General features: G+C 69.1%; 91 protein-coding genes, 4 pseudogenes and 1 riboswitch (1 of these 96 running past the window's edge). Of the genes and pseudogenes, 30 read left to right on the top strand and 65 right to left on the bottom strand.

Annotated features, from left to right (window positions below; genetic code table 11):
* The 5 genes from GA0115254_RS33040 to GA0115254_RS33020 all read right to left on the bottom strand — a co-directional run.
* Positions 1-197, bottom strand: the beginning of a protein-coding gene (locus GA0115254_RS33040) for a PaaX family transcriptional regulator (protein WP_256102896.1). It extends 682 nt beyond the left edge of the window; 197 of the gene's 879 nt are visible here — the first part of the coding sequence; the start codon lies at positions 195-197; its stop codon lies off the left edge, out of view.
* A 43-nt stretch (positions 198-240) separates the two neighbouring features.
* The gene (locus GA0115254_RS33035; RefSeq protein WP_093898947.1) at positions 241-891 is read right to left on the bottom strand and encodes a thymidine kinase; all 651 of its coding nucleotides are present in this window, start codon (positions 889-891) and stop codon (positions 241-243) included.
* 81 nt (positions 892-972) lie between these two features.
* Positions 973-2,160, bottom strand: coding sequence for an alkaline phosphatase family protein (locus tag GA0115254_RS33030; protein ID WP_093898946.1), 1,188 nt, complete (start codon positions 2,158-2,160; stop codon positions 973-975).
* Positions 2,160-2,756: a DUF5998 family protein gene (locus GA0115254_RS33025; protein ID WP_093898945.1), complete on the bottom strand. Its 597-nt coding sequence runs from the start codon at positions 2,754-2,756 to the stop codon at positions 2,160-2,162. Before GA0115254_RS33025 ends, GA0115254_RS33030 begins: the two co-directional genes overlap by 1 nt.
* 127 nt (positions 2,757-2,883) lie before the next feature.
* On the bottom strand, positions 2,884-5,808 hold the full coding sequence (locus GA0115254_RS33020) for a bifunctional acetate--CoA ligase family protein/GNAT family N-acetyltransferase (RefSeq protein ID WP_093898944.1): 2,925 nt from the start codon (positions 5,806-5,808) through the stop codon (positions 2,884-2,886).
* A gap of 172 nt (positions 5,809-5,980) precedes the next feature.
* Here GA0115254_RS33020 and GA0115254_RS33015 point away from each other — a divergent pair, with 172 nt between their 5' ends.
* On the top strand, positions 5,981-6,262 hold the full coding sequence (locus GA0115254_RS33015) for an HPr family phosphocarrier protein (protein ID WP_093898943.1): 282 nt from the start codon (positions 5,981-5,983) through the stop codon (positions 6,260-6,262).
* Between the two features lie 141 nt (positions 6,263-6,403).
* Here GA0115254_RS33015 and GA0115254_RS33010 read toward each other — a convergent pair whose 3' ends face one another.
* The 4 genes from GA0115254_RS33010 to GA0115254_RS32995 all read right to left on the bottom strand — a co-directional run bounded on the left by GA0115254_RS33010 (position 6,404) and on the right by GA0115254_RS32995 (position 11,473).
* Complete coding sequence (locus GA0115254_RS33010) at positions 6,404-7,117, bottom strand: GntR family transcriptional regulator (RefSeq protein ID WP_093898942.1); 714 nt, start codon at positions 7,115-7,117, stop codon at positions 6,404-6,406.
* Positions 7,118-7,344: 227 nt separating this feature from the next.
* The gene (locus GA0115254_RS33005; protein ID WP_093898941.1) at positions 7,345-8,157 is read right to left on the bottom strand and encodes a M23 family metallopeptidase; all 813 of its coding nucleotides are present in this window, start codon (positions 8,155-8,157) and stop codon (positions 7,345-7,347) included.
* A 13-nt stretch (positions 8,158-8,170) separates the two neighbouring features.
* A riboswitch (cyclic di-AMP (ydaO/yuaA leader) is annotated at positions 8,171-8,337 on the bottom strand.
* Positions 8,338-8,684: 347 nt separating this feature from the next.
* Entirely contained in the window at positions 8,685-10,067 is a 1,383-nt protein-coding gene (locus tag GA0115254_RS33000; protein WP_093898940.1) for a M16 family metallopeptidase, read from the bottom strand.
* 26 nt (positions 10,068-10,093) lie between these two features.
* Positions 10,094-11,473 (bottom strand): M16 family metallopeptidase, encoded by a 1,380-nt coding sequence (locus tag GA0115254_RS32995; protein WP_176740390.1) that lies wholly within the window; start codon positions 11,471-11,473, stop codon positions 10,094-10,096.
* Positions 11,474-11,743: 270 nt separating this feature from the next.
* Here GA0115254_RS32995 and GA0115254_RS32990 point away from each other — a divergent pair, with 270 nt between their 5' ends.
* On the top strand, positions 11,744-14,194 hold the full coding sequence (locus GA0115254_RS32990) for a DNA gyrase/topoisomerase IV subunit A (RefSeq protein WP_093898938.1): 2,451 nt from the start codon (positions 11,744-11,746) through the stop codon (positions 14,192-14,194).
* A 29-nt stretch (positions 14,195-14,223) separates the two neighbouring features.
* Here GA0115254_RS32990 and GA0115254_RS32985 read toward each other — a convergent pair whose 3' ends face one another.
* Both GA0115254_RS32985 and GA0115254_RS32980 read right to left on the bottom strand, forming a co-directional pair.
* Entirely contained in the window at positions 14,224-15,357 is a 1,134-nt protein-coding gene (locus GA0115254_RS32985; RefSeq protein ID WP_093898937.1) for a CobW family GTP-binding protein, read from the bottom strand.
* Between the two features lie 21 nt (positions 15,358-15,378).
* Positions 15,379-16,539, bottom strand: coding sequence for a citrate synthase/methylcitrate synthase (locus tag GA0115254_RS32980; protein ID WP_093898936.1), 1,161 nt, complete (start codon positions 16,537-16,539; stop codon positions 15,379-15,381).
* A 110-nt stretch (positions 16,540-16,649) separates the two neighbouring features.
* Between GA0115254_RS32980 and GA0115254_RS32975 the strand changes: the two genes are divergently transcribed.
* Complete coding sequence (locus GA0115254_RS32975) at positions 16,650-17,966, top strand: citrate synthase (RefSeq protein ID WP_093898935.1); 1,317 nt, start codon at positions 16,650-16,652, stop codon at positions 17,964-17,966.
* A 29-nt stretch (positions 17,967-17,995) separates the two neighbouring features.
* Here the strand turns inward: GA0115254_RS32975 and GA0115254_RS32970 are convergent.
* Positions 17,996-18,334: pseudogene (locus GA0115254_RS32970) on the bottom strand (substrate-binding domain-containing protein); the annotation flags it as partial.
* An 86-nt stretch (positions 18,335-18,420) separates the two neighbouring features.
* On the opposite strand from GA0115254_RS32970, the gene GA0115254_RS32965 reads away from it, so the two are divergent.
* Together GA0115254_RS32965 and GA0115254_RS32960 are read left to right on the top strand one after the other, a co-directional pair.
* Positions 18,421-20,127, top strand: a complete 1,707-nt coding sequence (locus GA0115254_RS32965; protein WP_093898934.1) for a sensor histidine kinase — start codon at positions 18,421-18,423, stop codon at positions 20,125-20,127.
* The gene (locus GA0115254_RS32960) at positions 20,124-20,807 is read left to right on the top strand and encodes a response regulator (protein ID WP_093898933.1); all 684 of its coding nucleotides are present in this window, start codon (positions 20,124-20,126) and stop codon (positions 20,805-20,807) included. Before GA0115254_RS32965 ends, GA0115254_RS32960 begins: the two co-directional genes overlap by 4 nt.
* 31 nt (positions 20,808-20,838) lie before the next feature.
* On the opposite strand, the gene GA0115254_RS32955 is transcribed toward GA0115254_RS32960, so the two are convergent.
* The 6 genes from GA0115254_RS32955 to GA0115254_RS32930 form a co-directional block, all read right to left on the bottom strand.
* Positions 20,839-22,431, bottom strand: a complete 1,593-nt coding sequence (locus GA0115254_RS32955; RefSeq protein ID WP_093898932.1) for a solute symporter family protein — start codon at positions 22,429-22,431, stop codon at positions 20,839-20,841.
* Positions 22,428-22,871: a DUF485 domain-containing protein gene (locus GA0115254_RS32950; RefSeq protein WP_093898931.1), complete on the bottom strand. Its 444-nt coding sequence runs from the start codon at positions 22,869-22,871 to the stop codon at positions 22,428-22,430. The genes GA0115254_RS32955 and GA0115254_RS32950 overlap by 4 nt, the downstream gene beginning before the upstream one ends.
* Positions 22,872-23,001: 130 nt before the next feature.
* Positions 23,002-23,679, bottom strand: a complete 678-nt coding sequence (locus GA0115254_RS32945) for a response regulator transcription factor (RefSeq protein ID WP_093898930.1) — start codon at positions 23,677-23,679, stop codon at positions 23,002-23,004.
* Positions 23,676-24,839 (bottom strand): sensor histidine kinase, encoded by a 1,164-nt coding sequence (locus GA0115254_RS32940; RefSeq protein WP_093898929.1) that lies wholly within the window; start codon positions 24,837-24,839, stop codon positions 23,676-23,678. Before GA0115254_RS32940 ends, GA0115254_RS32945 begins: the two co-directional genes overlap by 4 nt.
* Complete coding sequence (locus GA0115254_RS32935) at positions 24,836-25,354, bottom strand: CcdC protein domain-containing protein (protein WP_093898928.1); 519 nt, start codon at positions 25,352-25,354, stop codon at positions 24,836-24,838. The genes GA0115254_RS32940 and GA0115254_RS32935 overlap by 4 nt, the downstream gene beginning before the upstream one ends.
* Positions 25,355-25,483: 129 nt before the next feature.
* A complete protein-coding gene (locus GA0115254_RS32930) occupies positions 25,484-27,604 on the bottom strand; it encodes a DNA gyrase/topoisomerase IV subunit B (protein WP_093898927.1) in 2,121 nt (706 codons plus the stop codon).
* Positions 27,605-28,038: 434 nt separating this feature from the next.
* Between GA0115254_RS32930 and GA0115254_RS32925 the strand changes: the two genes are divergently transcribed.
* Complete coding sequence (locus tag GA0115254_RS32925) at positions 28,039-28,272, top strand: DUF7455 domain-containing protein (protein ID WP_024489001.1); 234 nt, start codon at positions 28,039-28,041, stop codon at positions 28,270-28,272.
* A gap of 100 nt (positions 28,273-28,372) precedes the next feature.
* Here the strand turns inward: GA0115254_RS32925 and GA0115254_RS32920 are convergent, their stop codons facing one another.
* From GA0115254_RS32920 to GA0115254_RS32895, 6 genes are all read right to left on the bottom strand, one after another.
* Complete coding sequence (locus GA0115254_RS32920) at positions 28,373-29,203, bottom strand: S1 family peptidase (protein ID WP_093898926.1); 831 nt, start codon at positions 29,201-29,203, stop codon at positions 28,373-28,375.
* A gap of 131 nt (positions 29,204-29,334) precedes the next feature.
* A complete protein-coding gene (locus GA0115254_RS32915; protein WP_093899047.1) occupies positions 29,335-30,882 on the bottom strand; it encodes an RNA polymerase sigma factor in 1,548 nt (515 codons plus the stop codon).
* 324 nt (positions 30,883-31,206) lie between these two features.
* On the bottom strand, positions 31,207-32,094 hold the full coding sequence (locus tag GA0115254_RS32910; protein ID WP_176740389.1) for a FadR/GntR family transcriptional regulator: 888 nt from the start codon (positions 32,092-32,094) through the stop codon (positions 31,207-31,209).
* 160 nt (positions 32,095-32,254) lie between these two features.
* Positions 32,255-34,018: an ABC transporter ATP-binding protein gene (locus GA0115254_RS32905; RefSeq protein WP_093898924.1), complete on the bottom strand. Its 1,764-nt coding sequence runs from the start codon at positions 34,016-34,018 to the stop codon at positions 32,255-32,257.
* A 111-nt stretch (positions 34,019-34,129) separates the two neighbouring features.
* Positions 34,130-34,894: an NUDIX hydrolase gene (locus GA0115254_RS32900; RefSeq protein ID WP_093898923.1), complete on the bottom strand. Its 765-nt coding sequence runs from the start codon at positions 34,892-34,894 to the stop codon at positions 34,130-34,132.
* A 418-nt stretch (positions 34,895-35,312) separates the two neighbouring features.
* Positions 35,313-36,611: a DUF4192 domain-containing protein gene (locus GA0115254_RS32895; RefSeq protein ID WP_093898922.1), complete on the bottom strand. Its 1,299-nt coding sequence runs from the start codon at positions 36,609-36,611 to the stop codon at positions 35,313-35,315.
* A gap of 111 nt (positions 36,612-36,722) precedes the next feature.
* Between GA0115254_RS32895 and GA0115254_RS32890 the strand changes: the two genes are divergently transcribed.
* On the top strand, positions 36,723-38,894 hold the full coding sequence (locus GA0115254_RS32890; RefSeq protein ID WP_093898921.1) for a RecQ family ATP-dependent DNA helicase: 2,172 nt from the start codon (positions 36,723-36,725) through the stop codon (positions 38,892-38,894).
* A 217-nt stretch (positions 38,895-39,111) separates the two neighbouring features.
* Positions 39,112-39,750, top strand: coding sequence for a hypothetical protein (locus GA0115254_RS32885; protein ID WP_093898920.1), 639 nt, complete (start codon positions 39,112-39,114; stop codon positions 39,748-39,750).
* 64 nt (positions 39,751-39,814) lie between these two features.
* Here the strand turns inward: GA0115254_RS32885 and GA0115254_RS32880 are convergent, their stop codons facing one another.
* The 6 genes and pseudogenes from GA0115254_RS32880 to GA0115254_RS32855 form a co-directional block, all read right to left on the bottom strand.
* The gene (locus GA0115254_RS32880; protein WP_093898919.1) at positions 39,815-40,435 is read right to left on the bottom strand and encodes a hypothetical protein; all 621 of its coding nucleotides are present in this window, start codon (positions 40,433-40,435) and stop codon (positions 39,815-39,817) included.
* A gap of 60 nt (positions 40,436-40,495) precedes the next feature.
* Positions 40,496-41,206, bottom strand: a complete 711-nt coding sequence (locus tag GA0115254_RS32875; RefSeq protein ID WP_093898918.1) for a ribonuclease HII — start codon at positions 41,204-41,206, stop codon at positions 40,496-40,498.
* Between the two features lie 286 nt (positions 41,207-41,492).
* Positions 41,493-43,232, bottom strand: coding sequence for a DUF4153 domain-containing protein (locus GA0115254_RS32870; protein ID WP_093898917.1), 1,740 nt, complete (start codon positions 43,230-43,232; stop codon positions 41,493-41,495).
* 231 nt (positions 43,233-43,463) lie between these two features.
* A pseudogene (locus GA0115254_RS32865) lies at positions 43,464-44,365 on the bottom strand (ADP-ribosylglycohydrolase family protein).
* A gap of 12 nt (positions 44,366-44,377) precedes the next feature.
* Positions 44,378-45,037 carry a histidine phosphatase family protein gene (locus GA0115254_RS32860; protein WP_093898916.1) on the bottom strand — a complete coding sequence of 220 codons (660 nt, stop codon included), beginning with the start codon at positions 45,035-45,037 and terminating at the stop codon, positions 44,378-44,380.
* A 301-nt stretch (positions 45,038-45,338) separates the two neighbouring features.
* Positions 45,339-45,944 carry a YdbC family protein gene (locus GA0115254_RS32855; protein ID WP_093898915.1) on the bottom strand — a complete coding sequence of 202 codons (606 nt, stop codon included), beginning with the start codon at positions 45,942-45,944 and terminating at the stop codon, positions 45,339-45,341.
* Between the two features lie 89 nt (positions 45,945-46,033).
* On the opposite strand from GA0115254_RS32855, the gene GA0115254_RS32850 reads away from it, so the two are divergent.
* A complete protein-coding gene (locus tag GA0115254_RS32850; protein WP_093899046.1) occupies positions 46,034-46,990 on the top strand; it encodes a DUF1152 domain-containing protein in 957 nt (318 codons plus the stop codon).
* A 133-nt stretch (positions 46,991-47,123) separates the two neighbouring features.
* A complete protein-coding gene (locus GA0115254_RS32845; RefSeq protein WP_093898914.1) occupies positions 47,124-47,660 on the top strand; it encodes a TerD family protein in 537 nt (178 codons plus the stop codon).
* A 163-nt stretch (positions 47,661-47,823) separates the two neighbouring features.
* On the opposite strand, the gene GA0115254_RS32840 is transcribed toward GA0115254_RS32845, so the two are convergent.
* Together GA0115254_RS32840 and nrdR are read right to left on the bottom strand one after the other, a co-directional pair.
* Complete coding sequence (locus tag GA0115254_RS32840) at positions 47,824-50,718, bottom strand: vitamin B12-dependent ribonucleotide reductase (protein WP_093899045.1); 2,895 nt, start codon at positions 50,716-50,718, stop codon at positions 47,824-47,826.
* A 162-nt stretch (positions 50,719-50,880) separates the two neighbouring features.
* Complete coding sequence (gene nrdR, locus GA0115254_RS32835; RefSeq protein WP_093898913.1) at positions 50,881-51,393, bottom strand: transcriptional regulator NrdR; 513 nt, start codon at positions 51,391-51,393, stop codon at positions 50,881-50,883.
* Positions 51,394-51,926: 533 nt separating this feature from the next.
* On the opposite strand from nrdR, the gene lexA reads away from it, so the two are divergent.
* Positions 51,927-52,721: a transcriptional repressor LexA gene (gene lexA, locus GA0115254_RS32830; RefSeq protein WP_093898912.1), complete on the top strand. Its 795-nt coding sequence runs from the start codon at positions 51,927-51,929 to the stop codon at positions 52,719-52,721.
* Positions 52,722-52,804: 83 nt separating this feature from the next.
* Here the strand turns inward: lexA and GA0115254_RS32825 are convergent, their stop codons facing one another.
* The 5 genes from GA0115254_RS32825 to GA0115254_RS32805 are packed head-to-tail and all read right to left on the bottom strand — an operon-like array spanning position 52,805 to position 60,940.
* Positions 52,805-54,775, bottom strand: coding sequence for an ATP-dependent DNA helicase (locus GA0115254_RS32825; protein ID WP_093898911.1), 1,971 nt, complete (start codon positions 54,773-54,775; stop codon positions 52,805-52,807).
* Between the two features lie 38 nt (positions 54,776-54,813).
* Positions 54,814-56,730 carry an IucA/IucC family protein gene (locus GA0115254_RS32820; protein WP_093898910.1) on the bottom strand — a complete coding sequence of 639 codons (1,917 nt, stop codon included), beginning with the start codon at positions 56,728-56,730 and terminating at the stop codon, positions 54,814-54,816.
* 60 nt (positions 56,731-56,790) lie between these two features.
* On the bottom strand, positions 56,791-57,597 hold the full coding sequence (locus GA0115254_RS32815) for a GNAT family N-acetyltransferase (RefSeq protein ID WP_093898909.1): 807 nt from the start codon (positions 57,595-57,597) through the stop codon (positions 56,791-56,793).
* Between the two features lie 44 nt (positions 57,598-57,641).
* Entirely contained in the window at positions 57,642-59,531 is a 1,890-nt protein-coding gene (locus tag GA0115254_RS32810) for an IucA/IucC family protein (protein ID WP_093898908.1), read from the bottom strand.
* 29 nt (positions 59,532-59,560) lie between these two features.
* The gene (locus GA0115254_RS32805; protein WP_093898907.1) at positions 59,561-60,940 is read right to left on the bottom strand and encodes a diaminobutyrate--2-oxoglutarate transaminase family protein; all 1,380 of its coding nucleotides are present in this window, start codon (positions 60,938-60,940) and stop codon (positions 59,561-59,563) included.
* Positions 60,941-61,268: 328 nt separating this feature from the next.
* On the opposite strand from GA0115254_RS32805, the gene GA0115254_RS32800 reads away from it, so the two are divergent.
* Positions 61,269-62,489, top strand: a complete 1,221-nt coding sequence (locus GA0115254_RS32800) for a trypsin-like serine peptidase (RefSeq protein WP_093898906.1) — start codon at positions 61,269-61,271, stop codon at positions 62,487-62,489.
* Positions 62,490-62,748: 259 nt separating this feature from the next.
* On the top strand, positions 62,749-63,918 hold the full coding sequence (locus tag GA0115254_RS32795) for a trypsin-like serine peptidase (protein WP_093898905.1): 1,170 nt from the start codon (positions 62,749-62,751) through the stop codon (positions 63,916-63,918).
* Positions 63,919-63,997: 79 nt separating this feature from the next.
* Here the strand turns inward: GA0115254_RS32795 and hflX are convergent, their stop codons facing one another.
* From hflX to miaA, 6 genes and pseudogenes are all read right to left on the bottom strand, one after another.
* Positions 63,998-65,509: a GTPase HflX gene (gene hflX, locus GA0115254_RS32790; RefSeq protein WP_093898904.1), complete on the bottom strand. Its 1,512-nt coding sequence runs from the start codon at positions 65,507-65,509 to the stop codon at positions 63,998-64,000.
* A gap of 142 nt (positions 65,510-65,651) precedes the next feature.
* Positions 65,652-67,105 (bottom strand): annotated as a pseudogene (locus GA0115254_RS32785) (M1 family metallopeptidase).
* Positions 67,106-67,201: 96 nt separating this feature from the next.
* Positions 67,202-69,355: a RelA/SpoT family protein gene (locus GA0115254_RS32780; protein WP_093898903.1), complete on the bottom strand. Its 2,154-nt coding sequence runs from the start codon at positions 69,353-69,355 to the stop codon at positions 67,202-67,204.
* A gap of 140 nt (positions 69,356-69,495) precedes the next feature.
* On the bottom strand, positions 69,496-70,368 hold the full coding sequence (dapF, locus tag GA0115254_RS32775; RefSeq protein ID WP_093898902.1) for a diaminopimelate epimerase: 873 nt from the start codon (positions 70,366-70,368) through the stop codon (positions 69,496-69,498).
* A 113-nt stretch (positions 70,369-70,481) separates the two neighbouring features.
* Positions 70,482-70,919, bottom strand: a complete 438-nt coding sequence (locus GA0115254_RS32770) for a hypothetical protein (protein WP_093898901.1) — start codon at positions 70,917-70,919, stop codon at positions 70,482-70,484.
* 107 nt (positions 70,920-71,026) lie between these two features.
* Positions 71,027-71,965 (bottom strand): tRNA (adenosine(37)-N6)-dimethylallyltransferase MiaA, encoded by a 939-nt coding sequence (gene miaA / locus GA0115254_RS32765; protein ID WP_093898900.1) that lies wholly within the window; start codon positions 71,963-71,965, stop codon positions 71,027-71,029.
* Between the two features lie 296 nt (positions 71,966-72,261).
* Between miaA and GA0115254_RS32760 the strand changes: the two genes are divergently transcribed.
* Positions 72,262-72,558, top strand: a complete 297-nt coding sequence (locus tag GA0115254_RS32760; RefSeq protein ID WP_093898899.1) for an antitoxin — start codon at positions 72,262-72,264, stop codon at positions 72,556-72,558.
* A 92-nt stretch (positions 72,559-72,650) separates the two neighbouring features.
* On the opposite strand, the gene GA0115254_RS32755 is transcribed toward GA0115254_RS32760, so the two are convergent.
* Together GA0115254_RS32755 and miaB are read right to left on the bottom strand one after the other, a co-directional pair.
* Positions 72,651-73,361, bottom strand: a complete 711-nt coding sequence (locus GA0115254_RS32755) for a class III extradiol dioxygenase subunit B-like domain-containing protein (protein ID WP_093898898.1) — start codon at positions 73,359-73,361, stop codon at positions 72,651-72,653.
* A gap of 68 nt (positions 73,362-73,429) precedes the next feature.
* Positions 73,430-74,923 carry a tRNA (N6-isopentenyl adenosine(37)-C2)-methylthiotransferase MiaB gene (gene miaB / locus GA0115254_RS32750; protein WP_093898897.1) on the bottom strand — a complete coding sequence of 498 codons (1,494 nt, stop codon included), beginning with the start codon at positions 74,921-74,923 and terminating at the stop codon, positions 73,430-73,432.
* 181 nt (positions 74,924-75,104) lie between these two features.
* On the opposite strand from miaB, the gene GA0115254_RS32745 reads away from it, so the two are divergent.
* Complete coding sequence (locus tag GA0115254_RS32745) at positions 75,105-76,103, top strand: TAXI family TRAP transporter solute-binding subunit (RefSeq protein ID WP_093898896.1); 999 nt, start codon at positions 75,105-75,107, stop codon at positions 76,101-76,103.
* 56 nt (positions 76,104-76,159) lie between these two features.
* On the opposite strand, the gene GA0115254_RS32740 is transcribed toward GA0115254_RS32745, so the two are convergent.
* Both GA0115254_RS32740 and GA0115254_RS32735 read right to left on the bottom strand, forming a co-directional pair.
* On the bottom strand, positions 76,160-77,554 hold the full coding sequence (locus tag GA0115254_RS32740; protein ID WP_093898895.1) for a sensor histidine kinase: 1,395 nt from the start codon (positions 77,552-77,554) through the stop codon (positions 76,160-76,162).
* Between the two features lie 15 nt (positions 77,555-77,569).
* Positions 77,570-78,262, bottom strand: a complete 693-nt coding sequence (locus GA0115254_RS32735; protein WP_093898894.1) for a response regulator transcription factor — start codon at positions 78,260-78,262, stop codon at positions 77,570-77,572.
* A gap of 353 nt (positions 78,263-78,615) precedes the next feature.
* On the opposite strand from GA0115254_RS32735, the gene GA0115254_RS32730 reads away from it, so the two are divergent.
* From GA0115254_RS32730 to GA0115254_RS32700, 8 genes are all read left to right on the top strand, one after another.
* Positions 78,616-79,401 carry an amino acid ABC transporter ATP-binding protein gene (locus tag GA0115254_RS32730; RefSeq protein ID WP_093898893.1) on the top strand — a complete coding sequence of 262 codons (786 nt, stop codon included), beginning with the start codon at positions 78,616-78,618 and terminating at the stop codon, positions 79,399-79,401.
* A 69-nt stretch (positions 79,402-79,470) separates the two neighbouring features.
* Entirely contained in the window at positions 79,471-80,316 is an 846-nt protein-coding gene (locus GA0115254_RS32725) for a glutamate ABC transporter substrate-binding protein (protein WP_093898892.1), read from the top strand.
* Between the two features lie 75 nt (positions 80,317-80,391).
* Positions 80,392-81,057 (top strand): amino acid ABC transporter permease, encoded by a 666-nt coding sequence (locus tag GA0115254_RS32720; protein WP_093898891.1) that lies wholly within the window; start codon positions 80,392-80,394, stop codon positions 81,055-81,057.
* On the top strand, positions 81,054-81,953 hold the full coding sequence (locus tag GA0115254_RS32715) for an amino acid ABC transporter permease (RefSeq protein ID WP_093898890.1): 900 nt from the start codon (positions 81,054-81,056) through the stop codon (positions 81,951-81,953). The genes GA0115254_RS32720 and GA0115254_RS32715 overlap by 4 nt, the downstream gene beginning before the upstream one ends.
* Positions 81,954-82,165: 212 nt before the next feature.
* A complete protein-coding gene (locus tag GA0115254_RS32710; protein WP_093898889.1) occupies positions 82,166-83,779 on the top strand; it encodes an FAD-dependent monooxygenase in 1,614 nt (537 codons plus the stop codon).
* Positions 83,780-83,811: 32 nt separating this feature from the next.
* Entirely contained in the window at positions 83,812-83,898 is an 87-nt protein-coding gene (locus tag GA0115254_RS47945; protein WP_311605579.1) for a putative leader peptide, read from the top strand.
* A 103-nt stretch (positions 83,899-84,001) separates the two neighbouring features.
* Positions 84,002-84,523: a cupin domain-containing protein gene (locus GA0115254_RS32705; protein ID WP_093898888.1), complete on the top strand. Its 522-nt coding sequence runs from the start codon at positions 84,002-84,004 to the stop codon at positions 84,521-84,523.
* On the top strand, positions 84,520-84,927 hold the full coding sequence (locus GA0115254_RS32700) for a rhodanese-like domain-containing protein (RefSeq protein WP_093898887.1): 408 nt from the start codon (positions 84,520-84,522) through the stop codon (positions 84,925-84,927). The genes GA0115254_RS32705 and GA0115254_RS32700 overlap by 4 nt, the downstream gene beginning before the upstream one ends.
* Before the next feature lie 109 nt (positions 84,928-85,036).
* Here the strand turns inward: GA0115254_RS32700 and GA0115254_RS32695 are convergent, their stop codons facing one another.
* On the bottom strand, positions 85,037-87,592 hold the full coding sequence (locus GA0115254_RS32695) for an FtsX-like permease family protein (protein WP_093898886.1): 2,556 nt from the start codon (positions 87,590-87,592) through the stop codon (positions 85,037-85,039).
* On the bottom strand, positions 87,589-87,810 hold the full coding sequence (locus tag GA0115254_RS32690; RefSeq protein ID WP_093898885.1) for a hypothetical protein: 222 nt from the start codon (positions 87,808-87,810) through the stop codon (positions 87,589-87,591). The genes GA0115254_RS32695 and GA0115254_RS32690 overlap by 4 nt, the downstream gene beginning before the upstream one ends.
* Positions 87,811-88,014: 204 nt before the next feature.
* On the opposite strand from GA0115254_RS32690, the gene GA0115254_RS32685 reads away from it, so the two are divergent.
* Positions 88,015-88,653, top strand: coding sequence for a DUF6197 family protein (locus GA0115254_RS32685; protein WP_093898884.1), 639 nt, complete (start codon positions 88,015-88,017; stop codon positions 88,651-88,653).
* Positions 88,654-88,687: 34 nt separating this feature from the next.
* Here GA0115254_RS32685 and recX read toward each other — a convergent pair whose 3' ends face one another.
* Together recX and recA are read right to left on the bottom strand one after the other, a co-directional pair.
* Positions 88,688-89,413 (bottom strand): recombination regulator RecX, encoded by a 726-nt coding sequence (gene recX, locus GA0115254_RS32680; protein WP_093898883.1) that lies wholly within the window; start codon positions 89,411-89,413, stop codon positions 88,688-88,690.
* 3 nt (positions 89,414-89,416) lie between these two features.
* The gene (gene recA / locus GA0115254_RS32675) at positions 89,417-90,544 is read right to left on the bottom strand and encodes a recombinase RecA (protein ID WP_093898882.1); all 1,128 of its coding nucleotides are present in this window, start codon (positions 90,542-90,544) and stop codon (positions 89,417-89,419) included.
* 291 nt (positions 90,545-90,835) lie between these two features.
* On the opposite strand from recA, the pseudogene GA0115254_RS46800 reads away from it, so the two are divergent.
* Positions 90,836-91,067, top strand: a pseudogene (locus GA0115254_RS46800) (short-chain dehydrogenase); the annotation flags it as partial.
* Positions 91,068-91,280: 213 nt separating this feature from the next.
* Here the strand turns inward: GA0115254_RS46800 and GA0115254_RS32665 are convergent.
* Complete coding sequence (locus GA0115254_RS32665) at positions 91,281-92,447, bottom strand: AI-2E family transporter (RefSeq protein WP_093898881.1); 1,167 nt, start codon at positions 92,445-92,447, stop codon at positions 91,281-91,283.
* A gap of 172 nt (positions 92,448-92,619) precedes the next feature.
* The gene (locus GA0115254_RS32660; protein WP_093898880.1) at positions 92,620-92,814 is read right to left on the bottom strand and encodes a DUF3046 domain-containing protein; all 195 of its coding nucleotides are present in this window, start codon (positions 92,812-92,814) and stop codon (positions 92,620-92,622) included.
* Between the two features lie 79 nt (positions 92,815-92,893).
* Here GA0115254_RS32660 and GA0115254_RS32655 point away from each other — a divergent pair, with 79 nt between their 5' ends.
* Positions 92,894-93,808: a hypothetical protein gene (locus tag GA0115254_RS32655; RefSeq protein ID WP_093898879.1), complete on the top strand. Its 915-nt coding sequence runs from the start codon at positions 92,894-92,896 to the stop codon at positions 93,806-93,808.
* Between the two features lie 200 nt (positions 93,809-94,008).
* Entirely contained in the window at positions 94,009-94,386 is a 378-nt protein-coding gene (locus GA0115254_RS32650; RefSeq protein WP_093898878.1) for a hypothetical protein, read from the top strand.
* 62 nt (positions 94,387-94,448) lie between these two features.
* Here the strand turns inward: GA0115254_RS32650 and GA0115254_RS32645 are convergent, their stop codons facing one another.
* Genes GA0115254_RS32645 through GA0115254_RS32635 form a run of 3 tightly spaced genes read right to left on the bottom strand, consistent with a single transcriptional unit; the run spans position 94,449 to position 96,449 of the window.
* Positions 94,449-94,766, bottom strand: coding sequence for an AzlD domain-containing protein (locus GA0115254_RS32645; RefSeq protein WP_093898877.1), 318 nt, complete (start codon positions 94,764-94,766; stop codon positions 94,449-94,451).
* Entirely contained in the window at positions 94,763-95,566 is an 804-nt protein-coding gene (locus GA0115254_RS32640; protein ID WP_256102895.1) for an AzlC family ABC transporter permease, read from the bottom strand. The genes GA0115254_RS32645 and GA0115254_RS32640 overlap by 4 nt, the downstream gene beginning before the upstream one ends.
* A 10-nt stretch (positions 95,567-95,576) precedes the next feature.
* Positions 95,577-96,449, bottom strand: a complete 873-nt coding sequence (locus GA0115254_RS32635; RefSeq protein WP_093898876.1) for a helix-turn-helix transcriptional regulator — start codon at positions 96,447-96,449, stop codon at positions 95,577-95,579.
* Positions 96,450-96,530: 81 nt separating this feature from the next.
* Here GA0115254_RS32635 and GA0115254_RS32630 point away from each other — a divergent pair, with 81 nt between their 5' ends.
* The 3 genes from GA0115254_RS32630 to GA0115254_RS32620 all read left to right on the top strand — a co-directional run bounded on the left by GA0115254_RS32630 (position 96,531) and on the right by GA0115254_RS32620 (position 102,920).
* A complete protein-coding gene (locus tag GA0115254_RS32630) occupies positions 96,531-101,213 on the top strand; it encodes an Lhr family helicase (RefSeq protein WP_093898875.1) in 4,683 nt (1,560 codons plus the stop codon).
* A gap of 105 nt (positions 101,214-101,318) precedes the next feature.
* Positions 101,319-102,119 carry a DNA-formamidopyrimidine glycosylase family protein gene (locus GA0115254_RS32625; protein WP_093898874.1) on the top strand — a complete coding sequence of 267 codons (801 nt, stop codon included), beginning with the start codon at positions 101,319-101,321 and terminating at the stop codon, positions 102,117-102,119.
* A gap of 36 nt (positions 102,120-102,155) precedes the next feature.
* Positions 102,156-102,920 carry an SDR family NAD(P)-dependent oxidoreductase gene (locus tag GA0115254_RS32620; RefSeq protein ID WP_093898873.1) on the top strand — a complete coding sequence of 255 codons (765 nt, stop codon included), beginning with the start codon at positions 102,156-102,158 and terminating at the stop codon, positions 102,918-102,920.
* On the opposite strand, the gene GA0115254_RS47940 is transcribed toward GA0115254_RS32620, so the two are convergent.
* From GA0115254_RS47940 to GA0115254_RS32575, 9 genes are all read right to left on the bottom strand, one after another.
* On the bottom strand, positions 102,868-103,245 hold the full coding sequence (locus tag GA0115254_RS47940; protein ID WP_093898872.1) for a hypothetical protein: 378 nt from the start codon (positions 103,243-103,245) through the stop codon (positions 102,868-102,870). The two genes, GA0115254_RS32620 and GA0115254_RS47940, sit on opposite strands and share 53 nt — an antisense overlap.
* 384 nt (positions 103,246-103,629) lie before the next feature.
* Positions 103,630-104,013 carry a helix-turn-helix domain-containing protein gene (locus tag GA0115254_RS32610; RefSeq protein WP_018105285.1) on the bottom strand — a complete coding sequence of 128 codons (384 nt, stop codon included), beginning with the start codon at positions 104,011-104,013 and terminating at the stop codon, positions 103,630-103,632.
* Positions 104,014-104,122: 109 nt separating this feature from the next.
* Positions 104,123-104,632, bottom strand: a complete 510-nt coding sequence (locus GA0115254_RS32605) for a CinA family protein (RefSeq protein WP_093898871.1) — start codon at positions 104,630-104,632, stop codon at positions 104,123-104,125.
* Positions 104,586-105,440: a CDP-diacylglycerol--glycerol-3-phosphate 3-phosphatidyltransferase gene (gene pgsA, locus GA0115254_RS32600; protein WP_370740981.1), complete on the bottom strand. Its 855-nt coding sequence runs from the start codon at positions 105,438-105,440 to the stop codon at positions 104,586-104,588. The genes GA0115254_RS32605 and pgsA overlap by 47 nt, the downstream gene beginning before the upstream one ends.
* A complete protein-coding gene (rimO, locus tag GA0115254_RS32595) occupies positions 105,437-106,912 on the bottom strand; it encodes a 30S ribosomal protein S12 methylthiotransferase RimO (protein WP_093898870.1) in 1,476 nt (491 codons plus the stop codon). The genes pgsA and rimO overlap by 4 nt, the downstream gene beginning before the upstream one ends.
* A gap of 143 nt (positions 106,913-107,055) precedes the next feature.
* Positions 107,056-107,856, bottom strand: a complete 801-nt coding sequence (locus tag GA0115254_RS32590) for a helix-turn-helix domain-containing protein (RefSeq protein WP_093898869.1) — start codon at positions 107,854-107,856, stop codon at positions 107,056-107,058.
* Positions 107,857-108,060: 204 nt separating this feature from the next.
* On the bottom strand, positions 108,061-110,841 hold the full coding sequence (locus GA0115254_RS32585) for a DNA translocase FtsK (RefSeq protein WP_093899043.1): 2,781 nt from the start codon (positions 110,839-110,841) through the stop codon (positions 108,061-108,063).
* A 252-nt stretch (positions 110,842-111,093) separates the two neighbouring features.
* Positions 111,094-111,771, bottom strand: coding sequence for a response regulator (locus GA0115254_RS32580; protein ID WP_093898868.1), 678 nt, complete (start codon positions 111,769-111,771; stop codon positions 111,094-111,096).
* 244 nt (positions 111,772-112,015) lie between these two features.
* Positions 112,016-115,343 (bottom strand): HAMP domain-containing protein (locus GA0115254_RS32575; protein WP_141720954.1); only part of this gene is annotated, 3,328 nt, incomplete at its 5' end.

The raw sequence follows: 115,343 nt of genomic DNA, 5'->3' as shown, positions 1-115,343 counted from the left end.
AGCCGGGAGACCGAGGACCGGACGGTCGGCCCCTCGACGCCGAGGTCGGCAAGCAGCTGGATGAGCGAGGCCACGGACATCCAGCCTTCGGTGTCGCGCGCGTACAGCCCGTAGACCGTCACGATCAGCTGCCTCGGCTGCGCCCTGCCCGACGGGCCCGATTCGGACTCGGCCTCTTTTCCGCTCACCGTGTTCACATCGTCATCCTAAGCATCCTCGTCGGACGCCCGGGGGGATGGTTCAGGCAGAGGTGACGGGCAGCACGTCCGGCGAGAGAGCGGCCGCGCGGGCGCTCGCGCTGGTCGTCCTGCGCTGGTGATGACGCCGGCACAGCACCTCGTAACCGACCTCGCCCGCCTGCTGGTTGACGTCCCCCACGACCACCTGGGCACCTTCGACGACCATCTCGCCGCCGACCGTCCGGGCGTTGTGCGTGGCCCGGGCACCGCACCAGCAGAGCGCCTCGACCTGGAGCGTCTCGACCCGGTCGGCCAGTTCGATCAGCCGCTGGGACCCGGGGAACAGCTTGGTCCGGAAGTCGGTGGTGATGCCGAACGCGAAGACGTCCATGCCGAGGTCGTCGACGATACGGGCGAGCTGGTCGATCTGGACGGGAGCCAGGAATTGCGCCTCGTCCACGATCACGTAGTCCGCCCGGCCGCCCCGGCTGATGAGGTCGACCAGGTGGGCGTACAGATCCATGCCCTCATCGGCCTCGACGGCCTCGGTGACCAGCCCCAGACGTGAGGAGAGCTTGCCCTCCCCCGCCCGGTCGTCACGGGTGAAGATCACGCCTTGCAGGCCGCGCGCCGAACGGTTGTGGCCGATCTGCAGCGCCAGCGTGCTCTTTCCGCAGTCCATCGTTCCGGAGAAGAACACAAGCTCGGGCATGAGGGGCTGAGCACCTTTCGGGCGGGGCGAAGCAGGGCAGGGGAAGGGGTGGTGGGGGAACCCTGGAGAGGGAAAACGCGCCTACGAGCGTACTTCGAGCAGCGGGACGAGTTGCTCGACGGGGGTCATGGAACCATGCATGCCGACCATCGCGGACTCGTGCGGCTCATTGACCGAAGCGGTGATCACCACGTCGTCGCGGGCCGCCGCGACGACGTCGCCGATCCTGCCGTGGACACGTTCGTCGATCTTCGGGCCGAACCAGCCGGCCGCGATCGCCTCGTCGCGGCTCGCCACCCAGAACTGCTCGCCGAGCACTTCCCGCCAGACGGTCAGCACATCGCTCTCGGCCCCCGGGACGGCGTACACATGACGGGCTCGGCCCTCCCCGCCGAGCAGGGCGACGCCCGCGCGCAGCTCCCAGTCCTCGTCGAAGTCGATCCGGGACTGCTCGTCGAAGGGGATGTCGATCATGCCGTGGTCGGCGGTGATGTACAGGGCCGAGCGGGGCGGGAGCTGTTCGGCCAGCCGCCGGGCCAGCCCGTCCACGTACATCAGCTGTCCGCGCCAGGCGTCGGAGTCGACGCCGAAGCGGTGGCCCTTGCCGTCGACCTCGCTGTAGTACGTGTAGACGAGCGACCGGTCACCTGCGGCAAGCCGTTCGGCGGCGACGTCCATCCGCTCCTCGCCGGACAGCCGGCCGAGGAACGAACCCCCGCTGAGCGCAATCTTGGTGAGCGGAGTCTGCTCGAATGCGGGGGCGGAGACCTGGGCGGTGCGCACACCGGCGGCGTCGGCGAGCTTGAAGACGGTGGGGTACGGCTGCCAGGCTTTCGGCGAGGTCCAGGGCTGCCAGCGGAGCTGGTTCATCAGCTCGCCGGTCTCCGGATTGCGCGCGGTGTAGCCGGGGAGGCCGTGCTCCCCCGGCGGAAGTCCGGTACCGACCGAGGCCAGCGAGGTCGCGGTGGTGGCCGGGAAGCCCGCCGTGATCGGACGGCCGGTGCCGCCGCGCGAAGTGGGCAGCAGTGAGTGCAGAAACGGTGCCTCGTCCGGGTGGGCCTTGATCTGCTCCCAGCCGAGACCGTCTATCAGGAACACGCAGTTCCGGTCGGCAGGGGTGAGTTCGGGGATCGCGGCGGTGAAGCCGGGTACGCCCTGTCCGGCGGCGAGCGTGGGCAGCAGATCGGAGAGCGAGCCGCTGCCGTACTCCGGGACGGGGGCGGTGTCGACGGGGAGCAGAACGGGGTCCTGCCAGGCCGGCTGGGCCATCAGCGACCGGTCGCCGCGGTCGCGGCCGTGGCCTCGGAGAGCGCCTGGGCGAAGGCGAGGGTCTGGCGCACGGTGTCCGGGCCGTCACCGGCCTCGCTGACCCGCAGGCTCAGATCGTCGGCGGTGGAGCTGCCGGTGTAGCCGTGGTCGGCCTCGCAGTTGGGGTCGCCGCAGGCGGCCGGCTCCAGGTCGATGCGGGAGACCGCGCCCCATCCGATGGTGAGGACGACCTCACGGGGCAGCGTGCCCGGTACGTACTTCTCGGGGTTGGCCACGACACGGCTGACCACGACCGACGAGATCCGGTCGAGCTTGACCGACTCAGTGGAGGTCGTGGCGTACGGCGTCGGGGAGCTGGTGTCCGCGTTCTGCTCGTCGGTGTGGCTGACGATGAAACGGTTGTCCGTCAGGACCAGGACCGTGACGTGGCGGCGCACCTCGTTCGAGTCGAAGGTGGTCTCCTGGTGCACCAGGTACGAAGCGACCGGCTCACCGCCCACGGCGGCCTCCACCGCCTCGGCCACGAGGGCCGGGTAGTAGCCGCTGCGCTCGATCGCCGCGCGCAGCCCCTGGGTCGTCGTACCGGTCTTTGCCATGAGGACCATCCTACGGGGGACGGATGACTGCCGGGGACGTTGTGCGGCAGGGCGACCGGGGCCCAGCGGTGAAGGGACCCGGTTTCGCGGCCGTCCGGCGATCGGGGACGAAACGGTGCGCCGCCGGTCAGTAGTTGGGGAGGCGGCGGGGGCCGAGGTCGGTGCGGGCCGGGGGCGGCGCGAGCCGGACGCTCGCACCGAGGACGGTCAGCTCCTGGGTGGCGACCACGACCGGTTCCAGGGCGATGGACACCACCTCGGGATGGTCGTCGACCAGCCGGGACACCCGCAGCAGCAGCTCTTCCAGCGCCGCGGTGTCCACGGGCGCCGCACCACGCCAGCCGAACAGCACCGGCGCCGCCCGGATGGAGCGGATCAGCTCGGCGACGTCGCGGTCGGTGGCCGGAACCAGGCGGTGGGCGGTGTCGCCGAGAAGTTCGGAGGGCGCGCCTGCGAGCCCGAAGGAGAGGACGGCACCCGCAGCCGGGTCGATCGTGGCCCGCACGACGGTGTCGACGCCGCGCGGCGCCATGGCCTGGACGACGGGCTGGAGCTCGGCGGGCTTGCCGAGCAGGTCGGTCAGTTCGCCGTACGCCCGGCGCAACGCGCCCTCGTTCGCGAGGTCCAGCCGGACACCGCCCAGATCGGCACGGTGGCGCAGATGGGGTGCGGTGGTCTTGAGCGCCACGGGATAGCCGAGCTGTGCCGCCGCGGCGACAGCGGCTTCCGGGTCGGGGGCCGGAAGTGTCGGCCGTACGGTGATGCCGTAGCGGCTCAGGAGTTCGCGCCCCTCGTCGGGGGCGAGCGGTCTGCCCCGTGGGTCGGGGTCGGGGCCGAGGAGGGTGTCGATCAGGTCGGCGGCGCCCGGCTCGTCGATGGTGTCGTCGAGGAACTCGGGCACCTTGCCGGGCACCGCGGCCTGCCGTCGCCACTGCGCGTACCTCACCGCTTCGGCCAGGGCACGCACGGCCCGTTCGGCGGCGGGGTAGGCGGGAATCCGGCCGGTCCGTATGCCAGGGCCGCCATCAGCGCCCGCATCGTCGGCGGCGGTGGCTGTGCCGCCGCCGGTTCCGGGTGCTGAGGGGGTATGCGCAGAGGCGGGGCCGGTCGTGGTGACGGCTCCGGCGCGCGGGGGTGTCGCGGCTGCGGAGGGCTGTGTCGAACGACGCGGCGGTGCGACCGTGCTGGTGGCCGCGGCGAGGGCCTCCGCCAGGCCGCCGATCTCCACATGGACGACGGCCACCGGCTTGGCGGGACCGGCCGCGGCGGCCGCGTGCAGCGCGGTCGCCAGCACCTCGCCGTCACCCGATTCCGCCTCGCCGTTCTCGCCCACCCACGGGATCGCCGTCACGACCACCGAGTCGCAGCCCTCGTCGGCGAGGGCCGCGGCCAGGGCATCCCGGAAGTCCTGCGGGGTGGCGGCGGTGGTGAGGTCGCGGGGCGGGCGCGGGCGCAGCCCCTCGGCCAGGCAGGCGTCGTACGTGAGCAGGCCGAGCGATTCGGAGTTGCCGAGGATCGCGACCCGCGGGCCCGCCGGGAGGGGCTGATCGGCGAGGAGGAGACCCGCATCGACCATCTCCGTCACGGTGTCGACGCGGATCACGCCCGCCTGCCGCATGAGCGCGGAGACCGTCGCGTCCGGGATCCGGCTGACCGGTACCGCATGGCCGGGCGGGGTGGAGCCGCTGTGCCGGGCGCCCTTCACCACGACCACCGGCTTCACGGCCGCGGTGCGTCGCGCAAGACGGGTGAACTTGCGGGGGTTGCCGAGCGATTCGAGGTACAGCAGGGCGACATCGGTGTCCGGGTCCTCGTACCAGTACTGCAGGAAGTCGTTGCCCGAGATGTCGGCGCGGTTGCCGGCGGAGATGAAGGTGGACAGACCTGCGCCGCGCCGGTAGAGCCCGGAGAGCAGCGCGATGCCGATCGCTCCGGACTGGGTGAAGAGGCCGATGCGTCCGGGGGCGGGCGGCTCGGGGGCCAGGGAGGCGTTCAACCGGACGGCTTCGGAGTTGTTGATCACACCGAAGGCGTTCGGGCCGATGATCCGCATCCCGTACGAGCGTGCCTGTCGGACCAGTTCACGCTGCCGTTCCCTGCCTTCGGCGCCCCATTCGGCGTATCCGGCGGAGAGGACGACCAGGCCCTGGACGCCGTGCTCACCACAGTCGGCGACGGCCTCCGGAACCCGGTCCGCCGGGACGGCGACGACCGCGAGGTCCACCTGTTCGTCGATCTCACCGACGGAACGGTGGGCGGGGACACCGTCGATCGTGCCCTGGTCGGCGGCGAAGGCGCGGTTCACTGCGTACGTACGGCCGGTGAAGCCGGCCCCGAGAAGGTTGCGCAGGACCGTGCGGCCGACCCCGCCGGGAGTGCGGCCCGCGCCGATGACGGCGACGGATCCGGGAGCGAGCAGCCGTTGCACGGAGCGCGCCTCGGCCCGCTGCTCACGGCCACGCTGCACGGCGAGCGACTCTGCGGTCGGCTCGAGGTCCAGGGTGAGATGGACGGAGCCGTCCTCGAAGCTGCGCTGCTGGGTGTACCCGGCGTCCCGGAACACCTTGATCATCTTGTTGTTTGCGGGCAGTACCTCCGCAGCGAAACGGCGGATGCCGCGCTCACGGGCGACGGCCGCGATGTGTTCGAGAAGCGCCGATGCCACGCCCCGGCCCTGATGCGCGTCCTGGACGAGGAAGGCGACCTCGGCCTCGTCGGCGGGCGCGGAAGCGGGCCTGCCCCGCTCGTCGATCCGGTCGTAGCGGACGGTCGCGATGAACTCGCCGCCGACCGTGACCGCGAGCCCCACCCGGTCGACGTAGTCGTGATGGGTGAAGCGGTGCACGTCCCTGTCGGACAGACGCGGGTACGGGGCGAAGAAGCGGTAGTACTTCGACTCGTCGGAGACCTGCTCGTAGAAGCTGACCAGCCGCTCGGCGTCGTCCGTGGTGATGGGCCTGATCCGGGCGGTTCCTCCGTCGCGGAGGACGACGTCCGCTTCCCAGTGGTCGGGGTACGCGTGATGCGGACTCTGCTCCGGCGAGGGCTGCATGCGCAAAGACTACGGCTCCGTCAGCGGTCGCGTAGGCCTTGGGGCCGGGGCAGTCTGAGGGGGCCGATCGGCGGTGCAGCACGGGTTGCGGGCGTGCCGCGGGTCGGCCGGAGCACCGCGCACCACATGAGAGACTGGTCTAGACAACCATTGATTCGTGAAGGGCAGAACCATGGCTGAGCGCCGCGTCAACGTCGGTTGGGCCGAGGGCCTGCACGCCCGCCCCGCTTCCATCTTCGTCCGTGCCGCTACGGCTTCCGGCGTCCCCGTGACGATCTCCAAGGCCGACGGCAACCCGGTGAACGCCGCCTCCATGCTCGCGGTGCTCGGTCTCGGCGCGCACGGCGGCGAGGAGATCGTGCTCGCCTCCGAGGCTGACGACTCCGAAGCCGCCCTGGACCGTCTGGCGAAGCTGGTTGCCGAAGGGCTCGACGAGCTCCCGGAGACCGTCTGAACCTTTTCCTGCGAGAGAGCCGCGGCACCTTTATTGGAGGCCGCGGCTTTTTCACATTCCCGACCCGGGACGACCGGAGGAAAATCGGGCAGCCCAAAGAAAGCCCTCAGGAATCACGACTCCTTGTATACGGCGTAATTATTAATTCCGAACGCCTGTGGTGTTTACGGATTGTTGCGAAGTCCTCACCCGGTCGGCGCGCGAGGTGTCGGGCCGGCGGCCGGGCCGGTCGGCGCGGCGCAGCCGGTGCGCGGCCGCGGCCCGTTCGACGTGCTGGGTGGCCAGCGCCCTGGCCCGTTCCGCGTCACGCCGCGCCACCGCGTCCACGATGGCCCCGTGCTCGGCCCAGGATTCCACCGGGCGGGCCGGCTGCTCGACCGTGTACATCCAGGCGGTCTTGTGCCGGAGCTGGGTGAGCAGCGCGATCAGGCCGGGACTGCCGGAGGCCTGCGCCAACGTCTCGTGGAACCAGCCGCCCAGTGAGCGCAGGTCCTCCCCCTCGCCCCGCCGGGCCCGCTCCTGGCCGAGCCTGACCAGACCGCGCAACACTTTGAGATGCGCCTCGGTGCGGCGCTGCGCGGCGCGCGCGGCACCGAGCGGCTCCAGCAGCATCCGGACCTCCAGGAGGTCGGCGGCCTCCTCCTCGGTGGGCTCGGCGACACAGGCGCCCGCGTGCCGGCGGGTGACCACGAAGCCCTCGGACTCCAGGGTGCGCAGCGCTTCCCGTACCGGGACACGGGAGACCCCGTAGCGGCGCGCCAGCAACTCCTCGGTGAGCCGGCTTCCGCGTTCGAAGACACCGGAGACGATGTCGTCACGGATTGCCGTGCATACCGAATGCGCCGGAATGCGCATGTCCGAACCTCCGCCTTAATCCCCGCGAAACGCGGCCGACCGACGCCTGTTCCGCGACTCTATTGCAATGCGGCCGCATTTCCGATGCCGGGTGGAAATTCATGAATATCTTTTGGCCACAGGACGGTTGGGGGAGCAGGCGCTGCGGGTGGCGCGGAGGCCGGGCACGGCGAAGGCCCCGGCGCGCTGCCGGGGCCTTCGAAGGGGTGCTGCGGGTGGAGCGTCGGTCAGACGTTGACGCCGTGCGCGCGCAGGTACGCGACGGGGTCCATGTCGGAGCCGTACAACGGCGTGGTCCGGGCCTCGAAGTGGAGATGCGGACCGGTGGAGTTGCCGGTCGAGCCGGAGAGGCCGATCTGCTGGCCGGCGCCGACGCTCTGGCCGACGGAGACGCCGATCGAGGAGAGGTGGCCGTACTGCGTGTACGTGCCGTCCGTCATCCGGAGCACGATGTTGTTGCCGTACGCGCCTCCCCAGCCGGCCTCGACGACCGTACCGGCGCCGACGGCGACGACGGAGCTGCCGGACGCGGCGTGGAAGTCGATGCCCGAGTGGCTGCCGGAGGACCAGAGCGAGCCACTGGACTTGTAGCCGGTGGTGACGTACGAACCGGCGACCGGGAGCTGGAAGGAACCCAGGCGTGTGCGCTCGGCGGACCGGGCGGCTCGGGCCTTCTCGGCGCGCACCTCGGCCGCGCGCTTCGCCTCGGCCTTGGCCTTCGCCTCGGCCTTCTTCTCGGCTTCGGCCTTCTTCTCGGCCTCGGCCTTCCGCTGGGCCTCGGCCTTCGCCTTCGCCGCGACATCGGCCTGGCGCTTCTGCGCGTCGGCCTGGGCGTCGATCTGCTCGGCGAGGGCACCCTGGATGGCGATGACCTGGTTCAGACCGGTCTCACTGATGGAGGAGTCCGCGGCGAGGGCCGGAGAGGCCATGCCGCCGATGACGCCGGTGGTGGCCAGAGCCGCGACGCCGGCGATCTTCGCGCTGCTGCGCGTCAGTCGGCTCGGGGCACGATGCTTCCCGGTGGCACGGGTGAACGCCATGAAGTGGCTGATCCTTTCCTTCCTTCTCGCCTACCGGGTTAGCTGACGGGTTCGGAGCAGGAAGGTCTCCTACGGACGCCCCGGCCTCATCCGGGCTCAGGCATCCGATTCACCCCAGGGACTGCATGGGTCCCCGGCTCCCCAGGCTCGCGCCTGACGGGGACTCGGCGATGGCTGCCCGGTATGTCACGGATGCGGCATACGAGTGACGGACAGCCCAGCCGACGCTAAGCGGGGTCACGTGCATTCACCAAACGGACAGGCTGTTTTGTAGCGCATCCCACAGGGCAGACAGGCAACCTCCCTAGCGAAACGAACAAATAGGAAGACTCCGGCGAGACTTCGCTCACAGGGGTCTTCCTTCTGTCCCGATATGCAGACATATGGCGGGGGTACCGGCCGTTGCCTTCGGTGCTCGGTCGAACGTGAAAGTCGACCGGCGGGCTGTCACACGCAACGGGCCGGCCGGGCGGGGGTCGCCCGCCTCGGCCCGGCCGGCCGTCCGATGTCCTCGACCGGTACGCCCGTCAGCCGGCGACCACCGACACCTCTCCGATGCCCAGGGACCGGACCGGCTCCTCGATCTGTGACGCGTCACCGACGAGGATCGTGACCAGCCGGTCACCCGGGAAGGCGTTGACCACCGCAGCGGTCGCCTCGACCGTGCCGGTCTCCGCGAGCAGGGCGTACAACTGTGCCTGGTAGTCGTCCGGGAGGTGCTGCTCGACCTGGTCGGCGAGTGTGCCCGCGACCGAGGCCGCCGTCTCGAACTTCAGCGGTGCGACACCCACGAGGTTCTGCACGGCCGTCTCACGCTCTTCATCGGTCAGCCCCTCGGCCGCCAGGGTCCGCAGGACCGTCCACAGGTCCTCCAGCGCCGGTCCCGTGGACTCCGTGTCCACCGATCCGCTGATGGCGAGCATCGCCGCACCACTCGCCCCCGAGGCGGAATCCGGGGCCGACGACCGCAGCACCTGGGCAAATGCCCGTACCCCGTAGGTGTAGCCCTTCTCCTCGCGCAGCACACGGTCCAGCCGGGAGGTGAGCGTGCCGCCCAGGCAGTACGTGCCCAGCACCTGGGCCGGCCACACGCTGTCGTGCCGATCGGCGCCGATCCGGCCGATCAGCAGCTGCGTCTGCACCGCGCCCGGACGGTCGACGATCACGACTCGGCCGGTGTCGTCGGCGGTGATCGGCGGGGCGGGACGAGGCTCCGCGGTGTCTCCCGACCAGTCGCCGAGGGTGTCGGCGAGCAGGGCGTCCAGGTCGATGCCGGTGAGGTCACCGACGACCACGGCGGTTGCCGTGGACGGCCGGACGTGGGCGTCGAAGAAGGCACGCACGGCGGCCGAGTCGATCCGCTCCACCGTCTCCTCGGTGCCCTGGCGCGGGCGCGACATCCGCGCCGCTGCCGGGAAGAGCTCCTTGGAGAGCTGCTTGGCGGCGCGCCGGGCCGGGTTGGCCTGCTCGTGCGGGATCTCGTCGAGCCGGTTGCGTACCAGCCGTTCGATCTCGCTGTCGGCGAAGGCGGGCGCCCGCAGCGCCTCGGCGACCAGCGCGAGCGCCTTGGCCAGGCGGGAGGCCGGGACCTCCAGGGAGACCCGGATGCCAGGGTGGTCGGCGTGCGCGTCGAGGGTGGCGCCGCAGCGCTCCAGCTCGGCGGCGAACTCTTCGGCGGTGTGCTTGTCGGTGCCCTCGGACAGCGCCCGCGACATGATCGTGGCCACGCCGTCGAGGCCCTCGGGCTCGGCGTCCAGCGGGGCGTCGAGGAAGATCTCGACCGCCACGACCTGCTGGCCGGGGCGGTGGCAGCGCAGCACCGTGAGACCGTTGGGCAGGGCACCGCGCTCCGGCGCGGGGAAGGCCCAGGGGCGGGCGAGGCCGGGGGCCGGCTGCGGGTGGTACTGCATCGAAACTCCAGTCGCGGCAGCGTCAGTCACTTGTCCGCTCCTTCGTGCGCGTCGGTGTCGTTGTCGCCGGTCTCGGTGTCCGCCGAGTCCGCGGGCTCGGCCGATTCGACCGGCTCGTAGACCAGCACCGCCCGGTTGTCGGGGCGCAGCTGGGCCTTGGCGACCGCCTGGACCTCTGCCGCGGTGACATCGAGCACCCGCTGTACGGCGGTCAGGGCGAGCTGCGGGTCTCCGAACAGCACGGTGAACCGGCAGAGTTCGTCGGCACGGCCCGCGACCGTACCGAGCCGGTCCAGCCACTCGCGCTCCAACTGGGCCTGCGCACGTTCCATTTCCTCGGGCGTGGGGCCCTCGGCGGCGAAGCGGGCAAGCTCCTCGTCGACCGCGGCCTCGATCTGCGGCACCTCGACGCCGCCGGACGTCTTGACGTCCAGCCAGCCGAGCGAGGGCGCACCGGCCAGTCGCAGCAGCCCGAACCCGGCCGCCACGGCGGTGCGGTCACGGCGGACCAGACGGTTGTGCAGCCGCGACGACTCGCCGCCGCCGAGCACGGTCAGCGCGAGGTCTGCCGCATCACACTCACGGGTGCCGTCGTGCGGCAGCCGGTAGGCAGCCATCAGCGCCCGTGCCGGAACCTCTTCATGCACCTCTTCGCGCAGCTGCTCGCCGATGGTCTCGGGGAGCGTACCGTCACGCGGCGGCCGCTTGCCGTCGTGGGACGGGATGGAGCCGAAGTACTTCTCGATCCAGGCGAGGGTCTGCTCGGGGTCGATGTCGCCGACGACCGAGAGCACCGCGTTGTTGGGCGCGTAGTACGTGCGGAAGAAGGTGCGGGCGTCCTCGAGGGTCGCGGCGTCCAGGTCCGCCATCGAACCGATCGGCGTGTGGTGGTACGGGTGACCCTCGGGGTAGGCCAGTGCCGTCAGCTTCTCGAACGCCGTGCCGTAGGGGACGTTGTCGTAGCGCTGGCGGCGCTCGTTCTTGACGACGTCGCGCTGGTTCTCCATGGACTCCTCGTCGAGCGCGGCGAGCAGCGAGCCCATCCGGTCGGCCTCGAGCCAGAGAGCCAGCTCCAGCTGGTGCGTGGGCATGGTCTCGAAGTAGTTGGTGCGCTCGAAGCTGGTGGTCCCGTTGAGCGAACCTCCGGCTCCCTGCACCAGCTCGAAGTGTCCGTTCCCCTTGACCTGGCCGGAGCCCTGGAACATCAGGTGCTCGAAGAGGTGAGCCAGACCGGTGCGTCCCTCGACCTCGTGGCGCGATCCGACGTCGTACCAGAGGCAGACCGCGGCAACCGGGGTCAGATGGTCCTCGGAGAGCACCACGCGCAGGCCGTTGGCCAGACGGTGCTCGGTCGCTGTCAAGCCGCCGGAGCCGGCCTGGGCTGTGGCCGTGTGACCCATGGGCATGTACGTCCCTTCGATCGCGATACTGGATTTCCTGCGAGACCTGCCACTGTAAGCAAGCGCACAGACACCTGGCGAAGTTCCCATACCGCGGAAGTTCGCGTGAAAGAGGGGCGCATCCCCCGCGGGACGGGTCGTGAAGCCACCTCGACAGGGGTCGGGAACGGCTCTTGGGACGGGTCGAGGTCGGCGATGTCAGTGCGGCGGTCCACAATGGTCCGCGTCAGAACCTGAGGTTGCCCGAACAGAATCCGTGAAGGAGTCGCAGCAGCGATGGCCCGCCGCAGCACGAAGACCCCGCCGCCGGACGACTTCGAGGAGAAGATCCTCGATATCGACGTCGTCGACGAAATGCAGGGCTCCTTCCTTGAGTACGCGTACTCGGTGATCTACTCACGGGCCCTGCCGGACGCCCGTGACGGTATGAAGCCGGTGCACCGCCGCATCGTGTACCAGATGAACGAGATGGGCCTGCGCCCCGACCGCGGCTATGTGAAGTGCGCCCGTGTCGTCGGCGAGGTCATGGGCAAGTTGCACCCGCACGGCGATGCGTCGATCTACGACGCGCTGGTCCGTCTGGCGCAGCCGTTCTCCATGCGGCTCCCCCTGGTCGACGGCCACGGCAACTTCGGCTCGCTCGGAAACGACGACCCGCCGGCCGCCATGCGCTACACCGAGTGCCGGATGGCCGACGCGACGTCACTGATGACGGAGTCGATCGACGAGGACACCGTCGCTTTCCAGTCGAATTACGACGGTCAGGAGCAGGAGCCGACCGTTCTCCCGGCCGCGTATCCGAACCTCCTGGTCAACGGGTCGTCGGGGATCGCAGTCGGCATGGCGACCAATATGCCGCCGCACAACCTGGGCGAGGTCATCGCCGCCGCCCGCCATCTGATCAAGCATCCGGGTGCGGACCTGGAGACCCTGATGCGGTTCGTCCCCGGTCCCGATCTGCCGACGGGTGGCCGGATCGTGGGCCTGAGTGGCATCAAGGACGCGTACGCCGGCGGACGCGGCACGTTCAAGATCCGTGCGACCGTCGCCGTCGAGAATGTGACGGCGCGCCGCAAGGGTCTGGTCGTCACCGAACTTCCCTTCGCCGTCGGCCCGGAGAAGGTGATCGCCAAGATCAAGGATCTGGTCTCGGCGAAGAAGCTCCAGGGCATCGCGGACGTGAAGGACCTGACCGACCGCGAGCACGGTCTGCGCCTGGTCATCGAGGTGAAGAACGGCTTCGTGCCGGAGGCTGTGCTGGAGCAGCTCTACAAGCTGACTCCGATGGAGGATTCCTTCGGTATCAACAATGTGGCGCTGGTCGACGGACAGCCGCTCACGCTGGGCCTCAAGGAGCTCCTCGAGGTCTATCTCGACCACCGCTTCGACGTGGTGCGCCGACGCAGCGAGTTCCGCCGGGGCAAGCGTCGCGACCGGCTGCATCTGGTCGAGGGCCTGCTCGTCGCGCTGATCGACATCGACGAGGTCATCCGGCTCATCCGGTCCAGCGACAACTCGGCGCAGGCGAAGGAGCGGCTCATCGAGCACTTCTCGTTGAGCGAGGTCCAGACGCAGTACATTCTGGACACCCCGCTGCGCCGGCTGACGCGGTTCGACCGGATCGAGCTGGAGAGCGAGCGGGACCGGCTCAACACCGAGATCGACGCGCTGACCGCCATCCTCGAATCGGACGCCGAGCTGCGCAAGCTCGTCTCCTCCGAACTGGCCGCGGTCGCCAAGAAGTTCGGCACCGACCGGCGTACGGTACTGCTGGAGTCGGCCGGTTCGCAGGTCGCCTCGGTGCCGCTGGAGGTCGCGGACGACCCGTGCCGGGTGCTGCTGTCCTCGACCGGCCTGCTGGCCCGTACCGCCCATGACGATCCGATCGTCTTCGCCGAGGACACCAAGCGTGCCAAGCACGATGTGATCGTGTCGGCCGTACCGGCGACGGCCCGTGGCGATGTGGGCGTGGTGACGTCCACGGGGCGGCTGCTGCGGCTCGCGGTGATCGATCTGCCCCAGCTGCCGGACACCCATGCCGCGCCCAGCCTTTCGGGCGGTGCGATGGTTTCGGAGTTCCTCACGCTGGAGAGCGACGAGGAGGTCATCTGCCTCACCACGCTCGACGAGGCCTCCCCCGGCCTGGCCATCGGCACTCTTCAGGGGGTCGTCAAGCGGGTCGTGCCGGACTACCCGGCCAACAAGGACGAGTTGGAGGTCATCACTCTCAAGGACGGTGACCGGATCGTCGGCGCGGCCGAACTGCGTACGGGCGAGGAGGACCTGGTCTTCATCACGTCCGACGCGCAGTTGCTGCGCTACCCGGCGGCGCAGGTGCGGCCGCAGGGCCGGCCCGCGGGAGGCATGGCAGGGATCAAGCTCACGGCGGATGCCGAGGTGATCTCGTTCACGGCGGTGGATCCGGCGGTGGACGCCGTGGTGTTCACAGTGGCGGGCTCGCACGGCACGCTGGACGACTCGGTGCTGACGTCCAAGCTCACCCCGTTCGACCAGTATCCGCGCAAGGGCCGGGCCACCGGCGGGGTGCGCTGCCAGAGGTTCCTCAAGGGCGAGGACGTTCTGGTGTTCGGCTGGGCGGGCGCGACGCCTGCCCGGGCCGCGCAGAAGAACGGCGCGCCGACCGAACTGCCGGAGCCCGACCCGCGGCGCGACGGTTCGGGTACGCCGCTGGCCAAGCCGGTCGCGGTGATCGCGGGGCCGGTGTAGGCAGTCGGCCGACGACGGGTGGCCTGCCGCTACGCGTCGTCGTCGGGCCGTTGCACGTACCGCAGGACGCCCCACATGCTTCGTTCATGTGCGGCGTCCTGCGTCGTGTCAGGCATCGGGGCGGCGCTCTCGCGGCAGTCGGCCAGCTCCTTGTGCAGTTGCTCCGGATCGATGCCTGCGCCGATCAGCACCAGCTGCGTGAGGCGTGGTTCGTCGCGGGTCCACGGCTGCGGGTCGAACCGGAGGAACCTGCCGACCGCGTGCAGGACATACTTGTTGCCGCGGTCGCCCACGCCGAAGTCGACGAACCCCTTGATCCGGTAGAGACCCTGCGGCCTGGAGTCGAGAAACTCCATCAGTCGGCGGGGGTTCATGGGTATGTCCGCAGTGAAGGACACGCTGTCGTACGCGGCATGCAGATGGTGACCGTGTCCGGCGCCGGCCTCTTCCCCTGACTGTTCCGCCAGGAGCACATCCTCGAAAGTGAGCTGGCGCGCCTTCTCCTCACCGTCCGGCCGCAGCGCCGGATCGAAGAGCAGCTCGGGGTCGATGCGTCCGTACGTGGCGCAGATGACGGCGGCCGCGCTGCCCCCCGCCGCTGCGTCGCCGGCCGAGGCAGCGGCCGCAGCGATGACGTCCCGGATACGGGCCTGCTCCTCGATCCCGACCCGGTCGGTCTTGTTGAGCACGACAAGATCGGCGACAGCGAGATGGCGGTCGATCTCCGGATGGCGCTCCCGGCTGGCATCGAACTCTGCGGCATCGACGACCTCCACCAGTCCCCCGTACACAATGTGCGGATTGTCGCTGGCCAGGAGCATACGCACGAGCTCCTGCGGCTCCGCGAGTCCGCTGGCCTCGATAACGATCACGTCGAGGCGGGCGGCGGGCCGGGTCAGCGTCTCCAGGAAGGTGTCGAGTTCGCTCACGTCGACCGCGCAGCACAGGCATCCGTTGCCCAGCGAGACCGTCGAGCCGACCTGCCCCGAGACCGTCATGGCGTCGATCTCGATGGAGCCGAAGTCGTTGACGATCACGCCGATCCGGTTTCCCGCACGGTTACGGAGGAGGTGGTTGAGCAGTGTCGTCTTGCCGGATCCCAGGAACCCCGCAAGGACGATGACCGGGATCTGCTGCTTGGGGGGCGGGAACGACGGGTTCAACGGGGACCTTCCTCGGGGACGTCAGAGCGCCGGGACCGGCTGCGGCGGGGGCGTACCGACGTATCGGGCCGCCGGACGGATGATCTTCGAGTCCTCCGCCTGCTCCAGGATATTGGCGCTCCAGCCGACCACCCGCGCCGCGCAGAACGTCGGCGTGAACATCTCGCGCGGCAGCCCGCACAGCTCCATGACGACTCCGGCGTAGAACTCCACGTTGGTGTGCAGCTCACGGCCCGGCTTGAGCTCGGCGAGGATCGCCTCGACCTGCCGTTCGACCTCGACGGCGAAGTCGACGAGCGGGCCGCCGAAGCCCTGGGCGATTCCGCGCAGCATGCGTGAGCGCGGGTCCTCGGTGCGGTACACGGGGTGACCGAAGCCCATGATCCGCTCGCCCGCGAGCACCCGCTCGCGGATCCAGCCGTCGATGCGGTCGGGGGTGCCGATGGCGTCCAGGGTGTCGAGGGCGCGGCTGGGCGCTCCGCCGTGCAGTGGTCCGGAGAGCGCGCCGACGGCCGCCACCAGACAGGCCGCGACGTCGGCGCCGGTGGACGCGACGACGCGACCGGTGAAGGTCGATGCGTTGAAGCCGTGGTCGATGGTGGATATCAGATACTGCTCCACGGCCCTGACGCGTGCGGCGTCCGGTACGGAACCGGTGAGCATGTAGAGGTAGTTGGCCGCGTAGGGCAGATCGTCGCGCGGCTCGACCGGTTCGAGGCCCTGGCCGAGCCGATGCAGGGCCGTGAGCACAGTGGGGACTGCGGCGCAGGCGGCCAGGGCATCGCTGCGGCGCCGGTCGGCGTCGATGTCGTACACCGGCCGGAAGCCGGCCGAGGCGCCGAGGAGCGAGAGGGCGGTGCGCAGGCCGGCCAGGGGTCCGGAGACGGCTCCCGCGCGGGCTATGGCGGGCAGGGCCTCGCGTACCTCGGCGGGCAGTCGGCGCAGCGCGGCGGTGTGGGCGGCGAATTCGGCACGGGCTGTGGCATCGGGCAGTGTGCCCTCGAACATCAGGTGCCAGACGTCCTCGAAACTGCGGGTCTGTGCCAGTTCGATCGCCGAGTACTGCCGGTAGTGGTAGAAGCCCTCGCGGCCGCGGACATCGCCGAGGGTCGTGTCGGTGACGACGACTCCGGCGAGCCCTCGGGGTACGTCGAGCGGTGTTCCGCTGGTCAGGGTCGGCATCTCTTCCTCCGTGAGCGTCCCAGTGGATCTCATCAACATTGATTCGACCATCTATGATTGACTTCAATCCTGTCAATGTTGATTGAATCAATATGGATACGGTTGGCAACATGAAGGATCAAGCAGCACCCGGTGACGCCCCCGGTGCGACGGCCCCGCAGCGGCTCAGCACCCGGGAGACGGCTGAGCGCCTCGGTGTGAAGCCCGAGACGGTGTACGCCTATGTCAGCCGGGGCCAGCTGAGCAGCAGGCGCGCTGCCGGCGGACGCGGCAGCACGTTCGACGTCGCGGAGGTCGATGCCCTGGCCCGGCGCACGGGCCGCCGGGAGTCCTCGGCCGCCACCGGTGATCTGGTCTTCCGTACCGGCATCACCCTGATCGAGAGCGACCGCTACTACTTCCGTGGCGTCGACGCGACCGAACTGGCCAGGCAGTACGCCTACGAGGAGGTCGCCGAATGGCTCTGGACCGGCGATCTGCGGCCCGGAATCCGCTTCACGGCACCCGCTGAGGCGCTGGCTGCGGCACGCCGGGCGGTCGACGCGCTGCCCGCGCACAGCGGCTCGACGGACCGGCTGCGGGTGGCAGTGATCGCCGCGGCGACCGCCGACCCGCTCCGCTTCGACCTCTCGGGCGAGGCGGTGCTCGCCAGCGCACGGAGCCTGATTCCGACCCTGGTCGGAGCGCTGCCCCTGGCCTCGGGCGCATCTTCGACGGGTGACGGATCCGACGGGAGGGCGGACGGGAGCGGGGCCGGGCTGGCACGGCGACTGTGGCCGAAGCTCACCGCCCGGCCGGCCGACGAGCCGTCAGTTGCCGCACTGGACACCGCCCTCGCCCTGCTGATCGACCACGATCTCGCGGCGTCGACACTGGCCGCCAGGGTCGCCGCTTCCGCCCATGCCCATCCGTACGCCGTGGTCTCCGCGGGCCTGGGAGTCCTGGAAGGCCCGCTGCACGGGGCCGCGAGCGGTCTGGCGCATCGAATGCTGACCGAGGTCCTGGAGCGGGGCAGCGCGGTACCGGTGGTCGCGGATCATCTCCGTACCGGACGAAGGGTCCCGGGCCTCGGCCACCGCCTGTACACCTCCGAGGATCCGCGGGCGCAGACGCTGTTCGCTCTGCTCGCGGACGTCCCGCAGGCGGCTCCCGCGCTCGCCGCAGCGCGCGACGTGGTCACCACGACCGCCCGCCACACGCCCCTGCACGCCAATGTCGACCTGGCGCTCGCCGTGCTCTCGGTCTCCTCGGACATGGCCGCGGAGGCGGGCGAGACGGTGTTCGCGGTGTCGCGCACGGCGGGCTGGATCGCGCATGCGCTGGAGGAGTACGGGGAACGGCCGCTGCGTATACGCCCCAGCGGCCAGTACGGAGGCCCTCGCCCCCCTCAGCCGCTACCCACCCCCGCAGATGGGCTGCTGCAATAGGCAGTTCGTGCAACGCAAATTCGCGACGGTCAACGAGAGGCAGTGTGCGGCGGCTGGGCGGTGGAGCCGCGCACCACCAGTTCCGGCTCGAAGAGCAGTTCGTCGGACGGCACGGTACGCCCCCCGATCTGTACACAGAGCAGCTCGACGGCGGCGCGTCCCATGGCCTCGATCGGCTGTCGGACGGTGGTCAGCGGAGGCTCGGTGCAGTTCATGAAGGCCGAGTCGTCGTAACCGACGACCGACACATCGGCGGGAACCGAAAGACCGCGACGGCGCGCGGCGCGCACAGCTCCGAACGCGAGCGGGTCACTGGCGCAGATGATGCCCGTGACGCCCTGGTCGAGCAGGCGCACGGCGACAGCCTGGTTTACGTAAATATGGGAACGAGGAGAATCCCGGAAAGCGGAAGGGAATTTCGGAAAGTGCCGGAATGTCCTCTACCGTTCATACGATGAGCGCTCCACCGCCTACCGCCAGGAGAGCACGCCGACTCGGCTGGCCGCAGCGGGTCTTCTCCCAGGTCCTGCTGATGCAGTTGGCCATCGCCACCGGTGTCACCGTACTCGCCACCGGCCTCTTTCTGGCACCCCTCAGCGCACAGCTCGACGATCAGGCGATGCGCCGTGCACTCGCCATCGCGCAGAGCACGGCGGCCCAGCCGCAGATCACGGAGTCGCTGCTCTCCACGGCCCCAGCCCCCACCGGGCCCGTACAGACCGCAGCCGAGCGGATCAGACGCGCCACCGGCGCCGAGTACATCGTCGTCATGGACCGGCGCGGGGTGCGCTGGTCGCACACCGATACCGACCAGATCGGCAAGGTCGTCTCAACCGATCCGAGCGACGCGCTCGCCGGCCGTAACGTCATGGAGATCGACAGCGGCACACTCGGCCGCTCGGCCCGCGGAAAGGTACCTCTGCGCGACGGGACGGACCACATCGTGGGCGCGGTCTCCGTCGGGATCGCGTACGACAGTGTCCGCGCCCGGCTCCTCGCGGCGATTCCCGGGCTGTTCGCCTACGCGGGCGGGGCGCTCGCTGTCGGGGCGCTGGCCGCCCATCTGATCTCCCGGCGCCTCCAGCGACAGACGCACGACCTCGCCTTCTCGGATATCTCCGCGCTGCTGACGGAGCGCGAAGCAATGCTGCACGGCATCCGGGAAGGGGTCGTGGCACTCGACCGGACCGGCCGCATCCGGCTCCTGAACGACGAGGCGCAGCGGCTGCTGGGGCTCGGCCCCGATGCCGCGGGCCGCACGCTCGACGCCGTGCTCGGCGAGGGGCGGACCGTCGATGTACTGACCGGCCGGGTGGTCGGCGACGATCTGCTGACGGTGCAGGGAACCCGGGTCCTGCTCGCCAACCGGATGCCGACCGAAGACGGCGGCGCCGTCGCCACCCTCCGCGACCGCACTGAACTCGAACATCTCGGCCGCGAGCTCGACTCCACCCGTGGCCTGATCGACGCGCTGCGGGCCCAGGACCACGAGCACGCCAACCGGATGCACACCCTCCTGGGGCTGCTGGAGCTGGACATGCACGAGGACGCGATGGAGTACGTCACCGAGGTCGTCGGCGTCCACCGGGCAACGGCCGAGCAGGTCACCGAGAAGGTGCACGACCCACTGCTGGCCGCGCTCCTGGTCGGCAAGGCCACGGTCGCGGCGGAGCGCGGTGTCGCGCTCCGCATGGCCCCCGGGACCCTGCTACCGGACCGGCTGGTGGACCCTCGTGGGCTGGTCACCGTCGTCGGCAATCTCGTGGACAACGCACTGGACGCGGCGGCCGGGGCGGACGGCGCCCTGATCGAGGTGGGCCTGCGCGCCGAGGGCCGTACCGTGGTGCTGCGGGTCCGCGACAACGGCCCTGGGGTTCCGCCCGGGCAACATGAATCGATCTTCACGGAGGGCTGGTCGACGAAGGAACTCCCGGCGCACGGCAAGCGCGGGCTGGGCCTTGCACTGGTGCGGCGGCTGGCGGAACGGCAGGGTGGCCGCGTCACTGTCGACGGGGCCGCGGACGGCGGCGCCGAGTTCACCGTCGTGCTGCCGGAAGCCTTGGTCGTCCAGAGCATGACGGACCCGGACATGACCGACCCTGGCATGACCGAACGGGAAATGACCGAACCGAAAACCGACATCGCGGGAGAGGCTCAGTGATCGAGGTCCTGGTCGTGGATGACGACATCCGGGTCGCGAAGGTCAATGCGGCCTACGTCTCCAGGGTGCCGGGATTCCGGGTGGCCGCCCAGGCGCACTCTGCCGCCGAAGCCCTCGCCACGATCGAGGAACAGCGTGTGGACCTGGTCCTGCTGGACCACTACATGCCCGACCACAACGGTCTGACGATGGTGCGTGAGCTGCGCAGGCGCGGTCACCACACAGACGTGATCATGGTGACGGCGGCGCGCGACGTCGCCACCGTCCAGGAGGCCATGCGACACGGTGCGCTGCAGTACCTGGTGAAGCCGTTCACCTACGCGGGGCTGCGCACCAAGCTGGAGGCGTACGCGACACTGCGCCACACCCTCGAAGGAGGCGGCGAGGCGGAGCAGGGTGAGGTGGACCGGCTGTTCGGCGCCCTGTGGGCGGCGGGCGAACCCGACCTGCCCAAGGGGCATTCACCGACCACGGCGGAGTTGGTCAAACAAGCACTCCGGAGCGCCGAAGGACCGCTCTCCGCGCAGGAGATCGCGGAGAGCGCCGGGATGAGCCGGCAGACCGCCCAGCGCTATCTGAAGCTGCTGGAAAGGACCGGCAGGGTGCGGCTGACGCTGCGGTACGGCGAGACGGGCCGTCCGGAACACCGCTACACCTGGTCCACCGGCGGGCAGGCCTGAGGGGTCCGGCCCGTACGGTACGCACGCGGGACTACACCGCTCCTGCCCCGGTCAGCGCACGGACCTCGGTCTCCGCATGTTTGGCGGCGTCGGGCGGCTCGGTGGACGTGACCGTTCCGATCCAGCCGGCCAGGAAGCCCAGCGGGATGGAGACCAGGCCGGGGTTCTCCAGGGGGAAGAGCTGGAAGTCGACGCCGGGGAAGAGCGAGGTGGGGCTGCCGGAGACGATCGGGGAGAGCAGCACGAGCAGTACGGCGGGGATCAGCCCGCCGTAGACCGACCAGACCGCTCCGCGGGTGGTGAAGTTCCGCCAGAACAGGGAGTACAGCAGCACGGGGAGGTTGGCCGAAGCGGCGACGGCGAAGGCGAGCCCCACCAGGAACGCCACATTCAGGTCCTGGGCGACCAGACCGAGCCCGATGGCGGCCACCCCGATCCCCGCTGCGGCGACCCGGGCCACGGTGACCTCGCTGCACTGCTTGGAGCCAGGACGCCTCAGCGAGGCGTAGAGGTCATGGGCCACAGAGGCGGACGAGGCGAGGGTGATCCCCGCGACGACGGCAAGGATGGTCGCGAAGGCGACAGCGGCGACCACCGCGAACAGAATCGTTCCCCCGGTGGATCCTTCGCCACCACCGAGCACCCGGGCCAGCAGCGGAACCGCTGTGTTCCCCGCGGAATTCGACGCTCGTACCTCCGCCGAGCCGACCAGGGCCGCCGCCCCGAATCCGAGCACGATCGTCATCAGGTAGAAGCTGCCGATGAGCCCGATGGACCAGACGACCGAACGGCGGGCCGCACGGGCGGTGGGCACGGTGTAGAACCTCGACAGGATGTGCGGCAGCCCCGCCGTACCGAGCACCAGGGCCAGGCCCAGGCTGATGAAGTCGATCCGTGCCGTCCAGGATCCGCCGTACCGGAGGCCGGGCGAGAGGAACCGGCTTCCGTGCCCGCTCCGTTCGGCGGCGGAGTTGAGCAGGGCATTGAAGTTGCCGTGGAAGTGGGCCAGGACGAGCACGGTGAGCGCGACCGCTCCCGCCATCAGCAGAACGGCCTTGACGATCTGGATCCAGGTGGTGGCGCGCATCCCGCCGAGCGATACGTAGATCACCATGAGCGCCCCGACACCGATGACAGTCCAGGAACGGGCGGCGCTGCTCGTACCGCCGAGAAGCAGCGCGACCAGGCTGCCCGCACCCACCATCTGTGCGACGAGATAGAGCACGGAGACGGTGACGGACGAGGTGCCGGCGGCGATCCTGACCGGGCGCTCCGCCATCCGCGCCGCCACCACATCGGCGAGTGTGAACCGGCCGCAGTTGCGGACCAGTTCGGCGACCAGGAGCAGGACGACGAGCCAGGCGACGAGGAACCCTACCGAGTAGAGCATGCCGTCGTAGCCGAAGAGGGCGATCAGGCCGGAGATACCGAGGAAGGACGCGGCCGACATGTAGTCGCCGGCGATGGCGAAACCGTTCTCCATGGGGGAGAACAGCCGACCGCCCGCATAGAACTCCTCCGCCGAGCCGTGCCGGTTACGGCTCACCCAGGTGGTGATGGCAAGCGTCACTGCGATGAAGGCGCTGAACAGCAGGAGCGCCAGGGTCTGGTGGTTCCCGCTCAACGCCCGATCCCCCGCGTCATCTCCTGTGTCTCCCAGCGCAGATCGAGTGCGGCCCGGTCCCTGCGCAGTCGTGCGTGACGTGCGTAGGCCCCGGTGAGAAGGAACGTCGTGAGGAACTGGCCGAGCCCTGCAACCATCGCGACATTGACCGCTCCGGCCACCGGACGGGCCATCAGCCCGGGTGCGGTGATCGCGGCGGCGACGTAGGCGAGATACCAGACGAGGAAGGCGAGGGTCGCGGGGACGACGAAGCGCCGGTACCGACGGCGCACTTCCTGGAAGGCCTCGCTGCGCTGCACCTCCAGGTAGATATCGGCCGCACTGTGGCCGCGCTGCGGGTCGGCGTGCCCGGGTGGTCCGGCGGGAGGGAAGCTCCCCGCACCATCCGACTCGCCCCATCCGGAGGCCAGCACGTCGTCCCACGGGTCGTCGAGTCGCATCGCTGCGGCCTCGTGCCCTGCTTCCTTCTCCACCTAACAACTCCCCTTGTCCACGGACCACTTCGGCCGTGTACCCAAGAATGGGCAGATCGGGAAGATCTCGGGCATTGATTTGCCGGTCTTCACCACTTCAGGTGAAGGTCGACCCGGACGGCTGTGCGAGGCCCCGAACGTACGCATAGCGAACGGCCTGTGCCCGGTCGCGTACTCCGGCCTTGGCGAAGAGGTTGTTGATGTGGCTTTTCACGGTGGCCTGCGAAATGTGCAGCCTGCGGGCGATCTCCAGGTTGGACAGCCCTTCCGCGATCAGAACCAGCACTTCCAGCTCGCGTGGTGTCAGACCGTCGGGCAGCTGGGGCTCGGGGGCCGAACCGGGCGGCGGGGTCTGCGTGGTGACGCGCTCCAGCAGACGGCGCTGCACGGAAGGCGAGAGCCCGGCCTCGCCCGACAGCACGGCCTGGATGGCCCGCACGATCTCATCGCCCCCGGCATCCTTGGTGAGATAGCCCCGAGCTCCCGCCTGCAGCGCGGGGAAGAGCGAGTCGTCATCCGCGAATGTCGTGAGCACCACCACCTGGGTTCCCGGATACTCCCTGCGGATCCGCCGTGTTGCCTCCGCCCCGTCGCAACGGGGCATCCGCAGATCCATCAGAACCACGTCGGGGGCCAGCTCGGCCACGAGCGCGACGGCCTCTTCACCGTCTTTCGCCGACCCGACCACCTCGATTCCGGGCAGCAGCCCCAACAGCATCACGATTCCTTCGCGCACCACCGACTGGTCATCGGCGACCACGACCCGCGCGTTCACGCGGGCACCCGCAGACTCACCACGAAACCCTCCTCGCCGAGACCGGCCTCCAGCGTCCCGCCTATCAGCTCGGCCCGCTCCCGCATCCCCAGCAGACCGTATCCGGAGCCACTGACGGCGAGCTCCTCCTCGCGTCCGTGCCCACCTGAATCCCGGACCTCCAGGGCGATTTCGTCCGGCAGATACTCCAGCCGCACGAGGACCCTGGCCCCCGGTGCGTGCTTGCGCACATTGGTCAGGGCCTCCTGCGCCACCCGCCGTACCGTCTGCGACGCCTCAGCGGTCAGCGTCCGCTGTTCCCCCGACACGCTGACCTCGGCAGCCTCCGCGGCCACCAGCTGCCGCAGGAAATCCTCCACCGGGGACACCTCCCCCCGGAGCGCCGACAGAGCCTGACGGGTCTCCGCAAGCCCCTCACGCGCCATGGAGCGTGCCGCCACCACCCGCTCGAGCACCCGGTCCCGGAACTCCCCCGGGGGCTCCCGCTCGATCAGCAGTCGCGCCGCCTCCAGATGTACCAGCTGCGCCGAGAGGCTGTGGGCGAGCACATCGTGGATCTCCCGGGCGATCCTGGCACGCTCGTCCAGGGCCGCCGTCTCGGCCTCCGCCGCGCGGGCCGCCCGCTCCTGCGTGAGAAGTCTCTGGGCGCTGCCGCGGGCCTCGGCATCCAGTCTGATCACGTAGCCCGCCAGGGAGAGGCCCGCTGTGGTCATGGCCGTGGTCAGCCAACCGTCGGTGTTGACGGCGGCGTACGCGCCGAGCGCGACGGCCGTGGTGGGGAGGCCCGCCGCGAGCGGCAGCCTCTCCAGCGCGGCGACCGCGCAACCACACCACAGGATCACCGCGGGCACACCGACGCCGGCCTGTTGCGCACCGAGTGCCGCCACCATCAGCAACACCAGAAGTCCCAGCGACGACCACAACCGGTGTTCCAGGCTGGTCCGGAAGAACGCCCACGCGGCAACCACACAACCCAGAACGCCCACCAGCCCGAGCGCAAGTTCCCAGGGCCCGAACCGTTCGCCGGTGAATGTGCCCCAGAGCATGGCGGTGAGCAGACCCAGCCGGATGGACCAGGCGATCGCCGCCCGTGGGCGGGCGCGGTTCACCTGTGAGAGGGCTTCCCTGGACGGCCAGCTCGTCCAGATCGTGCGAGTCACACGCGGTCCTTCCACGCCGGCTGCGACGACATCCCGTCGGCAGAGCCACCGTACGTCGGACGCATCTGCCCGGCCCGCCACATCAGCACACCACTGCGCACCGCCAACGTGACCGCGAGAGCCGACAACAGTGCGGCGCTGCCCTGATGTATACCCATCAGCGCGGCAGCCCCGTAGAGGGCCGCCCGCAGCACCAGTCCCCCTGCCCAGACGAAGACAGTGGCCTTGGTGCCCTTGCTCCACAGCGAGCCGTCCGTCTCGCGCCACAGCCGAGAGGTCCAGCCCCAGCCGGCGCCGGTCACCAGCCCCACCGCCAGCTCTGCACTCAGGACCGCCACGGACAGCGCCTCGTGACGCGGATCCACCAGCCCGGGCTCGCGCAGCGACATGACGAGGAGAATGCCCGGCAGGATCCACCAGCGCTTGTCGTCGGAGATCCGCCGTGCCGAGCACTGGCGGACCACGACAACAGCGATGACGGCGACGATCACCAGGACATCGACAGGCCCGGACATGGCTGCCTCCGAGATGCAGGAAGGTTGAACGCCTTCGACGCTACGGAAACGACCAGATCAGGGGGATCGGCTCAGGGGTTGATCCCGGGTGGAGTCGCCGTCTCCACCCCTGGGTGGAGACGGCGACGCTCAGGCGTCGATGCGTGAACGGTCCAGGGTGGCGGCCGAGCTGGTGATGAACTCCTTGCGTGGCGCCACCTCATTGCCCATCAGCAGATCGAAGACCTGCTCGGACGATTCCAGGTCGCCGATGTTGATCCGCCGCAGCGTGCGGAACCGGGGGTCCATCGTGGTCTCCGCCAACTGGTCAGCGTCCATCTCGCCCAGACCCTTGTAGCGCTGGATCGAGTCCTTGTACCGGATGTTCTTTCGCTGCAGTTCCAGCAGCCGCTGACGCAGCTCGCCGTCGGAGTACGTGTAGATGTACTTGTCCTGGCCCTTCTTGGGCTGGACAAGCTCGATCCGGTGCAACGGGGGTACGGCGGCGAAAACCCGACCTGCCTCGACCATGGGTCGCATGTAGCGCTGGAACAGCGTCAGCAGCAGAATGCGGATGTGCGCGCCGTCGACATCGGCATCCACCAGCAGGACGATCTTCCCGTAGCGAGCGGCGTCGATGTCGAAGGTCCGCCCCGACCCGGCTCCTATGACCTGGATGATCGCACCGCACTCGGCGTTCTTCAGCATGTCCGAGACGGATGCCTTCTGGACATTGAGGATCTTGCCCCGGATCGGCAGCAGTGCCTGGAACTCGCTGTTCCGGGCGAGCTTGGCCGTACCGAGCGCGGAGTCGCCCTCGACGATGAAGAGCTCGCTGCGGTCCACGTCGTCGCTGCGGCAGTCGGCGAGCTTCGCCGGCAGCGAGGAGGACTCCAGCGCTGTTTTGCGGCGCTGTGCGTCCTTGTGCTGGCGGGCCGCGATGCGGGTGCGCGCGGCCGCCACGGCCTTGTCCAGGACCGCCCTGGCCTGAGCCTTTGCATCGCGCTTTGTCGAGGTCAGGAACGCCTTGAGTTCCTTGGCCACGACGTTGGCGACGATCCGGTTGGCCGCCGAGGTGCCGAGCACCTCCTTGGTCTGGCCCTCGAACTGCGGCTCCGCCAGTCGCACGGTGACGACCGCGGTGAGACCCTCCAGTGCGTCGTCCTTGACGATGTCGTCCTCGGCGACGCGGAGCAGCTTGGCGGAGCGCAGCGCCTCGTTGACAGTCTTGGTCACGGAGCGTTCAAATCCGGTCACATGAGTGCCGCCCTTGGGGGTGGCGATGATGTTGACGAAGGACTTGAGGTTGGTGTCGTATCCGGTGCCCCAGCGCAGGGCGATGTCGACGGCGAGTTCGCGGGTGACCTCGGTCGCCGTCATGTGTCCGCGCTCGTCCAGGACGGGCACGGTCTCCTTGAAAGTGCCGTGACCGGTCAGGCGCAGGACGTCGCAGACCGCCTTGTCCTGGGCGAGGTACTCGCAGAATTCACTGATTCCGCCGTCGAAGCGGAAGGTCTCCTCGGTCTTGCCCTCGCCGTCGAGAGCGCGCTCGTCACGGACGACGATCGTGAGGCCGGGGACGAGGAACGCCGTCTGCCGCGCCCGCTGGTGGAGCGTCTCCAGGTTGAGCTTGGCGTCCTTGAGGAAGATCTGCCGGTCCGCCCAGTAACGAACCCTGGTGCCGGTGCGCGCCTTCGGCACCCGCTTGCCCTTGAGCAGGCCGTTGGCCGGGTCGAACGGGCTGTCAGGCCCGTGCTCGGTGAAGATCCCCGGGACTCCGCGCCGGAAGCTGATCGAGTGAGTCGCACTGTTGCGGTCGACCTCGACGTCCAACCGGGCGGAAAGCGCGTTGACAACGGAGGCGCCGACGCCGTGCAGACCGCCCGACGCGGCGTACGAGCCGCCGCCGAACTTTCCACCGGCGTGCAGCTTGGTCATCACGACTTCGACGCCTGACAGGCCCGTCTTGGGTTCGACGTCGACGGGGATGCCGCGCCCGTTGTCCCGGACCTCCACGGAATTGTCGTCGTGGAGGATGACCTCGATGTGATCGCAGTAGCCGCCCAGAGCCTCGTCGACCGAGTTGTCGATGATCTCCCAGAGGCAGTGCATGAGGCCGCGGCTGTCGGTGGACCCGATGTACATCCCGGGACGCTTGCGAACCGCTTCGAGCCCCTCGAGTACGAGCAGGTGCCGCGCGGTGTAGTTGGAACCGTCTCGGTCTGCTCCGGTCAGCAGCGCAGTGGACGGCACGGACGTATCGGCGGTCACGCGGTTCGCTCCTCGCTGAATTTCATTTGGGGCCCAGTCGGTAGCGGGCTCGGCTTCGGTCGCCGCTGAGAGGGTACCGAGGCCTGGTGGAGCGGTTGTAACGCCACCCTCCGAGAACCCTCACACTAGTCCAGCCTCGCATACACGTTCGATCCCTCGCAGGAGTGACGTGAACATCACGTTCCCTTCCAGGCATGAACCATTTAGGCTCCGGGCACGTCCTCATGAACAAACCGGCAAGCCAGCCGGGAGGATCCACCAAGACAAGCAACGCGAAACCGTAGCGCTACGCAATACGGCACATTCGCCGCCAACCGGCAACAGACAGCCATTTTGAGAAGAAGTTTCGAAGAAAAGCCACGAGCGGGAACGTTTTCGGCCTGGTTGGATGTTGACGCTGGTACGACAGCTCGTCGAGCTAGAGAAGAGGCGACGTGACTACTGTTCTGACCCCCGCGAGCCCGCTGACCGCAGCAGACCGCTGCGACCGTTGCGGCGCCCAGGCATATCTGCGCGTCGTCCTGATCAGCGGCGGTGAACTGCTCTTCTGCGCCCACCACGGTCGCAAGTTCGAGCCGGAACTCAAGAAGATCGCCGCGGAAATACAGGATGAGACGGACCGGCTGACGGCCGTGCAGGCCCAAGCCGCCGAAGAGGAACAACACTGACACCTCGCATCCACGACGAGCCAGGGTCAGGTCCCGGATCTGACGGCGGGCGGCTTCCCGATTGGGAAGCCGCCCGTTCTCGCACCCGCAGTGATGTCGTTCAGCTACCACCCGGCATCCAGCCGATCGCAGCGGAGATCCGTGTGTACACGCCGGGGCTCCCGATCCGGCCGCAGCCGTTCCCCCAGGACACCAGCCCGATGAGCCGCCCACGGGCCACCAGCGGCCCGCCGCTGTCGCCCTGGCATGCGTCATGCCCACCCAGCAGTTCGCCCGCGCAGAGCATCGCTGAGGCGTCGTACGTACCGTCTCCGCCGCCCGGGTAGGCCTGCCGGCACAGACTGTCCGGCAGGACGCTCACCTCGGCGGAGCGGAGTGACGACGCATAGTCGCTGTTGCCGGTCGTGTCACCCCACCCGTAGACGACGGCGCCGGTACCCGGCTCGTACGCCGCGTCACCGGATCCAGCCATCGGGATCACGCTCTTGGCGGGCAGTGCGTCGGCCAGGGTGAGCACCGCCAGGTCCCCCGCGTTCGTGGTGGTGTCGAACCCCGGATTGCTCCACGCCGCCTGTACCGGTGTCTCCTGCCCTCCGGTCCCGCCCAGGGCGTCCCGGCCGGAGATGACCCGCAGATCGCGCACCTGGCCGACATCGACGCCGAGCGCCTCCCGGCTCAGGCAGTGCGCAGCAGTCAGTACCTTCTTCGGCGCCACCAAGACACCCCCGCAGAACTGCCCGGCGCGTGTCTCTCCGAACCGGTCGCGGCTGGACAGTGCCACAACCCAGGGGCTGTCCTTGACGTGCGCGGGCTGGCCACCGATGACGATGCTGTCCGAAACAGCCGCAGCGGGGGATCCGAGCGGTATCGCGGCCATGGCGGCAACAAGGGCGAACACCTCGGCCATGGCACGAAAAACTGTACGGGACATGCACACTCCTGACTCTGTGGTGAACCATTCATACCCAGAGTCATCCGGCTCGCCGCCGACCGCACCCGCAGATAGGCCGAAGGCCCGGCTCCCCACGGGATCCGGGCCCTCGGTCTGTGTAATTCTGCGACCTAGTCGAGGTAGTCGCGCAGCACCTGCGAACGCGACGGATGGCGCAGCTTCGACATGGTCTTCGACTCGATCTGGCGGATGCGCTCGCGCGTCACTCCGTAGACCTTGCCGATCTCGTCCAGCGTCTTCGGCTGCCCGTCGGTGAGACCGAAACGCATCGAGACCACGCCCGCCTCACGCTCGGAGAGTGTGTCGAGCACCGAGTGCAGCTGCTCCTGGAGGAGCGTGAAGCTGACCGCGTCGGCCGGGACGACCGCCTCGGAGTCCTCGATCAGGTCACCGAACTCGCTGTCCCCGTCCTCACCCAGCGGGGTGTGGAGGGAGATCGGCTCACGACCGTACTTCTGGACCTCGATGACCTTCTCGGGGGTCATGTCGAGTTCCTTGGCCAGCTCCTCCGGCGTGGGCTCGCGGCCCAGGTCCTGGAGCATCTGACGCTGCACACGGGCGAGCTTGTTGATGACCTCGACCATGTGCACCGGGATGCGGATGGTGCGGGCCTGGTCGGCCATGGCGCGGGTGATCGCCTGACGGATCCACCAGGTGGCGTACGTGGAGAACTTGTAGCCCTTGGTGTAGTCGAACTTCTCGACCGCGCGGATCAGGCCGAGGTTGCCCTCCTGGATGAGGTCCAGGAAGAGCATGCCGCGGCCGGTGTAGCGCTTGGCCAGCGAAACCACGAGACGGAGGTTGGCCTCCAGCAGGTGGTTCTTGGCGCGGCGGCCGTCTTCGGCGATGATCTCCAGTTCACGCTTGAGCTTCGGCGCGAGTTTGTCGGAGTTCGCCAGCTTGTCCTCGGCGAACAGGCCGGCTTCGATGCGCTTGGCGAGCTCGACCTCCTGCTCGGCGTTGAGGAGGGGAACCTTTCCGATCTGCTTCAGGTAGTCCTTGACCGGGTCGGCGGTGGCGCCGGCGACGGCGACCTGCTGCGCAGGTGCGTCGTCCTCGTCGTCGTCGGAGAGGACGAAGCCCTTGTTCTCGCCCTCACCCTCCTCTTCCTCGCCCTTGCCGGCCTTTACTTCTTCGGCCGCCTCGTCGCCATCGAGGAGCTCGTCGTCCTGCTTTCCGGACTTCTTCGTTGCTGTCTTCTTGGCCGCCGTCTTCTTCACGGCGGTCTTCTTGGCAGCCGTCTTCTTGGCTGCCGCCTTCTTCGCAGGGCCGACCGCGGCAGCGTCGTCAGCCACCACGTCCACGGTCTCTGCCGACGGGGCGGCAGTGGCCGCTACGGTCCTGGTCACGGTCGTCTTGGCCGCGACAGTCTTGGTGGCGGTGCGCTTGACCGGGCTCTTTGCTGCGACGCTCTTGCGGGCACGCTTTGACGGCTCCGCGGCACTGACCATCAGCGTCACACCCTCTTCCTCGAGGATCTGGTTGAGGCTGCGCAGAACATTCTTCCACTGGGTTGGCGGAATCTGGTCAGCCTCGAAGGCCCGACGCACGTCATCGCCGGCGATCTGCCCATCAGCCTTTCCCCGCTCGATGAGCGCCATCACAGACTCGGACTCGGCGATCTCCGGCGGGAGCGTACGGGATGTGCTGGCCGACACGAACAACCTCTCGGAACGATGGAAACGGCTTCCGGCCCGGCCCTGGAGAGGGCTGGAGCCGACGACCGTCGGGCTGGGAATGTACCGACGGCGCGGGTTTGGCCTCAGAACTGCACAGCGCACTGAATGGCTGCTGTATTCCTTCCGCGGCGGTCACCTCTTAAGTCATCGCACTGTTTCGAGGAGTGTTACGCCCAATCCGCGTGGCCCGAGTCACACCTCATTTGCGACGAACGTGACCAGAGGTACCATCCCCCCACAATTGTGCCGCCGGACCCTTGGGGCCCGGCGACACGTGGTTCGTACACCCTGGCCGTGTTGCGCTCAGTGCTCGCGGGGCGCGGGCACCACCCGCTCCACCTCGGGGTGGACGACGAGCAGTTGGCGCATGGCGGCTTCGGCGCCCGCCGAGTCGCCGGATGCGAGGGCGTCGACGATCCGGGCGTGATGGCCGAGGGATGTCTCGCTGGGGCGGTCGCAGCCCGTGACGGGACCGCCCGAGACCTGCAGTGCCGCCGAGACGATGCCGGAGAGGTGCTCAAGCATGCGATTGCCCGCCGCCTGAATGAGCAGGGAATGGAACTCCACGTCGGCCCTGGAGCAGGTGATCCCGTCACCCTGCCCGAGCGCGTGCCCCATGATCTCGACCATGTCACCGAGGCGCTGCTGAATGTCCTCACGGCCGTGACCCGCAGCAAGACGGGCAGCGAGCGGCTCGATCGTCCACCGGAGCTCCCCCAGCTCACGGCGCTGGTCCTCGCGCTGAGGACCGAAGGCACGCCATTCGATGATGTCAGGGTCCAACAGATTCCAGTCACTGACGGGGCGGACCCGGGTGCCCACATTGGGCCGGGCGCTGACCAGGCCTTTGGCCTCAAGAACGCGCAGCGATTCACGTACGACGGTGCGGGAGACCTCGAAACGCTGGCCGATCTCTTCGGGCACGAGGGGCCGGTCGGCACCCAGATCACCGGAGACGATCATCTGGCCCAGTTGCTGAACGAGTTGGCCGTGGAGGCCACGGCCACGGCTGGCCGAGCCTCGTCGGCTCGCCCGACCGAGCTCGGCATCGGGACCGTCCCAGGAGCGAAGAGCGGCACGCTCGCCGGCCGGCGCCTCCACGTACGGGTAGCGGTCGAGTTCACCCGGGCCGGCGAGGCCGGAATCGGCGGAGCGGGCGGCGGTCATCATGGTGTGCGCAAGGGTACTCACGCATCCTTTGTCGGCGCGGCTCAGCCACCCCTTGAGGTCTTTGGTGAAAAGCACACGAAAGGGTGATCGGCACCCACCCCCCAATTGACGCCTTATCGGTTGAAATCGGGCACCTTCAAGGAAGTTGTGAGGCTCAGAGCGATCCGCCACCGCCGTCCGATCACCAACGGAGCCTGCCGCGAAGGCTGGTGAACAGATACGCACAGATCAGGACCGACAACGACAACGACAACGCAGCCCCCACCGGGTGTGCCACCACGCGCACGACAGCGGCCACCCATCGGTCCGCCTCCTGCGGCCAGCGCGGCCACGCCAGCTCACGGAGTCCGGCCGGAAGCCCGATGACCGAACGAGAGGCCGGACCCGTCGGCAAGCCCTGGAGAATCGGCACGACGAGCACAGGAACGGCAAGTACTGCAGCAATACCGGCCGTCGTCACCCTGAAGACCCCGGCAGCCAGGAGGCCCGCCCAGGCGCAACCCACGGCCAGCCCCGCCCAACTCGCACTCAGATACGCCGAATTCGAAGGAACCTTGATCTCGTTACCGTACACAAGGTGAAGGGCTTCGGCGGAGGCCAGTACGACAGCCAGCGCGAGCACCAGGGCGACGCCCGCTGACACCACGAGTTTGGCGAGAAGCAACCCCGGGCGGCGGGGAACGGCGCCTCGGGCCGCCGCCAGCACGGGGTAGCGGAACTCGTCGCCGAACGAGAGGGCACCGAGCAGTCCGGCCCCGATCGCTGCGGGCGGCAGTGGCAGCAAGGCCGGCCAGGCAGCCAACGCCCTCGGCAGCTGAGCAGGGCCGGAGCGAGCGAGAAGGACGGAAAGCCCGACCGAGGCGACCAGAACAGCACCCACGATCAACGCTGTTGTCCTGACGCCGAGGAGGCGGCGCAGTTCGTATCGCAGCGGGTGGATCGGGCCACGAGGCGGGCGGCGTCGGATCGGCGGCGACAGTTCCGAGTCGGCTGCCCGCGCGGCCGGTCGCGGTTCGGCTTGCCCCTCGCCTTCGCCGACTGCAGGGTCTGCGGCATCTACAGGTTCTGCGGGACCGGTGTCGCCGACCTCGTCGGCGAGCTGGTGCACCGGAAGTCCGTGCCGGAAGGCCGCGTCTCCGATCTCCGCGCAGGTGGAGCCGTACACGGACAGGAGACTGCTCGCTTCGGTGACCACCTCGACCGAGCGCCTGGCCGCTCGGGCCTCGCGGCTGACGACGGCGGCAAGGCGGGCTGCGTGTGGGGTACGGACTGCGACCCGGGGGCGGAGGCGGGTCCGGGAGAAGTCTCTGACGCTCTGGTCGGCGACGAGATGTCCGCCGTCGATGGTGACTACATGGTCGGCTGCCCGCGCGGCCTCCTTGGGATCGGTCGTGGTGTACAGAACGGTCCCGCCCTGGGCGGCATGGGCCTGCAGCAGCCCGTGCAAAAAGCACTCCTCGCGAGGAGAGAGACCCTCGGCGGGGTCGTCGAGGATGAGCGTGTGGGGGTCGCCGAGCAGCGCCGAAGCGAGGGCCAGCATGCGGTCCATGCCGAGCGGGAGTGCGCCGATGCACTGATCCCTGACTCCGGCAAGACCGACGGCCTCGAGCAGTTCGTCGGCCCGGGACGCCGGTACGCCTGCGGCTGCGCAGAGCATGCGGAGCTGGCCGCGGGCGGTACGGGCGGGGTGCCCCGCTACGCTCCCGAGGAGTACGCCCACCTCACGCGCGGGGTGCGGAATGCGGTGCAGCGGTCTGCCCTGGAAGTAGGTGACCCCCCGCCCCGAGTCGATTTCGAGCATCAGGCGGAGAGCTGTGGTCTTGCCCGAGCCAGGGGCGCCCAGAAGTGCGGTGACGCGGCCGGGCCGGGCTTCGAAGGTGAGATCGTCCACAGCGGCCGGAAGGCCGCGGCGGCGGGCGCTGGTGAGTCCGATGGCCTGGAGCATCGCTTCTCTCGCGGAAGGTGAGACCGCTCGGCGGCAGGGTGGGTACCGCAGCAAGATAACGCGACATATCCGACTTTTTGCGCAACACCGGCCTTGCGGGCGTTCCGCAAGTCAGACTTCTGGCCTCAGCATCGGCGGGTTGAGCACCGTGGCCGCACCGGCCCGGAAGAGCTGAGCAGGGCGGCCGCCCTGCCGAGTGGTCGTCCCGCCGGCAGGCACCAGGAAGCCGGGCGTGCCCGTCACCTTGCGGTGAAAGTTCCGTGGGTCGAGAACCACGCCCCACACCGCCTCGTACACCCTTCGAAGTTCACCGACCGTGAAAGCCGGCGGACAGAAAGCGGTGGCCAGAGAGGAGTACTCGATCTTGGAACGCGCCCGTTCGACGCCGTCTGCAAGGATCTGCGCATGGTCGAAGGCGAGTGGGGCCTGGTTTTCGCCCTCATGGCCGAAGCCACCCCCCGGTCCGAGCAGATCCTCGACAGGCGCCCAGCGTGCACTGTTTGCATCGCCACCCGCCCGGGGGGCCGGAAGGTCAGGGGCCAGAGCGAGATGAGCGACGCTGACAACCCTCATCCGGGGGTCACGCCCGGGGTCACCGTAGGTGGCGAGCTGTTCGAGATGTGCGCCGTTGCCGACCGCCGGGGCTGCGGGATCCTGGGCGCACAGGCCCGTCTCCTCGACGAGCTCGCGCGCTGCTGCGGCTCCGAGATCCTCATCGGCTTTGACGAACCCGCCGGGCAGCGCCCATCGCCCCTGGAACGGCGGCTCACCACGCCGTACCACCAGCGCGCAGAGCGCATGACGGCGCACCGTGAGCACGACCAGGTCGACGGTGACAGCGAAGGGCGGGAAGGTCGACGGGTCGTAGGGCGGCATGCGGTGATCATAGTCGTCTGCCTGACGATAAACACTCCCTTCGCTGTGCTCTTCGTCCGTCAAGACGCCAGATTCCTCGCTGTGACTCCGGCCCGCTCACCGGCCGGGAATCTCCAGGGCACCAGCCATGGACGCCCTGGAGATCACCGAGTCCGCGCACCATGGCGACTCCTGCAGGCCGTCCCCGCAGCGTGGGGGTCGAGCCGCAGGCGGCCTTTGAGTCGGCACCGGCTTCGCCGCAGTGGGCCGTGTACCCCCCTCAAACCGGTGCCGTACGGAGCGCCCGCCACCCACACCGCTGCAACACCCACGCCGCCCTCACAGCCTCCGGCGAGGGCCGTCGCCGACGACGGCCTGGGCAATGCCGGCCCCTGTCAGGCGGGGAGAGCCGCTGGGTCGGAGCGACGAGGCACGAGGGTCATCGGCCGCTCCTGGACCCGCGACGGCTGGGGGAGGCTTGCCCTGGACGGCGTCGGGTGGTGGCCGTTTCGGGGCGGGCGGAGCCGGATGGGGTCTTCCTTCGTCGTGTGGCGGTCGGGCGTGCCGCGCGGGACCGCGTGCTCCGGTCCGTACGGTGGCCGCGACGGCCCGTCCGAGCACTGCGCTCCCCCCGTAGGCAGCGGCGCAGCGTCTCCGGATCAAGGCCTTGGTTGCACGCCTCATGGAGAAGTTGAGCAAACGTGTACCCGGGATCCACCCGCAGGGCGAGACCCAGCGCTACCCGTGCGCCCGGTTCATCACCCGTCGACCAGGAGACCCACCCGGCCAGGGTCAGCGGCGCCGCGGCATGCTCCTCGTACGGTGCGACGCAGCGACGGGACAGCGCCCGCCAGAGTCGTAACGCGGAATCGGCTTCGGGCCCTTCCATCCATTCGGCGGCCTTGTCACGGGTTTCCCGGTCCTGCAGACCGAGAATCACCGCAGCGGCCTCGTCATGACTGATCAGCCGGTCGTCATTGATGTCCGACGCGGAGGGCACCGTAACCGGCGCCTCCCTGAGGCGTTTCATGAGCCTTCGGGCAAGCCCCAAGGTCTCTCGGGCCACGTCCTTACGTCCCACCTCGTCGAGGATCTTCGGCACCAGCTCGGCCCCGGCCGAGTCGAGTGCCCGTTGCTGTTCTGCAGCCACCGTCGTGTTCAGGGGTGCAAGCCTGGCCTCCATCTCCCGAAGCGTTCCACGCACTTGAATGCCCGCGTATGCAGCGGCAGCCGCCATCACCGAGGTGCCGGGCAGAGCCAGCTGGTTCCCTTCGGCCGGGCAGCAACGCTCGTCCGGGCAGCAGTACGACCAGTACCGGCCGGCAGAGATGCAGAGCGCTTCGAGTACGGGTACGTCGAGCGCACCGCAGGCCGTACGCAGACGCTGGGCAAAGGGCTTCAGCCGCTCCATGATCTGGCTGCCGCTCTCGCCTTCGGCAGGATCCTGGCAGAGAAAGATGACGATCGCGTCAGGGCGCTCCCCACGCCGCTCGCTCCCCTTGATCAGGCACTCGGCCAGCTGCTCGGCGACGGCTGGCCATTCTTGAGGTGACTGCGGGATGCCGAGCCTGAGCCGTCCGCCGAAACGGCCCCGGCCGCCGTGCAGGGCGACCATGACCACGCTGTCGTTCGGGTGGAACCCCATGAGATAAGGGAGGGCATCGGCGAGTTCGGCAGGCCCCCGCAGAGTGATCTGCTGCTCGTCGGCCGGACCGGTGGATTCGTGGTGCTGGTTCATGGCATGACCGTCCCGTGGGCGGCCAAAATCCGCGACCCCTGTGGATAACTTTATCCACAGGGGTCGCGGGGCCGTTCGCGGTTTGTCGTAGCCATCGGGTTGCATGGGGGCATGACCAACGCAGACCGGGCAGAGCTCAGGGCTTCAGCCGATTCCGTACTTGCCCGACTCGTCGGGGACACCTCAGGCGCTGCACGGCTGCGGGAGGACCAGTGGCGGGCCATCGAGGCTCTCGTCGCCGACAAGCGCAGAGCCCTGGTCGTCCAGCGAACCGGCTGGGGCAAGTCCGCTGTGTACTTCGTCGCGACGTCGCTGCTCCGTGCGCAGGGCGGTGGACCGACCGTGATCGTGTCGCCGCTGCTGGCGTTGATGCGTAACCAGGTCGCGGCAGCAGCCCGGGCCGGAATCAGCGCCCGCACGATCAATTCGTCCAATACCGAGGAGTGGGACACCGTCCAGGCCGAAGTGGCGGCCGGGGAGGTGGATGTGCTGCTGGTCAGCCCCGAGCGGCTCAACAATCCCGATTTCCGGGATCAGGTTCTGCCCCGGCTTGCCGCCGCGACCGGGCTGCTCGTGGTCGACGAGGCGCACTGCATTTCCGACTGGGGCCATGACTTCCGGCCCGACTACCGACGTCTGCGGACCATGTTGGCCGACTTGCCTGCCGGCGTACCCGTGCTGGCGACCACAGCCACCGCGAACGCACGGGTGACCGCGGATGTCGCTGAGCAACTGGGTACCGGCGCGGGTACGGATGCGCTCGTACTGCGTGGCCCGCTGGACCGGGAGAGCCTCCGCCTCAGTGTCCTTCAACTGCCCAATGCCGCGCACCGGCTGGCCTGGCTGGGCGATCATCTCAAGGAACTCCCCGGCTCGGGGATCATCTACACACTGACGGTCGCGGCCGCCGAGGAGATCACCACATATCTGCGCCAGTGCGGGCACACGGTGGCGTCCTACACCGGCCGCACCGAGAATGCCGACCGCCAGCAGGCCGAGGACGACCTCCTTGCCAACCGTGTCAAGGCCCTGGTGGCAACGTCCGCGCTGGGCATGGGATTCGACAAGCCCGACCTGGGTTTCGTCATTCATCTCGGTTCGCCTTCCTCCCCCATCGCCTACTACCAGCAGGTGGGACGCGCGGGCCGCGGTGTCGAGCATGCGGAGGTGCTGCTGCTCCCGGGCAAGGAGGACGAGGCGATCTGGCAGTACTTCACATCGGTTGCCTTCCCTCCCGAGGAGCAGGTCCGGCGGACGATCGATGCTCTCGCCCAGGCCGGCCGTCCGCTCTCACTGCCCGCTCTGGAGCCGTTGGTCGATCTGAGACGCACCCGGCTGGAGACCATGCTCAAGGTGCTCGATGTCGATGGCGCGGTCAGGCGGGTCAAAGGCGGCTGGATCGCCACGGGTGAGTCTTGGGCGTACGACTCCGAGCGCTACGCCTGGGTGGCCCGCCAACGGGCCTCCGAGCAGCAGGCGATGCGCGATTACGCGACGACAACCGGCTGCCGGATGGAGTTCCTGCGCCGCCAGTTGGACGACGAGCAGGCAACCGCATGCGGGCGCTGCGACAACTGCGCGGGAGCCCGCTTCGACGATCACGTGTCCGATGCCGCCCTGGACGGTGCGCGGGGCGAACTCGGCAGGCCCGGCGTGGAGGTGGAGTCCCGCAAGATGTGGCCGACCGGTCTCGCCGCCGTCGGCGTCGATCTCAAGGGCCGTATTCCTGCCGGAGAACTGTCGTTCACCGGCCGCGCACTGGGCCGACTCTCCGACATCGGCTGGGGCAACCGGCTGCGCCCGATGCTGGCCGCGCAGACACCGGATGCCCCCGTGCCGGACGACGTGACCAACGCAGTGGTGAGCGTGCTGGCCGACTGGGCCAAGGGGCCCGGAGGCTGGGCATCGGGGGCGGAGGACGCCATGCCCCGACCGGTCGGGGTGGTCACCATCGCCTCGCGCAGCAAACCACAGCTCATCGAGTCACTCGGCAGCCGCATCGCCGAGGTCGGCCGGATGCCCCTGCTCGGCAGCGTCGCCTATGCACCGGCGGCCGCCGAGGTGCGGATCTCGCAGACCAACAGCGCACAGCGGGTCCGGGCTCTGCACGAAGCACTGGTCGTGGAGCCCGAACTGGCCGACGCCCTGGCCGCGGCGAGCGGTCCCGTGCTGCTTGTGGACGATCTCTCGGACACCGGCTGGACACTGGCCGTGGCCGCGCGGCTGCTGCGCCGCGCCGGGGCGCAGGGAGTATTTCCGCTGGTCCTTGCCGTTCAGGCGTGACAGGAGGCGTCATCCACTCACGGCGTGGGCAGGGATATCAGAGTCATTCCGGCTGATTCCCGTCAGCTGCGCCAATTGCTCGTTGCCGCCTGCCGATACGCCAGCAAGAATTGGAATCGCTCCCCGCACGGCCCTTTCCCGGCCCGGAAGGGCTGTGCCGCGGTGCGCCCTCACCCGACCCTGCCCGCACCGTGGGCGCGTATGCGAAGGGAGGATCGTGACCTTCGGATTCGCTCCGTCCGCAGCCACTTCGATGTCGGCGTCCTCGGCATCTGCCGATTCCGCCAACCGGCTTGCCAGGATGCTCGAACCGGCCGAGTGGGCCGAAGCGGGCATACCGTTGCTGCGCAGTCCCCGCGAGGTTGTCAGCGGCCTGCACGCCCGGCACCGGCCGACCCCGGCGACCGCTGTCGTCGCCGTGCTCGACCATGAGGAACGCCTTACGGCCAGCGCCTCGTTCGCCCGCCGCTCCATAGCCGCGGACGGCTGGGAGTTCCGTAACGCGCTGCTGGGGCACCTGCGGCGGGTCATCCCGCACGACCTGCGCCGCCGCACGCCTGTCCGTACCGCAGTACTGCTCTACTGCCGCGAGGGCGACGAGCGTTGGACGGAGGAAGACGGAGCGTGGATGTGGGGCCTGCGGGATGCCTGCACATTGCACGGCCTTCGGTGCGGCGCGTACATCACGCTGACCCGCAGCGGCTGGCAGGTGCTGGGCGAGGGCCGGGGCGGGCGTCGGCCCAGCTCGACATCGCAGCCGTCCGCCCTTGCCGACACATTGCTCGACCGTGATCCGGTCCCGCTGCGCACCGGCGGCGGTGCGGCTCAGGCGCTGCGACGCACGGCGGCACGCTGACCTGTGGTTGCGGACCCGGCCGCCCTGTCGGGCAGCCGGGTCGCATGGCCCTGTCCCCTGCGGATCAGACGCCGGCGCCGAGCACCGTGTTGATCCGCTGCGGGTCCCCGCAGACGATCAGCAGGGCACCGGCACGTTCCCGCGCACCGGACAGTGCACCGGCAACGCCGTCACCGCCTTCACCGTTGACGGCGACGATCACCACGGGGCGTGGCTTCACCCGCTCCGTGGCTGCGGCACCGGCGAAGAACACGTCATCGCCGGCTTCATGCTGCGCCCAGTAGGCGGCCTCGCCGAAGGAGAGTTCGTGCGCTGCCCACGGGTGGTGCTCACCAGTGGTGAGCACCAGGATGTCGCCCGGTGCGCGTCCGGAGTCGAGCAGCAGGTCCACCGCTTCGTCGGCAGCGTCGAGTGCGCCGGCAGCCGAAGCGGGAATCAGCTGGATCTGCGGTGCGGAACGATTCTCCGGCCGGGCCGCCTGCGGCTGGCCGGAGGTGGAATGCGGACGCTGCGCCGGGGGCGCGGGCCTCGCGGGGCCGGGTCCCGGGCGACCAGGACGCGGCATGGCCGCTGGACGCGGACCAGGTACAGGACGGGGGGTCGACGCGGTGCGGCCTGCAGCCGGAGTGACGCGGGGACCCTGGACGCTCTCGTGAATCTGAGGCTCCTCGGGGATGAGAGGCATGGGTGGTTGTCTATCAAACGCCGACACGCAAGGCATCAGCGGGTGGGTACATGTGCGCGATCAGAAGTCGAAGCCGAGTTGGCCCCCGCTTTCCAGTGCAGCCGCCTCGGCGGAGAAGCGGACCTTCTTGAGGTGCTGCCACCTGGGCAGCGCGTCGAGGTAGGACCACGAGAGGCGGTGGTGGGGTGTGGGTCCCCACTCCTCCAGCGCGGCCCTGTGCACGGGCGACGGGTAACCTGCGTTGGCCCCGAACGCGAAGGCGGCGTACTCGCCGGAATCCGCGCCCAGTTCGGCCATCATCGTGTCCCGTCGGACCTTCGCGATCACCGAAGCAGCCGCGACCGCGATACAGGACTGGTCGCCCTTGATCACTGTCCTGACCTGCCAGGGCCGTCCCAGGTAGTCGTGTTTGCCATCGAGTATCACCGCGTCGGGCCGCACCGGCAGGGCTTCGAGGGCGCGCACAGCAGCGAGGCGCAGTGCAGCCGTCATCCCCAGGTCGTCGATCTCCTGCGGAGAGGCATCACCCAGACCGAACGCGGTGACCCAGCGCTCCAGCAACGGGGCCAGCTCCGCGCGGCGCTTGGGGCTGATCAGCTTGGAGTCGGTGAGCCCGGCGGGAGGTCTGCGAAGGCCGGTGACGGCCGCACACACAGTGACCGGTCCCGCCCACGCTCCGCGTCCGACCTCGTCGACACCGGCGACGGTCTTGGCACCAGTGGTAGCGCGCAGTGAGCGCTCGACGGTGTGCGTGGGTGGTTCGTACGGCATGGCGCCTGTCAGCGTACGCCGATGGGGACGCCGACAACACCCCGGGGCGCCCGACGGCCGCACCGGCCGCACACCGAGCCGCAGAGCGGCCGCGACCGAGGATCACCAGCTGAGGTGCTCAGCGGTGACTCCATTACATTCGTGAAGCACGGAACGCGGCACCGAGCCGGGGCGACGGACCTTCTGACTGTCGCACAGAGCATGGGCACGCCGCCGCACCCGCACGCACAGCAGGTGCAGGCCGCACCACGGTCGCTCGGCCTGCACCTGTGCGGGTCAGCCCACGTCAGTACGGGTCGTAGGGGTCGTAGAGGTCGTCCCCGTCACCGCCGCGATCACTGCCTCCGCCGCTCGTACGCGAAGCGTCGCACGCCTGCGCCAGACCGTTCGAACTCCGCTTTCTCAGAATGTCCCGGGCCCGCGCCTCGCCCCAACTGGTGGCATACCAAGGATCACCGGAGTCTCGCAGCGACCGCTCAATGTCCATGAGGGCACAGGAGCGGAGCGGCTCGGGCAGTGTGTCCAGGGCGGGTACGGCATCGGCCGACAGGCCTCGGAGGTAGTCGATGTCGATCGAGTGGACATTGCGGTACCGCTGAACGTTCTGCTCCGCGATCAGTCCGTCGGGCGAGATCAGTCCGAACGCGAGCACGGCGACGGCTGCGCTCGCAGCCACGGCGCGCGGCAGCATGCGGGCGCCGAATACTCCGGCCGCCATGATCAGGACGAGCACGACGCCCAGCCAGAATTCCACCGCAGCCACGGATATTCGCAGCCGCGTCAGACCGTACGCGTCGACGTACAGGTCCATGCGCCTCAGCGCGGACGCCACGACGATGAGGGTGAGCAGGCAGAGCACGCCGAGCACGCTCCGGACGAGAGTGCGATCGCTCCCCCGTCCGCGAGGGGACCAGCGCAGGGCGAGCGCGATCACCAGCAGCGTGAGGAGTGTGGCCCAGAGAAGCTGCCAGAAACCCTGCCGGGCGTACTGGGAGTAGCTGAGATCGGTCTCTGCCATCACCTTGTCGTATCCGCCGAGCAGCACAGTGAGCTGGATGGCGATGAAGACGGCGAACAGCAGATTCAGCACGATGAGCGGCAGGGCCCATTCCAGCCGCCCACGGGCCTTCCCCGGACGCACGGCGATGCCGTCCCAGCGCACCGGGGCAGCTGCGGTGTACGCGGCGGCGAGCGCACCGATCAGGCCGACGCCGAAGAGGAACAACCGCCAGGGGCTGCCGCCCACCGACACATCGGGGATCAGGTTGCCGAGCACATCGGCGAAGGCGGCATCGGCGCTTGCGAACAGTGCCCCGAACACGATGAGCAGGACGACCGCCACCGCAGTGGTGCGGAAGACCACGCCCAACCGGCCTCGGGAGCCCGCCATCCGCTCACGCACGCCTCGCCCGCCCCAGGCCAGACCGTCGGCGATGGAGCTGAACAGGCCCAGTGAGCCGAGAAACACCCCGAGCCAGCTGCGACTGCCGTGCAGAGCGAGTGAGCCCAGTGCGACGGCCGACACAACGGCGAGGAAAGTGGGCCATCCGGCGTCCCGAAGGGCCGGGACGGCGAGGAGCGCCAAGCCACCGACCGCCCAGACAGCTGTCCATGGACGGAGGCGACGGCCGGCCACCCGCGCGGCGAAGAAGGCCGCGAGCGCTGCGGGGATTGCGACGATCAGCAGATTCAGGCCGAGGCCGTCACCCAGCAGCAGGGCGCTCAGTATCGCGGTGGCGAGGACGGAGTAGAGCGTCGCGCTCTGAATGGTGGCGGGCCTGGCCGGGCGCAGCGGCGAGAGCGCCGAGGCCTGGGGTTTGCCTGGCTGCCAGGGGTTGGGCGAACGCTGTTGCCCGCCCGGTTGCGCGTGTGCCGGCACTTTCGGCGGCTCGGGAGCGGCTCCGCGAGGCTCCGGCAGCGGGGCCTTCGACAATGCGGTCGGCTCGGACGTCCCGGCCCGACCCGACGGCTCGGACCGCTCGGGGGCATCTTCCTGCCAGGGCGTTTCTGACGTGTGATCGGACATGGGACCCCTCCCCCACCGGGGTCGGCACGCACCGCCGCTGGGCAGCGCGGGGGCACCCCGGCGTCTCATTTCGGTGCACACCCTTCAGGATGATCACCGAGGGCGGCGTGGCCGAAAGAGTAGCTTTCCCCTACTGTCTCCGACCGCGTGAGGAAGGGCTGTGGCAGTACCGTGACAGTCGGGTGGCCCGGCCGACGCGGCCGCGTCGTGGGCGGCGCCGTCGCCCTCGAACTATCGCGGAAGCCAGTCCGGCAGCTCTTCCGTCTGTGCCGACCAGTCGGCCGGCGGAGCGCCCGCCTTGCCCGCGGCAACGATGCCTCCGACGATCGCACAGGTCGTGTCGACGTCGCCGCCCGCTTGGGCCGTCAGCCAGAAAGCCCGCTCGAAATCTCCAAGGCATCGCGCCGCCGACCAGAGAGCGAACGGGACGGTGTCATGTGCACTGGTGCGTCGGCCGTTGCCGAGGACCGCGGCGACCGTCCCGGCATCGCCGTAGTCGAGCATGTCGCGTGCCCGGCGCAGTCCGGCACCGACCGCGCTGCGCGGCACGAGTGCGATCACGCCGTCGAGTAGCTCTGTCGGGGTGGGCGGTCCCGCGGTTGCCGCCGCCAGAGAGGCCGCGGCCGCAACTGCCATCGCGCCCACGACCGCCTCGCGATGCTGGTGCGTGGGATACGAGGAGATCTCGGCCTGGTGTGTGGCCTGCTCCGGGTCGTCCGCGTACCAGGCGCCGAGCGGCGCAATGCGCATCGCCGAGCCGTTGCCCCAGGAGCCCTGGCCGTTGAACAGCGCCGACGCCAGCTCCCGCCAGTCGCCGCCTTCCCGTACCAGCCTGAGCAGCCGGTTCACGGCGGGACCGTATCCCCGGTCGAAGTCATGATGCTCGGCAAAGGAACGAGCGAGCGCGTCCTGGTCGATTCGCTCGTGCCCCACCAGCACGGCGAGCACCGACGAGGCCATCTCGGTGTCGTCCGTCCACTGCCAGGGGCCGGGGGAAGTTCGCGCTGCTTCAGCAGCGGATAGTTGGCGGGCACAAAGAACTGGGAACCCAGTGCGTCCCCCACGGACAGCCCTCGCAGGCTGGCCAGGGCGCGTTCGAAGCGTTGGTCGGAAGCAGAGTCAGCGGTTGTCATCGCCCTTCCACTCTATCCGGTGATGCCGTAGGGCTCAGGGGTACGCCAGCGCTCGAATGGCCTGTCAAGGGTGTAGCGCCCGTCCTCTCCGAGTATGAGCGTCCGGGTCTCCGCGTTGCCCGGATTGGACAGTGACTCGAACTCTGCCACCGACCAGTGGAACCAGCGCATGCAGAACAAACGCATGGTCAGTCCGTGCGTGACCAGCAGAACATTCGGCGGGTGGTCGGGGGCTTCGAAGCTGCGGTGCAGACTCTCCAGAAAGGCCCCGACCCTGTCGTACACATCGGCCCCGGACTCTCCCTGCGCAAAGCGGTAGAAGAAGTGACCGTACGCATCCCGGTATGCCTTCTGCAGCCTCACGTCGTCCCGGTCCTGCCAGTTCCCCCAGTCCTGCTCCCGCAGCCGCGGCTCCTCCCTCACACGCACCCGCTCGAGGTTCAGCCCGAAGGACCTGAATGTCTCGTGCGTGCGGCGATAGGGCGAGACATACACGCTGACCCGCTCGCCGTCGAACAGCTCGCGCAGCCGCACGCCCGTCTCCCTGGCCTGCCGCAGCCCTGTGGCGGTGAGCCTCAGCGCGTGGTCCGGCTCACGTTCGTACACCGTGTCATCGACGTTGCCCTCTGACTCCCCGTGCCGGACGAGGACAATACGTTGCGGTCGTGCCATGTACCGACCCTAGATCGGCTGTGGCTCATTCGAGCAGTTGTCCGGGCTCCATCCGACGGATGTCACCGGTGAAGCGGCGGCGCAGCAGCCGGTCGTGGGAGACACCACCAGCGCGCCCTGCCAGAGGGTCAGAGCTTCTTCCAGCTCCTGCACGAGTCCGAGTGCCAGATGATTCGCGGGCTCGTCGAGCAGCAGGTCCCTCCGCCCATCCCGATGCCGCCCATCTCGGCCGCACCTGCCTGATCAGCAGCCGAATCACCCCCGGCCCACCGTCCCCGCCACACCGATCCGTGCCGGCCGATCACACCGTCCAGGACGGCTCAAGCTGCACGACGTCTCCCGCAACCGCCGCCACATCGTCCTCGGTCCGCGCCCGCTGAGTCAGCCGCTCAATGCTCCCCGCCCGGTACTTGCCACGCTCGGCGCTCGACTGCCACATGGACAACACGAGGAACTCGTGCCCCGGCGCCTCCCCGAACACCCCTCGGAGCATGCCCGGCGATCCGGCCATCGCCGGATTCCACACCCGCTCCTGCATCAACGCGAAATGCTCGACCCGGTCCTCGTGCACCTTGCTGTGCGCCACCCTGACAACATCCGCATCGGTGAAGCGGGGCTCAAAGCCGGTCTTCACATCGAAGCGGTACTCGAACAGTTTGACCTGGATGCTGCTGTACGTGCCGGACTGCTCGGCAGCCAGTCGGTCGTGCGCACGCGCCATGAACGAGTCGTAGAAGACGCGGTTCTCCCAGAAAGTAAAGACGTGGGCCACTTCCGGACGCCCTCGACTCCACCCGCCGCCCTGTCCCCTGAACCCCGGCTCACCCAGCAGCCCTGCCCACTTTCGCTGTCCCCGTTCAAAACCTCGACGGTCCACCACGGTGCAACGAATCCACTTGACCAGCACCGCGCCATCGTACGGTGCCGGGCGTGGCACGGGTCACGCTCTGCTGGAGTACGCCCGAACCAATGGCCGTGAATCGCAGAATGATCTCCATGGCCTCGTTGCACACCAACCCCCTGTTCTCCCGACTCGAATCCGCAGAACGCATCCTCGTCGCAGGGGCCGGCGGCGGCTTCGACATCTATGCCGGGCTCCCCATCGCGCTCTCCCTGCTCCACCAGGGCAAGCATGTCCAGCTCGCCAATCTGTCGTTCAGTGCTCTCGAAGGGTTGCCCATCGACGCCTGGCTCGCGCCGGACGTCGCCGTCGTCACCCCCGAAACGGCCCTCCACCAGACCTACTTCCCGGAACGGACCCTCGCCCGGTGGCTCGCCCTGCACGGCTACCCGAGCAGTGTGCACGCCCTCTCCCGGGTGGGCGTGCAACCGCTGCGCGCCGCATACCGGGCGTTGATCGAGACATACGACATCGATGCGGTCGTCCTGGTCGACGGCGGTACGGACATCCTGATGCGCGGCGACGAATCCGGCCTCGGCACACCGGAGGAGGACCTGACCAGCGTCGCGGCACTCGCCGCAATCGACGTACCGGAACGCCTGGTTGTGTCCATCGGCTTCGGTATCGACGCCTATCACGGGGTGAGCCACGGCCTCGTACTGGAGAACATCGCCACGCTCGAACGCGACGGTTCCTTCCTCGGCGCATTCTCCATATCCCGTACGACACGCGAAGGCGCCCTCTTCGTCGATGCGGTGGCGCACGCTCAGCACCACACTCCTGACCACCCCAGCATCGTCAACGGGTCGATTGCCGCAGCAGTCCAGGGAGCCTTCGGAGACGCCCAGTTCACCTCGCGCACCCGGGGGAGCGAACTCTTCATCAACCCTCTGATGACGCTCTGTTTCGCCTTCGAGCTGGACGGAGTGGCGCGCAACTGCCTCTATCTCGACCGCATCGAGCACACCCACCTCATCCGCCAGGTCAGCAGCGCCATCGAGATCTTCCGGGAAGAGGTCCACCAGAGACCACCGCGCCGGATTCCGCACTGAACCGCCGAACCGGCAGTGGCCCGATTCCGTCGCCGATGGCCAAGCCGGTTGGATCCACAGTCGGTTACAGACATGATCGGGTGGTATGAACAGCCCGACGACGGCCCAGCGGCAAGCCAGGGAGGCAAGTCCGATGAGCACGCCCAACAAGGACATAGAGAAGGTCGAAGTCAGGCTCAAATGGGATCCCAGCCCTCCGGGCGCCCCGGCCCATGACCTCGACATCATCGCGGCGACCTACCTCGCGGAGGCGCCGTACGGCAGCCCTGTATATCTTGTGCACTTCGACAGCCGCTCCCCGGACGGCACCATCACCCTCAACCGCGACAGCAGGACCGGCCAGGGCCTCGGTTTCGACGAGGTCATGACTCTGGAACTGGACCGGTTGTCGACCACGTACACCCGGGTCGTCGTCGGAGTCGCCATTCAGCAGCGCGACGGCCGCAGGACATTCGCCGAAATAGCGAACACCGGCGTTCAGATTCGGGAGGGCTACACGAATCTCGCGGAGGACGACTTCTCCACGGTCGGCACCGCCACCGCGGCAATCGTCGCCGAGTTCATCCGCGGCGCCTCCGGCGGCTGGGAGTTCCACGGATCGGTCCGGGGCTTCGACGGGGACCCCGATTCGTTCGCCGGAATGATGGGAAGCCGTACGCCCGGAACGTGACATGTCACAAGGCGTGGTCCACACAGCACACGTCCCGTCCCTGCCCTGGAGCGCGGCACGACGAAGGGGACCGACCGTCGGTCGGTCCCCTTCGTGCGAGCTGCTGATCAGCTAGGCGCGCAGGTCACGTCGTACGTTGTGCCCCACGCGATGGCGCCCGGTGTCAGCTGCAACCGCTGGTCGAGCCGCAGCCCTCGCAGATGTAGCAGGATCCGGCGCGCTGCATCTTCGTACCGCAGGAGAAGCAGAGCGGCGCGTCCGCGCTGATGCCCAGCTGCATCTCGACGAGCTCCGCCGAGGTGTGCGCCGTCCTCGGGGTCGGCTTCTCGGCCTCCGGCACGGCGGCCACCGCCTTCAGAGGCTCCGTCCGCACCGGGGCGGACTGGGCCAGGCTCTCGACGTCCAGCTCCTCGTCCTCCAGGGAGGGCTCGTACGAACCGGTGTCGAGGTGACGCTGACGCTCCTCGGCCGAGTGGATGCCGAGCGCCGAGCGGGTCTCGAAGGGCAGGAAGTCCAGCGCGAGGCGGCGGAAGATGTAATCGACGATCGACTGCGCCATTCGCACATCCGGGTCGTCCGTCATACCGGCCGGCTCGAAGCGCATGTTGGTGAACTTCGAGACGTACGTCTCCAGCGGAACGCCGTACTGCAGACCGACCGAGACGGCGATGGAGAAGGCATCCATCATGCCCGCGAGGGTGGAGCCCTGCTTGGACATCTTCAGGAAGACCTCGCCGAGACCGTCGTCCGGGTAGGAATTGGCGGTCATGTAGCCCTCGGCGCCGCCCACCGTGAACGAGGTGGTGATACCGGGACGGCCCTTGGGGAGGCGCTTACGGACCGGGCGGTACTCGACGACCTTCTCGACCGCGGTGCGGATGGTCTCCTCGGCCTTGGCCGTGACCTCTGCCTTCTCCTTCTCCTTGGTCTTCGCGGAGAGGGGCTGGCCGACCTTGCAGTTGTCGCGGTAGATCGCGAGCGCCTTGACGCCCATCTTCCACGCCTCGAAGTAGACCTCTTCGACGTCCTCGACGGTGGCCGTCTCCGGCAGGTTCACCGTCTTGGAGAGCGCTCCGGAGATCCACGGCTGGATCGCGGCCATCATGCGCACGTGGCCCATCGCGGAGATGGAACGCTCGCCCATCGCACAGTCGAAGACCTCGTAGTGCTCGGTCTTCAGACCGGGGGCGTCGATCACATTGCCGTGCTCGGCGATGTGGGCGACGATCGCCTCGATCTGCTCCTCCTGGTAGCCCAGGCGGCGCAGGGCCTGCGGGACGGTGCCGTTGACGATCTGCATCGAGCCGCCGCCGACCAGCTTCTTGAACTTGACCAGGGCGAGGTCGGGCTCGAGGCCGGTGGTGTCGCAGGACATCGCGAGACCGATGGTGCCGGTGGGGGCGATGACCGAGGCCTGCGCGTTGCGGAAACCGTTCTTCGCGCCGAGACGGATCACATCCTGCCACGCCTCCGTGGCGGCGGCCCAGATCGGGTTGTCCAGGTCATCCATGTGGACGGCCGCGGCGTTGGCATCGGCGTGCTGCTTCATGACGCGCTGGTGCGGCTCGGCGTTGCGGGCGTAGCCGTCGTAGGGACCGACGACCGCGGCGAGCTCGGCGGAGCGCTTGTACGAGGTTCCGGTCATCAGCGAGGTGATGGCACCGGCGAGGGCGCGGCCGCCGTCACTGTCGTACGCGTGGCCGGTCGCCATCAGCAGGGCGCCGAGGTTGGCGTAACCGATACCGAGCTGACGGAAGGCGCGGGTGTTCTCGCCGATCTTCTGGGTCGGGAAGTCGGCGAAGCAGATGGAGATGTCCATCGCGGTGATGACGAGCTCGACGACCTGGGCGAAGCGCTCGGACTCGAAGGACTGGTTGCCCTTGCCGTCGTCCTTGAGGAACTTCATCAGGTTCAGCGAGGCCAGGTTGCACGAGGTGTTGTCCAGGTGCATGTACTCGCTGCAGGGGTTCGAGCCGTTGATCCGGCCGGACTCCGGGCAGGTGTGCCACTGGTTGATCGTGTCGTCGTACTGGATGCCCGGGTCGGCACAGGCCCAGGCCGCCTCGGCCATCTTGCGGAAGAGGGACCTGGCCTCGACCTCTTCGATGACGTCGCCGGTCATCCGGGCGCGCAGCCCGAACTTGCCGCCGGACTCCACGGCCTTCATGAACTCGTCGTTCACCCGGACCGAGTTGTTGGCGTTCTGGTACTGGACGGACGTGATGTCGTCGCCGCCCAGGTCCATGTCGAAGCCCGCGTCACGCAGGGCGCGGATCTTCTCCTCTTCCTTCACCTTGGTCTCGATGAAGTTCTCGATGTCGGGGTGGTCGACGTCGAGAATGACCATCTTGGCCGCACGACGGGTGGCGCCACCGGACTTGATCGTTCCGGCGGACGCGTCGGCACCGCGCATGAAGGAGACAGGACCGGAGGCGTTGCCACCGGAGGACAGCAGCTCCTTGGAGGAGCGGATACGGGAGAGGTTCAGGCCGGCGCCGGAGCCGCCCTTGAAGATCATGCCCTCTTCCTTGTACCAGTCGAGGATCGACTCCATGGAGTCGTCGACGGCCAGGATGAAGCAGGCGGATACCTGCTGCGGCTGGGGCGTTCCGACGTTGAACCAGACCGGCGAGTTGAAGCTGAAGATCTGGTGCAGGAGGGCGTATGCCAGCTCGTGCTCGAAGATCTCGGCGTCCGCGGGAGAGGCGAAGTAGCCGTGGTCCTCACCGGCCTTGCGATACGTCTTCACGATCCGGTCGATGAGCTGTCGCAGACCGGTCTCGCGCTGCGGGGTGCCGACGGCCCCGCGGAAGTACTTGCTGGTGACGATGTTGACCGCGTTCACCGACCAGAAGTCGGGGAACTCGACGCCACGCTGCTCGAAGTTGATCGAGCCGTCGCGCCAGTTGGTCATGACGACGTCACGGCGCTCCCACGCCACCTCGTCGTACGGATGTACGCCGGGGGTGGTGTGGATGCGCTCGATACGCAGACCCTTGCTCGACTTGGATCCCTTGGCTCGGGAACCTCGTGCCGGGCCGCTCGCCGTCTCTGTCATGCCGCCTCCCATATGTGGGCAAAAACGCCCTGAAGTGCCCAGAACTTCCCGGGGCACAGTCTGTCTCTGATGCTTCGGGTGCCACGCACAGCACCCGAAGCGGGTCTATATGCAGCCGCCCTGTCGCCGATCCACGGACCTGTGCCGATCGGCCGGTGTCGCTCAGTCGGCGGCGACGGCGGGGACGGGGACCTCAAGGGTCTCGCCCCTCCCGCGCTCCTCCACGGGAGGCCGCCGCTCGCGAAGTTCCGCGATGGCGGCCTCGAAGTCCTCAAGTGTGTCGAACGCCCGGTACACGGACGCGAAACGCAGGTACGCGACGAGGTCGAGTTCCTGCAGGGGGCCGAGGATGGCCAGACCCACGTCATGGGTGGTCAGCTCGGCGCTGCCAGTGGCACGCACCGCCTCCTCGACCCGCTGACCGAGCTTGGCGAGGGCATCCTCGGTGACCGGCCGCCCCTGGCATGCCTTGCGCACGCCGGAGATGACCTTGGTACGGCTGAAGGGTTCGGTCACACCACTGCGCTTCACCACCATCAGCGAGCAGGTCTCCACCGTCGTGAAACGGCGGGAGCAGTCGGGGCACTGACGGCGACGGCGGATCGACGTGCCGTCATCGGTGGTGCGACTGTCGACGACCCGGCTGTCGGGGTGCCTGCAGAAGGGGCAGTGCATGGCTCCCAACCCTCCTTCACAGCACGACTGAATAGCCTCTTCAAGGCCCGCCAGGGCCCCTCGAAGCTGTCACAAGCATAGGCGATGGCCGCACCCCCGGCGGACCGGGGACCACAACTTCTGGGCGATTGGAGCAATCCAACCACTAGATCTTGGGTTTGGCCGCTCATTCAGCCCTAGCGCGTGTCGCGCATCGCGGGCGAACCGCAGGCAGCGTACGGCCGAGCACGAGGTTACGGGAACCGCGCGGCTGCCAGGATTGCGGGGCTCCCGCTGTCAGACTCGGACAACGGGACGGAGGCCACCCGCATGGCGACGCCGAGACGGCGGACGCTACCGTAATAGTCCGAATTGCCGGTCGGCCCAAGAGGTCGCCCCAAGCAGGGTCCCGGTCACTCCAGCCATTGCGCATACACCCAGCAGTGAACACACGACAGACTTTTATTCGTTTTTCACTCGAACGTGTGTTTGGCGCAACCTTTCGAAAGCCACTACCGTTGTCCAGCTAGGGAGACCATTCGAGAGGGGCCGACGTGACCACCACCGCAGACAGTGCCACCATCACTGCCCAGGACCGCTCCCAGAGCCGACTCGAGCCGGTGCATGCCATGAATGACTCAGTCACGAACACGGAGGGGCCAGAGCCCGTGCGCCCGGCGCGCTCATTGCCCGGCCGCCCTCCAGGTATCCGGGCGGACAGCTCGGGGCTCACGGACCGGCAGCGGCGAGTGATCGAGGTGATCCGGGACTCCGTGCAGCGGCGTGGCTACCCGCCCTCGATGCGGGAGATCGGTCAGGCGGTGGGCCTGTCCAGCACGTCCTCCGTCGCGCATCAGCTGATGGCCCTGGAGCGCAAGGGTTTCCTGCGTCGCGACCCACATCGCCCGCGGGCGTACGAGGTCCGCGGTTCGGACCAGCCCAGCTCGCAGCCCACCGATACAACGGGAAAGCCCGCGGCGTCGTATGTACCGCTGGTCGGCCGGATCGCAGCCGGTGGCCCGATCCTCGCCGAGGAATCGGTCGAGGACGTCTTCCCGCTCCCCCGCCAGCTGGTCGGTGACGGAGAGCTGTTCGTCCTCAAGGTCGTCGGTGACTCGATGATCGAGGCGGCGATCTGTGACGGCGACTGGGTCACCGTGCGCCGCCAGCCCGTCGCGGAGAACGGCGACATCGTGGCAGCCATGCTGGACGGCGAGGCCACGGTCAAGCGCTTCAAGCGGGAGGACGGCCATGTGTGGCTGCTTCCGCACAACTCCGCGTACCAGCCGATCCCGGGCGACGAGGCGACCATTCTCGGCAAGGTGGTGGCAGTGCTGCGGCGGGTGTGAAGACTCGCCGGTTCCGACCGGGCCCCGGGATCCACTGCGCCGATCCCGGGGCCCTGCCTGTGCCGCCGGGCACCCGGGGCGGGCTACTGGTCGTTGGCCTTGGCTGCCGCATCGATAGCCGCGAGTGAGCGGCGCGCCTGATTGCGGTCGGTGGTGTACCAGAAATCGGGCAGCGAGGCGCGCAGATAGCTGCCGTACCGGGCGTTGGCCAGCCGCGGATCGAGCACCGCGACCACACCCTTGTCGCCCGTGGCCCGTACGAGCCGGCCGGCGCCCTGAGCCATCAGCAGCGCGGCATGCGTCGCCGCGACGGCCATGAACCCATTGCCTCCGGCCTCCTCGACCGCCTTCTGGCGTGCGCTCATCAGGGGGTCGTCGGGACGCGGGAACGGAATCCTGTCCATGACCACCAGCTGGCAGCTGGCCCCGGGCACATCCACGCCCTGCCAGAGCGACAGCGTGCCGAAGAGGCAGGTCTCGGGATCGGCTGCGAAGTTCTTGATGAGCTCTCCAAGGGTCTCCTCGCCCTGCAGCAGGATCGGCTTGTCGAGCCGGCCGCGCAGTTCCTCGGCGGCGGCCTGGGCCGCCCGCATGGACGAGAACAGCCCCAGGGTGCGCCCGCCCGCCGCCTCCACCAGTTCGGCGAGTTCATCCAGCATGTCGGTGCGAGAACCCTCCCGACCGGGCGTGGCCAGATGCCTGGCGACGTACAGGATTCCCTGCTTCGGGTAGTCGAACGGCGACCCGACGTCGAGCCCCTTCCACTGCGGAATGTCGTCACCCGCAGTGCCTTCGGGAGCGAGTCCGAGCGACGCCCCCACCCCGTTGAAATCCCCGCCGAGCTTGAGCGTGGCCGAGGTGAGGACGACGGACCGCTCGGCGAAGAGCTTCTCGCGCAGAAGTCCGGACACGGAGAGCGGGGCGACCCGCACGGAGGCGCCGAAGCGGTCATGCCGCTCGTACCAGACGACGTCGTACTCCGAGCCCTGGGTGATGCGCTCGGCGACGCCGTGAATCGTCTCCACCGATGCGAGTGCCTGCTTACGGACGGCGTCCTCGTCCTGGACGGACTTGTCCCGGGTGGCGCCGAGGGCCGAGATCACCGTACGCGCGGCGTCACGAAGCGCCAGCAGCGCGTAGCCGAGGTCCTCGGGGACCTCTTCCAGGCGACCGGGGAGCGCCAACTCCATCACTCGCTCGAAGCCCTCCGCCGCGGTCTGCAGGGCGTCAGCGGCCTTCTCGTTGACCAGCTTCGCCGCTCGGCGCACTGCGCGGTTGACCTGGCCGGGGGTGAGCTCGCCGGTGGCCACTCCGGTGACCCTGGAGACCAGCTCATGGGCCTCGTCGACGATCAGTACCTCATGCTGCGGAAGCACGGGGGCACCCTCGATGGCATCGATGGCGAGGAGGGCGTGATTGGTGACGACGACATCGGCGAGCTTGGCACGCTCACGGGCCTGCTCCGCGAAGCACTCCGCGCCGTACGCACACTTGCCGGCGCCCAGGCATTCGCGGGAGGAGATGGAGACCTGCGCCCAGGCGCGATCGGATACGCCCGGGGTGAGGTCGTCGCGATCGCCGGTCTCGGTCTCGTCCGACCAGTCCCGCAGTCTCAGCAGATCCTGACCGAGCTTGCTCGACGGGGCCGCTGCCTCGAACTGATCGAAGAGCCCCTCCTCCTCGTCCTGGGGCACTCCTTCATGGAGCCGGTGCAGGCAGAGGTAGTTCGAGCGGCCCTTGAGCATGGCGAACTGGGGGCGGCGCCGCAGCAACGGATGCAGGGCGTCGACCGTGCGCGGAAGGTCGCGCTCCACGAGCTGACGCTGCAGTGCCAAGGTCGCCGTCGCCACCACGACGCGCTCCCCGTGCGCCAGCGCGGGCACCAGGTAGCCGAGGGATTTGCCCGTGCCGGTGCCGGCCTGGACGAGCAGATGGGCATTGTCGTCGACAGCCTCGGCGACGGCTTCGGCCATGGCGGCCTGGCCGGGCCGTTCCGTACCGCCGACGGCGGTCACGGCGGCGTGGAGGAGCTCGGGGAGGGATGGCTTTGTCATAGCTCGACCAGCCTACGGGGCACCACTGACAACGGCGATCACTCCCGGACTCGGACGGAGGGGTGGAGCGGGTTGGGAACGGTCCCGTGAATGGCGGCGTGCGGGCGACGGGGGCGGTCCCGGTAACCGTCCACGTGCAGGCGGTTGCGGTTCAGACAGAGACGTTCGATGCGGGGCGTCAGCATGTCGAACATCTCGAATCGCTCCTTGAGCTCGGGGAAGCGGGCGTGGTGCCGCAGGATCTCGGCCCGCACGAGTGACCAGAAATCGTCCTCCGGAACTCCGAGCTGTTCCTCGCACAGCGGGGACAGAAAGCGAAAGACACCGATGAACAGTCCGGAGTGGATGAACTGGATGAGGAAGGAGGGCTCCTCGGTGAGCAGGATGCGGCGTACATCCTGTGGCATGAACTCATGCTCCGGCAGCGGCTGGGCACTGATGTTCACATCGTCCACGAAGTCCTTGATCGCCAGACGCACCGGTACGTCCTGGTTGTCGAAGACGACGATCGTGTTCTCGCCGTGCGGGGAGAACACGGTGCCGTAGCGGTAGAGGAAGTGCAGCAGCGGCGGGAGCAGCGCGGCGAAGAGCCGGGTCAGCCAGGCGGTGGGCTTGAGCCCTGAGCGGGCGACGAGCTCGGCCGTGAAGGCGCGGCCGTGTGGATCGGTGTGGAGCAGCGAGGCGAGGGTCCGGGCCCGTTCGCCCGGAGCGAGCCGGGGCTGGAGGGGTTCTCGCCAGATCGCGCCGAGGATCTCCTTGAACTGGTACGGCGTCTCCGGGAGGTGGTCGTAGAGCGGATGCTCGACGGTCACGGAGGCCACCTCGCCCAGCAGGATGACCTGGCAGGTGTCGCGCAGAAAGGCGTCCCGGTCACGCAGGCCCTGGACCCAGGTGGTGACGGCGGGGGCCGCGAGGGTGCGTTCGGTCGGCAGTCCTCGCCAGACCAGCGTGTTGAGGATCGACAGGGGCAGTTTGACGGTGTGCCGGTCGGGGCGGGCCATGTTGGTGAACGTGCGGATGGACTGCTGAGGCAGTCGGAGATCGGCATCGGTGTGGAGCGGCACGATGTCGCCCGCGGAGATGGCCGGGGCAAAGACCGGAACGATCCATTCGTCCCACTGCCAGGGGTGCACGGGAAGACACAGATAGCTGCCGGGATCGAGGCCGCGGGCGCGGAGCACGGCGGCGAAGGAGTCACGGACCGACGGGTCCAGTTCCTGCACGTACAGCTGCTCGGGTGTGGCCAGGCCGGCCACTCCGCGGTAGGCCGCGATCCTGGTGGAGACGGCGATCCATGGCAGCCTGACCGGCGTGCGGGCCTCCGGTGTGTAACGGGAGGCGTCGGTGGCGGAGAAGCCGAGGCGTCCCTTGTTGGCAACGAGCCAGGGGTGTCCTGTCTGGTGCCCTTCCAGCTCGGCGTAGTCGAGATCGGCCAGCCGGTCGACGGAGAGCGCGGTGTGGTCGAGCCGGGCGTCGGCGGCGAGGGTGGTGGTGATCTCGCGGATGAGGTGGCCGAGGGTGGCGCCGTCGATCCCGAGGCTGTGGCGGGCGCGGGCAAGGAACTGCAGCGGGTCGCGGAAGGGGACGGTGTCGGTGTTCCGGTCCCGCAGTGGCTCGGCAGGCGCGCCCCGGCCGTTGTCCCGCATCGGGTCCGCCGGCGACTCCCGGGCACTCCCGCACGTCTCCAGAACCGAATCGGGGGCGATGTGCCAACTGCCGTACGCGCCCCGCCGGGCGCTGAAGCTCAGGGTTCCACCGTCATCGAGCCCGAGGGTGTACGTATCGCCTCCGTCGGCCTGCCGGACCGGCTCGATGATTTCCTCGTAGGCGAATTGACCGAGCATCTTCGCGAGCAGTCGGGCAGCGGCTCCGTCCCAGACCGTCCGGCTCAGTTCTGGCGTGCTGAGCAGGTCGGCAGACTCCGCTGAATCATGGCTCGCAGGATATTTCGGCACGGGGACTCCTCGGGATGAAACCGATGGGGTTCGAGCGGTGTATGCAAAGCAGCAGATCGTTCACAGCTGGGCACGGTGGGTTCGGTCGCGGACCATCAGGGCGGCTCTTTTGTCGGGGAGTTCGACTTCTGCGGAGAAGCGGAAGCCTGCGCTGAGGAAAGCGGAAACGGAAGGGGTATTACGCAGGTCGGGCTCCGCCACAACACGTGCGCACAGGGGACGGTTGTCGAGTACGAGGTCGGAGACGGCCCGGAGCAGGGTGGTACCGACCCCGCGTCCGCGGTTGTTCACACCGCCGATGAGGAGGTGGATTCCGGTGTCGTGCGGTCGAGCGGGGTAGTGACGCGCCAGCGGATCGAGATCCGCGCGGTAGATCTCCCAGTAGCTCATGGGAACGCCTGCCAGCACGCCGAGGCACGGGACGCTGCGTCCGTCACCGTCGAGTTGAGGGCGCAGATGGTCGGCTGTGACGGATTCGGATCCGGCGAGTTCCCAGAATGCGGCGACTGCGGGGTCGTTCATCCAGCGGCTGATCACTGCGAGATCGCGTTCCAGTCGCACGGGGACGAGTTGGAACACTCCGGCCGGGGTGGTGACCGGTCCCCAGTCGGCAGGGTGGTCGAGCAGATCCGGGACAGCCGGCCTGCTCGTGGCCACCTGCGTGCCTCTGACCGGGTCCGTGTCGTCCGGTTCGGATGACACGGACGCGTTCGGCGGCTGGGTGCGTGTCTCGGTGGCGGGTGCGCCCTCGCCGAAGAGGGCCAGGAGTTCTTCGGAGAGCGGCAGGTCCAGGGTGTCCTCGGCGCCTGTGTCGGCCCGTGGGGCAGGACCGGTACCGGCGTCGGTGTGCGCATCGGCGGGAGCCACGGTGTCGCTCTCCTCTCGGCGGTTCAGGCGGTGGTCATAGTCCCTCAGGCACACAGGGGGTTGGCAATGGTGACGTAGACGGACTGGGTGTCGACAGGACCGACGAGTTCGTCGAGGCCGTGCAGTCGGGTCAGCAGATTGGCCTTGCACCGCAGGTGGGAGCTTTCCAGCAGATGTGCGGGCAGCGGGGAGCCCAGTGCGGCGGCCGAGCCGAGGAATCGACGGAACGCGGCGATGAGCACGTGTTCGCCGGCGAGGTGCTGGGCACCGAAGGCTCCGATGAGGCCGAACACATTGTTGATGCCGAGGTAGTAGGCAAAGCGCTCGTCGGTGACCGTGTCGGAGACGAAGGTGTCGCTGACCGATCCGATGCCTGGGAGCCGGTGCTCCAGTGCCGCACGGTGGGAGTCGCGGAAGTAGTAGCCCTGGTTGTCGCGGTATCGGCCGCCGACGGGCCAGCCGTGGGGATCGAGCAGCACCAGGGTGTTCTGCTGGTGGGCTTCGAGGGCCACGCCTGCGTGGGCATCGAGCCAGAGCACGGGGCGTACGACGCGGTCGAGGTAGCGCAGGAACCACTCGGTGGCGACGGCACCTACGGCTCTTCCGGTGGCAGCGGCCAGGGAGATCACGATCTCGGCCAGGCGTGAGTGCATACCCGTCCGGCCCGGCCAGGGGCGCGGGGCGGTGAGCGCGGCGATGCAGACCGCGTCGTCGTACGGACCGAACGGGTTGTGCCGCAGCATCACGTCGAGGCCTGCGACAGGCTCGCCGTCCGGGCCGTCGACGGCGAGCCAGGCGGGGTCGCGGACGATGTCGAAACCCGGGTGGACGGCGTGCCACTGCGCGGCGAGTCCGCTGCGGAGCAGCCGGTGGACCTCCACTCCGCGGTGGAGTTCCTTGCGGAGATTCTCTCGACGGGAGTTGGTGATGCGAACGCCGAGGGAGAGCTTGAGCATGAGCTCCGCACCGGGCCGATGCACGGTACGGACGGATGAGGTGGGGTACCAGTGCTTCCCGTGCGGTCCGAGGTCGTGCAGGAGTCCGGCGTCGAGCAGGGCGGCGGCCGCGGACCGGTGTCCGAGTTCGCGGGCCTGCCACGGGTGGAGCGGAATCGGTGTGGTGTTGTCGGGGAGTCGCAGTCCTTCGGCATGGGAGGTGATCAGTTCCGTGGCCGATACGGGACGGCCTCCGTCGGTCCAGGCGGAGTCGGTGGCCAGCACGGACCGGTCGACAGCCATCCAGTGCAGCGGGAAGGAGCCGTGCAACTCGGGCGAGTAGAGGCGGGATTCGGAGTCAGAGAGGCCTTCACGGCTCTTGGGGGTGGGGTGGAGCGGATGTCCGAGGAGAAGTGACTGCTCGGCGGTGAGGAAGAGGTCCGCTTCGGCCGGGGCGCCGGGAGTGCGGCGCCGCTCGGCGATGAAGCCGGCCGTCCGCTGTACGGAGTCGGCGACCCGGGCCACCATGTCGGCGCCTTCATGGCGGTCGGCCTCACGGCCCAGGAGAGCGGCGACCGTGACGGCGTCGGTGGGCGGTGCTCCTTCGGGTGCCCCCTCCAGGGCAGGCATGCCGAAGCGGTGCCAGCCCGTGGCGGACCAGTAGAGGACGGGGACGAGCAGAGCGGTTCCGCTGGCGGGGAGCGGGATTCGAAGCGTTTCCCCGGCCGGCCGGGGCAGGTCGCACTCCCGGACCCAGCAGCGGAGCAGATTCTCGACACCCGCCGTGTCGGCGGCCCTCAGCGGGTCCGGATGGTCGAGGAGGTCGGCCGGTGCCGCGCAGATGATCGTGGCTTTCGGGGCGTACCGCTCGTCGTGCGGTGCCGCCATCTGACGGGGCACGGTGGTCTGCTCGGCGACGAGGTTGCCGGTCAGTCCGGCCTGTCCTCGCTGCTGGGTGGGGGGAGGGCCATCGGCCTGGGGTGCGGGGGTGGGGTTCACGGCGGTCTTTCCTGTGATGGTGTCCGGGGTCAGCGGAGCGGCCCGGTCGTGGTCCGGCGGTGCGGCAGGCGCTCGGCGGCTGCCAGGGCGTCGGCGAGGCGGTCCACGACCGCTGTTGCCTGTTCGTCGGTGAGAGTGAGGGGTGGGAGGAGGCGTACGACGGTGGAGTGGCGTCCGCCGAGTTCGACGATGAGCCCGCGGCGCAGACACTCCTGCTGGACGGCCTGGGCGAGGGCCGGGGCGGGGGGCGGCTCGGGGCTGTCGCCCGGCGCGGTGGCCTCGGGGTCGACGAGTTCCACGCCGATCATCAGACCCCGTCCGCGGACGTCCCCGATGGTCGGGTGGTCCGTGGCCAGCGCCTGGAGGCGGGCGACGATCCGCGCGCCGAGCGTCGCGGCCCGCTCGGCGAGATGGTTCTCCCGCACGAAGGCGAGCGTGGCCGTACCAGCCGCCATCGCCAGCTGGTTGCCCCGGAAGGTGCCGGCGTGGGCGCCCGGCTGCCAGGTGTCGAGTTCGGAGCGGTAGACGATCACGGCGAGCGGGAGGGATCCGCCGATGGCCTTGGAGAGCACCATCACGTCGGGCACGATCCCGCTGTGCTCGACCGCCCAGAAGGCACCGGTGCGGCCGACGCCCGTCTGGACCTCGTCGGCGATCAGGGGGACGGACCGGGTCTCGGTGATCTCGCGCATCCGGCGCATCCAGCTGTCGGGGGCGGGGTTCACACCGCCCTCCCCCTGCACCGGTTCGAGGATCATCCCGGCCGGCGCGGGCGCGCCTCCCTTGGGATCGTCAAGGAGGTTCTCGGTCCACCGGGCGGCGATCTCCGCGCCGCGCTCGCCCCCGACGCCGAAGGGGCAACGGTAGTTCTGCGGGAACGGCAGACGCGTCACCCGTACGTCCTCGGCACCGCCCGAGGCGGCAAGCGCTCCTGCCGTCATCCCGTGGTAGGCACCGGTGAAGGCGAGGAGTCCGCTGCGGCCGGTCGCGGCACGGACCAGTTTGAACGCCGCCTCGACGGCGTCCGTACCGGCTGGTCCGCAGAACTGGATCCGGGCGTTGTCGGCGAACTGCCGCGGCAGGGTGGCGAACAGCTCCGTGGTGAAGGCGTCCTTTACGGGGGTGGCGAGGTCGAGCACATGCAGTGGTGCGCCCGAGTCGATCACCTTCCTGATCGCTTCCAGAACCACCGGGTGGTTGTGCCCGAGCGCCAGGGTGCCGGCTCCGGAGAGACAGTCGAGGTATCGCCGCCCGTCCGCGCCTTCGATGGTCATCCCGCGGGCGCGCACCGGCACGATCGGCAGTGAACGCGCATAGGTACGGGCGGCGGATTCGCGCAGCGACTGACGGCGCAGGATCCCCTCGTGCACCGCCGGTGCTGCCACCGGGGCTGGTTCGGTCACGGCCACGGCTGTTGGTCCTCCCGCTGTAACAGTTGCGTTGCACGTCAGTACGTAGGCGCACGGACGGACTGCGGGGATGAACGCTGTCCTCGAGTCCCTCGCCCGTACCAACGACGCAGAACGCAGGGGATCACGGGTAAATCCGAAGATCCTTGCGGGGCGGAACCGTGGCCCTGCTGCGTACCGTCCCCATCGGCACCGGCATAGTGGGGGCCGCACGGAGGGCTCGGGCAGATTTCCGGGAGTCCGCCGGTCGTTCGGAGCCGGTGGCTCGGAGCAGTACCGAAGTGCAGTACAGAAGTGTTGAGTTACGAAGTCCCAGGGGGATCACCACATGCGACTCATTCGACCGGCTCTCACCGCACGTCAGGGGAGCGCACGTCGCACGCGTTCCTCGGTGCTCGCCGTGGCCGCGGTCACAGCGGTCCTTGCGCTCACCGCCACCGCATGCGGTCCGGGCGAGGACAACGCCAGTGACAAGCCGAGCAGTTCCGCCGGCCAGTCCTCGGACGGCAAGATCACCATTCCGGACGATCTGAAGGACCGGCTCAAGGAACACGGGATCGACCTCGACCAGTGGAAGAACGGCGAGTGGAAGAACTGGGACAAGGACAAGTGGCTGCGCGAGGCCAAGGACTTCGTCAACCCGATCATCGAGGGCCTCTGGGACCCGGACCGAATGCGGGATGCCGACAAGTCGCCGGAGAAGCCGGTCGCCAATGACATCTCGGGTGACGTCGGTGTGACGGACCCGACGCCCGTGCCGGTCCGGGCCGCTGGTGTCCGAACGCCGTACCACGCCAATGCCGCGGAGTCCGGGAAGCTGCTCTTCGACAGCCCCGAGGGCTCCATGGTCTGCTCCGCGACCGTGGTGAAGGACCCGGCGCACCCCGGGAAGTCCAACCTGGTGTGGACCGCGGGGCACTGTGTGCACGCGGGCAAGAAGGGCGGCTGGTACCGCAACATCGCCTTCGTGCCGTCGTACAACAACAGCGGTCTGTCGACGGCCGAACTGCAGAAGGCGGCCAAGCAGGAGATCGCGCCCTACGGCGTGTGGTGGGGCCAGTGGGCACAGACGTCCGACCAGTGGATCTCCCAGGGTTCCTCGATCGGCGGGCAGGGCGCCCCGTACGACTTCGCAGTGCTGCACGTCACGCCGGAGAAGGGCTCGACGGGTAAGTCCCTGGAGGAAACGGTCGGTTCCGCGCTGCCTGTCGAGTTCAATGCCCCGGCCGTACCGAACATCGACAGCATGACCGCCACCGGCTTCCCGGCCGCTCCGCCCTACGACGGCCAGAAGGCCTTCCAGTGCGCGGACAAGCCGGGTCGGCTCTCGCTGACCGCGCAGGACCCCACGATGTACCGCATCGGCTGCAGCATGACGGGCGGTGCCTCCGGTGGTGGCTGGGTCGCGGCGGGCCAGGACGGCAAGCCCGCCCTCGTCTCGAACACCTCCATCGGCCCGGTGACGGCCGGCTGGCTGGCCGGGCCGCGCTTCGGCAAGGAAGCCAAGGGCGTCTACGAGTCGGTCAGCAAGAAGTACGCAGGGCAGTGACGACGGACCGTCACCCGGCCGGGCCCGGGTGACGGTGACGGTACATCAGGGACCCCGGCGCGGCTGCTGCCCGCCGGGGCCTTTGCCGTCGCGCTACGCCCCCGAGTGGCCCGCACTCCACGCGGGTTGCGTCTCTGCGGCAGGGGCGTGGTCCACACCGTCATAGGGTGGGCCTGCATCGTCGGTGGCCGTTGGTCCGGCCACCGTTTCGCATGACAAGTTCATGGCAATCTCGGAGATTTCAGGGGGAATCCTTTCCATGCGATCCATACGTCCGCTGCTCGCCGCGACCGGCCTCGTCGCGGCGCTCGCGCTGACGGCCACGGCCTGTGGTCCGAGCGAGGACAACGCAGCCGACAAACCCGCCGCCGCCGACTCCGCGGGTGGCAAGGACTCCGGCTCCCTGTCCGACGGTCTGGCCGACACGCTGAAGAAGCATGGCGTCGACCCGGAGAAGTGGAAGAACGGCGAGTGGAAGAACTGGGACAAGGACAAGTGGCTGCGTGAGGCCAAGGACTTCGTCAACCCGGTCATCGAGGGGTTGTGGAAGCCCGACCGGATGAAGTCGGCCAAGGACCCGGCAAAGACCATGGCGGCCGGCGACCTCTCCGGCGACCAGGGCGTCACCGACCCCGAGCCCGCCCCGGTCGAGGCCGAGCGCGAGAAGACTCCGTACCACGACTACGCGGCCCCGGTCGGCAAGGTGTTCTTCGACTCCCCCGAGGGCGCCATGGTCTGTTCCGGCACGGTCGTCAAGGACCCGGAGAACCCGGGCAGGTCCAATCTGGTGTGGACCGCTGGACACTGTGTGCACGCCGGTTCGAAGGGCGGCTGGTACCGCAACATCGTCTTCGTGCCCGCGTACAACGACAGGGGCAAGTCCGCCGCCGCACTGGAGAACGCGCAGCCGCAGGAGATCGCCCCGTACGGTGCCTACTGGGCCGACTGGGCCACGACGTCCGGTGAATGGCTCGCCGATGGCGGTCCCACCGGGGGCGAAGGCGCCCCCTATGACTACGCGGTACTGCATGTGAAGCCGGAGAAGGGCAGCAAGTCCCTGGAGGAGACCGTGGGCAACGCGCTGCCGGTCGACTTCGATGCCCCCGAGGTCTCGAAGATCAGCGCGATGGGCGCCTGGGGTTACCCCGCCGCCCCGCCGTACAACGGCCTGATCATGCACAAATGCGTCGACCGCCCGGGCCGACTCTCCGTCAGCCCGAGCACTCCGACGATGTACCGCATCGGCTGCACCATGACCGGTGGCTCCTCCGGCGGTGGGTGGTTCAGCGAAGGCAGTGACGGCAAGCTCGCGCTGGTCTCCAACACCTCCATCGGCCCGGTGACTTCGGGCTGGCTCGCCGGCCCCCACCTGGGCAAGGGCGCTCAGGACGTCTTCACCGCGATGAGCAAGAGGTCCGGCAGCCAGTAGCAGCCGCACGTACGCCCGAAGGCCCGCTCCCGACGAGGGAGCGGGCCTTCGGTCCGTTCTGAGCCGTACCGCGCCGCGGTCAGTGCGCCACAGGGACGAACGAGGACAGGACAGCTGCCAGTTCCTCATGCACCCGCGCCTTGACCAGGGTGCCCTCCGATGTGTGCTCCTCGGAGATCACCTCGCCCTCGGCGTGCACCCTGGAGACGAGCCCGCCCTGGGTGTACGGGACGAGCGCCTCGATCTCGACCGAGGGCCGAGGCAGTTCGGTGTCGATGAGTGCGAGCAGCTCGTCGATACCGGCGCCGGAACGCGCCGACACGGCGATCGCATGCTTCTCGATGCGCAGCAGCCGCTGGAGTACCAGCGGATCGGCCGCATCCGCCTTGTTGATCACCACGACCTCGGGCACGTCCACCGCACCCACTTCGCGGATCACCTCGCGCACCGCGGCGAGCTGTTCCTCCGGCACCGGGTGGGAGCCGTCCACCACATGCAGGATCAGATCGGATTCACCGACCTCCTCCATGGTGGAGCGGAAAGCCTCGACGAGGTGGTGCGGCAGATGCCGTACGAACCCGACCGTGTCGGCCAGGGTGTAGATCCGGCCGCTCGGCGTCTCGGCCCGGCGCACGGTCGGGTCCAGGGTGGCGAACAGTGCGTTCTCCACCAGGACGCCGGCACCGGTCAGCCGGTTGAGCAACGAGGACTTGCCCGCATTGGTGTAGCCGGCGATGGCGACCGAGGGCACCTTGTTGCGCTTGCGCTCCTGGCGCTTGATCTCGCGGCCGGTCTTCATCTCCGCGATTTCCCGGCGCATCTTCGCCATCTTCTCGCGAATCCGACGTCGGTCCGTCTCGATCTTGGTCTCACCCGGACCACGGGTTGCCATGCCGCCACCGCCGCTGGAACCGCCGCCGCCCATCTGACGGGAGAGCGACTGACCCCAGCCGCGAAGCCGCGGCAGCATGTACTGCATCTGTGCCAGCGAGACCTGCGCCTTGCCCTCTCGGGACTTGGCGTGCTGGGCGAAGATGTCGAGGATCAGAGCGGTCCGGTCGACCACCTTGACCTTGACGACATCTTCCAGATGGATCAGCTGGCCGGGGCTGAGTTCACCGTCGCAGACGACGGTGTCGGCCCCTGATTCGAGGACGATGTCGCGCAGCTCCAGCGCCTTGCCCGAGCCGATGTAGGTGGCCGGGTCGGGCTTGTCGCGGCGCTGGAAGACGGCGTCGAGCACCATGGCGCCTGCCGTCTCCGCGAGTGCGGCCAGCTCCGCGAGGGAATTCTCCGCGTCCTGCACGGTCCCCGAGGTCCAGACACCGACCAGCACCACACGCTCCAGGCGCAGCTGTCGGTACTCGACCTCGGTGACGTCCTCGAGCTCGGTCGAGAGTCCTGCCACACGCCGCAGTGCGGCGCGTTCGGAGCGGTCGAACTGCTCGCCGTCCCGCTCTCCGTCGATCTCGTGGCTCCAGGCGACGTCCTCTTCCATCAGGGCGTCGGCCCGAAGGCTCTCGGTGAGGCTCTCGGTCACATTCTCCGTAGCGCTCTGCGCGTCCTGGGGAAGGGAAGAAGAGGAGGTCATTGGATCCTTACGTCGATAGAAATCCGTTACATCAGTCACAACGCGTGACCTCTCCCGATGATTCCCGCTGTCGGGAATCCGGTCCGGCCGCCCGCGGCGACCCGTCGATAGTGGCATGGTCCGCCGGGCCCGTCACCCGGGTTTATCGCTGTCCGTCGGGCTTGGCACTGTGCCAGTCCGGGTGCCCCGGCATCGGCGGGGTCTTCTCGCCGTACAGCCAGCCGTCGAAGAACGAGGTCAGGTCGCGGCCCGCGGTCTGCGATGCCAGCCGGACGAAGTCCGCGGTGGCGGCGTTGGAGTCCTGGTGCTTCTTCACCCAGCTCCGCTCCAGCCGGTCGAATGCGCTCTCGCCGATCTCCTGGCGCAGCGCGTAGAGGATCAGTGCGCTGCCGTCGTACACGACCGGCCGGAACAGACCGAGCTTCTGCCCGGGTGCCGGGACGTCGGGGCGGGCCGGGGGCCGCCCGCGGCGCGCCAGCCGTCGGACCTGATGTAGGCGTCATGCATCCGGCTCTCCAGTGGCTTGTCGGCGTGCTCCTCGGCGTAGCGGGCCTCGTACCAGCTGGCATGTCCCTCGTTGAGCCACAGATCGGACCACGCCTGTGGGGAGACGCTGTCGCCGAACCATTGGTGGGCGAGCTCGTGCACCATGATCGATTCGACATACCACTTGGGGTAGGCGGTCTGGGTGAACACGGACCGCTCGAAGAGCGAGAGTGTCTGGGTCTCCAGCTCGAAGCCGGTGTCGGTGGCGGCGACCAGCAGTCCGTATGTCTCGAAGGGGTAGGGGCCGACCTGCTGTTCCATCCATTCCAGCTGACCGGGTGTCTTGCTGAGCCAGGGTTCCAACCGCTTCTGGTCGGCGCTCGGCACCACGTCGCGTACCGGCAGTCCGTGCGGCCCGGTCCGTTTCAGGACGGTGGAACGGCCGATGGTGACCTGGGCCAGTTCGGTGGCCATGGGGTGTTCGGTCCGGTAGGTCCAGGTGGTCTCGGCACCGTTGCGGGCCGTGCCTGCGGGCAGGCCGTTGGCGACCACTGTGAGGTCCTTGGGCGCGGTGATCCGGAAAGTGAAGTACGCCTTGTCGGCGGGGTGGTCGTTGCTCGGGAAGACCCGGTGCGCGGCGTCGGCCTGATTGGCCATGGCCAGACCATCGGCGGTGCGCAGCCAACCGCCGCTTTCCTGGCCGCCGTTCGGGTCGCTGGTGTGCCGGACGGTGATGTGCAGCGGCGCTCCGGCCGGGAGTCGGCTGGGGGGCTGGATGACCAGGTCCTCGTCCGCCGCGGCGAAGTCGGCGCGCAGACCATTGATTTCGACCGTGCGGACAGTGCCCTGGGCGAAGTCGAGGTTGATCCGGTCCAGCGGCTCGGTGGTCCGCGCATCAATGGTGGTGACGGCGTCCAGCGGCTCGCTGTTGCTGCCGTGGTAGGTCAGTCCGATGTCGTACGAGAGGACGTCGTACCCGGGATTACCGAGGCGCGGGAAGAGTGGATCACCGATTCCGAGCGGTACGGGTGAGGGGAGGGCGGCGGCGACGAGGGCGGCCGATGCGGTGGCCAGCAGAGCGGCCCGCAGACGGCGGGAGATGATCGGCATGAACTACCGCTACCAGCGACTCCCACCTGGGCAGGTGCGGCGCGCGCCACGCCACTCGAACGAGATCGCTGTGGCAGATGGCGCTGCGCGGCGGGGTCAGACGGTGACGGCGGGGTGCTGGACGCGGCTCACGTCGTACACCCCGGGTACGTCACGCATCGCACGCATCAGAGCGGGCAGTCCGGCGGCATCGGGGAGCTGCAATGTGTAGGTGTGCCGAACGCGCTGTTCGCTGGGTGGTTCGACGGTGGCGGAGATGATCGCAGCGTCCGCCGTCGCGATCGCCTCGGTGAGATCGGCGAGCAGCCGGGGCCGTCCGAAGGACTCGGCGACCAGGGTGACCCGGCACCCGGCCACGTCGCTCCAGCTCACCGAGACCGACGCCCGGCCGACGGACTGCATCCGGGCCACCTCGGGGCACTCCGGCCGGTGCACGGTGACGGCGCCGCCGCGCACGACGAATCCGGTGACGGCATCGGGTGGTACGGGGGTGCAGCAGCCCGCGAGTCGTACGGTGGCATCCGGTCGGTCCGCCACGGCGCTCGCGGTGCGGCTCGCGGACCTGGCGTGCCCCGGGTCGGTGTTTTCCTGGGGCTGTGGTTCGGGCCTGGGCTCCGCGGGCCTGCTGTTGTACGGGCCCTGGGCATCCTCGGGGTGGGCGTCCAGCCAGCCGGTGATGGCGATCCGGGCGGCTGGGGTCCGGGCGTGGTCGAGCCAGTCGGGCGAGGGGCCTGAGGCAGCGTCCTCCGCGAGCAGCAGCTGCACGGTGTCGCCGTCGCTCAGTACGGTGCCGAGGGTGGCCAGCCGGCCGTTGACCCGGGCACCGATGCAGCGGTGCGCCTCGTCCCCGTACTGCGCGTAGGCGGCGTCGACGCAGCTGGCTCCGGCGGGCAGTCCGAGCGTGCCGCCGTCGGTGCGGAAGACCGTGATCTCCCGGTCCTGGGCGAGGTCGGCGCGGAGTGTGGTCCAGAAGGTGTCGGGGTCCGGGGCGGACTGCTGCCATTCCAGGAGCCTGGAGAGCCAGCCGGGCCGGGTCGGGTCGGCGCGCTCTCCGTCCGCGGGTTCGGCGGACTGCGGCGCGGAGCCGCTGTCCGCGGCGTACGGATTGCCGAGGGCGATGACGCCCGCCTCGGCGACCTTGTGCATCCGGTGCGTACGGATGAGGACTTCGGCGACTGCCCCATCGGGGCCCACGACTGCGGTGTGCAGTGACTGGTAGAGGTTGAATTTGGGTGCGGCGATGAAGTCCTTGAACTCGGAGATCACCGGGGTGAAACAGGTGTGCAGTTCACCGAGTACGGCATAGCAGTCGGCGTCCTCGCCGACGAGAACCAGCAGTCGGCCGAAGTCGGTGCCGCGCAGTTCGCCGCGTTTGATCCTGACACGGTGTACGGAGAGGTAGTGGCGCGGCCTGATGAGGACTTCTGCGAGGATGCCGGCCTCCCGCAGCACCGCTGCGACGTTCTCGGCGACGGCGGCGAGCGGGTCCTGGGTGGCCGCGGCGCCGGAGGCGTCCGGTTGCGCCGACGCGGCGGCGATCAGTGCGCGGGTTTGTTCGTACTCCTCGGGGCGGAGGATCGCGAAGACGAGGTCCTCCAGCTCGGTCTTGAGGGCCTGTACGCCGAGCCGCTCGGCCAGCGGGATCAGCACGTCGCGGGTGACCTTGGCGATCCTGACCTGTTTCTCGGGACGCATCACGCCCAGGGTTCGCATGTTGTGCAGCCGGTCGGCGAGCTTGATCGACATCACCCGGACGTCGTCCCCGGTGGCGACCAGCATCTTGCGGAAGGTCTCGGGTTCGGCCGCCGCTCCGTAGTCGACCTTTTCGAGTTTGGTGACGCCGTCGACGAGGTAGCAGACCTCTTTCCCGAATTGCTCCCGCACCTGATCGAGGGTCACTTCGGTGTCCTCGACGGTGTCGTGGAGCAGTGAGGCCGTGAGTGTCGTGGTCTCGGCGCCGAGCTCGGCGAGGATCAGCGTGACGGCGAGCGGGTGCGTGATGTACGGCTCGCCGCTCTTGCGCATCTGTCCACGGTGCGAGGACTCCGCGAGTACGTAGGCCCTGTGCAGGATGGAGAGGTCGGCATCCGGGTGGTGCGCGCGGTGGGCCTCGGCGACGTGGCCGATCGCGTCGGGCAGCCGGTCGCGGGAGACGGGGCCGAGCGCGACGCGGCCGAGCCTGCGGAGATCGATCCGGGGACGGCCCCGTCTGCGGATGGGAGCACCTGGGTTGGTGGCCTCTGCACTCATGGGGCACCTCCGGCGACGTCGACCGGCGGTGGGGAGGTGCGGACGCGCCTCCGGGCCGGTGCTTGATGCTACCGAGCCCACCACGTGGCGGAGTCCGGCTCTCGCTCAGCGTGAAACGGATCACCCATTCGAGCGAAGCTCTAGCCGATAGCCGTTTCGAGCCAGGCGGAGTCGATCAAGCCCTCGGCGACGATCACGGCAGCTCCGGTCATCTCGATCTCGCCGTCCGGCCGCTCGGTGATCACGAGGGTGCCGCCGGGCAGATCCACCGTGTACGTGACCGGGGTGCCGGTCTCCGCGGGGTCGGTGCCGTCCCTGCGGGCCGCGGCGACGGCCACGGCGCAGGCGCCCGTGCCGCAGGAGCGGGTTTCGCCCGAACCGCGCTCATGGACCCGCATCGCGACATGGCGCGGTCCGCGGTCCACGACGAATTCGATGTTGACGCCGTCCGGGTAGACGGCCGCGGGACTGAACGGCGGCGCGGAGAGCAGATCGCCGGCGTGCGCCAGGTCGTCGACGAAGGCGACCGCGTGCGGATTGCCCATGTTCACATTGCGTGCGTCCCAGCTGCGGCCGTCCAGGCTGACCGTGACGCCTTCCTCGGGGAGGAGCGCGCGTCCCATGGAGACCGTGATGTCGCCACCCTTGGCGATGTGCACCTTCTTCACCCCGCCCCGTGTCGCGACGGCGAGGTCGCCCTCCTCGACATGCCCGGCGCGCTGCAGATAGCCGGCGAAGACCCGTACGCCGTTGCCGCACATCTCGGCGATCGAGCCGTCGGCGTTGCGGTAGTCCATGAACCACTCGGCCTCGCCCGACATGGCCCGCGCCTCCGGGTGCGCGGCGGACCGTACGACGTGCAGCAGCCCGTCACCACCGATGCCGGCCCGGCGGTCGCACAGCCGGGCGACGGCGGAGGAGGGCAGGTCGAGGGCGTTGTCCGGGTCGGGAACGATCACGAAGTCGTTCTCGGTGCCGTGGCCCTTGAGGAAGGCGATCTGCGAGGTGCTCACAGGGCAACTGTACGAGGTGGCACCGACAGCCGACGAAACCGGACCGGGCGCACCGGCCAGGGGACGGGCAGCACAGGAAGCCGGACGTCACGCCTGGAGAGCCGCCGCGTCCGTCAGCGGAGCCGTGCCACGCGCCAGACGGCCAGTGCGACCAGTGCGGCGCACACGGCGACGTACAGCGCGATCACACGCCAGTCGGATCGCTCGCCCGAGCCCCGCTGCGGCAGCCCGGGCCAGGTGTAACCCACGCGGCGGGCGGCCATCATGCCCCAGCCCGCGGCGCAACAGCTGATCAGCAGGCCCAGCATGGCGACGACCGCGCCGCCGTCGCCGAACTCGAAGGCCAGCGGGAACGCGAACATCAGCGATCCCACGGCGGCGAGCATGACGATCGGTGCGAGCTGCCAGATGCGCAGACGCCGCGCGGGCCGCAGCTCGACCTCGACCTCGGGGGTCACCTCGAGCTCATCGGGCCCGTCGGGGCTCAAGCGTCCTGCCTCGTGCAGCGCGTCCGGTGCGTCTTGTTCTGTGTCGCGAGGGCCGGCCTCCATCGCCACGCGCCCTCCCAACTCGGACTCCACTGGTCGATCGATGCTCGATGATGGCACGCTCCCGGTCACCGAAATGACGGGCAGGGCTTCCCGATGCCATCACGTGATCAGGCTGTAACCGCTCGTTCGACCAACGCCAGCGCCTGGTGCGGGAGTTCCCCGCGGTGCTCGGCGGCGCCATTCAGCCAGTGGACGCGCGGGTCGCGGCGGAACCATGAGTCCTGACGGCGCGCGAATCGTTTGGTGGCGCGTACGGTCTCGGCGCGCGCCTCGTCCTCGGTGCACTCCTGGGCCAGCGCGGCAAGCACCTGCTGGTAGCCGAGCGCCCTGGACGCGGTCCGTCCCTCGCGCAGACCGTGCGCCTCCAGGGCGCGCACCTCGTCCACGAGTCCGGCCGTCCACATCCGGTCGACCCGCAGCGCGATGCGTTCGTCGAGCTCGGGGCGGGCCACGTCGACGCCGATCTGGACGGTGTCGTACACCGCATCGTTACCGGGGAGATTGGCGGTGAAGGGCTTGCCGGTGATCTCGATGACTTCGAGGGCCCTGACGATTCGGCGGCCGTTGCTCGGCAGGATGGCCCGGCCCGCTTCGGGATCGGCGGCCGCGAGCCGGGCGTGCAGTGCCCCGGAGCCGCGCTCGATCAGTTCCTCCTCCAGCCTGGCCCGTACGCCGGGATCCGTGCCGGGGAACTCCAGGGCGTCGATGGTGCCCTTCACATAGAGCCCCGAGCCGCCGACCAGGACGGGGGTACGGCCTGCGGCGAGCAGTCGGTCGATCTCGGCGCGGGCCAGCCGCTGGTACTCGGCGACGCTGGCGGTCTCGGTGACGTCCCAGATGTCCAGCAGGTGGTGCGGAACGTTTCCGCGTTCGGAGAGCGTCAGCTTCGCAGTGCCGATATCCATCCCCCGGTAGAGCTGCATGGAGTCGGCATTGACCACTTCGCCGTCGAGCTGCTGGGCAAGGAATACCCCCAGATCGGACTTTCCGGCTGCAGTGGGACCGACGACGGTGATGACCCGCGGTGCGGGAGCTGAACTTCTCACCGCCCCAGTCTCGCAAACCTCCGGCCCTCTTCCGGAACGAGTCGGGTGACCGGCTCCGAACGGGGGTCGTCTGCCGTTCCGGTCACAAGCCTCCGGCGCCGGCCCCGGGGCAGGGCGAGTAGCCGGGTGCGACGCTTCGAGCAGCGCGGATCTTCGCCCGTACCAGTAGAATTCGTTAGTGAATACGGGCGTTTTTTCACGGTTTGCCGTTCCCTCGCAGGGCCGCCTGATGAGGCCGTCGGCAGCAAGGTCGGAGAGGACGCCCGACCCTAGTCCCCCAGCAGGGAAGGTGCCCGATGGGCTTCCTGGACAATTTGAAGGCCAAGCTGAGCCCCGCCAAGGACAAGGTCGGCGATCTCGCGCATCAGCACGGGCACAAGATCGACCAAGGGCTCGACAAGGCCGCACGGACGGTCGACCAAAAGACCAAGGGCAAGTACAGCGACAAGATCGAGTCCGGCACGAAAAAGGCCAAGGATGCGGTCGAGCGCCTGTCCCACAAGCACGACGAGGGTGGTACCAAGCACGACGAAGGCGGAACGCCGCCGGGTACGCCGGGCGGAACGCCGCCGACTACGCCGCCCGCTTCCTGAACATCAACTGATCAAGCCCGACGGACGGCCGTGGAGCGACGACGCTGCACGGCCGTCGGCCGTATCTGCTCGGGCAAGGATATGGGCGGGGCTCAGGACCAGGTGGCGACCAGGTAGCCCACGCCGTACGGGGCGTCCTCGTACAGCAGCTGTCCGCCCAGGCCCGCCCCCTCGGCCGCGCCCGCGAGCACCTGCCAGGGCGCACGGCCCGCCGCTTTCAGCTCGTACGCCAGCGACTCGTCCAGCGCGATCAGCGCGTCGGGGTCCGCCGTGCCCAGCGCATGGGCGGCCGCCGCATCGAATGCCTCGGCTCGGTCGTCCAGATAGCCGGGGGCCTTGAGCGTGCGGCAGGCGCTGCCGTCGCCCATCACCAGCAGGGCCACCCGGTCCGCCCTGGCGGCCAGGTCCCGTCCGGTGCTGGTGCAGCGACCGGTTTCGAGCGGCTCCCCCACGCCGAGCCCTTCGACCGGTGCCTCGGCCCATTGCGCGCGGGCGAGCAGCCAGGCACCGACGGCGAGGGACGGCGGAAGCCGGCGGTGGGCCACCGCCTTTTCGCGCCCCAGCCGTACACCGAGGTCGACGCCGAAGCCCTTGAAGGTACCGGTGGCCCCCTCGGGATGCGGGCCACGCCCCGCGTGGTCCGCGGGCCCGATCACGATCAGGAGATCGGGCCGGGCGGCGGTGAGCACGCCGAGGGCATCGGCGCAGGCGTCCCGCAGGGTGTCGAGCTCGGGCGCGGCACCGGCGGCGACCTCGGGTACCAGCAGGGGCGGGCAGGGGCAGACTGCGGCGGCGACAAGCATGGTGGGCAGCGTACTGCTTGGGTGCGATGCGCCCGTCGGCCACCGCCGCCGTCTGCTTCCTGCTGGTGTCAGTCGCAGCCGCAGCCGGGGGCCGCGGCGGCCGGCAGCGGCGCCGGGGCGCCGATACCCGGCAACCCGAGCATCACTCCGGCGGGCTTGGCGGCCTCTGTGGTGGTGCGCTTCTCCCAGGCGTCCCCGGCCCGGGTTCGCCGTACGCCCACCGGAACGCCCTCGGCGAGGAGGTGGTGCGGGGCCGCGTAGGTGATCTCGACGGTCACCACATCGCCCGGACGCACTTCCTCGTCCGGCTTGGTGAAGTGGACCAGCCGGTTGTCGGGGGCGCGTCCGGAGAGGCGGTGGGTGGCGCCGTCCTTGCGGCCCTCGCCCTCCGCAACCATGATCTCCAGCGTTCGGCCGACCTGCTTCTTGTTCTCCTCCCAGGAGATCTCCTCCTGGAGGGCGGACAGGCGCATGTACCGCTCCTGGACAACCTCTTTGGGGATCTGCCCCTCCATCTCGGCAGCCGGGGTTCCGGGGCGCTTGGAGTACTGGAAGGTGAAGGCGTTGGCGAAGCGCGCCTCGCGGACCGCGTGCATGGTCTGCTCGAAGTCCTCCTCGGTCTCGCCGGGGAAGCCCACGATGATGTCGGTGGAGATGGCGGCGTCCGGCATCGCGGCGCGCACCTTCTCGATGATGCCGAGGAAGCGCTCCTGACGGTACGAGCGCCGCATCGCCTTGAGGATCGTGTCCGAGCCCGACTGCATCGGCATGTGCAGCTGAGGCATCACATTGGGCGTCTCGGCCATCGCCGCGATCACGTCGTCCGTGAAGTCGCGGGGATGGGGCGAGGTGAAACGGACCCGCTCCAGGCCCTCGATCTTCCCGCAGGCGCGCAGCAGCTTGGAGAAGGCCTCGCGGTCGCCGATGTCGGAACCGTACGCGTTCACGTTCTGGCCGAGCAGGGTGATCTCCGAGACGCCCTCGGCGACCAGTGCCTCGATCTCGGCGAGGATGTCGCCGGTGCGGCGGTCCTTCTCCTTGCCGCGCAGCGCGGGGACGATGCAGAAGGTGCAGGTGTTGTTGCAGCCGACGGAGATGGAGACCCACGCCGCGTAGGCGGACTCGCGGCGGGTGGGGAGCGTGGAGGGGAATGCCTCCAGGGATTCGGCGATCTCGATCTGCGCCTCTTCCTGGATACGGGCGCGCTCCAGCAGCACCGGCAGCTTGCCGATGTTGTGCGTACCGAAGACGACATCCACCCAGGGAGCCCGCTCGACGATGGTGTCGCGGTCCTTCTGCGCCAGGCAGCCGCCGACGGCGATCTGCATACCGGGCCGCTTGGTCTTCATCGGGGCGAGCCGGCCGAGATTGCCGTAGAGCTTGTTGTCGGCGTTCTCCCGCACCGCGCAGGTGTTGAAGACGACGACGTCGGCGTCGCCGTCGGAGCCCTCGGCGGCACGTACGTAACCCGCGTCCTCCAGCAGCCCCGACAGCCGCTCGGAGTCATGGACGTTCATCTGGCACCCGTAGGTGCGCACCTCGTACGTCTTCAAACCGTCCACTACTCCACCAGCCACGTCGTTGCCGCTCACCCGTCCAGGGTAAGGGCTCCGATCGGGCCGCAATGATGCATACCTCTCCGGCCGGGCTCACGGCCCCTGCGTCCGGCTGCGGGGACCAAGGCTCCGGACCACCGGGGCCCGGCCCTGGTCATCGCCCGGGCGGGCTGGCAGGATCGCCGCCATGCTCCAGGCACTGTCCCGTATCGGCTGGCGCCGCACCCTTCAGGCGTGCGCCGCCCTCGCCGTCGTGCTCGGGCTGCTGCTGTGGTGGCTGCTCCCGCTCGGGGAACCGGCGCCGAGCGGCACGCTGACCTTCAGTACCGGCGTACGCAGCGGGGTCTACCAGCGCTACGGCGAGCGGCTCAAGGGGGACCTGGCCACGGATCTGCCCCAGGTGTCGATACGGCTGCAGACCAGTGAGGGATCGCAGCAGAACATCACGCGGGTGGCGACCGGGAAGGCCGACTTCACCATCGCCACCACCGATGCCCTCGCCACCTATCTGCGCAGCGGCAAGCCCGGCGCCGACCGGCTGCGGGGCTGTGTGCGGCTGTACGACGATTACATCCAGCTGGTCGTGCCCCGGGACTCGAAGGTGCGGAAGGTCTCGGACCTGATCGGCAAGCGCGTCGGGGTGGGGCAGCCGGGTTCGGGCGTACGGCTGGTCGCCGACCGGCTGATGACGGCCGCCGGTCTCGATCCCGCGAACGATGTGACACCGGTTCCCGACGGTATCGACACCATGCCGAAGCAGTTGGAGAACGGCCTGCTCGATGCCTTCTTCTGGTCCGGCGGACTGCCCACCTCCGCCGTGCAGGAGCTGTCGGACCGGTTCGCGATCCGGCTGGTGCCGCTGGAGGCCCCGCTGATCAAGGAGCTTCAGGCCGTGGGGGGGTCCGCCCGCTACTACCGGTCGGCCGTGATGCCCGCCGACGCCTATCGCAATGCGCAGCAGGGGCAGGCGGTGCCGACGGTGGCGGTCGCCAATGTGCTGGTGACCACGGACCGTACGGATCCGGCGATGACCGAGGCTTTCACCCGGACCGTAATCGACAGCCGGGACCGGATCGGGCGCGAGGTGCACGCGGCCCAGCTGGTGGATCTGCGTACGGCGATCTACACCGATCCGCTGCTGCTGCACGAAGGGGCCAAGCGCTACTACCGCTCGGTCAAGCCCTGATTCCCGGCACCGCTCGGCCGGCCCGGTCCCCGAGCCGGGCCCTCTCCCGTCCGCGCTCAGCCCTGCGGGCCCTGGCGTGGCACCGACACCGTCACCCGCAGCCCGTGCGGCTCATGGGCGGCGTAGCCGATGGAGCCGCCGCCCGCCACCAGGAGGGCCTGGGAGATGGAGAGCCCCAGGCCGGAACCCTTCACGTTCTGATGCTGGGCGCTGCGCCAGAAGCGGTCGCCGATGCGCTCCATCTCCTGCGCGGTGAGGCCCGGTCCGTGGTCGGCGACGACGACCGTGACGTCGTCGCGGCCGGAGGCGACCGTGACGAGGACCTCTTCGTCGGCAGGGGTGAATTTCAGGGCGTTGTCGATGATGGCGTCGAGGGCGCTCGACAGGGCGATGGGGTCCGCCCAGGCCGTCACGGCGGTTGAGCCGTCCGTCCTGAGCCGTACTCCCTTCTCCTCTGCGACCGGCCGCCAGGAAGCGACGCGTTCCGCGGTGAGTGCGCCTATGTCCGTGAGCTGCAGATCGGCATCGGCGTGTTCGGCCAGCGCCAGGTCGAGCAGGTCGTCGAGAACCTGCCCGAGGCGCTTGCCCTCCGTGCGCACGGAGGCGATCTCCTCGTTGCCCTCGGGGAGTTCGAGCGCGAGGAGTTCGATCCGCAGCAGCAGCGCGGCAAGGGGGTTGCGCAACTGGTGCGAGGCGTCGGCGACGAAGGCACGCTGCTGCTCCAGCACATCCTCGACGTTGTCGGCCATCTCGTTGAACGAGCGGGCCAGGCGCCTCAGTTCCGGCGGCCCCCCGGAGGCCGCGACCCGGGATCTCATCCGGCCGCTGGCGATGTCGTGGGTGGCCGCGTCCAGAGTCCGTACGGGCAGCAGTACCCAGCCGGTGAGTCGGATCGCGGCGCCGACCGCCACCAGCATCGCGACGACTTCGCCGGCCGCGATGAGCAACCAGCCACGCAGCGTGCGTGCGCGCATTTCGGAGGTGGGCGAGTCGATGACCACGACGGCGACGACATCGCCGTCCCGTACGACGGGTGAGGCGACGACGACCCTGCCCCGCTGCCAGGGCCAGACCTGCGGCGGATCGTGGCTGCGACGCCCCAGGAGCGCCTCTTTGAAGGCCTCTCTCCCCTCCCCCTCGATCGGGAGCTGCCAGGTGGTCGGGGCCTTCGCCATGGCATTGTCGTCGCGGTAGAAGACGCCGGCCCGGATGCCGTACACCGATGCGTAGGTGTCGAGTTCGCTCCGCAGGGTGCGGCGCCTCTCGTCGTAACCGGGGGTTCGCTCGGCGATGAACTGGGCGAGCGCGGCGAAGCGTGCCGTGTCGTCGATGCGGTCGATGACGACGCGTTGCTGCTGGGCGCCGGCCACGCTGACGGCCAGCGGGAAGCCGAGGGCGAGCAGCACGCTCGCCATGAGAATGATGAGCAGGGGAAGCAGCCGGGTGCGCACCTGGGACGTACGCCTCTACGCGGACGGGGCGACGAGGCGGTAGCCGACCCCGCGCACCGTCTCGATCAGTGCGGGCAGCCGCAGTTTGGAACGCAGGGACGCGACGTGCACTTCGAGCGTGCGCCCCGTTCCCTCCCAGCTCGTGCGCCACACCTCACTGATGATCTGCTCCCGCCGGAAGACCACACCGGGGCGCTGGGCGAGCAGCGCGAGCAGGTCGAACTCCTTGCGGGTGAGCTGGACTTCCGATCCGTCGACGCTGACCCGGCGGGTCGGCAGCTCGATGTGGACATGCCCGAGGCGCAGAGCGGCGACGGGTGTGGGAACGGTGTCCTCGCCGGCCGATTTGCGCCTGCTGACGGCGTGGATACGGGCGAGGAGCTCGCCGGTGTCGTACGGCTTGACCACGTAGTCGTCGGCCCCGAGGTTGAGGCCGTGGATCCGCGACCGGACATCGGCGCGCGCGGTCACCATGATCACCGGGGTGGCGGTGCGCTTGCGGATCTTCCCGCACACCTCGTAGCCGTCCTGGTCGGGCAGGCCGAGGTCGAGGAGCACGACACCGAAGGGCTCCGTGTCCGCGGGCAGCAGCGCCTGCAGCGCCTCCTCGCCGCTGCGCGCGTGCACGACCTGGAAGCCGTGCCGGGCGAGGATCGCGGAGAGGGCGGCCGCGACATGGTTGTCGTCCTCGACGAGCAGCAGTCTCATGGGCCCCCCTTTCCAAAGGTGCGGCGCGGCGTTCTTCGGTCGGTGCGGCGCCGGTACGTGTCAGTGCGGTTTCTCGTACGCCTCTCGTCACTTCCCCGTACCAAGGTGTTTCACGTCATGGCGTACCAGGGCATCCACTCCGATGACCGGTACGTCAGTCAAGGGCCCGCCCACTGCATCGAGCCATCTGTTATCCACCCGGTACGCCCCGGAGGCTCGCCGGCCGTCCCCTTCACACGGAGTGTCCGGTTGCCGCCGGATCGTTATGCTCAATTTCCGCTCAGATGTAATGACGCTGGTCGCACTGCGTCACTAGGGTCCTTCCCAACCGAGGAGGACGGAGCAAGAAGCCGATGAGCGGAGTTTCAGTGACCAAGGGCGCCGAGGACGCCGCACCTGCGGCGAACGACCTTGTCGTACTGAGCAACGTCAACAAGCATTTCGGCGCGCTGCATGTGCTCCAGGACATCGACCTGACCATCGCCCGTGGCGAGGTCGTGGTCGTCATCGGGCCCTCCGGGTCCGGGAAGTCCACGCTGTGCCGCACGATCAACCGCTTGGAGACGATCGACTCGGGCGCCATATCGATCGACGGCAAGCCGCTGCCCGAGGAGGGCAGGGGGCTGGCCAGGCTGCGCGCCGACGTCGGCATGGTCTTCCAGTCGTTCAATCTCTTCGCGCACAAGACGGTGCTCGAAAACGTGATGCTGGGCCAGCTCAAGGTCCGCAGGACGGACAAGAAGGCGGCCGAGGACAAGGCCCGTTCGCTGCTGGACCGGGTGGGCGTGGCGACGCAGGCCGACAAGTACCCCGCCCAGCTCTCCGGCGGTCAGCAGCAACGCGTGGCCATCGCAAGGGCGTTGGCGATGGACCCGAAGGTGATCCTCTTCGACGAGCCGACATCGGCGCTCGACCCGGAGATGATCAACGAGGTGCTGGAGGTCATGCAGCAGCTCGCCCGGGACGGCATGACGATGGTCGTCGTCACCCATGAGATGGGCTTCGCGCGCTCGGCCGCGAACCGCGTCGTCTTCATGGCCGACGGAAAGATCGTCGAAGAGGCCACGCCCGACCAGTTCTTCAGCAACCCGCGCAGCGACCGGGCCAAGGACTTCCTGTCGAAGATCCTTCACCACTGATTGATCCTGCACCGCCGGTACCCGGACCGGCCGATCACTCACATCGCGTCAACTCTAGGGAATCTCACCATGCAGCTTCGTAAGGTCACCGCCGCCTCGGCCGCCGTGCTCGCCCTCGCCCTGACCGCCACCGCCTGTGGTTCCGACAAGAAGGACGGCGGCTCGGACAGTGCGGGCGGCGGCAAGAAGATCACGATCGGCATCAAGATCGACCAGCCGGGCATCGGCCTGAAGACCCCCGACGGCAAGTACACCGGCTTCGACGTCGATGTCGCCACGTACGTCGCCAAGGAACTCGGCTACGACGCCAAGGACATCGTCTTCAAGGAGACCAAGAGCGCCGACCGCGAGACGGCGATCGAGCGCGGTGACGTGAAGTTCATCGCCGCCTCCTACTCGATCAACGACGAGCGGCAGCAGAAGGTCGACTTCGCGGGTCCGTACCTGCTGGCGCACCAGGACATCCTCGTCCGCGCCGACGACGACTCGATCAAGTCCGCGGCCGACCTGAACAGCAAGAAGCTGTGTTCGGTCACCGGCTCCACCTCGGCGAAGAACGTCAAGGACAAGCTGGCCCCGAAGGCGCAGCTCCAGGAGTACGGCGGCTACTCGGAGTGCCTGACCGGCCTGGAGAACAAGGTCATCGACGCACTGACCACGGACGACAGCATCCTGGCGGGCTACGCCTCGCAGCAGAACTTCCAGGGCAAGTTCAAGCTGGCCGGCTTCAAGATGACCAACGAGAACTACGGCATCGGCCTGAAGAAGGGCGACGCCGACCTCAAGAAGAAGATCAACGACGCGCTCACCAAGATGGTCTCGGACGGTTCCTGGGACAAGGCCGTGAAGGCCAACTTCGGCCCGGCGAACTACAAGAACGAGCTCGCCCCGAAGATCGGCAACATCGTCAAGTGAAGCAGGGCTGACCGGGCGCGCCGTCCGTGAACGGCGGCGCGCCGTGCCCTCCTACACGCGGAAGCGCGGGAGATCGTGTTCGACTTTCTTGAAGGTTACGACCTGTTGGGGGCCTTCTGGGTAACGGTGCAGCTCACCGTCTACTCCGCCCTCGGCTCCCTGATATGGGGAACGCTGCTGGCCGGCATGAAGGTCAGCCCGGTCCCCCTGATGCGCGGCTTCGCCACCGCGTACGTGAACGTGGTCCGGAACATTCCGCTGACCGTGATCATGGTGTTCTCGTCGCTGGGCCTCTTCCAGACGCTGGATATCAAGCTCGGCGCCAGCGATTTCACGGACATCAACTTCCGGCTCGCGGTGCTCGCCCTGGCCGCCTACACCGCCGCCTTCGTGTGCGAGGCGCTGCGCTCCGGCATCAACACCGTCCCGGTCGGCCAGGCGGAGGCGGCACGTGCCCTCGGGCTGAGCTTCACCCAGGTGCTGTGCCTGATCATCCTCCCGCAGGCGTTCCGCGCGGTCGTCAACCCGCTGTCGAACGTGCTGATCGCGCTGACGAAGAACACCACGGTCGCCTCCGCGATCGGGGTCGCCGAAGCCTCGTACCTGATGAAGGGCATGATCGAGGCCGAGGCCCAGCTGATCCTGATCTCTGCGGTCTTCGCGTTCGGCTTCATCGTTCTGACCCTCCCGACCGGCCTGATCCTCGGCTGGGTGAGCAAGAAGGTGGCGGTGAAGCGATGAGTTCCGTCCTCTACGACGCCCAAGGACCGCGCGCCAAACGGCGCAACATCCTGTACACGGTGCTGTTCGTGTTGTGTGCCGCAGCCGTGGTGTGGTGGGTGTACAAGGGCCTGACCGAGAAGCACCAGCTCGACTGGATCAAGTGGGAGCCCTTCTTCACCAGCTCCCAGCCCTGGGTGACGTACATCTGGCCGGGTCTCCAGAACACGCTCAAGGCGGCCTTCTTCGCCCTGATCATCGCGCTGCCGCTCGGAGCGCTCTTCGGCATCGGTCGGCTCTCCGACCACCGGTGGGTACGGGTGCCGGCCGGTGTGGTCGTGGAGTTCTTCCGCGCCATCCCCGTGCTGATCCTGATGATCATCGCTAACGCGGTGTACTCGGAGTACACGAACATCAGCACCGACGACCGTCCGCTGTATGCCGTGGTGACCGGTCTGGTGCTGTACAACGCCTCCGTGCTCGCCGAGATCGTGCGAGCCGGTATCCACACCCTTCCGAAGGGCCAGGGAGAGGCTGCCAAGGCGCTCGGCATGCGCAAGGGCCAGACCATGGTGTTCGTGCTGCTGCCGCAGGCGGTGACGGCGATGCTGCCGGCGATCGTCAGCCAGCTCGTCGTCATCGTGAAGGACACCGCGCTCGGTGGTGCCGTGATGACCTTCCCCGAGCTGCTGGCCTCGGTCCGGCCGATGGCTGCGAACTACGGTGCGAACACCATCGCGTGCTTCACCATCGTCGCCCTGATCTACCTCCTGGTGAACTTCGCGCTCACCTCGTTCGCGAGCTGGCTGGAGCGGTGGCTCCGGCGCAACAAGAAGAACAAGGGCACCGCACCCGGGGGCGCACCCGAGACCATCGGTACGCCGTCGCTCGTCGTCGACGACGGACGCGCCGTCTGACGGCTCGTCGAAATACGTCCCCGAGGGGCGGTGGCGCATCTGCCACCGCCCCTCGCCGCGTTCCGGTGTCGCTTGACGCAAGCACCGGCAGTAGGTTGCATACGTTCTGTGATCGCGCACCGAGCCCCCGCCGCCGCCACACCACCCCCGCCCCCTACGCCCGTTTCACTCCTTTCGCCTGCATTGCCTGCACGGATTCGAGGAGCCTCGTCGTGGACCCGGTGATCGTCGTCGGCGCCGGGCCCGTCGGTCTGGCGCTGTCGCTCGCCCTCGCGGCGCAAGGCGTTCCCTCCGTCCTGCTCGACGAGGACCCAGGCAAGGACGAGACCCGCCCCGCCCGGACGGTGGTGCTGCGCGAGGACACCGCGGCCCTGGTGGAACGGCTCGGCTGCAAGGCGCTCCGGCACGAGGGCATGCGGTGGTCCGGCTGGCGGTCCATGCGGCGAAGGCAGCTGGTGCGTGAGCTGCCGCTCGGAGAGGACTCCCCCGAGGGCGATCCGTCACCGGCCCCCATCCATCTGCCGCAGCACATCCTGACCCGCGGGCTGCGGGACGCGGTGGCCGCACAGGAGCTGGTGCAGGTGGCTCCGTACAGCCGGATCGACACACTCGAGCAGGACCCGGCCGGGGTCACGGTGCACACCAGGGAGCCCAACGCGACCTGGTGGCACGGGAGTTATCTGGTGGGCTGCGACGGCGCCAGGTCCACCGTGCGCAAGCTCCTCGACATCCGCTTCCCCGGTCGGACGGCGGTGGAGCGGCATGCCGTCGCGGCGCTGCGCGCCGAACTCCCCTGGCCCGGACAGGCCGTGCTGCACCGACTGCCGCCGTGGCGCACCGGCGGCGCCGAGGTGACCGCGCGGCCGCTGCCGGACGGCGCCTGGCGGCTGGACTGGCTGCTTCCGCCGCGTGGCGAGCTCGTCACCCCGGACGCCCTGATCACCCGGGTCCGGGACACCCTGGCGGGCTGGTGCGGCGAGACACCGCCGTACGAACTGCTGGACACGGGCGTGTACACGCTGCACCACCGGCTCGCCCTGCGCTGGCGGGTCGACCGGGCCTTCCTGGCCGGGGATGCCGCCCATCTGCTGGGCGCACTGGGCACCCAGGGGCTCGACGAGGGGCTGCGGGACGCCGAGAACCTGGCCTGGAAGCTGGCCCAGGCCTGGCACCACGGCGCCTCCGACGTACTGCTCGACAGCTACCAGGCGGAGCGCCGGGCCGCGGTCGCCGCACGGCTGCGCGCCGCAGACCAGTCGCTGCCGATACTGCGCGGCGGCGGAGGTCTGCGGACCCTGGTACCGGGGAGCGCACGGGGGCACGATTCACTGCTCACCGACGGACATCTGGGGTGCGGCCCCCTCGGTGCGCCCCCTTCGTACTCGCACTCGCCCCTTGCGCCCGCACACGCCGAAGCGCACACATCTGTCGGTACGCCCCCCGGTGCGCCGGTCACCGATGTACGGGTGACGGCACCCGACGGCACGACCGTGCGGCTGCGCGAGCGGCTGGGGCAGGGCCATCTGCTGGTGGTCCTGGTGGCGCCCGGAACCGGGGTGTGGGACCGGCGGCACTGGATGTCCGCGGGCGTCATGCCCCGCCTCGTCGCGGCTGTCGACGCGCTGCCGATGAAGGGCGAACTGCTGGTGACCGAGAACTATCCGGGGGCGTCGGCGCACACCGTGCTGCTGATCAGGCCGGACGGTCACCTGGTGGCGTCGTTCGGCGGGGTACGGCCCCGTGAGCTCTTCGCGGCGGCGGACGCAATGCGCGGCGGCGCGGCACCCACCTCAGTACGCTCCGACCGGACAGCGGACATCAATTGACCATCGCAGGCGCACATGGTGTACTCCGAAACGTGACCGACACCGATGTGCGCCTGTGGCGGAGGGTCCATATGGACCTCGTCCGCTATGCGGGCTGTGTGTGTCGCCCGTCCTGCTGAATCGCCTCCTCCTGCCGCGCCGTGCGCTCTGTCGTGCGGGCGTGCCTCCGCGCGAACCCTCAGGACGGTCTCTGTGTCTGCTCCTACGCCACCCCCTGTACGCATGCCCTCCCCCGCCGCCCACGGTGCTACCGGTCCGACGGCCGCAGAGCTGCTCGATTTCGTCCGCGCGGTCGCCGCCGACGCCGAGATCGTCGCCTCGCTCCCCCTCGATCCCGAGGGCCGCACCTGGGTCCAGCTGGAAGGACCGGGTGGCAGTGAGGCGTGGCTGATCGGCTGGCCGCCGGGTACCGGCACCGGCTGGCACGACCACGCCGACTCGATCGGCGCCTTCACCACCGCAGTCGGCACCCTCAAGGAGCTGTCGCTCGCCGCCCGGCTGCCCACCGACGGCTGGAAGACCCTCGAACTCGCCGAGGGCATCGACCGTTCCCGGCAGTTGGCCACCGGCCAGGGCAGGGCATTCGGCCGCCACCACGTCCACGAGGTGCTGAACGAGTCCGGCATGGAGCACGCCGTCTCCGTCCATGCGTACTACCCGCCGCTGCCGCAGATCCGGCGCTACAGCCGTACCGGTGCGGTGCTCCGTCTTGAGCAGGTCGAACGGCCGGAGGACTGGCAGTGAGCGACGGCCGTCGGGGTGGTACGGAGCCGGTCGGGATCGACGAACTGCTGGAGCGGGTCCGGGCCGGGTTCGTCCGGGTCGGCCCGCAGGAGGCGGTCGCCGCCGCTGTGGACGGAGCGCTGCTCGTGGACATCCGTTACGCGGAGCTGCGGGAACGGGACGGGCTGATTCCGGGGGCGCTGGTCGTCGAGCGCAACGAGCTGGAGTGGCGGCTCGACCCACAGGGAAGCCATCGGGCTCCGGAGGCGGTGAGCCACGATCTCCACATCGTGGTGGTCTGCAACGAGGGCTATGCGTCGAGTCTCGCCGTCGCGTCCCTGCGGCAGCTGGGGCTGCACCGGGCGACCGATCTCATCGGCGGGTTCCAGGCGTGGCGTGCGGCGGGGCTTCCGGTCGAGACCTGACGGACGGCGCTGGGACGGGAGTGTCCAGCGGGAGGACGGCGACGGGGGCGGGCGGAGTCGGGCGGGGCGTCCCAGCCGCAGGACGCCGACGCCGGACCCCGTCGGAGGCTCACTGCCTGGATGTGGCTACCTCCACCGGGCGGACCCTGAGTGCCAGTCGGCCGGGCAGCGCCGTGGCGGTCAGTGCCAGCAGTGCGGCGGCGCCCACCACTGTCGCGTACACCAGCGGCAGAACCGCGGGCGCCGCGCTGCCGGTCATGCCGATGCTGAAGGCGGTCAGTACAGCCAGTGCGATACCGCTGCCGAGGGCAGCGCCGATCAGCAGGACCGACAGGGCCTCGATGCGGAGCATCCGCAGGACCTGACGCCGGGTCGCGCCGGCCAGCCTGAGCATGGCGAACTCCCTGATGCGCTCGGACACGGACATGGCAAGGGTGTTGACGACCGCGATGGCGGTGAACGCCAGGACCAGGCCCAGGGCGAGATGGTTGACCGCCGCATTCTCCTGCTGTCGGTCCGCCTGGAGCCGGTCGGCGGTCGCCGGGGCGAGTACGGAGACGCCGGGGAACTGCTCGAGTGCGGCGGCGAGTTCGTCACGGCCGCTGTCCCCGGCGACCAGGACCGTGGCGGCAAGAGAGTTGTCCATGTGACGGGCGAGCAGATCATGGGGCAGGGTCAGGTCGCCGAAGCCCAGGCCCCGGCTGTAGACGGCGGCAACGGTGAGGGTGGCGGGGGTGCCGTCGCCGAGGTGGAGTTTCAACTTGCTGCCGGGGTGGAGGCCGAGCCGGTCGGCAGCGAGTTCACTGATCGCGGCGGTGCCGGGGCCGGTGAACTCGGTGAGCGATCCGCTCGTCACGTCAGGGTCCCAGGTGCGGGCGAGTCCGGCCTGGGTGACGCCTTGGGCCTGGTACTTGTCGAGGCCGACGCGCACGGTGGTCCGTACGACCTCGGTGGCGGCCGTGACACCCGGCGTCCTACGGATGGTCTCGGCGGCCGCGGACGGGACACCCGGCCCCTGCGCGGCCAGTACCCAGGTGGCGCGGACGCCGTCGTGGGCCTGGGCGCGGGCGGCGTCGCCGAGCGTCGGCTGAACGAAGAGAACCGTGCAGGTCATCCCGATGAGCAGGGTGAGCGGGGTGACGACGGAGGCCATCCGGGTGGAGTTCCCGCGGATGTTCGCGGTCGCGAGCGGTCCCCCGGAACCCGCAAGTCGAAGTGGTCCCGCGAGCAGTACAGAAGCCAGTCGCACGAGGAACGGGCCCAGCAGTGATACGGCCGTGGCCGACACGACGACGGCCAGGAATGTGACGGGCGTCGCGGCGGCCTCGGTACGCAGGACGCTCAGTACGGCGATGAGCGCGGCGCCGCCCGCGAGCAGCACGAGACCCGCGACGATCCGGCCGCGGGCCGGGCCGCGCTCGACCGTGGACTCGGCCATGGCCTCGGCGGGACGGATACGGGCGATGCGCCGGCCGGAGATCCTCGCCGCCGCCCAGGCGCCGAGGAGAGTGACGGCCAGGGCTGCGCAGGCCGGGAAGATGCCTGCGGTGCGTTCCAGGGTCGCCGGGATCACACCCATGTCGATGAATCGACTGTGCAGCCATTCGGCGAGGGGCAGTCCGGCAAGCGCGCCCAGGACACCGGAAACGGCTCCGACGGCCAGGGCCTCACGGCCGAGGAGGCGGCGGACCTGACGCGGGGTGGCAGCGATGGCGCGAAGCAGGGCCAGTTCGCGGTGCCGCTGCTGGATGGAGAGCGCGAAGGTGCCGACCACGACCAGGATCGCGACCAGGAGGGACGTACCGCCCATGGCGCCGCCCATGGAGACCAGCTTGATACGGGCTCCCGCGGCGTCCAGGAACTCGACGGGCCCGCGGTCGTCACCGGTGGCGACCTGCGCGGTGGTACCCCTGAGCGCCTGTTCGACCTGCTGCTTCAGCCGGTTGAGGTCGGTGCCGGGCGCGGGCATCACGCCGAGGGCGCTGATCCGGCCGGGGCGGGCGGCAAGGCGCTCGGCCTCGGCAGTGGAGAAGAACAGTGAGGACTGCTGCCGGAGGTCGCTCCGGCCGGCCGGGGCCGCAATGCCACTGATGCGGTACGGGCGGGGGGTGCTGGTGGACTGGACGACGAGCCGGTCCCCGGGCTTCAGGCCCTTCTGTTCGGCGAGGCCGCGGTCGATCACCACATCGTCCTCGGAGGCGGGGGCGCGGCCTCGGACGAGAGCGAAGGGGGTGAGTGGGGCGGAGGCCCAGGAGTGGCCGTACGAGGGGTGGGCGGCGAGCTGGGACTGGGGCGCGGACCGAGTCACGGGCTGGGCCAGAAAGGTCAGCTCGGGAACGACCTTCCGTACGCCTTCCAGGTTGCTGATCCGGTCAGCGATGGCCGCGGGCAGCCAGGCGCGCTCGGCGACCGGCTTCGCCTTGTGTTTGACCTTGGTTTTTCCGTTGCCCTTGTGCTTGACGGTGGTGCGGTGGACGTTCTGGTCGGCGGAGACCAAGAGCGGCGCGGCGGCATAGCGTTCGGTGGCGATCCTTCCGCCCAGGCCGGTCTCCAACAGCGTGCCGCAGGCGGTGATGAGGGCGGCGGCACACATGAGGGCCAGGAAGGCACCGAGGAATCCGCCCCTACGGTCCCGGATCGTCTGCAGGGCATAGCGCAGCATCATGGTGCGTCCGTCTCTTTTCTGTTGTTGTCCGCCTGGGTCACGGCCGGGCCCAGGATCCCGTTCGGGTCCGGGTCGTTTCCACGCCGGAGCTGCTCGAAGAGGGCGAGGTCGGCGCGTAGAACCAGTGCACGCGGGTGGTGGCTGGTGGCGTGCGCGGCGTGTGTGTCGTGCGCGGCGTGTGTGTCGTGCGCGGCTGCTATCGGTGGCTTCTCTGCCATGCGTCACACAGTGCTCTGTGTACAGATGTCCGTGCATTGGAGCGCGCCTGCGTCTTCGTGCTGGGGCTACCCCCCGCGTGCCGTTCGCCGGTCCCCCGAATCCACCCCGGCACACCCGAACGCCACGCTCCGGTGGAGCAATCCCCGTACCCGACAGACATTCGCCTCAACGCCAAGGACCGATGTGACGGAGGCCTCGCATCCATGTCGACCCCCACCCTCACCCCCGACCAACTCGACGTTCAGGCCGCTCGCCTCCATGACACCGAGGCGTGGCAACAGATCGTCTCCGGCTGGGACCTCACCACCCCCGAACCCTTGCTCCCCTCCACCCCCGGCACCGCGGAACAACTGCCGGTCAGCCACCCGGCCGACTGGCGCGACCTGTTGTCCGTACCGGTCGACCAGCTCATTGCCGACTCCGCCCGTGCCCTGCCGGCGACCGCGCCGCGCGAACGGCCCCTCCCCGGGCGCCTGGGTGCGATCCTCCCCGACCGGATCCACTCCTGGCGGCGCATCGGGCAGCCCGAGGTACGTCCCTCCACCCATCTCGCCTACGCACGGCAGATCCTGACCGAGTGGGGCTGGCAGAACACCCCGTACAGGTTGCGCAACGTCCGCGGCGCGCGGTGCGTCTGCGGTGCCCTCCTCACCGCGCACCGCCTGGGCTACGGCTCCCGCGACACCGTGGACCGGGCCGGCGCCTGGCTCGTCGCCGAACTCCGCTCCCAGGGCTGGGCCGGGCTGATCGGCCCCTGGAACCGGCACCCTGGCCGCACCGCCGCAGATGCGCTCGCCCTGATCGACGCCACCATCAGCCGCGCCGCTCGCGCCGGGCAGTAATCACCACAACCGCCCCCGCCCGGTACGGGCCCGGTCAGAAGGGCTCGTCCAGGCCTTCCGTGTCCTCGCCCTCTTCTTCCAGCGCCTGCCGCACCACGCGCAGGGCCATGCCTTCCCCGTACCCCTTGCGGGCGAGCATGCCCGCAAGGCGGCGCAGCCGCTTGTCGCGGTCCAGGCCGCGAGTGGAGCGCAGCTTGCGCGCGACCAGCTCTCGGGCTGTCGCCTCCTCCTGCTCCGAGTCGAGCTGCCCGACAGCCTCGTCGATCACGGCGGAATCCACCCCCTTGGTGCGCAGCTCACGGACAAGTGCGCGGCGGGCCAGTCCTCTGCCGTGGTGCCGGGACTCCACCCAGGCGTCCGCGAACGCGGCATCGTCGATCAGCCCGACATCCTCGAAGCGCGACAGCACTTCTTCGGCCGCCTCATCCGGGATCTCCCGCTTGCGCAGGGCATCCGCAAGCTGCTTCCGGGTGCGCGGGGTCCCGGTGAGCAGCCGCAGACAGATGTTGCGCGCCTGCTCGACCGGGTCTCGCGGCTCCCCCTTCTCGGCCCTCGACGAGGAAGGGGAGCCGCTGCTCCTGGAGCGGGAGCGGGCACGGCGACCCGCCCCCTCACCGAATCCGGCGCCCGAGCCGGTGCCGTGGCCGGCCTCCGGCTCGTACGCGCCCTCGGACTCGGTCGTGTGTCCTGCGGCGAATTCGGGGCCGGGACCGGCGCCATGGTCGGTGGCGCTGACCGGCCACTCCGTACGACGCGTCACGGTCTAGCTCTTGGCCGCCGCGGTCTTGGCCGGCTTGGCCTTGCCGGCCGGAGCGGGCACCGACTTCGCGCTGTCGGCCGAAGCGGCGGCGCCGCCCGCCGTATCCGCACCGGGCTCGGCGGCGTTGGCATCGGGCCTGACGCCGACGCCCAGCTTCTCAAGGATCTTCTTCTCGATCTCATTGGCGAGATCGGGGTTGTCCTTGAGGAAGTTACGGGCGTTCTCCTTGCCCTGGCCGAGCTGGTCGCCCTCGTACGTGTACCAGGCGCCCGCCTTTCGGACGAAGCCGTGCTCCACGCCCATGTCGATCAGACCGCCCTCGCGGCTGATGCCCTGGCCGTAGAGGATGTCGAACTCGGCCTGCTTGAAGGGCGGCGCGACCTTGTTCTTCACAACCTTGACCCGGGTGCGGTTACCGACGGCGTCGGTACCGTCCTTCAGCGTCTCGATCCGGCGGATGTCGAGGCGCACCGAGGCGTAGAACTTGAGGGCCCGGCCACCGGTCGTGGTCTCCGGCGAGCCGAACATCACACCGATCTTCTCGCGGAGCTGGTTGATGAAGATCGCGGTGGTCTTGGACTGGTTGAGCGCGCTGGTGATCTTGCGGAGTGCCTGGCTCATCAGGCGGGCCTGCAGACCCACGTGCGAGTCGCCCATCTCGCCCTCGATCTCCGCACGCGGCACGAGCGCCGCGACGGAGTCGATGACGATCAGGTCGAGGGCGCCGGAGCGGACCAGCATGTCCACGATTTCGAGGGCCTGCTCACCGTTGTCCGGCTGGGACAGGATGAGGCTGTCGATGTCGACGCCGAGCTTCTTCGCGTACTCGGGGTCGAGGGCGTGCTCCGCGTCGATGAAGGCCACCGAGCCGCCGAGCTTCTGCGCATTCGCCACCGCGTGCAGCGTCAGCGTCGTCTTACCGGAGGACTCCGGTCCGTACACCTCCACCACACGGCCGCGCGGCAGACCGCCGACGCCGAGGGCCACGTCGAGGGCAGTCGACCCGGTGGGGATCACCTCGATGGGCTCGTTCGGCCGCTCACCGAGGCGCATCACCGCGCCCTTGCCGAATTGCCGTTCAATCTGTGCGAGTGCGGCGTCCAGCGCCTTCTCGCGGTCGGTTCCTGCCATGGGTTCCACCCGATTTGCTTGAGTCGATCGCTTCACGTCAAAGACGCTAACCCCTGCCACTGACAATGGGCCTCGACGTCCTCCCGGCCTGTGGACAACTCCACGGTCGGGCCCGGGAAAACCCGGCCGGAATCCCATGAGAATGGATGTTCGATTTTGGTGTCAAGCACACCGCGGCGGACCGAACTGCCCCCAGCGTAGCGCCCTAGCACCCCACCCTCGGCGGAGTCAAGATCACCGATCGACACCATGCCGAATTCCTGCCACATAGGGACATAAGCGGCAGGAAAGGTGGCTCTGGTGGCGGGGGCGACGCGGGGTGCGGGCCTACGCGGCATCGCTGTTCCACTGGGTGCGACCGGAGCGACCGTCCACGTCACGGGGCGGGCGAGCGGGTCGCAGCGCTCGGAGATGAACCGCCCCGAGAGCATCAAGGAGACGGCTGCTCGTGGACGAGGCCGGCGGCCACGGAATCCCGGTTGGGGTGGACCATCCGATGCCCGAGGAGGTCGGCGCACTCGTGGCGTCCCATGGTGCGACCGTTTCATGCCCCTCACGCCCGGCCGGCTGCGGTCCGAAGCCGTGCTGGAGGCCCACGGTGTCACTGAGGCGAACTGGCGTGACGTGATCGCGCACTCTCCCGGCCCGATGCCTGGAGATATGCCACCGAGGTCCAGGCCCCCGGCCGGACGACGTAACGGGCTATCGCTGAGACCAGCCCCCGCCACCGAGCCGGTCAGGCACGTTCCGGATGCTCCCCGGCGCCGTCCTGTCCGCCCCGGCCCTCATTGCTCCCGGCAGTCCGCCAGGACCGGCGCAGTCGCATGAGTACCGGCTCACCTCGTTGCTGGTGACGGCCGTGCACCCGCGGGTCGTCCGTCACGTCGTACCGCTTCACGTAGGCGCCGAGGAACGCCTGGAGCGTGGCGACGGCCGGGATCGCGATCAACGCACCCACGGCCCCCATCAAGGCCGTGCCCACGATGACCGATCCGAACGCGACCGCCGGATGGATGTCGACGGTCCTGGAGGTGAGCTTGGGCTGCAGCGCATAGTTCTCGAACTGCTGGTAGACCACGACGAATCCGAGCACCCACAGCGCGTACCAGGGGTCGACGGTGAACGCGATCAGCATGGGCAGGGCGCCTGCCAGATACGTACCGATCGTGGGGATGAACTGGGAGACCAGTCCGACCCAGATGGCAAGCGCGGGCGCGTACGGAACACCGAGGATCACCAGCAGGATGTAGTGCGCGATCCCGGAGACGAGTGCCATCAGACCGCGCGAGTAGAGGTAGCCGCCGGTCTTGTCGACCGCGATCTCCCAGGCCCGCAGGACCTCGGCCTGCTTGGCGGGTGGCAGTACGGAGCACAGGGCGCGCCGCAGTCTGGGACCGTCGGCGGCGAAGTAGAACGAGAACAGGAAGATCGTCAGAAGACGGAACAGCCCGCCGAGCACGGTGGTGGAGATGTCGAGCACTCCGGTCGCGCTGTTCTGGACGTACTTCTGCAGCCAGTCGGAGTGCAGCACACTGTCCTGAACCTCGACCCGGGAGAGCTCGGTGTGGAAGCTCTGGTTGACCCAGTTGATCACCGAGTCCAGATACTTCGGGAACTCCTCGACCATGTCGACGATCTGGCCCGCGAGCATCGAGCCGAGCAGCACGACGAAACCGGCTGCCGCTATCAGCACGGCGAGGAAGACCAGGAAAGTGGCGAGGCCGCGACGCATGCCGCGCGACGACATCCGGCTCACCGCGGGCTCTATGGCGAGCGCCAGGAAGAACGCGATCAGCACATTGATCAGCAGCCCGATGAGCTGGTCGAACGCCCAGCTGCCGAGCTGGAAACAGGCGTAGAGCGCCAGGGCGAGCACCATGGCACGCGGCAGCCACGCGGGCATACGGTTCGGCCGGTAGCCGGACGGCGGGACCGGCGGGGCGGGCTGGGTGAGAGGCGTCTGGGTCTGGGCTGTCTCGTCTGTCGGTGACACGGCTCCAGTCTCGCCTACGGCTGTGACAAACAGCCCCCCGCCCCGGACAACATCACAGGTCCGGCCATTGACGAGCCGCCGATCAGCGCTTGTCGGCGGGGATGCCGACCGCGGTACAGACACCGCGCCAGACATCCTTGGCCTCCCAGCCCGCGGCCAGCGCCTGGTGCACCGTCTGCCCGTCGAGCTCGGCCATCACATGATCGCGCGCGAAGGAATCGGCGTATCCCGCGCCGAAGTGGTCCGCCATCCGTTCCCAGAAAATCGTCAACCGCATGACCTCAGTATCCCGCTCCTGAGAGTGCAGCCATGCCGCTACGTCTTGCCGAGAGCGCTTACCGCCCTACGGTCGGTCCATGGCTGGAACCGGAACAAGTCCCCTCAACCGTGCCGAGCAGTTCATCTGGCTCACGGCCCGTGTCCTAGAACAGCGGCGGTTCGCCCATCACTTCCTGAAAGGAAGTACGGAGGCCGTGGAGACCGCACTCGCCGCCTATCTGAATGAGGACGGCGGATACGGGAACGCACTCGAACCCGATCTGCGTGGCCCTGTCAGTCAGCCGCTGCACACCGCGCACGCACTCAACGTCCTCGACTCCATCGGCCGCTGCAGCGGGCTGCGAGTGGAGCGGATCTGCCGCTTCCTGACCGAGGTGTCCACCAAGGAGGGGGCGTTGCCCGCTCTCCTGCCATCGCAGCGCGGCTATCCGGCGGCGCCGTTCATCCCGGTCGTCGACGACCCGCTCGCGGCACTGTTGACCACCGGACCCGTCGTCGGGCTCCTGCACCGCAATGCGGTGTGGCATGCCTGGCTGTTCCGGGCCACCGATTTCTGCTGGGCGGCGGTCGACGCTCTGGAGCAGTCGCATCCGTACGAGATCGAGGCGGCGCTCGCCTTCCTCGACGGCGCTCCGGACCGGGCCCGTGCGGAGGCGGCGGCCGACCGGCTCGGGCGGCTGGTGCGCGAACAGCGGCTCGCCGTGCTGGATCCGGAGAGGAGCGCGGAGTACCCGGTGGCGGCCGGATACGCACCGGGCGAGCAGCACTTCCCGTACGACTACGCCCGTACACCCGATTCGCTCGCCCGCCGCTGGTTCACCGAGGAGGAGCTGGCCCGCTCGCTCGACCATCTTGCGGCCCAGCAGCAGACGGACGGCGGCTGGCCGGTGAACTGGCGGCAGTGGGCGCCTGGGACGGCTCTGGAGGGGCGGCCCATCGTGACGCTCAAGGCGCTCCTGACACTGCGGGCCCATGGGCGCAGCCTCGACTGAGAACGGTGGTCAAGACGGCGCAGCGGGCTCATGGCCCGGCCCCGTGCTCTGTGTGCAGTGCTCCGTGCCTCCGCGCACCCGAGTCGTGTCGCCGTGCATGTGCCGTCCGTATCGGTCAGCCGGCTGCGGACACGCCGTCGGCCCCGGCAACGGAGTTCTGCCAGGCTGCCCGTCGGCTCGGGGGCGGTCTCCTGATGTGCGTGGCCGGATTGTCGATCGCGGTGTTCGCCGGGGTGGATCCGGTGGGCGTGAAGATCGCGCTGATGGTGCTGACGAATGTGATCCTCACCGTCTCGCAGACGGCCGTCGCCCGGATCGCACCGGCCGGGCCGCGCGGAGTGGCGCTGGGCGCGCCGCCCTTCGTCTATGCACTCGCCGGGATTCTGTCGTCGCTCGTCACGGGCCGGATGGTGGATGCGGCGGCCTTTGTGCCCACGGGTTGCCTCTCGGCGTATCTGCTGATGGCGGGGCTGGTCGCGGTGGCCGGCGAGCTCGCCGTCCGCTTCCTCCGGCCGGAGAAGGACGCGGCACGGCCGGATGTGGCGGAGGCCGCGCCGATGGGCCTCGCAGTGCACTGAACGGGCGACAAGTACGCGGTAAGGGGTTCGGTCCCGTGAATCGAGCCCCTTACACGTGTGTCTCACCAAGGTGCCTGTCCGAGGGCACGTACCCCTGCAGTGACGACCACGGCGGCCCCTACGACCACGAGGAAGGGCGCGCGCAGAACCAGTGCGAGCGCCGCCGCGGCGAGCCCCGCGCCTCTGGCGTCCAGCGTCAGGTGCTGCCCGTCGCCGAACGTCTGCTGCGCGGTGAGGGCGGCCAGGAGCGCGACGGGCAGCAGCGCGGCGAGACGCTGCGCGAGCGGACGTTCCAGCACACCGGCAGGCACCAGCAGTCCGAGCAGTTTGGCGAGGTAGCAGCCGACGGCGGTCAGCGCGATGGCGATCCAGATGTTCATCGGTTCTCCTCCGCCGTGGCCGTGCCCCGGCTCTGTCCTTTCCGGCGTCCGCTCAGGAAGAGGACGGCAGGTGCGGCAAGCGCGGACAGCAGGACGGGGACGCCTGCGGGCAGTACGGGCAGCAGTCCGAGCGCGAGCAGAACCGCGAGTGCGGCGGTGATGCGTTCCGTCGTGCTTTTGAGCATCGGCGCGAGCAGGGCGAGGAAGACGGCGGGCGATGCCGCGTCCAGCCCCCAGGCGTCGGTGTCGCCGAGCGCCTCGGCGCCGAGGGCCCCCAACAGCGTGGTCAGGTTCCACAGCACATAGAGGGTGAGGCCGGTCACGGCGAAACCGATCCGTGCGGCTCGCCGGGTGGGCTGCGGCAGTGTCACGGCGGTCGTCTCGTCGATGACCCACTGGGCGGCGAAGGGACGGAGCGCGCGTGGAAGAGCGAGCAGCTGCGACAGCCGCAGGCCGTAGAACGAGTTGCGTACGCCGAGGAAGAAGGCCCCGGCAGCCGCGGTGTAGGGGTTGCCGCCCGCCGCGAGAGCACCCACGAGGGCGAACTGCGAGGCCCCGGTGAAGACGGCGAGGCTGAGCGCACAGGTCTGCAACAGGCTCAGTCCGGAACCGGCCGAGGTCACGCCGAAGGCGAAGCCGGAAAGTCCGACGGCTATGCCGACACCGAGCGCGTCGCGTACGACGGCCGAGTCCGACTTCGCCCCGACGGCGTCCGGCTGCGCCCCGGGGACGGTCGCGCTGTCGTGGGGTGCGCCGGCTGCCTCGCCGAAGTCTTCTGGGAGTGTCGTCTGTTCTGCCACGACCGGAACGCTACGTGGGCAGATCGCGACCGGTCTTGTACGTTCTTGCGCGTTCGCGCCGGTACGCGCCGGGTGGCACTCCCACGATCCGGGTGAAGTGACGGTTGAGATGCGGCTGATCGGTGAAGCCGACCTCGGCGGCCACCTGCGCAGGTGCACTCCCGGCGTCGAGCATCCGGCGCGCGGCCCGCACCCGGGCATCGGTGAGCCAGGTGTGCGGCGGCATCCCGTACTGCTTCTTGAAGGCCCTCAGCAGCGCGAACGGGCTGGTGCCGAGCTCCGCCGCCAGCGCCTCCAAGGTGGGCGGCTCCGCCATCCTGCACTCCAGCACGGCGCGGGCCCGCGCCGCGTCGCGTGCACCCGCCGAGCGGGGCACGCGCGCGGGCAGTGCGCTGCCGTGCAGGCTCAGCAGCCGCGCGACCATCACCCGCAGCACGGTGTCCGCGGCAAGGGCGTTGCCCTCCTCGGCAGCACGGTGGACCTCGCCGATCAGCCGGGCCGCGTACGGGTCCATGACGCTGGTCTCGGTGAAGCCGACCGTGCCGCGCAGACTCGTCGTATCGGCCGCGATGTCGTTGATCACCTGCGCGGACGGGTACAGCGTGGCGTACACCCAGCCCTCCGGAACACCCGCGCGGGCGGTGTGCGGCACCTCCGGATTGATCATGACTACGACGCCGGGGCCCGCGTGCACGACGGCGCCGCCGGGCAGCCCGACGTCTTCCACCCCTCGGGTGATGGTGCCGAAGACATAGCCCTCGTGGCTGTGGCGCGGGAAGGTGTGGCGCACGTACCGGGCACGCAGCAGATCGAGGTCGGGCAACTCCGCGTACTGCCAGTGCCTCGCCCACTCCCCCGGCCCCGACTCCGGTATTGCCGCCATGGACGAATTCTCGCAGCTCCCCGGCGAGGTCGCCGATGGCCGTCACAGCCGTTGTCAGTGCCGGGGTGCACGATGGGGGACATGGCCGGCTCTGCGCTCGACTCGTTCTCCCCTGCGACCCGCAGCTGGTTCGCGGGTGCCTTCAGCGCGCCCACCGCCGCGCAGGAAGGCGCCTGGCGCGCGATCGGCGAGGGCTCGGACGTGCTGGTCGTCGCGCCGACCGGCTCCGGCAAGACGCTGGCCGCGTTCCTCGCCGCGCTGGACGGTCTTGCGTCCGTCCCGCCGCCCGCCGAGGCGAAGAAGCGCTGCCGCGTGCTGTACGTGTCGCCCCTCAAGGCCCTCGCGGTCGATGTCGAGCGCAATCTCCGCTCACCGCTGACCGGCATCCGCCAGGAGTCGGTGCGTCTCGGGCTGCCCGAGCCCGAGGTCCGGGTGGGAATCCGCTCCGGCGACACCCCGCCCGCCGAGCGCCGCTCGATGGCGACCCGGCCACCGGACATCCTGATCACCACGCCCGAATCACTGTTCCTGATGCTGACCTCATCCGCCCGGGAGGCGCTGTCCGGCATCGAGACGGTGATTCTCGACGAAGTGCATGCCGTGGCGGGTACGAAGCGGGGCGCCCATCTCGCCGTATCGCTGGAACGTCTCGACGAGCTGCTGCCGCGGCCCGCACGGCGGATCGGCCTGTCTGCGACGGTCCGTCCGGTCGACGAGGTGGCGCGCTTCCTCTCACCGCAGCGGAAGGTGGAGATCGTCCAGCCGCCGTCCACCAAGCGGTTCGACCTGTCGGTGGTCGTGCCGGTCGAGGATCTGGGCGAACTCGGCGGCTCCCCCGCCACGGACACGGACCAGGCGGGCCAGGCGGACAAGCCGTCGATCTGGCCCCATGTCGAGGAACGCATCGTCGATCTCGTCCAGGAGCATCGCTCCACCATCGTCTTCGCCAATTCCCGCCGCCTCGCGGAGCGGCTCTGCAACCGGCTCAACGAGATCGCGTACGAGCGGGCCACCGGCACTGTGCTCGACGAACACGGCTCCGCCACGAGGCTGCCGGAAGCACACTCCCCGGCCGAGATCATGGCCCAGTCCGGCGCGGCGAAGGGCGCTCCCGCGCTCCTCGCCCGTGCACACCACGGTTCGGTTTCCAAGGAACAGCGCGCCCAGGTCGAGGAGGACCTCAAGGCGGGCCGGCTGCCGGCCGTGGTCGCCACCTCCAGTCTGGAGCTGGGCATCGACATGGGGGCGGTCGATCTGGTCGTCCAGGTGGAGTCGCCGCCGTCGGTCGCCTCCGGACTGCAACGGGTCGGCCGGGCCGGGCACCAGGTCGGTGCGGTCTCCACCGGAGTGGTCTTCCCGAAGTACCGGGGCGATCTGGTGCAGGCTGCCGTGGTCACCGAGCGGATGCGCGAGGGGTCCATCGAGGCGCTCCGGATCCCGTCCAACCCCTTGGATGTGCTGGCCCAGCAGCTCGTCGCCATGGTCGCCCTGGACACGTGGCAGGTGGATGATCTACTGGCTGTGACGCGTCGCGCGGCCCCCTTCGCCTCGCTCCCGGAGTCGGCATTCACGGCCGTTCTGGACATGCTCGCCGGACGTTATCCGTCCGATGCTTTTGCCGAGCTGCGCCCGCGTGTGGTCTGGGACCGGGTGGCCGGTACGGTCACGGGCCGCCCCGGCGCCCAGCGACTCGCCGTCACCTCCGGCGGGACCATCCCCGACCGCGGGCTCTTCGGGGTCTTTCTCGCCGGCGCCGACCCCAAGAAGGGCGGCGGCCGGGTGGGCGAGCTGGACGAGGAGATGGTGTACGAGTCCCGGGTGGGCGACGTCTTCACGCTGGGCACCACGTCCTGGCGAATCGAAGACATCACCCGCGACCGGGTCCTGGTGTCGCCCGCCCCCGGCGTTCCCGGCCGACTGCCGTTCTGGAAGGGCGATCAACTGGGCCGTCCGCTGGAGCTGGGGCGTGCGCTCGGCGCGTTCCTCCGCGAGATCGGCGGACTGTCCCAGGAAGCTGCCCGGCAGCGTCTGCTCGCCGCCGGTCTCGACATCTGGGCCGCCGACAACACCCTGTCGTACATCGACGAACAGCGCCGCGCCTGCGGTCACGTACCGGACGACCGGACCATCCTCGTCGAGCGTTTCCGTGACGAGCTGGGTGACTGGCGGGTAGTCGTCCACTCCCCGTTCGGCGCGCAAGTACATGCCCCGTGGGCGCTGGCGCTGAATGCCCGCCTCGCCGAGCGGTACGGCATGGACGCCCAGGTGATGCATGCCGACGACGGCATAGTGCTGCGGCTGCCCGACGCAGACCTGATGGGCCTGGACCTCCTGGACTTCGATCCGGCGCAGGACCCGGCCCAGGCTCCGGCACCGTTGCCGGGCCTCTCGTACGACAGCGGACAACCGCCGGTCGGCGCTGCGGACGTGACCTTCGACCAGGGCGAGATCAACCAGATCGTCACCGACCAGGTAGGCGGATCAGCCCTGTTCGCCTCGCGGTTCCGCGAATGCGCGGCGCGCGCCCTGCTGCTGCCGCGACGCAGCCCCGGCAAGCGCACCCCGCTGTGGCAGCAGCGCCAACGCGCCGCACAACTCCTCCAGGTCGCCTCCGAGTTCGGCTCCTTCCCCATCGTTCTGGAAGCGGTCCGCGAATGCCTCCAGGATGTCTTCGACGTCCCCGGGCTGAGGGAGCTCATGGGCGACCTCGAAGCACGCCGTGTCCGGCTGGTCGAGGTGACCACCCCGGAGCCCTCGCCCTTCGCCCGCTCGCTCCTGTTCGGCTATGTCGCCCAGTTCCTGTACGAGGGCGACTCGCCCCTCGCCGAGCGGCGGGCCGCCGCCCTCTCCCTCGACTCCCACCTCCTGGCCGAGCTCCTCGGCCAGGCAGAACTGCGCGAACTGCTCGACGCCGATGTCCTGACCGAGCTGACGCAGGAACTCCAGTGGATGACCGAGGACCGCCGGATCAAGGACATCGAAGGGGTCGCCGATCTCCTTCGGGTCCTCGGTCCGCTCACCGACGCGGAGTTGGCCGAGCGCGGCGCCCAGAGGCCCTGGGCTCCGGAGCTGGCCGCCGCCCGCCGCGCCATCCAGGTCCGGATCGGGGGAGCGGACCACTGGGCCGCGGTCGAGGACGCGGGACGGCTGCGCGACGCACTGGGCACCGCTCTCCCGGTGGGTGTCCCCGAGGCTTTCACCGAACCGGTGAAGGACCCGCTCGGCGATCTCCTCGCCCGATACGCGCGTACGCACGGCCCGTTCACCTCCACCGAGGCCGCCACCCGTTTCGGCCTCGGCACCGCTGTCACGGACGGCGCGCTGCAGCGGCTCGCCGCGACCGGCCGGATCGTCCAGGGCGAGTTCCACCCCGCCGGCATCGGCCAGGAGTGGTGCGACGCCACCGTGCTGCGCCGGCTGCGCCGCCGTTCGCTCGCCGCGCTCCGTCATGAGCTGGAGCCGGTCCCGCCGGCCGCCCTCGCCGGCTTCCTTCCGCAGTGGCAGCACGTGGGCCACAACAGCCTGCGCGGCATCGACGGACTGGCCCGCGCCATCGAGCAGTTGCAGGGTGCGCCCGTCCCGGCGTCGGCTTTGGAGAAACTGATCCTGCCGGGCCGGGTCACCGGCTACTCCCCCGCGCTGCTGGACGAGCTGACCACCACCGGCGAGGTCGTCTGGGCCGGTGCGGGTGCCCTTCCCGGCAAGGACGGCTGGCTGTCCCTCTACCTCGCCGACAGCGCGCCTCTGCTCCTCCCGCCCCCGCACCCGCTCGAACTGAGCGCATTGCACGAATCCGTCCTGACGGCTCTGACCGGCGGATACGGACTGTTCTTCCGGCAGATCGCCGACCACGTCCGCGCCACCACCCACCCGGACTGCACCGATCCGCAACTGGCCGATGCAGTCTGGGACCTGGCCTGGTCGGGACGGCTCACCAATGACACGCTCGCCCCGCTGCGTTCGCTCCTCGGCTCCGGCCGCACGGCAGGGTCGACCGCCCACCGCGCCAAACGGAGTGTCCCGCGCGGGCGTTACGGCTCACTCACCGCCGCCGCCCGGCCCGTGTCCCGCACCGGACCGCCTACTGTCTCGGGCCGCTGGTCCCTGCTGCCCGCCACCGAACCCGACCCCACGCACCGTGCGCACGCCCTGGCCCGCACGCTCCTCGACCGCCATGGGGTGGTGACCCGCGGCGCGGTCCAGGCCGAAGGCGTCGAGGGCGGCTTCTCCGCCACGTACCGCGTCCTCTCCGCCTTCGAGGACAACGGGCAGGCCCGGCGCGGCTATGTCGTCGAGGGCCTGGGAGCGGCCCAGTTCGCGATGGACGGCGCGGTCGACCGGCTGCGTGCCACGTCCACCGCCCGCGACCGTACGGAGCCGGGCGCCGCACCCCACGCCCTGGTCCTCGCCGCGGCGGACCCCGCCAATGCTTATGGCGCGGCGCTGCCCTGGCCCGAGCCTCCGGACGGCGCCGGGCACAAGCCCGGCCGCAAGGCAGGTGCCCTGGTGGTACTGGTCGACGGCGAACTGGCGATGTACATGGAGCGTGGCGGCAAGACGCTGCTGGCCTGGCCCACCGACCCGGAGGACCCGGCACTTCTTGCGGCAGCCGGAGCACTGGCGGCAGCCGCCCGTACGGGGGCGCTCGGCACAGTCACGGTGGAGCGCACCAACGGCGCCTCGTCCTTGACCTCCCCGCTCGGCCGCACACTGGAGGCGGCCGGATTCCTGGCCACCCCGAGGGGACTGCGCCTGCGCGCCTGAACAACCCGTACACCTCACGCCTCGTACGCCGCTCCGACGGCCCCCAACACCACCCCGCGCCGCACAGCACGCCACACTCCCCATCCGACCCCGCATCATGGAGGCATGCCCGAAGGAGACACCGTCCTGCAGACCGCCAATCGTCTGGACACCGCACTCGCCGGCCGGGTCCTCACCCACTCCGACCTGCGCGTCCCCCGGTTGGCCACCGCCGACCTCACCGGCCGGACGGTTCTGGACGTCACCTCGCGCGGCAAGCATCTCCTCACCCGTATCGAGGGCGGCCTGACCCTCCACAGCCATCTGCGGATGGACGGCGCCTGGCGCATCTATGCTCCGGGCGAGCGCTGGCGCGGCGGCCCTGCCCACCAGATCCGCGCCGTGCTCGCCAACGCGGAACACACCGCCGTCGGCTACCGGCTCCCCGTCCTCGAACTCCTCCGCACCCGGGACGAGGAGAAGGCGGTCGGTCATCTCGGTCCCGATCTGCTGGGCCCCGACTGGAACGCCGAGACCGCTCTGCGCAATCTGCTCACCGATCCCGCCCGCCCCCTGGGTGAGGCCCTCCTGGACCAGCGCAACCTGGCCGGAATCGGCAACATCTACAAGGCCGAGCTCTGCTTCCTGGCCCGTGCGACCCCTTGGCTCCCCATCGGCGACCTGGCCGCCCCCACCGCTGCCCGTCTTGTCACCACGGCCAAACAGCTTCTCGAAGCCAACCGAGACCGCCCCATGCGCACGACCACCAGCGCAGCGCCCCGCGGGTACGGCGCGAACGAACGGCTCTGGGTCTACGGCAGGACGAACCGCCCCTGCCTGCGCTGCGGCACACCCATCCGCACAGCCGATCAGGACGCCCGTCCCACCTACTGGTGCCCGCGCTGCCAATCGGGCCCCACACACTAGTTGACGATCCGTCAGACACGGTCGTACCGTCCGGTCATGCCCCTTACCGCGTACGACCTCACGGGCCGCTCCGCGTTCGTCACCGGCGCGGCGGGTGGCATCGGCCGCGCGGGCGCCATCCTGCTCGCAGCGGCGGGAGCCACCGTGCATTGCGCGGACCGCGACGAGAAGGGCCTGCTGGAGACCCGGGACCTGATCGCCGAAGCGGGTGGCACATCCCGCATCCACACCCTCGATGTCACCGACCACAGCCGGATCAAGGCCGCGGTGGCCGCCGCGGGCAACCTCGACATCCTGGCCGCCGTAGCCGGAATCATGCATACGAGCAGCGTCCTGGAGACCGCGGACGACGACCTCGATCGCGTCCTCTCGGTCAATTTCAAGGGCGTTCTGTACGCCTGTCAGGAAGTTGCACGCAGCATGATCGCGCGCGGCACACCCGGCTCACTGATCACCATGGCCTCGGGAGCGGTCGACGCCGCGAGCCCCGGGCTGCTCTGCTACAGCGCGGCCAAGGCGGCAGTCGTCCAGCTGACGAAGACCCTCGCAACCGAGCTGGGGCCTCATTCCATCCGCGTCAACGCCGTCGCCCCGGGCTGGATCCGTACGCCCATGACCGCCCGCCACGACGCGGAACAACAACAACGGGCGGAGGCCACGATGGCGCGGATTTCCCCGCTCGGCCGGGTAGGTGAACCCGAGGACGTCGCCCACACCCTGGTCTATCTGGCATCCGATGCGTCGGCCTTCATGACCGGTCAGATTCTCCGCCCGAACGGCGGCGTAGCCATGCCCTGGTAGTCCGCCAGGCCCGGCCACCGCACCGCATCCCAACAGCAAACCATCGATTCACGGACCGCATCCCAAGTGCGGACCACCGCCCCAGGCACCGCGTCCCGGTGTCGGACCACCAACCCGCACACCGCATCCCGAGTGCGGACCACCGCCCCGCCCCCGTCGGCCCAGCAGTCGCGGCCACATGCACGGGCAGGAGGCTCAGCCCCCATCCGCCCGCCGCCACCGCACCCTCGACAAGCCCCGCATGGGCCGGTTCCAGCACGAGCCGCAGCACGGCCCACCACCACACCCCGCCGAGAACGAGCGCCGGCACCCATCGCCGTACCATGGCTGCCTCCTCCGGCCGAACCTAGTCCGGCCCGCTCGCCCGGCGGGAGGGCGCACCGATGCACCACCGGCGCGCAGTGCGCTGCCGCAGACCGTTGTGCGCTCTCCGCCCGGAACATCCGGGCTTGCTCCGGATCGCGGCTCCACCCGGGCCAGAGGCACTCAGGCACCCCGGCGCAGGCCGCATCGAAGCACGTCAGGCCACGTCAGACCATGTCGGGCCGCCCGTGATCCTCCTGATCAATGCTTCTTACTCGCAGTCTCACCCAGACACTCCGCAGCCGCATCCAGAACGGACCACGCCCACCCACCCCGGACCACGCAGAAGCCCCGGCCGCCCCTTGAGGGGCCGACCGGGGCTCCGGTTCACACCGGACCTCGCGGGTCAGGCGGCGACGACATCCACCGCTTCCGCGGGCGCCTTGATGGTCACCCGTCCCGTCGGCACACCTGCCACCGACGTCACGGAGACGGAATTGAGCATGGGACGTACCGGCACAGGCACCGGATCGCTGGCTGCTGCCGACTCGGCCAGTTCGGCCAGCGACAGCTCATCGCTCACTTCACGCATGAGCTCGGACATCCGTACGTCAAGCGCGTCGCAAATAGCGGAGAGCAGCTCGGAGGATGCCTCCTTCTGCCCCCGCTCCACCTCGGAGAGATAGCCGAGCGAGACTCGGGCGGACGAGGAGACTTCGCGCAGAGTACGGCCTTGGCGCTGGCGCTGCCGACGCAGCACGTCACCAAGCAGGCGACGGAGCAGAATCATCGGTGGCTCCCTCCTCGGACCGCGTAGCCGCATCCTTCACGCCCCACCGTACCGCCTTGCGCCGCGGCCGTGCGGGGAGCGATGTCGTGTTCACTCAGGGCTGCAAACATCAATTCCCCCCGTTCTGTTCCGTATCCTGTGCGCTTGCATTCTTGCCGAGTTCGGCGGAGAGCAAGGCCAGCACGCTCCGTACACTCTCTCTACGGATGTCCGCACGCCCGCCGTTCAACCGCAGCGCGCTCACATTCTCCGCGCCGTCCGGCCCGGCCACCGCAACATAGACCGTGCCGACGGGTTTGCCGTCCTGCGGCTCGGGGCCCGCAACGCCGGTGGTGGCCATACCCCAGTCTGCCCCGAGAACGCGGCGCACACCTGCCGCCATCTGCCGCGCCACCTCCGGGTCGACCGCACCACGCTCCGCCAGGAGGACGCCGTCGACACCCAGCAGATCCCGCTTCAGGGGCGTTGCGTACGCCGTCACGGACCCGCGGAAGGAGTTCGAGGCACCCGGTACGGAGGTCAGCTCCGCCGCGACCAGACCGCCGGTCAGCGACTCGGCGACGGCAAGAGTCTCACCGCGCGCCACGAGCAGCTCCAGCACCCGGGCCGCGGCAGTCACCGCTCGGCCTCCGCCGAACCACGGGCACCCGAGGCCCCGGAGACCGGCTCCGCACCCTCAGCGGCCCCGGACACCCCAGGCCCCGCTGATACCGCGGAAGGCCCCGCAGGTACCGCGGACGCCCCAGCGGCTCCGGCCCCCCAGCAGCCTCCTCCGCGGCAGTCCGCTCGGCCGCGAGCCCCTGGCGTCGCAGCACGACGGCCTGGCGCACATAGTCGAGCCCCGTGACGACCGTCAGCACGACGGCCACCGCCATCACCCAGAAGCGCAGGGTGGCAAGTGGACCGGTCAGCGCCAGGACGTACATCCCGACAGCCGTCCCCTGCGCCAGAGTCTTCATCTTCCCGCCGCGACTGGCCGGAATTACCGCGTGCCGTATCACCCAGAACCGCATCAGTGTGATGCCGATCTCGCGGAAGAGGATCACACCCGTGACCCACCAGGGCAGATCACCGAGATACGACAGACAGATCAGCGCCGCACCCATGATCGCCTTGTCCGCGATCGGGTCGGCGATCTTCCCGAAGTCGGTGACCAGGTTGTATGTGCGCGCGAGATGACCGTCGAACAGGTCGGTGATCATGGCGATGGCGAACGCCGCCCAGGCGAACGACCGCCAGGCCGGGTCGTAGCCGCCGTTGTGCAGGAGCAGCATCACGAAGCCGGGCACCAGCACCAGCCGCAGCATGGTGAGCAGATTGGCGATGTTCCACAGGCTGGCCTGGTTGACGGCCGCAGTACCCAGCTTGCCGCCGCGGACCGGCTTCGCGCCGGAGCCGCCTGCCGCGGATGCCGGGACTCCCGTCATCTGGCCGCCTCCACGACTTCGGAACACTCGGCCACCAGGTCCACTCCTTCGGTGCCCACAACCTTTGCCTCGACCATACGGCCGGGCACGAGGCCCTCGCGTGCGGTGAAGAGCACCTGGCCGTCCGTTTCGGGGGCCTGGTGCGCCGCGCGCCCCACCGCACCGTCCTCTTCGTCCACGGACTCGACCAGCACCTGCAGGGACTCGCCCAGGCGCTCCTCGGCGCGCTGCGAGGTCAGTTCCTCGGCCAGCTGCGAGATATGCGCGAGCCGCTCCGCGATGACGTCGGCGTCCAGCTTGTTCTCGTAACCGACCGCCTCGGTGCCCTCCTCGTCGGAGTAGCCGAAGACGCCGATGGCATCGAGCCTGGCGCCGGTGAGGAAGCGCTCCAGCTCCGCCAGGTCGGCCTCGGTCTCCCCGGGGAAGCCCACGATGAAGTTGGAGCGGGCACCGGCCTGCGGCGCCTTGCCACGGATGGTGTCCAGGAGCTCCAGGAAGCGATCGGTGTCACCGAAGCGGCGCATCGCCCGCAGCACGCCGGGGGCCGAGTGCTGGAAGGACAGGTCGAAGTACGGGGCGACCTTCGGGGTCGAGGTCAGTACGTCGATGAGGCCCGGCCGCATCTCCGCCGGCTGCAGATAGCTGACCCGGATCCGCTCGATCCCCTCGACGTCGGCGAGCTCCGGCAGCAGCGTCTCGAGCAGCCGGATGTCGCCGAGGTCCTTGCCGTACGAGGTGTTGTTCTCGGAGACCAGCATGACCTCCTTCACGCCCTGCTCGGCCAGCCAGCGGGTCTCTCCCAGCACGTCCGACGGGCGCCGCGAGATGAAGGAGCCGCGGAAGGAGGGGATGGCGCAGAAGGAGCAGCGGCGGTCGCAGCCGGAGGCGAGCTTCACCGAGGCGACGGGGCTGGTGCCCAGCCGGCGGCGCAGGGGCGCCCGCGGCCCGGAGACCGGAGCGACTCCGTCCGGGAGGTCCTCGGGAGCGGGGGCCGGTGCGGCCTCCTGCGCGTGCCCCGGCAGGGCCACGGCGGCGTCCTGCCGCTCGGCCGGGCTGATCGGCAGGAGCTTGCGACGGTCGCGCGGGGTGTGCGAGGCGTGGATGCCACCGTTGAGGATGGTCTGAAGGCGGTCGGAGATGTCGGCGTAGTCGTCGAATCCGAGGACGCCATCCGCCTCGGGCAGGGCCTCGGCGAGGTCCTTGCCGTAGCGCTCGGCCATGCAGCCGACGGCGACCACGGCCTGGGTCCTGCCGTGGTCCTTCAGATCATTGGCTTCGAGCAGGGCATCGACGGAGTCCTTCTTGGCGGCCTCGACGAATCCACAGGTGTTGACGACTGCGACGTCCGCGTCGGAGGCATCCTCGACGAGCTCCCAGCCGTCCGCTGCCAAGCGGCCTGCGAGCTCCTCCGAGTCCACCTCGTTACGGGCGCAGCCAAGAGTGACAAGGGCGACGGTACGGCGTTCGGGCATGGGCTCAAGACTACTTTGTCCCGGCACTCGCCCTGCCGTGCAGGGTTCCGCCGTCACACCGAGTGACAAAGCGGCGAGCGCCCGGCAGGATTGCCGGGCGCTCGCCGTGTGCTGATGCCGCTTGAGTGACGTGCGTGTACGGGTCAGCCGACCGCCGGGTCGCCCTTCGTGTACGAGAGCCGCTCGACCTGGCCCGGCTGGAACTTGTCCTCGACCTTCTTGCCGTTCACGAAGAGCTCGATGGACCCGGCGTCGCCGAGGACGAGGTCGACCCGCTCCTGGTCCTGGAAGGTCTTGGACTGGCCCTGCAGCAGCAGCCCGTCGAAGAGCAGCCGCCCGTTGTGGTCCTTGGCGGAGATCCAGCTCTTGCCCTGGCTGGCGCTGAGCTTCACCGTCACCTTGTCCCTGGGTGCCGCGGCGATGGCACTGTCGGAGGGCTGCGGCTTGGGGTCGACGGGCTTGTCGGTCTTCGGCTTGGGGCTCTTCGTGTTGGGCGTCGAGCCCTCCGCGACCTGTGTGGTCGGGGAGCTGTCGTCGCCGCCCTTGAAGAAGGTGAAGCCGACGAAACCGACGACAGCGACGATCGCGGCGACCATGGCCGCCGTCCAGTTGGGCCGACGGGGTTCGGAACGGATTCTCTCGGCCTCGAACAGCGGCGCCGCGGGTGTGGGCGCGGGACGGCCGCCGTGCTCGGCGTCGTACTGCGAAACCAGCCGTTCCGGATCGGTCCCGACGGCACGCGCCAAGGTACGGATATGGCCGCGCGCATACACGTCGCCGCCACAGCGGGAGAAGTCGTCCTCTTCGATCGCGTGCACGATGGGGATGCGCACCCGGGTGGACGAACTGATCTCTTCGACCGTGAGACCTGCGGCGATACGAGCCTGCTGGAGCACTCGACCGATCGAAGGCCGGTCGTCTTCGGGGGAGTTGCCGATGGACACGGGGGCGCCTTTCGAGCGTGAGCCACCTGCTGGGTGTTCAGTCTAGGGGGGGTACGAAAGGGTGGGGCAACCGGGAGGAAGGACTTTGTACGCCATCAGACTCGAACGCCGTCCGATTCTCTGGGCCACCCCGAGAAGGACAATCTTGCCGCCCCTCCCTTCAACTTGACGTACGACCCGACGAAACGGTTGCCCGTACTTCTCCTACGAAGCGGTTTCCCCGCGGATCAATGCCAACACCCCGTCCAGCTCGTCCGGTTTCACCATGACGTCGCGCGCCTTGGATCCCTCGCTCGGCCCGACGATGTTCCTCGACTCCATCAGGTCCATCAGCCGGCCGGCCTTGGCGAAGCCGACCCGCAGCTTGCGCTGAAGCATCGAGGTGGACCCGAACTGGGTGGAGACGACGAGTTCGGCGGCCTGGCAGAGCAGATCCAGGTCGTCGCCGATGTCCTCGTCGATCTCCTTCTTCTTGGCGGTACCGACCACCACGTCCTCGCGGAAGACCGGCGCCATCTGATCCTTGCAGTGCTGGACGATGGCCGCGACCTCGTCCTCGGTGACGAAGGCACCCTGCATACGGGTGGGCTTGTTGGCCCCCATCGGCAGGAACAGACCGTCACCCTTTCCGATGAGCTTCTCGGCGCCGGGCTGGTCGAGGATGACGCGGCTGTCGGCCAGCGAAGACGTCGCGAAGGCGAGCCGGGAGGGCACATTCGCCTTGATCAGACCGGTGACGACGTCGACCGAGGGCCGCTGGGTCGCGAGCACCAGGTGGATACCGGCAGCGCGGGCCAGTTGGGTGATACGGACGATGGCGTCCTCCACATCGCGGGGAGCGACCATCATCAGGTCGGCCAGCTCATCGACGATCACCAGCAGATACGGGTACGGCGAGAGCTCGCGCTCACTGCCCTCCGGCGGCTTGACCTTGCCGTTGCGTACGGCCTGGTTGAAGTCGTCGATGTGCCGGTACCCGAACGCGGCGAGGTCGTCGTACCTGAGGTCCATCTCCCGCACGACCCACTGGAGGGCCTCGGCGGCGCGCTTGGGATTGGTGATGATCGGCGTGATCAGGTGCGGGATGCCCTCGTACGCGGTCAGCTCGACCCGCTTGGGGTCGACCAGCACCATCCGTACGTCGTCCGGCGTCGCCCGCACCATGACCGAGGTGATCAGACAGTTGATGCAGGACGACTTGCCGGAACCGGTCGCACCGGCCACCAGCACGTGCGGCATCTTCGCCAGGTTGGCCATCACATATCCGCCCTCGACGTCCTTGCCGAGCGCGACCAGCATCGGATGGTCGTCCTCGGCGGCGTCCGCGAGGCGCAGCACATCGCCGAGGTTGACCATCTCCCGGTCGGTGTTGGGGATCTCGATGCCGACCGCCGACTTGCCCGGGATCGGGGAGATGATCCGGACGTCGGGACTGGCGACTGCGTATGCGATGTTCTTGGCGAGCGCGGTGATCCGCTCGACCTTCACCGCGGGGCCGAGCTCCACCTCGTACCGCGTGACCGTGGGTCCGCGGGTGAAGCCCGTGACGGCGGCGTCGACCTTGAACTCGGTGAAGACGTTCGTCAGGGACGCGACGATCGCGTCGTTGGCGGCGCTGCGGGTCTTGCCGGGCCCGCCGCGTTCCAGCAGGTCGAGCGAGGGCAGTGAGTACGTGATGTCGCCGGACAGCTGCAGCTGTTCGGCGCGGGCGGGCAACGGCTGGGACTGCGACCGGTCGGGCGCGGGCTTCGTCAGATCAGGTACGCCGCCGGAGGGCACCACCCCCCTCTCCGGCTTCCCTCCCCCGCCGGCGGGTTCGCCCTCCCTGGCACCCGGCACCGGCGTGCCCGGGCGTTCGCGTTCGACGGAGACACCCTGGGTGAGGTCGGCGACGATCGGCGAGGGAGGCATGCCGTTGAGCACGGCCCCGTCGAGCGCGGCGGCCGCGGCGGCCGCGACATCCACCGCGTCCATGGTGCGGTTCATCCTGGGCTGCACGGAGGGCCTGCGCGGCCGGCTGCGCTTGGAGAGCGCGTCGGCCTCCGCCTGGTCGGGGTCGTACTCCGCGGGCGCTTCCGAGCGGCGTGCGGAGGAGCGGCGGGAGCGGGCGGGCAGCGCCTCGCGCCACTGCTCGTCGTAGCGCTCGTCGTCGCTCTCCTCGTCCGCGTCGGGGTCGTACACCGGGTCGAGGATGCCCAGCTTGGTGCCGAGCAGCCGGAGCCGTTGCGGAATGGCGTTCACCGGGGTGGCGGTGACGACCAACAGTCCGAAGACGGTGAGCAGGAGCAGCAGCGGTACGGCGAGGACCTCGCCCATCGTGTAGACCAGCGGTTTGGATGCCGCCCAGCCGATGAGTCCGCCCGCGTTCTGCATCGCCGTGGTGCCGTCTCCCCGGCCGGGCGATCCGCACGCGATGTGGACCTGTCCGAGCACCCCGATGACCAGGGCGGAGAGCCCGATGACGATGCGGCCGTTGGCCTCGGGCTTCTCCGGGTAGAGGATCAGCCGTACGGCGATGGCGCCGAGCAGTATCGGTACAAGCAGATCGAGCCGGCCGAAGGCTCCGGTGACGAGCATCTCGACGAGGTCGCCGACGGGCCCGCGCAGATTCGACCAGGTGCCCGCAGCGACGACCAGCGCGAGACCGAGCAGCAACAGCGCGATGCCGTCCTTGCGGTGCGCGGGATCGAGGCCCTTGGCGCCGCGCCCTATGCCACGGAACATCGCACCGACGGCGTGGGCCGCACCGAGCCAGACGGCGCGCGCCAGGCGGTACACACCGCCGGTGGGCGACGGTGCCGGTTTGGGCGCGGCCGCCTTTTTGGCCACCGCCTTCTTGGCGGGGGCCTTCTTCGCGGGCGCGGTCTTCTTCGCGGCGGTCTTCTTCGCGGGTGCGGCTTTCTTGGCCGGCCCCGCGGTACGGCCGACGCGCTTCGCGGTGCCCGCCGTGCCCTGGGAACCCTTGCCGGACGTACGTGAGGCCATGGTGCCGAGGTTACCGGTGTCGACGGCCGTGAACACGTGTGCCTGCCGCTTCACCCGACCGTGTCGCTGTACAGAGGCAGGAAACTGACGTGTCCTCACGCCGCCGCGCCGCTGGATGCCCCTGCTGCCGAACCGTCGAACGGCCGAGTCGGCACGGCAGTTGGGCCGGGCGTCCCGGCAACCGTCCGTCCCTCGACCTGAGGTCGAACCGCCGGACCGCTCCCCGCGATGGAGTGGCGGGGCAGTACGGGGCTACGAGGGAAGGACTGCCGCGCCGCTGCCGGTGCCGGGCTCCAGCGCGTCGAGCGCTCGGCGCAAGCCGGTCAGCTTGCGTTCCAGATGGGCGGCGGTGGCCACCGCCGCGGCGTCCGCCGACTCGTCGTCGAGTTGCTTGGAAAGCGCCTCGGCCTGCTCCTCGACGGCCGCGAGCCGCGCCGAGAGCTCGGCCAGCAGCCCTGCGGGCTCCTTCTCGTGGCCGGCGCTGCCGTTGGCATCGCCCTCCAGTTGGAGCCGAAGCAGCGCCGCCTGCTCGCGCAGTTTGCAGTTCTTCATGTAGAGCTCGACGAAGACCGAAACCTTGGCCCGAAGCACCCATGGATCGAACGGCTTCGAGATGTAGTCCACCGCGCCCGCCGCGTAACCCCTGAAGGTGTGATGCGGACCGTGATTGATCGCGGTGAGGAAGATGATCGGGATGTCACGGGTCCGTTCCCGCCGCTTGATGTGCGCGGCGGTTTCGAAACCGTCCATGCCCGGCATCTGGACGTCCAGCAGAATGACCGCAAAGTCGTCCGTGAGCAGCGCTTTGAGCGCTTCCTCCCCTGACGATGCCCGTACCAGTGTCTGATCGAGCGCAGAGAGGATGGCCTCCAGCGCCAGCAGATTCTCCGGCCGGTCATCGACCAGGAGGATCTTGGCCTTCTGCACCACGGCCCGCCCTCCTCGCCCCGGAATTGCACCGGGCGCCGCCCCAGGGGACGACTCCCTTACGCCGTCCGTCCTTGTGCCGGTCATGGTAGCCGCACCCCGCCCGTCACCACACCCTGTCACCGCGATGTCACTGTGCACACAACAGAAACGCGGTGGGGGACCAGAAGGTTCCCCGTACAGCGCCTTCTCACACCCCTGCGAGCACAGCCGCTCATCAACTCATCGCAATTCTCTCAGTTAATGATCACTCTCCGCGCATCCACTGCTCCATAACAGAAAGAAGATGATCGGGATCGACAGGCTTGGTGACATAGTCGGAAGCGCCGGATTCGATCGCCTTCTCCCGGTCCCCCTTCATGGCCTTCGCGGTCAGCGCGACGATCGGCAGCCCGGCGAACTGTGGCATCCTGCGGATCGCCGCCGTCGTGGCATAGCCGTCCATCTCCGGCATCATGATGTCCATCAGTACGACCGTCACATCGTCGTGCTGTTCCAGGACTTCGATGCCCACACGGCCGTTCTCCGCGTACAGGACCGAAAGACCGTGCTGCTCCAGCACGCTGGTGAGCGCGAAGACGTTACGGATGTCGTCGTCGACGATCAGCACCTTCTCGCCGTGGAACCGGAACGTCCTGCGGGCCTCCGGTTCCTCCTGCCCGGCAAGCGTCCACGGCTCCTGCGGAGCAGCCGGGGCGGCGACGCGGGACGGCAGCGCGGGCCGCCGCTCCGCGCTGCCCAGGGTGACGCGGCGACGCCGCATCAGCCCGACGGCACCCGCCGAATCGTGCGCGGTGGCTGTCGAGTCGGCGCCCGGACCGGGCTCCGGAAGCAGACCTTCCCCGACTGCGGCACCGTGTGCCTCGATGGGCCCAGGACCGATCTGCGGATAGCCCTGCGGCGGCAACTCGCTCGGGTGCAGCGGCAGATAGAGCGTGAACGTCGAGCCGCGGCCGGGCTCGCTCGCCGCGTGGATCTCGCCGCCCAGCAGCCGGGCGATCTCCCGGCTGATGGACAGGCCGAGCCCCGTACCGCCGTACTTGCGACTGGTCGTACCGTCCGCCTGCTTGAACGCCTCGAAGATCACCAGCATCTTGCTGGACGCGATCCCGATACCGGTGTCGGTGACCGAGAAGGCGATCAGATCGGCATCGGCATCACGCAGCGAGCCGGCCTCCAGAAGCTGCTCACGGATGGCGTTCGGAACATCCTCGTTGGCGTGCCGGATCACCAGCTCCACCGCCCCGCTGTCGGTGAACTTCACCGCGTTGGAAAGGAGGTTGCGCAGCACCTGGAGCAGCCGCTGCTCGTCCGTGTGCAGTGTGGCGGGCAGCTCCGGCGAGACCCGTACGGAGAAATCGAGCCCCTTCTCCGCGGTGAGCGGCCGGAATGTCGCCTCCACATAGTCGACCAGCTGGACAAGTGCGATCCGCGTCGGACTGACGTCCATCTTGCCCGCCTCGACCTTCGTCAGATCGAGGATGTCATTGATCAGCTGAAGCAGATCGGAACCGGCTCCATGGATCGTCTCGGCGAACTCCACCTGCTTCGGCGAGAGATTTCCCTCGGCGTTGTCCGCGAGCAACTTGGCCAGAATGAGCAGCGAGTTGAGCGGGGTACGCAACTCGTGCGACATGTTCGCCAGGAACTCCGATTTGTAACGCATCGAGACCGCGAGCTGCTCGGCGCGCTCCTCCAGGACCTGCCGGGCATCCTCGATCTCGGTGTTCTTGACCTCGATGTCCCGGTTCTGCTGGGCCAGCAGCTCGGCCTTCTCCTCCAGTTCGGCGTTGGAGGCCTGAAGTGCCTTCTGCCGGTTCTCCAGCTCCTGTGAACGGTCCCGCAATTGCTCTGCCAGTTCCTGCGACTGCTCAAGGAGCTTCTCGGTCTTCGTATTGACGCTGATGGTGTTGACGCTCGTCGCGATCATCTCGGCGAGCTGATTGAGGAAGTCCCGCTGGATATGGGTGAACGGCTGGAAGGAGGCCAGCTCGATCACACCGAGAACCTTCCCCTCGAAGAGCACCGGCAGCACGATCACATGCGCGGGCGGTGCCTCACCGAGCCCGGAGGAAATCTTCAGATAACCCGGCGGAACATTGTCCACCTGGATGGTCCGCTTCTCCTCCGCCGCCGTGCCGATGAGTGTCTCACCGGGCCGGAAGGATGTCGGCATCGATCCCGCCGAGTATCCGTAGCTGCCCCTCATACAGAGTTCGTACGAGCTGTCCTTGTCGCTGTCCGATCCCACCGCGTCGGTGTCACCGGTCGGCATGGCCAGGAAGAACGCACCGTGCTGCGCGGAGACGACCGGGGTCAGCTCGCTCATGATCAGCGAGGCCACGTCGTCGAGATCGCGCCGCCCCTGCATCAGACCGGAGATCCGGGCGAGATTGCCCTTCAGCCAGTCCTGCTCCTTGTTGGTAGCCGTGGTGTCACGCAGGTTGGCGATCATCGTATTGATGTTGTCCTGCAGGGCCTGGATCTCGCCGGCCGCGTCCACATCGATCTTGAGGTTGAGATCGCCACGGGTCACCGCGGTGGCGACGGCTGCGATGGCCCGCACCTGACGGGTGAGGTTCCCGGCCATCTCGTTCACGGACTCGGTGAGGTCGCGCCAGGTGCCGTCGACGTCCCGGACCCGGGCCTGGCCGCCCAGCTGCCCCTCCGTGCCCACCTCGCGGGCGACCCGGGTCACCTGCTCGGCGAACGAGGACAGCTGGTCGACCATCGTGTTGATGGTGTTCTTCAGCTCCTGGATCTCACCGCGGGCGTCGATGTCGATCTTCTTGGTGAGGTCGCCCTTGGCGATGGCCGTGGTGACCGTGGCGATCTGGCGCACCTGCCCGGTCAGATTGGACGCCATCGAGTTCACGGACTCGGTGAGGTCCTTCCACGTGCCGGAGACCCCCGGAACGCGTGCCTGGCCGCCCAGCTCACCTTCCGTGCCCACCTCGCGGGCGACTCGCGTCACCTCGTCGGCGAACGAGGACAGCGTCGTCACCATCGTGTTGACGGTGTCGGCGAGCTCGGCGACCTCGCCGCGCGCCTCGACGGTGACCTTCTTCGTCAGATCGCCGTTGGCGACCGCGGACGAGACCCTGGAGATGTTACGCACCTGACTGGTCAGGTTGTTGGCCATCAGGTTGACGTTGTCGCTCAGGTCCTTCCAGATGCCCGTCGCGCCGCGGACCCTGGCCTGACCGCCCAGGATGCCCTCGGTACCTACCTCGCGGGCGACCCGCGTCACCTCGTCGGCGAAGTTGAGCAGCTGGTCGACCATGGTGTTGACGGTCGTGACCAGTTCGAGGATCTCGCCCTTGGCGTCGACCGTGATCTTCTTGGAGAGATCGCCCTTGGCAACCGCTGTGGTGACCTCGGCGATGTTACGGACCTGCAGGGTCAGGTTGTTGGCCATGCCGTTGACGGACTGAGTGAGGTCCTTCCACGTGCCGGACACCCCCTGCACCTCGGCCTGGCCGCCGAGGATGCCTTCCGTACCCACTTCACGGGCGACCCGCGTCACCTGCTCGGCAAAGTTCGAGAGCTGGTCCACCATCGTGTTGAGGGTGTTC

The organism is Streptomyces sp. Ncost-T10-10d (assembly GCF_900091955.1).
GTDB lineage: Bacteria > Actinomycetota > Actinomycetes > Streptomycetales > Streptomycetaceae > Streptomyces.
Note: the sequence above shows the minus strand (reverse complement) of the source record. Positions and strands in the feature narration are given on the sequence as shown.

Excerpts from the sequence above, each read along its gene's own strand:
- GA0115254_RS32715 (WP_093898890.1), top strand. The coding sequence starts at position 81,054 with ATGAGTTCCGTCCTCTACGACGCCCAAGGACCGCGCGCCAAACGGCGC.
- GA0115254_RS33015 (WP_093898943.1), top strand. The coding sequence starts at position 5,981 with ATGGCTGAGCGCCGCGTCAACGTCGGTTGGGCCGAGGGCCTGCACGCC.
- GA0115254_RS32690 (WP_093898885.1), bottom strand. The coding sequence starts at position 87,810 with ATGGCAGAGAAGCCACCGATAGCAGCCGCGCACGACACACACGCCGCG.
- nrdR (WP_093898913.1), bottom strand. The coding sequence starts at position 51,393 with ATGCACTGCCCCTTCTGCAGGCACCCCGACAGCCGGGTCGTCGACAGT.
- GA0115254_RS32635 (WP_093898876.1), bottom strand. The coding sequence starts at position 96,449 with ATGGCGGCAATACCGGAGTCGGGGCCGGGGGAGTGGGCGAGGCACTGG.
- GA0115254_RS33005 (WP_093898941.1), bottom strand. The coding sequence starts at position 8,157 with ATGGCGTTCACCCGTGCCACCGGGAAGCATCGTGCCCCGAGCCGACTG.
- GA0115254_RS32905 (WP_093898924.1), bottom strand. The coding sequence starts at position 34,018 with ATGCTCCAGGCCATCGGACTCACCAGCGCCCGCCGCCGCGGCCTTCCG.
- GA0115254_RS32995 (WP_176740390.1), bottom strand. The coding sequence starts at position 11,473 with ATGCCCATGGGTCACACGGCCACAGCCCAGGCCGGCTCCGGCGGCTTG.
- GA0115254_RS32620 (WP_093898873.1), top strand. The coding sequence starts at position 102,156 with ATGCCCCTTACCGCGTACGACCTCACGGGCCGCTCCGCGTTCGTCACC.
- GA0115254_RS33010 (WP_093898942.1), bottom strand. The coding sequence starts at position 7,117 with ATGCGCATTCCGGCGCATTCGGTATGCACGGCAATCCGTGACGACATC.
- GA0115254_RS32685 (WP_093898884.1), top strand. The coding sequence starts at position 88,015 with ATGTCGACCCCCACCCTCACCCCCGACCAACTCGACGTTCAGGCCGCT.
- GA0115254_RS32825 (WP_093898911.1), bottom strand. The coding sequence starts at position 54,775 with ATGACAAAGCCATCCCTCCCCGAGCTCCTCCACGCCGCCGTGACCGCC.
- GA0115254_RS32745 (WP_093898896.1), top strand. The coding sequence starts at position 75,105 with ATGCTCCAGGCACTGTCCCGTATCGGCTGGCGCCGCACCCTTCAGGCG.
- GA0115254_RS32645 (WP_093898877.1), bottom strand. The coding sequence starts at position 94,766 with ATGAACATCTGGATCGCCATCGCGCTGACCGCCGTCGGCTGCTACCTC.
- GA0115254_RS32610 (WP_018105285.1), bottom strand. The coding sequence starts at position 104,013 with ATGATTCTGCTCCGTCGCCTGCTTGGTGACGTGCTGCGTCGGCAGCGC.
- GA0115254_RS32920 (WP_093898926.1), bottom strand. The coding sequence starts at position 29,203 with ATGTCCCGTACAGTTTTTCGTGCCATGGCCGAGGTGTTCGCCCTTGTT.
- GA0115254_RS33000 (WP_093898940.1), bottom strand. The coding sequence starts at position 10,067 with ATGCAGTACCACCCGCAGCCGGCCCCCGGCCTCGCCCGCCCCTGGGCC.
- GA0115254_RS32695 (WP_093898886.1), bottom strand. The coding sequence starts at position 87,592 with ATGATGCTGCGCTATGCCCTGCAGACGATCCGGGACCGTAGGGGCGGA.
- GA0115254_RS33020 (WP_093898944.1), bottom strand. The coding sequence starts at position 5,808 with ATGCAGCCCTCGCCGGAGCAGAGTCCGCATCACGCGTACCCCGACCAC.
- GA0115254_RS32705 (WP_093898888.1), top strand. The coding sequence starts at position 84,002 with ATGCCCTCCCCCGCCGCCCACGGTGCTACCGGTCCGACGGCCGCAGAG.
- rimO (WP_093898870.1), bottom strand. The coding sequence starts at position 106,912 with ATGCCCGAACGCCGTACCGTCGCCCTTGTCACTCTTGGCTGCGCCCGT.
- GA0115254_RS32845 (WP_093898914.1), top strand. The coding sequence starts at position 47,124 with ATGAGCACGCCCAACAAGGACATAGAGAAGGTCGAAGTCAGGCTCAAA.
- GA0115254_RS32880 (WP_093898919.1), bottom strand. The coding sequence starts at position 40,435 with ATGCCTCTCATCCCCGAGGAGCCTCAGATTCACGAGAGCGTCCAGGGT.
- GA0115254_RS32760 (WP_093898899.1), top strand. The coding sequence starts at position 72,262 with ATGGGCTTCCTGGACAATTTGAAGGCCAAGCTGAGCCCCGCCAAGGAC.
- GA0115254_RS32630 (WP_093898875.1), top strand. The coding sequence starts at position 96,531 with ATGGCCGGCTCTGCGCTCGACTCGTTCTCCCCTGCGACCCGCAGCTGG.
- GA0115254_RS32850 (WP_093899046.1), top strand. The coding sequence starts at position 46,034 with ATGGCCTCGTTGCACACCAACCCCCTGTTCTCCCGACTCGAATCCGCA.
- GA0115254_RS32735 (WP_093898894.1), bottom strand. The coding sequence starts at position 78,262 with ATGAGACTGCTGCTCGTCGAGGACGACAACCATGTCGCGGCCGCCCTC.
- GA0115254_RS32795 (WP_093898905.1), top strand. The coding sequence starts at position 62,749 with ATGCGATCCATACGTCCGCTGCTCGCCGCGACCGGCCTCGTCGCGGCG.
- GA0115254_RS32780 (WP_093898903.1), bottom strand. The coding sequence starts at position 69,355 with ATGAGTGCAGAGGCCACCAACCCAGGTGCTCCCATCCGCAGACGGGGC.
- pgsA (WP_370740981.1), bottom strand. The coding sequence starts at position 105,440 with ATGACGGGAGTCCCGGCATCCGCGGCAGGCGGCTCCGGCGCGAAGCCG.
- GA0115254_RS32875 (WP_093898918.1), bottom strand. The coding sequence starts at position 41,206 with ATGCCGTACGAACCACCCACGCACACCGTCGAGCGCTCACTGCGCGCT.
- GA0115254_RS32965 (WP_093898934.1), top strand. The coding sequence starts at position 18,421 with ATGAGCGCTCCACCGCCTACCGCCAGGAGAGCACGCCGACTCGGCTGG.
- GA0115254_RS32870 (WP_093898917.1), bottom strand. The coding sequence starts at position 43,232 with ATGTCCGATCACACGTCAGAAACGCCCTGGCAGGAAGATGCCCCCGAG.
- GA0115254_RS32770 (WP_093898901.1), bottom strand. The coding sequence starts at position 70,919 with ATGGAGGCCGGCCCTCGCGACACAGAACAAGACGCACCGGACGCGCTG.
- GA0115254_RS32900 (WP_093898923.1), bottom strand. The coding sequence starts at position 34,894 with ATGCCGCCCTACGACCCGTCGACCTTCCCGCCCTTCGCTGTCACCGTC.
- GA0115254_RS32990 (WP_093898938.1), top strand. The coding sequence starts at position 11,744 with ATGGCCCGCCGCAGCACGAAGACCCCGCCGCCGGACGACTTCGAGGAG.
- GA0115254_RS32895 (WP_093898922.1), bottom strand. The coding sequence starts at position 36,611 with ATGAACCAGCACCACGAATCCACCGGTCCGGCCGACGAGCAGCAGATC.
- GA0115254_RS32935 (WP_093898928.1), bottom strand. The coding sequence starts at position 25,354 with ATGTCCGGGCCTGTCGATGTCCTGGTGATCGTCGCCGTCATCGCTGTT.
- GA0115254_RS33035 (WP_093898947.1), bottom strand. The coding sequence starts at position 891 with ATGCCCGAGCTTGTGTTCTTCTCCGGAACGATGGACTGCGGAAAGAGC.
- GA0115254_RS32840 (WP_093899045.1), bottom strand. The coding sequence starts at position 50,718 with ATGACAGAGACGGCGAGCGGCCCGGCACGAGGTTCCCGAGCCAAGGGA.
- GA0115254_RS32950 (WP_093898931.1), bottom strand. The coding sequence starts at position 22,871 with ATGCGACTCGACGACCCGTGGGACGACGTGCTGGCCTCCGGATGGGGC.
- GA0115254_RS32725 (WP_093898892.1), top strand. The coding sequence starts at position 79,471 with ATGCAGCTTCGTAAGGTCACCGCCGCCTCGGCCGCCGTGCTCGCCCTC.
- GA0115254_RS32755 (WP_093898898.1), bottom strand. The coding sequence starts at position 73,361 with ATGCTTGTCGCCGCCGCAGTCTGCCCCTGCCCGCCCCTGCTGGTACCC.
- GA0115254_RS32665 (WP_093898881.1), bottom strand. The coding sequence starts at position 92,447 with ATGCCCGCGTGGCTGCCGCGTGCCATGGTGCTCGCCCTGGCGCTCTAC.
- recA (WP_093898882.1), bottom strand. The coding sequence starts at position 90,544 with ATGGCAGGAACCGACCGCGAGAAGGCGCTGGACGCCGCACTCGCACAG.
- GA0115254_RS32860 (WP_093898916.1), bottom strand. The coding sequence starts at position 45,037 with ATGGCACGACCGCAACGTATTGTCCTCGTCCGGCACGGGGAGTCAGAG.
- GA0115254_RS32585 (WP_093899043.1), bottom strand. The coding sequence starts at position 110,841 with ATGGCCTCACGTACGTCCGGCAAGGGTTCCCAGGGCACGGCGGGCACC.
- GA0115254_RS32625 (WP_093898874.1), top strand. The coding sequence starts at position 101,319 with ATGCCCGAAGGAGACACCGTCCTGCAGACCGCCAATCGTCTGGACACC.
- GA0115254_RS47940 (WP_093898872.1), bottom strand. The coding sequence starts at position 103,245 with ATGGTACGGCGATGGGTGCCGGCGCTCGTTCTCGGCGGGGTGTGGTGG.
- GA0115254_RS32975 (WP_093898935.1), top strand. The coding sequence starts at position 16,650 with ATGAAGGATCAAGCAGCACCCGGTGACGCCCCCGGTGCGACGGCCCCG.
- GA0115254_RS32660 (WP_093898880.1), bottom strand. The coding sequence starts at position 92,814 with ATGCGGTTGACGATTTTCTGGGAACGGATGGCGGACCACTTCGGCGCG.
- GA0115254_RS32980 (WP_093898936.1), bottom strand. The coding sequence starts at position 16,539 with ATGCCGACCCTGACCAGCGGAACACCGCTCGACGTACCCCGAGGGCTC.
- GA0115254_RS32800 (WP_093898906.1), top strand. The coding sequence starts at position 61,269 with ATGCGACTCATTCGACCGGCTCTCACCGCACGTCAGGGGAGCGCACGT.
- GA0115254_RS33025 (WP_093898945.1), bottom strand. The coding sequence starts at position 2,756 with ATGGCAAAGACCGGTACGACGACCCAGGGGCTGCGCGCGGCGATCGAG.
- GA0115254_RS32730 (WP_093898893.1), top strand. The coding sequence starts at position 78,616 with ATGAGCGGAGTTTCAGTGACCAAGGGCGCCGAGGACGCCGCACCTGCG.
- GA0115254_RS32890 (WP_093898921.1), top strand. The coding sequence starts at position 36,723 with ATGACCAACGCAGACCGGGCAGAGCTCAGGGCTTCAGCCGATTCCGTA.
- GA0115254_RS32655 (WP_093898879.1), top strand. The coding sequence starts at position 92,894 with ATGGCTGGAACCGGAACAAGTCCCCTCAACCGTGCCGAGCAGTTCATC.
- GA0115254_RS33030 (WP_093898946.1), bottom strand. The coding sequence starts at position 2,160 with ATGGCCCAGCCGGCCTGGCAGGACCCCGTTCTGCTCCCCGTCGACACC.
- hflX (WP_093898904.1), bottom strand. The coding sequence starts at position 65,509 with ATGACCTCCTCTTCTTCCCTTCCCCAGGACGCGCAGAGCGCTACGGAG.